Annotated in this window: 96 protein-coding genes, 2 pseudogenes and 1 riboswitch; of the genes and pseudogenes, 64 read left to right on the forward strand and 34 right to left on the reverse strand. The window is 70.0% G+C overall.

Annotation, left to right across the window (positions count from 1 at the left end; genetic code table 11):
• The first annotated feature begins 242 nt into the window (after nucleotides 1–242).
• The 3 genes from V1318_RS16305 to V1318_RS16315 are packed head-to-tail and all read left to right on the forward strand — an operon-like array spanning nucleotide 243 to nucleotide 2,520.
• Entirely contained in the window at nucleotides 243–1,259 is a 1,017-nt protein-coding gene (locus V1318_RS16305) for a phosphotransferase (protein ID WP_332940782.1), read from the forward strand.
• The gene (gene murU, locus V1318_RS16310; RefSeq protein ID WP_332940783.1) at nucleotides 1,256–1,963 is read left to right on the forward strand and encodes an N-acetylmuramate alpha-1-phosphate uridylyltransferase MurU; all 708 of its coding nucleotides are present in this window, start codon (nucleotides 1,256–1,258) and stop codon (nucleotides 1,961–1,963) included. The genes V1318_RS16305 and murU overlap by 4 nt, the downstream gene beginning before the upstream one ends.
• Nucleotides 1,960–2,520 (forward strand): RNA 2'-phosphotransferase, encoded by a 561-nt coding sequence (locus V1318_RS16315; RefSeq protein ID WP_332940784.1) that lies wholly within the window; start codon nucleotides 1,960–1,962, stop codon nucleotides 2,518–2,520. Before murU ends, V1318_RS16315 begins: the two co-directional genes overlap by 4 nt.
• Nucleotides 2,521–2,546: 26 nt before the next feature.
• On the opposite strand, the gene V1318_RS16320 is transcribed toward V1318_RS16315, so the two are convergent.
• The 4 genes from V1318_RS16320 to V1318_RS16335 all read right to left on the reverse strand — a co-directional run bounded on the left by V1318_RS16320 (nucleotide 2,547) and on the right by V1318_RS16335 (nucleotide 6,001).
• Complete coding sequence (locus V1318_RS16320; protein WP_332940785.1) at nucleotides 2,547–2,888, reverse strand: hypothetical protein; 342 nt, start codon at nucleotides 2,886–2,888, stop codon at nucleotides 2,547–2,549.
• A 106-nt stretch (nucleotides 2,889–2,994) separates the two neighbouring features.
• Entirely contained in the window at nucleotides 2,995–3,690 is a 696-nt protein-coding gene (hda, locus tag V1318_RS16325; RefSeq protein ID WP_332940787.1) for a DnaA regulatory inactivator Hda, read from the reverse strand.
• A gap of 10 nt (nucleotides 3,691–3,700) precedes the next feature.
• On the reverse strand, nucleotides 3,701–4,852 hold the full coding sequence (locus tag V1318_RS16330) for an AI-2E family transporter (protein WP_332940788.1): 1,152 nt from the start codon (nucleotides 4,850–4,852) through the stop codon (nucleotides 3,701–3,703).
• Between the two features lie 75 nt (nucleotides 4,853–4,927).
• Nucleotides 4,928–6,001: a DUF2066 domain-containing protein gene (locus V1318_RS16335; RefSeq protein ID WP_332940789.1), complete on the reverse strand. Its 1,074-nt coding sequence runs from the start codon at nucleotides 5,999–6,001 to the stop codon at nucleotides 4,928–4,930.
• Between the two features lie 161 nt (nucleotides 6,002–6,162).
• On the opposite strand from V1318_RS16335, the gene purM reads away from it, so the two are divergent.
• The 7 genes from purM (at nucleotide 6,163) to V1318_RS16370 (ending at nucleotide 11,239) form a co-directional block, all read left to right on the forward strand.
• The gene (gene purM, locus V1318_RS16340; protein ID WP_332940878.1) at nucleotides 6,163–7,191 is read left to right on the forward strand and encodes a phosphoribosylformylglycinamidine cyclo-ligase; all 1,029 of its coding nucleotides are present in this window, start codon (nucleotides 6,163–6,165) and stop codon (nucleotides 7,189–7,191) included.
• A 129-nt stretch (nucleotides 7,192–7,320) separates the two neighbouring features.
• Nucleotides 7,321–7,932, forward strand: coding sequence for a DUF2238 domain-containing protein (locus V1318_RS16345; RefSeq protein ID WP_332940791.1), 612 nt, complete (start codon nucleotides 7,321–7,323; stop codon nucleotides 7,930–7,932).
• Complete coding sequence (locus tag V1318_RS16350; protein ID WP_332940792.1) at nucleotides 7,929–8,405, forward strand: hypothetical protein; 477 nt, start codon at nucleotides 7,929–7,931, stop codon at nucleotides 8,403–8,405. Before V1318_RS16345 ends, V1318_RS16350 begins: the two co-directional genes overlap by 4 nt.
• A gap of 143 nt (nucleotides 8,406–8,548) precedes the next feature.
• A complete protein-coding gene (locus V1318_RS16355; RefSeq protein ID WP_332940793.1) occupies nucleotides 8,549–8,956 on the forward strand; it encodes a DUF4259 domain-containing protein in 408 nt (135 codons plus the stop codon).
• A 109-nt stretch (nucleotides 8,957–9,065) separates the two neighbouring features.
• The gene (purN, locus tag V1318_RS16360) at nucleotides 9,066–9,728 is read left to right on the forward strand and encodes a phosphoribosylglycinamide formyltransferase (RefSeq protein WP_332940794.1); all 663 of its coding nucleotides are present in this window, start codon (nucleotides 9,066–9,068) and stop codon (nucleotides 9,726–9,728) included.
• A gap of 99 nt (nucleotides 9,729–9,827) precedes the next feature.
• Nucleotides 9,828–10,541: a DUF3108 domain-containing protein gene (locus tag V1318_RS16365; RefSeq protein ID WP_332940796.1), complete on the forward strand. Its 714-nt coding sequence runs from the start codon at nucleotides 9,828–9,830 to the stop codon at nucleotides 10,539–10,541.
• Nucleotides 10,541–11,239 carry a DUF3108 domain-containing protein gene (locus V1318_RS16370; protein WP_332940797.1) on the forward strand — a complete coding sequence of 233 codons (699 nt, stop codon included), beginning with the start codon at nucleotides 10,541–10,543 and terminating at the stop codon, nucleotides 11,237–11,239. Before V1318_RS16365 ends, V1318_RS16370 begins: the two co-directional genes overlap by 1 nt.
• A gap of 343 nt (nucleotides 11,240–11,582) precedes the next feature.
• Here the strand turns inward: V1318_RS16370 and V1318_RS16375 are convergent, their stop codons facing one another.
• From V1318_RS16375 to V1318_RS16390, 4 genes are all read right to left on the reverse strand, one after another.
• On the reverse strand, nucleotides 11,583–11,945 hold the full coding sequence (locus V1318_RS16375) for a hypothetical protein (protein ID WP_332940798.1): 363 nt from the start codon (nucleotides 11,943–11,945) through the stop codon (nucleotides 11,583–11,585).
• Nucleotides 11,942–15,892, reverse strand: coding sequence for a DUF4329 domain-containing protein (locus V1318_RS16380; protein ID WP_332940799.1), 3,951 nt, complete (start codon nucleotides 15,890–15,892; stop codon nucleotides 11,942–11,944). Before V1318_RS16380 ends, V1318_RS16375 begins: the two co-directional genes overlap by 4 nt.
• Nucleotides 15,893–16,991: 1,099 nt before the next feature.
• Nucleotides 16,992–18,248, reverse strand: coding sequence for a UDP-N-acetylglucosamine 1-carboxyvinyltransferase (murA, locus tag V1318_RS16385; protein ID WP_332940800.1), 1,257 nt, complete (start codon nucleotides 18,246–18,248; stop codon nucleotides 16,992–16,994).
• Between the two features lie 110 nt (nucleotides 18,249–18,358).
• Nucleotides 18,359–18,598 (reverse strand): BolA/IbaG family iron-sulfur metabolism protein, encoded by a 240-nt coding sequence (locus tag V1318_RS16390; protein ID WP_056182837.1) that lies wholly within the window; start codon nucleotides 18,596–18,598, stop codon nucleotides 18,359–18,361.
• 477 nt (nucleotides 18,599–19,075) lie between these two features.
• Here V1318_RS16390 and V1318_RS16395 point away from each other — a divergent pair, with 477 nt between their 5' ends.
• From V1318_RS16395 to ptsP, 15 genes are all read left to right on the forward strand, one after another.
• Entirely contained in the window at nucleotides 19,076–20,092 is a 1,017-nt protein-coding gene (locus V1318_RS16395; protein WP_332940801.1) for a KpsF/GutQ family sugar-phosphate isomerase, read from the forward strand.
• Between the two features lie 102 nt (nucleotides 20,093–20,194).
• Nucleotides 20,195–20,743: an HAD hydrolase family protein gene (locus V1318_RS16400; RefSeq protein WP_332940802.1), complete on the forward strand. Its 549-nt coding sequence runs from the start codon at nucleotides 20,195–20,197 to the stop codon at nucleotides 20,741–20,743.
• Nucleotides 20,744–20,754: 11 nt separating this feature from the next.
• The gene (gene lptC / locus V1318_RS16405; RefSeq protein WP_332940803.1) at nucleotides 20,755–21,303 is read left to right on the forward strand and encodes an LPS export ABC transporter periplasmic protein LptC; all 549 of its coding nucleotides are present in this window, start codon (nucleotides 20,755–20,757) and stop codon (nucleotides 21,301–21,303) included.
• Nucleotides 21,284–21,811: a lipopolysaccharide transport periplasmic protein LptA gene (gene lptA / locus V1318_RS16410; RefSeq protein ID WP_332940804.1), complete on the forward strand. Its 528-nt coding sequence runs from the start codon at nucleotides 21,284–21,286 to the stop codon at nucleotides 21,809–21,811. Before lptC ends, lptA begins: the two co-directional genes overlap by 20 nt.
• Complete coding sequence (gene lptB, locus V1318_RS16415) at nucleotides 21,811–22,530, forward strand: LPS export ABC transporter ATP-binding protein (RefSeq protein ID WP_091631967.1); 720 nt, start codon at nucleotides 21,811–21,813, stop codon at nucleotides 22,528–22,530. The genes lptA and lptB overlap by 1 nt, the downstream gene beginning before the upstream one ends.
• A 97-nt stretch (nucleotides 22,531–22,627) precedes the next feature.
• A complete protein-coding gene (locus V1318_RS16420; protein ID WP_332940805.1) occupies nucleotides 22,628–24,070 on the forward strand; it encodes an RNA polymerase factor sigma-54 in 1,443 nt (480 codons plus the stop codon).
• Between the two features lie 372 nt (nucleotides 24,071–24,442).
• The gene (gene raiA, locus V1318_RS16425) at nucleotides 24,443–24,769 is read left to right on the forward strand and encodes a ribosome-associated translation inhibitor RaiA (RefSeq protein WP_091631973.1); all 327 of its coding nucleotides are present in this window, start codon (nucleotides 24,443–24,445) and stop codon (nucleotides 24,767–24,769) included.
• Between the two features lie 43 nt (nucleotides 24,770–24,812).
• A complete protein-coding gene (locus V1318_RS16430; RefSeq protein ID WP_332940806.1) occupies nucleotides 24,813–25,286 on the forward strand; it encodes a PTS sugar transporter subunit IIA in 474 nt (157 codons plus the stop codon).
• Complete coding sequence (hprK, locus tag V1318_RS16435) at nucleotides 25,283–26,233, forward strand: HPr(Ser) kinase/phosphatase (protein ID WP_332940807.1); 951 nt, start codon at nucleotides 25,283–25,285, stop codon at nucleotides 26,231–26,233. Before V1318_RS16430 ends, hprK begins: the two co-directional genes overlap by 4 nt.
• Nucleotides 26,230–27,111, forward strand: a complete 882-nt coding sequence (gene rapZ, locus V1318_RS16440) for an RNase adapter RapZ (protein WP_332940809.1) — start codon at nucleotides 26,230–26,232, stop codon at nucleotides 27,109–27,111. The genes hprK and rapZ overlap by 4 nt, the downstream gene beginning before the upstream one ends.
• A gap of 189 nt (nucleotides 27,112–27,300) precedes the next feature.
• Nucleotides 27,301–27,633, forward strand: coding sequence for an EF-hand domain-containing protein (locus V1318_RS16445; RefSeq protein ID WP_332940810.1), 333 nt, complete (start codon nucleotides 27,301–27,303; stop codon nucleotides 27,631–27,633).
• A 67-nt stretch (nucleotides 27,634–27,700) separates the two neighbouring features.
• Entirely contained in the window at nucleotides 27,701–28,015 is a 315-nt protein-coding gene (locus V1318_RS16450) for a hypothetical protein (protein ID WP_332940811.1), read from the forward strand.
• A gap of 162 nt (nucleotides 28,016–28,177) precedes the next feature.
• Nucleotides 28,178–28,570 carry a PTS fructose IIA subunit family protein gene (locus V1318_RS16455; protein ID WP_332940813.1) on the forward strand — a complete coding sequence of 131 codons (393 nt, stop codon included), beginning with the start codon at nucleotides 28,178–28,180 and terminating at the stop codon, nucleotides 28,568–28,570.
• 61 nt (nucleotides 28,571–28,631) lie between these two features.
• Nucleotides 28,632–28,901, forward strand: coding sequence for an HPr family phosphocarrier protein (locus V1318_RS16460; protein WP_332940814.1), 270 nt, complete (start codon nucleotides 28,632–28,634; stop codon nucleotides 28,899–28,901).
• Nucleotides 28,902–28,930: 29 nt separating this feature from the next.
• Nucleotides 28,931–30,643, forward strand: coding sequence for a phosphoenolpyruvate--protein phosphotransferase (gene ptsP, locus V1318_RS16465; RefSeq protein ID WP_332940815.1), 1,713 nt, complete (start codon nucleotides 28,931–28,933; stop codon nucleotides 30,641–30,643).
• A 21-nt stretch (nucleotides 30,644–30,664) separates the two neighbouring features.
• Here ptsP and V1318_RS16470 read toward each other — a convergent pair whose 3' ends face one another.
• On the reverse strand, nucleotides 30,665–31,219 hold the full coding sequence (locus V1318_RS16470) for a DUF4189 domain-containing protein (RefSeq protein ID WP_332940816.1): 555 nt from the start codon (nucleotides 31,217–31,219) through the stop codon (nucleotides 30,665–30,667).
• 303 nt (nucleotides 31,220–31,522) lie between these two features.
• Between V1318_RS16470 and mgtE the strand changes: the two genes are divergently transcribed.
• A complete protein-coding gene (mgtE, locus tag V1318_RS16475; RefSeq protein WP_332940817.1) occupies nucleotides 31,523–32,884 on the forward strand; it encodes a magnesium transporter in 1,362 nt (453 codons plus the stop codon).
• Nucleotides 32,885–33,094: 210 nt separating this feature from the next.
• The gene (locus V1318_RS16480) at nucleotides 33,095–33,901 is read left to right on the forward strand and encodes a prolyl oligopeptidase family serine peptidase (RefSeq protein WP_332940818.1); all 807 of its coding nucleotides are present in this window, start codon (nucleotides 33,095–33,097) and stop codon (nucleotides 33,899–33,901) included.
• Between the two features lie 199 nt (nucleotides 33,902–34,100).
• Here the strand turns inward: V1318_RS16480 and V1318_RS16485 are convergent.
• The 4 genes and pseudogenes from V1318_RS16485 to V1318_RS16500 all read right to left on the reverse strand — a co-directional run.
• Nucleotides 34,101–34,310: pseudogene (locus V1318_RS16485) on the reverse strand (alkylphosphonate utilization protein); the annotation flags it as partial.
• 53 nt (nucleotides 34,311–34,363) lie between these two features.
• A complete protein-coding gene (locus tag V1318_RS16490; RefSeq protein ID WP_332940819.1) occupies nucleotides 34,364–35,308 on the reverse strand; it encodes an aspartate carbamoyltransferase catalytic subunit in 945 nt (314 codons plus the stop codon).
• The gene (gene ruvX / locus V1318_RS16495; protein ID WP_332940821.1) at nucleotides 35,305–35,799 is read right to left on the reverse strand and encodes a Holliday junction resolvase RuvX; all 495 of its coding nucleotides are present in this window, start codon (nucleotides 35,797–35,799) and stop codon (nucleotides 35,305–35,307) included. Before ruvX ends, V1318_RS16490 begins: the two co-directional genes overlap by 4 nt.
• Complete coding sequence (locus V1318_RS16500) at nucleotides 35,796–36,362, reverse strand: YqgE/AlgH family protein (protein WP_232907272.1); 567 nt, start codon at nucleotides 36,360–36,362, stop codon at nucleotides 35,796–35,798. Before V1318_RS16500 ends, ruvX begins: the two co-directional genes overlap by 4 nt.
• A 162-nt stretch (nucleotides 36,363–36,524) precedes the next feature.
• Between V1318_RS16500 and V1318_RS16505 the strand changes: the two genes are divergently transcribed.
• Nucleotides 36,525–37,091 carry a DNA-3-methyladenine glycosylase I gene (locus V1318_RS16505; RefSeq protein WP_332940823.1) on the forward strand — a complete coding sequence of 189 codons (567 nt, stop codon included), beginning with the start codon at nucleotides 36,525–36,527 and terminating at the stop codon, nucleotides 37,089–37,091.
• Nucleotides 37,092–37,123: 32 nt separating this feature from the next.
• Here V1318_RS16505 and V1318_RS16510 read toward each other — a convergent pair whose 3' ends face one another.
• The 3 genes from V1318_RS16510 to V1318_RS16520 all read right to left on the reverse strand — a co-directional run bounded on the left by V1318_RS16510 (nucleotide 37,124) and on the right by V1318_RS16520 (nucleotide 43,537).
• Nucleotides 37,124–40,993, reverse strand: a complete 3,870-nt coding sequence (locus V1318_RS16510; RefSeq protein WP_332940825.1) for a hypothetical protein — start codon at nucleotides 40,991–40,993, stop codon at nucleotides 37,124–37,126.
• Nucleotides 40,994–41,235: 242 nt separating this feature from the next.
• Nucleotides 41,236–42,366: a PilT/PilU family type 4a pilus ATPase gene (locus V1318_RS16515; RefSeq protein ID WP_091632010.1), complete on the reverse strand. Its 1,131-nt coding sequence runs from the start codon at nucleotides 42,364–42,366 to the stop codon at nucleotides 41,236–41,238.
• Nucleotides 42,367–42,499: 133 nt separating this feature from the next.
• Nucleotides 42,500–43,537, reverse strand: coding sequence for a type IV pilus twitching motility protein PilT (locus V1318_RS16520; RefSeq protein WP_055903397.1), 1,038 nt, complete (start codon nucleotides 43,535–43,537; stop codon nucleotides 42,500–42,502).
• Nucleotides 43,538–43,768: 231 nt separating this feature from the next.
• Here V1318_RS16520 and V1318_RS16525 point away from each other — a divergent pair, with 231 nt between their 5' ends.
• Genes V1318_RS16525 through V1318_RS16540 form a run of 4 tightly spaced genes read left to right on the forward strand, consistent with a single transcriptional unit; the run spans nucleotide 43,769 to nucleotide 46,424 of the window.
• Complete coding sequence (locus V1318_RS16525; protein ID WP_332940879.1) at nucleotides 43,769–44,419, forward strand: YggS family pyridoxal phosphate-dependent enzyme; 651 nt, start codon at nucleotides 43,769–43,771, stop codon at nucleotides 44,417–44,419.
• Complete coding sequence (locus tag V1318_RS16530; protein ID WP_332940826.1) at nucleotides 44,416–45,003, forward strand: hypothetical protein; 588 nt, start codon at nucleotides 44,416–44,418, stop codon at nucleotides 45,001–45,003. The genes V1318_RS16525 and V1318_RS16530 overlap by 4 nt, the downstream gene beginning before the upstream one ends.
• A 57-nt stretch (nucleotides 45,004–45,060) precedes the next feature.
• The gene (gene proC / locus V1318_RS16535) at nucleotides 45,061–45,906 is read left to right on the forward strand and encodes a pyrroline-5-carboxylate reductase (protein WP_332940827.1); all 846 of its coding nucleotides are present in this window, start codon (nucleotides 45,061–45,063) and stop codon (nucleotides 45,904–45,906) included.
• Between the two features lie 23 nt (nucleotides 45,907–45,929).
• Entirely contained in the window at nucleotides 45,930–46,424 is a 495-nt protein-coding gene (locus V1318_RS16540; protein ID WP_332940828.1) for a DUF4426 domain-containing protein, read from the forward strand.
• Between the two features lie 10 nt (nucleotides 46,425–46,434).
• Here the strand turns inward: V1318_RS16540 and V1318_RS16545 are convergent, their stop codons facing one another.
• From V1318_RS16545 to V1318_RS16555, 3 genes are all read right to left on the reverse strand, one after another.
• Entirely contained in the window at nucleotides 46,435–47,394 is a 960-nt protein-coding gene (locus V1318_RS16545; RefSeq protein WP_332940829.1) for a lipase secretion chaperone, read from the reverse strand.
• A 2-nt stretch (nucleotides 47,395–47,396) separates the two neighbouring features.
• Nucleotides 47,397–48,356, reverse strand: a complete 960-nt coding sequence (locus V1318_RS16550) for a triacylglycerol lipase (protein ID WP_332940830.1) — start codon at nucleotides 48,354–48,356, stop codon at nucleotides 47,397–47,399.
• Between the two features lie 161 nt (nucleotides 48,357–48,517).
• On the reverse strand, nucleotides 48,518–49,312 hold the full coding sequence (locus tag V1318_RS16555; RefSeq protein ID WP_332940831.1) for a cobalamin-binding protein: 795 nt from the start codon (nucleotides 49,310–49,312) through the stop codon (nucleotides 48,518–48,520).
• Nucleotides 49,313–49,381: 69 nt separating this feature from the next.
• On the opposite strand from V1318_RS16555, the gene V1318_RS16560 reads away from it, so the two are divergent.
• Nucleotides 49,382–49,795 carry a GNAT family N-acetyltransferase gene (locus V1318_RS16560; protein ID WP_332940832.1) on the forward strand — a complete coding sequence of 138 codons (414 nt, stop codon included), beginning with the start codon at nucleotides 49,382–49,384 and terminating at the stop codon, nucleotides 49,793–49,795.
• Nucleotides 49,796–49,885: 90 nt separating this feature from the next.
• Here V1318_RS16560 and aac(6') read toward each other — a convergent pair whose 3' ends face one another.
• Both aac(6') and pdxH read right to left on the reverse strand, forming a co-directional pair.
• Nucleotides 49,886–50,353, reverse strand: coding sequence for an aminoglycoside 6'-N-acetyltransferase (aac(6'), locus tag V1318_RS16565; RefSeq protein ID WP_332940833.1), 468 nt, complete (start codon nucleotides 50,351–50,353; stop codon nucleotides 49,886–49,888).
• A complete protein-coding gene (gene pdxH / locus V1318_RS16570) occupies nucleotides 50,350–50,952 on the reverse strand; it encodes a pyridoxamine 5'-phosphate oxidase (RefSeq protein ID WP_332940834.1) in 603 nt (200 codons plus the stop codon). Before pdxH ends, aac(6') begins: the two co-directional genes overlap by 4 nt.
• A gap of 17 nt (nucleotides 50,953–50,969) precedes the next feature.
• On the opposite strand from pdxH, the gene V1318_RS16575 reads away from it, so the two are divergent.
• Nucleotides 50,970–51,824, forward strand: coding sequence for a kinase (locus tag V1318_RS16575; RefSeq protein WP_332940835.1), 855 nt, complete (start codon nucleotides 50,970–50,972; stop codon nucleotides 51,822–51,824).
• Here V1318_RS16575 and V1318_RS16580 read toward each other — a convergent pair.
• Nucleotides 51,811–52,014: a dodecin family protein gene (locus V1318_RS16580; RefSeq protein ID WP_332940836.1), complete on the reverse strand. Its 204-nt coding sequence runs from the start codon at nucleotides 52,012–52,014 to the stop codon at nucleotides 51,811–51,813. The genes V1318_RS16575 and V1318_RS16580 overlap by 14 nt on opposite strands.
• Nucleotides 52,015–52,140: 126 nt before the next feature.
• Between V1318_RS16580 and V1318_RS16585 the strand changes: the two genes are divergently transcribed.
• From V1318_RS16585 to V1318_RS16595, 3 genes are all read left to right on the forward strand, one after another.
• A complete protein-coding gene (locus tag V1318_RS16585) occupies nucleotides 52,141–52,695 on the forward strand; it encodes a shikimate kinase (protein ID WP_332940837.1) in 555 nt (184 codons plus the stop codon).
• Nucleotides 52,692–53,813, forward strand: coding sequence for a 3-dehydroquinate synthase (gene aroB / locus V1318_RS16590; RefSeq protein WP_332940838.1), 1,122 nt, complete (start codon nucleotides 52,692–52,694; stop codon nucleotides 53,811–53,813). Before V1318_RS16585 ends, aroB begins: the two co-directional genes overlap by 4 nt.
• A 109-nt stretch (nucleotides 53,814–53,922) precedes the next feature.
• Nucleotides 53,923–54,393, forward strand: a complete 471-nt coding sequence (locus tag V1318_RS16595; protein ID WP_332940839.1) for a hypothetical protein — start codon at nucleotides 53,923–53,925, stop codon at nucleotides 54,391–54,393.
• A gap of 141 nt (nucleotides 54,394–54,534) precedes the next feature.
• Here the strand turns inward: V1318_RS16595 and V1318_RS16600 are convergent, their stop codons facing one another.
• Nucleotides 54,535–55,167, reverse strand: coding sequence for a cysteine hydrolase family protein (locus V1318_RS16600; RefSeq protein ID WP_332940840.1), 633 nt, complete (start codon nucleotides 55,165–55,167; stop codon nucleotides 54,535–54,537).
• Between the two features lie 104 nt (nucleotides 55,168–55,271).
• On the opposite strand from V1318_RS16600, the gene V1318_RS16605 reads away from it, so the two are divergent.
• From V1318_RS16605 to V1318_RS16620, 4 genes are all read left to right on the forward strand, one after another.
• Nucleotides 55,272–56,225 carry a helix-turn-helix domain-containing protein gene (locus tag V1318_RS16605; protein WP_332940842.1) on the forward strand — a complete coding sequence of 318 codons (954 nt, stop codon included), beginning with the start codon at nucleotides 55,272–55,274 and terminating at the stop codon, nucleotides 56,223–56,225.
• Between the two features lie 36 nt (nucleotides 56,226–56,261).
• A complete protein-coding gene (locus tag V1318_RS16610) occupies nucleotides 56,262–56,519 on the forward strand; it encodes a WGR domain-containing protein (protein WP_332940843.1) in 258 nt (85 codons plus the stop codon).
• A 206-nt stretch (nucleotides 56,520–56,725) separates the two neighbouring features.
• On the forward strand, nucleotides 56,726–57,808 hold the full coding sequence (gene hemE, locus V1318_RS16615; protein WP_332940844.1) for a uroporphyrinogen decarboxylase: 1,083 nt from the start codon (nucleotides 56,726–56,728) through the stop codon (nucleotides 57,806–57,808).
• A 104-nt stretch (nucleotides 57,809–57,912) separates the two neighbouring features.
• The gene (locus V1318_RS16620; protein WP_332940845.1) at nucleotides 57,913–58,710 is read left to right on the forward strand and encodes a heparin lyase I family protein; all 798 of its coding nucleotides are present in this window, start codon (nucleotides 57,913–57,915) and stop codon (nucleotides 58,708–58,710) included.
• 35 nt (nucleotides 58,711–58,745) lie between these two features.
• Here the strand turns inward: V1318_RS16620 and V1318_RS16625 are convergent, their stop codons facing one another.
• Nucleotides 58,746–59,753 carry a hypothetical protein gene (locus V1318_RS16625; protein WP_332940846.1) on the reverse strand — a complete coding sequence of 336 codons (1,008 nt, stop codon included), beginning with the start codon at nucleotides 59,751–59,753 and terminating at the stop codon, nucleotides 58,746–58,748.
• A 117-nt stretch (nucleotides 59,754–59,870) separates the two neighbouring features.
• A complete protein-coding gene (locus V1318_RS16630; protein ID WP_332940847.1) occupies nucleotides 59,871–63,404 on the reverse strand; it encodes an ATP-binding protein in 3,534 nt (1,177 codons plus the stop codon).
• Between the two features lie 280 nt (nucleotides 63,405–63,684).
• Between V1318_RS16630 and V1318_RS16635 the strand changes: the two genes are divergently transcribed.
• The 3 genes and pseudogenes from V1318_RS16635 (at nucleotide 63,685) to V1318_RS16645 (ending at nucleotide 65,526) form a co-directional block, all read left to right on the forward strand.
• Nucleotides 63,685–64,365, forward strand: coding sequence for a YceI family protein (locus V1318_RS16635; protein ID WP_332940880.1), 681 nt, complete (start codon nucleotides 63,685–63,687; stop codon nucleotides 64,363–64,365).
• Nucleotides 64,362–64,898: pseudogene (locus V1318_RS16640) on the forward strand (cytochrome b); the annotation flags it as partial. The gene V1318_RS16635 and the pseudogene V1318_RS16640, both read left to right, overlap by 4 nt.
• 79 nt (nucleotides 64,899–64,977) lie before the next feature.
• Entirely contained in the window at nucleotides 64,978–65,526 is a 549-nt protein-coding gene (locus V1318_RS16645) for a YceI family protein (protein WP_332940848.1), read from the forward strand.
• Nucleotides 65,527–65,617: 91 nt separating this feature from the next.
• On the opposite strand, the gene V1318_RS16650 is transcribed toward V1318_RS16645, so the two are convergent.
• The gene (locus tag V1318_RS16650) at nucleotides 65,618–65,845 is read right to left on the reverse strand and encodes a glutaredoxin family protein (protein ID WP_332940849.1); all 228 of its coding nucleotides are present in this window, start codon (nucleotides 65,843–65,845) and stop codon (nucleotides 65,618–65,620) included.
• 69 nt (nucleotides 65,846–65,914) lie between these two features.
• On the opposite strand from V1318_RS16650, the gene V1318_RS16655 reads away from it, so the two are divergent.
• The 9 genes from V1318_RS16655 to V1318_RS16695 all read left to right on the forward strand — a co-directional run bounded on the left by V1318_RS16655 (nucleotide 65,915) and on the right by V1318_RS16695 (nucleotide 76,919).
• Entirely contained in the window at nucleotides 65,915–66,298 is a 384-nt protein-coding gene (locus V1318_RS16655) for a hypothetical protein (protein ID WP_332940850.1), read from the forward strand.
• A gap of 39 nt (nucleotides 66,299–66,337) precedes the next feature.
• Complete coding sequence (locus tag V1318_RS16660; RefSeq protein ID WP_332940851.1) at nucleotides 66,338–67,735, forward strand: L-serine ammonia-lyase; 1,398 nt, start codon at nucleotides 66,338–66,340, stop codon at nucleotides 67,733–67,735.
• Nucleotides 67,736–67,757: 22 nt separating this feature from the next.
• Complete coding sequence (locus tag V1318_RS16665; RefSeq protein WP_332940852.1) at nucleotides 67,758–67,985, forward strand: hypothetical protein; 228 nt, start codon at nucleotides 67,758–67,760, stop codon at nucleotides 67,983–67,985.
• Nucleotides 67,982–68,659 carry a hypothetical protein gene (locus V1318_RS16670; protein ID WP_332940853.1) on the forward strand — a complete coding sequence of 226 codons (678 nt, stop codon included), beginning with the start codon at nucleotides 67,982–67,984 and terminating at the stop codon, nucleotides 68,657–68,659. The genes V1318_RS16665 and V1318_RS16670 overlap by 4 nt, the downstream gene beginning before the upstream one ends.
• A 26-nt stretch (nucleotides 68,660–68,685) precedes the next feature.
• Nucleotides 68,686–69,357, forward strand: coding sequence for an alpha/beta fold hydrolase (locus V1318_RS16675; protein ID WP_332940854.1), 672 nt, complete (start codon nucleotides 68,686–68,688; stop codon nucleotides 69,355–69,357).
• A 168-nt stretch (nucleotides 69,358–69,525) separates the two neighbouring features.
• On the forward strand, nucleotides 69,526–72,384 hold the full coding sequence (locus tag V1318_RS16680) for a molybdopterin cofactor-binding domain-containing protein (protein ID WP_332940855.1): 2,859 nt from the start codon (nucleotides 69,526–69,528) through the stop codon (nucleotides 72,382–72,384).
• On the forward strand, nucleotides 72,381–72,938 hold the full coding sequence (locus tag V1318_RS16685) for a (2Fe-2S)-binding protein (RefSeq protein ID WP_332940856.1): 558 nt from the start codon (nucleotides 72,381–72,383) through the stop codon (nucleotides 72,936–72,938). Before V1318_RS16680 ends, V1318_RS16685 begins: the two co-directional genes overlap by 4 nt.
• Nucleotides 72,935–74,194 (forward strand): cytochrome c, encoded by a 1,260-nt coding sequence (locus V1318_RS16690; RefSeq protein WP_332940857.1) that lies wholly within the window; start codon nucleotides 72,935–72,937, stop codon nucleotides 74,192–74,194. Before V1318_RS16685 ends, V1318_RS16690 begins: the two co-directional genes overlap by 4 nt.
• Nucleotides 74,195–74,864: 670 nt before the next feature.
• Nucleotides 74,865–76,919, forward strand: a complete 2,055-nt coding sequence (locus tag V1318_RS16695) for a glycosyl hydrolase family 18 protein (RefSeq protein ID WP_332940858.1) — start codon at nucleotides 74,865–74,867, stop codon at nucleotides 76,917–76,919.
• Nucleotides 76,920–77,399: 480 nt separating this feature from the next.
• Here V1318_RS16695 and V1318_RS16700 read toward each other — a convergent pair whose 3' ends face one another.
• Genes V1318_RS16700 through V1318_RS16710 form a run of 3 tightly spaced genes read right to left on the reverse strand, consistent with a single transcriptional unit; the run spans nucleotide 77,400 to nucleotide 80,787 of the window.
• Complete coding sequence (locus tag V1318_RS16700) at nucleotides 77,400–78,512, reverse strand: homoserine dehydrogenase (protein ID WP_332940859.1); 1,113 nt, start codon at nucleotides 78,510–78,512, stop codon at nucleotides 77,400–77,402.
• On the reverse strand, nucleotides 78,509–79,735 hold the full coding sequence (locus V1318_RS16705; RefSeq protein WP_332940861.1) for an O-succinylhomoserine (thiol)-lyase: 1,227 nt from the start codon (nucleotides 79,733–79,735) through the stop codon (nucleotides 78,509–78,511). The genes V1318_RS16700 and V1318_RS16705 overlap by 4 nt, the downstream gene beginning before the upstream one ends.
• Nucleotides 79,732–80,787 (reverse strand): homoserine O-succinyltransferase, encoded by a 1,056-nt coding sequence (locus V1318_RS16710; protein ID WP_332940862.1) that lies wholly within the window; start codon nucleotides 80,785–80,787, stop codon nucleotides 79,732–79,734. Before V1318_RS16710 ends, V1318_RS16705 begins: the two co-directional genes overlap by 4 nt.
• A 65-nt stretch (nucleotides 80,788–80,852) precedes the next feature.
• Nucleotides 80,853–80,971: riboswitch (SAM riboswitch) on the reverse strand.
• 118 nt (nucleotides 80,972–81,089) lie between these two features.
• Here V1318_RS16710 and V1318_RS16715 point away from each other — a divergent pair.
• The 5 genes from V1318_RS16715 to V1318_RS16735 all read left to right on the forward strand — a co-directional run bounded on the left by V1318_RS16715 (nucleotide 81,090) and on the right by V1318_RS16735 (nucleotide 85,822).
• Nucleotides 81,090–82,178 carry a phytase gene (locus V1318_RS16715; protein WP_332940863.1) on the forward strand — a complete coding sequence of 363 codons (1,089 nt, stop codon included), beginning with the start codon at nucleotides 81,090–81,092 and terminating at the stop codon, nucleotides 82,176–82,178.
• An 8-nt stretch (nucleotides 82,179–82,186) separates the two neighbouring features.
• Nucleotides 82,187–83,110: a M23 family metallopeptidase gene (locus V1318_RS16720; RefSeq protein ID WP_332940864.1), complete on the forward strand. Its 924-nt coding sequence runs from the start codon at nucleotides 82,187–82,189 to the stop codon at nucleotides 83,108–83,110.
• Nucleotides 83,111–83,369: 259 nt separating this feature from the next.
• Nucleotides 83,370–84,974 carry a peptide chain release factor 3 gene (locus tag V1318_RS16725; protein ID WP_332940865.1) on the forward strand — a complete coding sequence of 535 codons (1,605 nt, stop codon included), beginning with the start codon at nucleotides 83,370–83,372 and terminating at the stop codon, nucleotides 84,972–84,974.
• Nucleotides 84,974–85,462 carry a hypothetical protein gene (locus tag V1318_RS16730; RefSeq protein ID WP_332940866.1) on the forward strand — a complete coding sequence of 163 codons (489 nt, stop codon included), beginning with the start codon at nucleotides 84,974–84,976 and terminating at the stop codon, nucleotides 85,460–85,462. Before V1318_RS16725 ends, V1318_RS16730 begins: the two co-directional genes overlap by 1 nt.
• A 120-nt stretch (nucleotides 85,463–85,582) precedes the next feature.
• Nucleotides 85,583–85,822 carry a hypothetical protein gene (locus tag V1318_RS16735; protein WP_332940867.1) on the forward strand — a complete coding sequence of 80 codons (240 nt, stop codon included), beginning with the start codon at nucleotides 85,583–85,585 and terminating at the stop codon, nucleotides 85,820–85,822.
• A 37-nt stretch (nucleotides 85,823–85,859) separates the two neighbouring features.
• Here the strand turns inward: V1318_RS16735 and V1318_RS16740 are convergent, their stop codons facing one another.
• Nucleotides 85,860–86,462, reverse strand: a complete 603-nt coding sequence (locus V1318_RS16740) for an aspartyl/asparaginyl beta-hydroxylase domain-containing protein (RefSeq protein WP_332940868.1) — start codon at nucleotides 86,460–86,462, stop codon at nucleotides 85,860–85,862.
• A gap of 14 nt (nucleotides 86,463–86,476) precedes the next feature.
• Nucleotides 86,477–87,100 (reverse strand): sulfotransferase family 2 domain-containing protein, encoded by a 624-nt coding sequence (locus V1318_RS16745; RefSeq protein ID WP_332940869.1) that lies wholly within the window; start codon nucleotides 87,098–87,100, stop codon nucleotides 86,477–86,479.
• Nucleotides 87,101–87,230: 130 nt separating this feature from the next.
• On the opposite strand from V1318_RS16745, the gene V1318_RS16750 reads away from it, so the two are divergent.
• Together V1318_RS16750 and V1318_RS16755 are read left to right on the forward strand one after the other, a co-directional pair.
• Nucleotides 87,231–87,923 carry a hemolysin III family protein gene (locus V1318_RS16750; protein ID WP_332940870.1) on the forward strand — a complete coding sequence of 231 codons (693 nt, stop codon included), beginning with the start codon at nucleotides 87,231–87,233 and terminating at the stop codon, nucleotides 87,921–87,923.
• Between the two features lie 185 nt (nucleotides 87,924–88,108).
• Complete coding sequence (locus V1318_RS16755; RefSeq protein ID WP_332940871.1) at nucleotides 88,109–90,109, forward strand: AsmA family protein; 2,001 nt, start codon at nucleotides 88,109–88,111, stop codon at nucleotides 90,107–90,109.
• A gap of 107 nt (nucleotides 90,110–90,216) precedes the next feature.
• Here the strand turns inward: V1318_RS16755 and V1318_RS16760 are convergent, their stop codons facing one another.
• Both V1318_RS16760 and V1318_RS16765 read right to left on the reverse strand, forming a co-directional pair.
• A complete protein-coding gene (locus tag V1318_RS16760) occupies nucleotides 90,217–90,645 on the reverse strand; it encodes a CBS domain-containing protein (RefSeq protein ID WP_332940872.1) in 429 nt (142 codons plus the stop codon).
• On the reverse strand, nucleotides 90,605–91,645 hold the full coding sequence (locus tag V1318_RS16765; RefSeq protein WP_332940873.1) for a glycosyltransferase family 2 protein: 1,041 nt from the start codon (nucleotides 91,643–91,645) through the stop codon (nucleotides 90,605–90,607). The genes V1318_RS16760 and V1318_RS16765 overlap by 41 nt, the downstream gene beginning before the upstream one ends.
• A gap of 108 nt (nucleotides 91,646–91,753) precedes the next feature.
• On the opposite strand from V1318_RS16765, the gene V1318_RS16770 reads away from it, so the two are divergent.
• Complete coding sequence (locus tag V1318_RS16770; RefSeq protein ID WP_332940874.1) at nucleotides 91,754–92,257, forward strand: arsenate reductase ArsC; 504 nt, start codon at nucleotides 91,754–91,756, stop codon at nucleotides 92,255–92,257.
• Nucleotides 92,258–92,293: 36 nt separating this feature from the next.
• Here the strand turns inward: V1318_RS16770 and mtgA are convergent, their stop codons facing one another.
• Entirely contained in the window at nucleotides 92,294–93,028 is a 735-nt protein-coding gene (gene mtgA, locus V1318_RS16775) for a monofunctional biosynthetic peptidoglycan transglycosylase (protein WP_332940875.1), read from the reverse strand.
• Between the two features lie 132 nt (nucleotides 93,029–93,160).
• Here mtgA and V1318_RS16780 point away from each other — a divergent pair, with 132 nt between their 5' ends.
• The 3 genes from V1318_RS16780 to V1318_RS16790 all read left to right on the forward strand — a co-directional run.
• A complete protein-coding gene (locus tag V1318_RS16780) occupies nucleotides 93,161–94,108 on the forward strand; it encodes an Hsp33 family molecular chaperone HslO (RefSeq protein ID WP_332940876.1) in 948 nt (315 codons plus the stop codon).
• A 142-nt stretch (nucleotides 94,109–94,250) separates the two neighbouring features.
• On the forward strand, nucleotides 94,251–95,069 hold the full coding sequence (locus V1318_RS16785) for a hypothetical protein (RefSeq protein ID WP_332940881.1): 819 nt from the start codon (nucleotides 94,251–94,253) through the stop codon (nucleotides 95,067–95,069).
• Nucleotides 95,070–95,610: 541 nt separating this feature from the next.
• The coding region (locus V1318_RS16790; RefSeq protein ID WP_332940877.1) for a hypothetical protein at nucleotides 95,611–95,822 on the forward strand (212 nt) is incomplete at its 3' end.

Here is a 95,822-nt window from a genome sequence, read left to right on the forward strand (position 1 = left end):
CGCGATCGCGGCTCACGCCGCTCCCACAGAAAGCCAGCTCACCCGAAACCAACGACGCAGCCCGAGTTCGCGGTCGCGGCTTGCGCCGCTCCTACAAAGGGGCTCGGGCAAGAGAAAGTGGCCCGCACGCGCAGCGGAAGACGCCTTCGATCCCGACGGCGAATCGGCCACCCCGCATACCTCCACCCCCACCTCAGCGTTTACCCTGTCCCCCTGGCGGCCCACCCCCGCCCGGAGCCCGCATGTCCCACCCCGAACACCTCGACCGCACCGACGCCCGACTGGACTGGGCCCGCGCCGCCACCGGCGACCGCCGCCTGCAACTGCAACGCGCCTCGGTCGACGCCGGCTTCCGCAGCTACTGGCGCGCCGCGCCCGACGCGGCCGGCATGCCGGCCAGCGTCATCGTCATGGACTCGCCGCCCACGCTGGAAGACGTGCGGCCCTGGCTGCGCCTGCGCGCCCTGCTGGAAGACGGCGGCGTGCGCGTGCCGCGGGTGCTGGTGGAGGATGCCGATGCCGGCTTCCTGCTGCTGGAGGACCTCGGCGGCCCGACCCTGGCCCAGATCATCGACGCCGACAGCGCCGACGCCCACTTCGATGCCGCGATCGAGCAGTTGCTGAAGCTGCAGGCGATCGCGCCGCCGCCGGGCATGGGCGAGTTCGGCGAGGCCCTGCTGCAACGCGACGCCGGCCTGTTCGAGGAATGGTTCCTGCGCCGCCACCTGGGCCTGGAGCTCGACTGCGGCGACAGCGAGCGCCTGCAATTGGTGCAGCGCCGGCTGATGGACAACGCGCTGGCGCAGACCCAGGTACTCACCCATCGCGACTTCATGCCGCGCAACCTGATGCCGGTGCAGCCGGGCCCGGCCGTGCTGGACTTCCAGGACTGCGTGCGCGGCCCGGTCGCCTACGACGCGATCAGCCTGTTCAAGGACGCGTTCCTGAGCTGGCCGCTGCAGCGCGTCGACGGCTGGCTGGCGCGCTACCACGAGCGCGCGCTCGCCGCCGGCGTGCCGGTGCCGGCGCTGGCACGTTTCCGCCGCGACGCCGATTGGCTGGGCGTGCAGCGCCATCTCAAGATCCTGGGCATCTTCGCCCGCCTGCACTACCGCGACGGCAAGGCCAAGTACCTGCCCGACGCGCCGCGCTTCATCGCCTACCTGGACGAAGTGCTGCCGCGCTATCCGGAACTGCAGCCGCTGGCGGAGCTGCTGGACACGCGTATCCGTCCGGCGCTGGCGAGGGCCGCGGCATGAAGGCGCTGATCTTCGCCGCCGGCCTCGGTGAGCGCATGCGTCCGCTCACCGACACCACGCCCAAGCCGCTGCTGGTGGTCGCCGGCAAGCCGCTGATCGAATGGCACCTGGAGAAGCTCGCCGCCTGCGGCGTGCGCGAGGTCGTGGTCAACACTTCGTGGCTGGCCGAGCAGTTTCCGCGCGCGCTCGGCGACGGCGCGCGCTGGGGCCTGCGCATCGTCTATTCCTACGAAGGCGCGACGCCGCTGGAAACCGGCGGCGGCATGCTGCATGCGCGGTCCCTGCTCGGCGACGCGCCTTTCCTGCTGGTCAACGGCGATGTCTGGACCGATGCCGATTTCGCGCGCCTGCCGCGCGAACCGGAAGGGCTGGCGCACCTGGTGATGGTCGACCACCCGCCGCAGGCGACTCAGGGCGATTTCGCGCTGGACGACGACGGCCTGGTGCGCAGCGACGGCGCGCATCGGCTGACCTATGCCGGCCTGGGCGTGTATCGCCCGCAGTTGCTGGACGACTGGCGCGCGCACAGCCGCGACGCGGGAGCCGATGAGACGCCGCCGCGCTTCCGCCTGGCGCCGATTCTGCGTGCGCACATGGCCGACGGCCGCATCCGCGGCGAACACCATCGCGGCCGCTGGACCGACGTGGGCACGCCGCAGCGGCTGGCCGAGCTCGACGCGGCCTTGCGCGCGGGCGGCGCGTGAGTCCGGAGCTGACCCGGATCAGCAAGCTGCTCGGCCTGGTGCTGCGGCATCGGCCCGAGGCCATCGGCCTGCGCCTGGACGGCGAAGGCTGGGCCGACATCGGCGAATTGATCGCCTGCGCCGGCGCCCACGGCCGCAGGATTTCGCGCGAACAGCTCCAAGCCGTGGTGCGCGACAACGACAAGCGCCGTTACGCGATCAGCGACGACGGCCAGCGCATCCGCGCACGCCAGGGTCATTCGATCGAGGTGGATCTGGGCCTGGAAGCGCGCGAGCCGCCAGCGCTGCTGTACCACGGCACCGCCACCCGCCACGCCGATTCGATCCGCGAGCAGGGCCTGCTCAAACGCAGCCGTCAGCACGTGCACCTGTCCGCCGACGAGGGCACCGCCCGCGCCGTCGGCGCGCGCCATGGCCCGCCGCTGGTGCTGCGCATCCGCGCCGCCGACCTGCACGCGCGCGGCTGCGTATTCCATCTTTCGGAAAACGGCGTCTGGCTGACCGATGCGGTGGCGCCGGAGTTCATCGACTGGCCTGGTGAGGCGGCGGCGTCCTAGGTCACTGCTGCGATCGCAGCGGCTGCTCAGGAAATCCAGGCGCCCATGTACAGCGCCATGAAAGAAGCCATCGCGGCGATCACGGTCGCTACGACGCGCGGCATGGACAATAGGCGCCAGATGCCCAACACACCCGCTGCAGTCGCGACGCTCGCGACCACCGCCCATGTGCCGTAGCCCAACTTTCCAGCCGCACCGTCATCTCTCACGATCACCGAAGGGGTCGCCATCGCCAGCACGCTGGACAGGAGCAGCAGCGAGAGTGCCGTTACGGCGAACGTCGCCCAGGATCGGCGCAACGCCAAGGTTAGGCCGAGCGAGGATATAGCCGGAACGAAGCTGACGAAGCACCCGAACTCATACGACATGGTGTCACCTGGGAATGCTGCTGAATCGCTGGCGCTTCGTCGGTAGCAGGTGTTTAGACAATCGTCTGCCCAGCGTCAAACCGGACAGGCCGGTGTGCAGATCGCCTCAGCGCTGCTCCAGCGTCTGCTTCAGGAACGGCACCGTGATCCGGCGCTGGGCCGCGAGCGAGGCGCGGTCGAGGCGGTCGAGCAACGCGGTCAGGCCGGCCAGGTCGCGGTCGACGCGCTTGAGCAGCCATTCCAGCGCGGCTTCTTCCAGCACCAGGCCGCGGCGCTGCGCGCGCTGGCGCAGCACTTCGGCGCGGCCGTCGTCGTCCAGCGGCGACAGCGCGATGCGCGCGCATTGCGACAGGCGCGAGCGCAGGTCGGGCAGGCTCAGGGCGAGGCCGTCGGGGGCTTCGCGGGCGGCGTAGATCACCGCCGCGCCGGCGGCGCGGGCGCGGTTGTGGGCGTCGAACAGGGCGACTTCGTCCTCGCGCGTACCGGCGATCGCGTCCAGGCCGTCCAGGGCCAGCAGGTCGTTGCCCTCCAAGGCCTCCAGCGCATCGCGCACGCGCCCGGCCGCGGCGATCAGCGGCAGATAGGCGGCGCGGCGTCCGGCGGCCTCGGCCGCGGCGCAGGCGCCCAGCAGCAGATGGGTCTTGCCCACGCCCGCGGGCCCGGCCACGTACAACCAGTCGTTGCTCGGTCCTTCGGCCAGCGCGCGCACTTGCTCGATGCTGCCCGCAGGCGCGGCGACGAAGGTATCCAGTCGCTGGTCCGGCGGGTAGCGCAGCGCCAGCGGCAACTGCTTCGCACTCATTACGGCAGGCTCACTCGGGTTCGCGCTCGGCCGGGGCCTGCACGATGTGCGGACCCGGCTCCAGCAGGATCGTCGACGGCGTACCCGCGTACAGGCGGCTGCGGGTGTAGCGTTCCTGGGCGTAGCGCAGCAGCACGTTGGCCACCGCCGCCACCGGCAGCGCCAGCAGCATGCCGAGGAAGCCGAACAGCTGGCCGCCGGCGAGCACGGCGAAGATCACCGCCACCGGATGCAGGCCGATGCGGTCGCCGACCAGCTTGGGCGTGAGCCAATAGCCTTCGATCAACTGGCCGATGCCGAACACGGTCAGCACGCCGGCCACGTACTTCCAGTCGCCGTACTGGACCAGCGCGGCGATGGTGCCCAGGATGATACCGCTGGCCGGGCCCAGGTAGGGCACGAAGGTCAGCAGGCCGGCGATCAGTCCGATCAGGATGCCCAGGTCCAGTCCCACCGCCCACAGGCCCAGGCCGTACATCACGCCCAGGATCAGCATCACCAGGAACTGGCCGCGCAGGAAGGCGCCCAGCACATCGCTGGACTCGCGCGCCAGGCGGCCGACGGTGTCGAGGTGGTTGCGCGGCACCAGCGAGGCCACGCGCGCGACCATCAGGTCCCAGTCGCGCAGGAAGAAGAAGGTGATCACCGGCAGCAGGGCGATGTTGGCGGCCATGCCGATCAGGGCGAAGCCCGAACGCGACAGGTAACCCAGCAAGGTGGAGGCGACGCCGCCGGCGCGCTCCCAGTTGCTGCGCAGCAGCTGGGTGATGTGCTCCAGGTCCAGCCAGGCGGTGATCTCCAGCCCGGTGCGCGCTTCTACCCACGGCAGCGCGGTGTTCATGAACCAGTCGCGGTAGCTCGGCAGCGAGGCGATCAGGGTGGTGATCTGGCGCTCGATCAGCGGCACCAGGATCACCAGCACCAGCAGCACCAGCAGCGCCATCGCGGTGAACACCAGGGTCACGGCGACGTTGCGCGAACGCCCGGCGCGTTCGAGCCGGTCGACCAGCGGATCGCCCAGCCAGCCCAGCAGGGCGGCGACCACGAACGGGGTCAGGATCGGCGCCAGCAGCCACAGCAGCCAGCACGCGCCCAGGCCGAGCGCGGCCCATTGCAGGCGGCGCAGGAATTGGGCGATGTCGTGCAGGGGGGTGGTTTCCATCCGGGGGTCCTATCGGTTCCGAGCGGGCGGCGCGCCGGCGGGCGGCGCGTCGCGATTGGGGCTCAGCCTGGCCGGTCAGCGCAGGCGGTAGACCGGCGGCTGCCCTTCCAGGCCTTCCTGCGCCTCGAGCACGTCGTCGCCCTCGGTCATGCGCTTGAAGCCGGGCATGCCGGAAATCAGCTCCAGCTCGAACTCGACCCCGTCGGGGTTGGCACGCACCGGTGTGATCCGGCGCACCACGGCCAGGCGCTGCAGGTAGCCGGACAGACGGATGAAGTCGTCGCTGCTGCTGATGCCGGTGAAGGTGATGCGGTAGTTGCCCGGCGGGCCGGCCGCGGTGCCGCGCTTGGCGTAGCGGCGCATCAGGGCGTCGGCGGCGCCGTCGGCGCCGCCGGCCATGGCGCGGCGGGCGTCGGCCTCCTCGCTGGTCCAGGTCGACAGCACCTTGCCGCCGTCGACGAAGATCCAGTCGGCCTTCCAGCCGGCCTTGGAGCGGTAGAGCTTGCCGATCAGCTGCATCGGCGGGCTGTAGCGGGCCGAGGCGCGCGCGACCGCGGCGCTGTCGCCGCGCCAGATCGCGCCGACCGCGGCCTGTTCAGCTGCGTTGCCGGTGGGCAGGCCGAGCCGGTAGCCGCGCTCGATGGCCCGGTTCAGGGTCGAGCGGGCGGCGTTGGCCTGGGCCAGGCCGACCAGGCGCGGGCCGCTGCCGTCGTCGATCGCCAGCCACAGCACCGGCTTGGGACGCGGGGTCGGCCAGACCGGCAAACCCAGCACCGAGGCCAGGCTGTCGACCTGGGACTGGTCGAAATTGACCACCAGGGTGGTGCGGTAGCTGGGCGCCCCGGTCGGGCCCACGCCCTCGTCCTGGCGGTAGTCGTAGCCGGACACGTAGTCCTTGGCCCGGCGCAGTTCCTGGCCCACGCCCGGGCGCGCGGCCGCGCCGCGGTCGCCGGACAGCTTGCCCAATACCTGCGCCAGCGCGCGCGCGAAGCCGGCGTTGCGCTCGGCCTCGCCCTGGCCGTTGACCGGCACTTCGGCCGCGTAGACGCCCTCGGCCTTGGCGCGATCGCCTTCGACACGCTGCGCCCAGGCGGCAGAGCTCGCCAGCAGCAGGGTCGCGACCAGTAAAACGCGGATTGCCCGAACCATCGCTGTCCCTAGATAGGTGCGTAATGGAGGAAATGGTGCCGTAGTGGGGCCGTAACGTCCATTCGCACGCTCCGCGGCTGGTAAAATGTCGGGCTACTCCTCCCCACTCGCGCCCCGCCGGAGCCGCCGTGACCGCTTCCATCCCCGACGCTCCCACTCCCCTGACCTACCGCGATGCCGGCGTCGATATCGACGCGGGCAATGCGCTGGTCGAACGCATCAAGCCGATGGTCAAGCGCAGCTTCCGCCCCGAAGTCATGGGCGGCCTGGGCGGTTTCGGCGCGCTGTTCGACCTGTCTGGCAAGTACCGCGAGCCGGTGCTGGTCTCGGGCACCGACGGCGTCGGCACCAAGCTCAAGCTGGCCCAGCAGCTCGGCCGCCACGACAGCATCGGCATCGACCTGGTCGGCATGTGCGTGAACGACGTGCTGGTGCAGGGCGCCGAGCCGTTGTTCTTCCTCGACTACTTCGCCACCGGCAAGCTCGACGTGGACACCGCCGCGGCCGTGGTCAGCGGCATCGCGACCGGCTGCGAGCAGTCCGGCTGCGCCCTGATCGGCGGCGAGACCGCCGAGATGCCCGACATGTACCCGCCGGGCGAGTACGACCTGGCCGGCTTCACCGTCGGCGCGGTCGAGAAGTCGCAGTTGCTCGACGGCAGCCGCGTGCGCGAGGGCGATCTGCTGATCGGCCTGGCCTCCAGCGGCCCGCATTCCAACGGCTATTCGCTGATCCGCCGCATCTACGACCGCGCCGGCCGCCCGGCCGACACCGACCTGGGCGGGGTCAAGCTGATCGACGCGCTGATGGCGCCGACCCGTTTGTACGTAAAGCCGGTGCTGGAACTGCTGCGCGCCAACGGCGGCCAGCACAAGATCCACGCCATGGCCCACGTCACCGGCGGCGGCCTGACCGAGAACATCATCCGGGTGGTGCCCGACGGCCTGGGCCTGGACATCGACGCCGCGTCCTGGGAACTGCCGCCGGTATTCCAATGGCTGCAGCGCGAGGGCGCGGTGACCCAGGAAGAAATGTGGCGCACTTTCAACTGCGGCATCGGTTTCGTGCTGATCGTGGCGCCGCAGGACGCCGCCGAGATCGAAGCCGAGCTGCAGCGCATGGCGCTGGCCAACTGGCGCATCGGCCGGGTGGTCGCGCATGCCGACGGCGAACGCGTGCACTTTGGTTGAAGCAGAAGTGAGCGCAGAGGAGAGAGGAGTGAGCAGGAGCAACATCCTGGCGGCGCAGCCGCTTTCGCTCACTCCTCACTACTCCAAACTCACTTCTCGCCTTTCCACGCTCAACCCTTGCTCCAACCCATGAATGCCATCAAGAAGACGGCGCTGGCCGCGGTCCTGGCCGTGTTCGCGGTCAGTTGGATCGACCCGACCAGCCCCTTCGAGCAGGGCATGCACAGCGTGCTGACCGTGGTCGGCCTGGCCTGGCTGTGGCTGCACAACCGGCGCTGGCCGATGCGCGACAGCCACTTCGTCGCGATCTGCGTGTTCATGATCGCGCACTGCGTGGCCGCGCGCTGGCTGTATTCCTACGTGCCCTACGACCGCTGGATCCAGTGGCTGACCGGCGGCTGGTCGCTGGACCGCGCGCTGGGCTTCGAGCGCAACCATTTCGACCGCCTGATCCATTTCCTCTACGGCGTGTGCTTCGCGCCGGCGTTGCGCGAGTATTTCCGCCAGCGCTGGCCCGCGCTGAGCGCGCGCCAGGCCTTCACGCTCGCGGTCGCCGCGATCATGTGCAGCAGCCTGATCTACGAATGGATCGAATGGGCGATCGCGCTGGGCATGTCGCCGCAGGATGCCGAGTCCTACAACGGCCAGCAGGGCGATGTCTGGGACGCGCACACCGACATGTTCCTGGCCACGCTGGGTGCGTTCGCGGCTTGGCCGCGCGGGCGCCGCGACCGGACATGAGCGCGGGCGAGCGGCCGCCGCCCCTGCAGGACTTCGAGCGCCGCCTGGCCGCGGTCGACTGGAACGCCTGCGCGCGACCGCAAGGCAGCGACGCCGCGCAAGTGCGCGCCGCGCTGTCCCAGGTCCTGCACGCGCACGACCGCGCCAGCAGCGAAAGCGCCTACCAAGCCGTACTGTCCGCGCTCGCCGACCCGCACGCGGGCAGCTACCACGCGATCGCGCTGACGGCGCTGCCGTGGCTGGGCGAACTGATGCAACACGGCCAGGGCCGGACGCGCAGCATCGCCCTGGAAGCCTTCTTCGATCTGGCGTTCTCGTTCGAGCCCGCACCCGGCCAGCAGGCGCTCGCGCCCGAATTGGCGCGTTTGGCGCGCACCTGGCGCCCGGCGCTGGAAGCCATCGCCGCCCAGGGCGGCGCCGACGCGGTCGTCGCCCACCAGGCCCTGCTGACGTTGGAACCGGGACCGGATTGAGTCCGAGCCGCTCGCGCGCCCGCGCCCCGGGCGGCGAACGCGCGCCACCCCGGCTTTCTTGCGACACTGGCCCCACGCAGGCGGCTTGGCCGCGCCCGCGCCGACCCACCACACGGCACTCGGCCCGCCGTCACGGAGGACGCATGGGCGCTTGGGGCATCGGTTCGTTCGACAACGACCACGCCAGCGATTGGCTGCTGGACCTGATCGAGGGCGACGACCTCGCACCGATGCGCGCGGCGATCGCGCAGGTGCTGGCGGAGGACGACTACCTGGATTCGGACCTGGCCGTCGAGGCGCTGGCCGCGATCGAGGTGCTGGCCGCGACCCTGGGCCGCCCCACCGTCGCGATCGGCGAAGAAGAGGAATTCCAGGCCTGGCTGGCGCGCCTGCAATTGCAGGGCGATCCCAGCCTGGTCCCCGGCGCGCTGCGCGCGATCGAGCGCATCCTGGCGCCGGAATCGGAACTGCGCGAGCTCTGGGAAGAAACCGAGGACTACGCCGACTGGTGCGCGGATGTGGCGCGCCTGCGCGCGCACGTGAGCGCCTGATCCGCGCGGCCGCATGAAGTTCGCGGCCGCGCCCACCGACGCACCGCCGGAACCGCGCCAGCCGCAGCGGATCGCCTAAAATGCGGGCCCGCTCCCGAATCCCGCCCGCATGCCCCAGCTTCCCCGGATCGCCGTCCTCGCCTCGGGACGCGGCAGCAACCTGCAGGCGGTGCTGGACGCGATCGCGGACGGCCGCCTGGCCGCCGAGGTGGTCGGGGTGTGCTCCGACAAGCCCGGCGCGGCGGCGCTGCAACGGGTGCCGGCCGCGCTGCGCTGGAGCGATGATCCGCGCGGCTATGCCTCGCGCGAGGCCTTCGACGCCGCGCTCGCCGACGCGGTCGCGGCCTGCGCGCCGGACTGGGTGCTGTGCGCGGGCTACCTGCGCATCCTCGGCGCGGCCTTCGTGGAACGCTTCCGCGGCCGCCTGCTCAACATCCATCCCTCGCTGCTGCCGCGCCATCGCGGCCTGCGCACGCATGCGCGCGCGATCGAGGCCGGCGAGCGCGAACACGGCGCCAGCGTGCACTTCGTGATCCCCGAACTCGACGCCGGCGCGGTGATCGCGCAGGCGGTGGTGCCGATCGCCGTCGACGACGACCCCGAGACCCTGGCCGCGCGCGTACTTTCGGTGGAACACCCGCTGCTGCTGGCCACCCTGCAGCTGGCGGTCGCGGGCCGGATTGCTGAACAGGGCGCAACCGTCACCCTGGACGGTCATCCGCTATTTACCCCCCTGCGTTTAGATTCCGCCGGAAATTCCCTGAACCGCTGAAACCCGAGCGCGTCTTCCCAGGTCCAATCCCCGCACGGTCCCCACCGCGCCCTATCCGCCCGTCCGTCGACGCCCTCGCGCCCAAGGCCTTCGCTCCCGATGAAGTCACTGTTGCCCCTGCTCGCAGCCGCCCTGCTCGGCGCGCTGCTCCCCGGACGCGCCCGTGCGCTGGAACCGTTCGTGGCCGACTATCAGGTCTACAACAGCGGCAAGGTGCTGGGCGACGCGACCATGCAGGTGGTGCCCTCGGGCAGCCACTGGCGCATCGACCTGGATATCCGCGCCGAGCACGGCATGATGGGCCTGGCCGGCGCCGCCGCCCAGCAGAGCACCGTGTTCGATCTGGTCGGCGACGCCTACCGCCCGCTCAGCCAGGCGCTGGTGCGCAAGGTGGTGTTCTCCAAGCGCCAGGTGATCGGCCTGTACGACTGGAACAAGCGCAGCGCGCGCTGGACCGGCGACGTCAAGGAAAGCCGGCAGAAGCCGATCGCGCTGCAGGACGGCGACATGAGCGGCCTGCTGATCAATCTGGCGGTGATCCGCGACGCCCAGCCCGGCAAGACCCTGAACTACCGTTTCGTCGACGGCGGCCGCGCGCGCCCGCACCAGTACGTGGTCGCGCAGGAGCTGGAAAGCGTCTCGGTCGCCGACATGGGCTACAACGCCATGCGCGTGAACAGGGTCCAGAGCGGCAACGAAGAGACCGTGATCTGGGTCGTGGAAGGCGTTCCGACCCCCGTTCGCATACTGCAGCGCGAAAACGGTCAAGATACCTACGACCTGCGTCTGGTCGAATACCGAGGAGTGCACTGATGATCACGACCCCCAAGGTTCCGTCCCCGCGGCTGTCGCTCTGGCTGCTGGCCGGCGCGCTGGCGCTGACCAGCCTGCCCGCGCTCGCGATCAAGCCTTTCAGCGCCGACTACACGGCCAGCTACATGGGCATGCAGGGCAACGGCCGCATGACCCTGGCCGCGGCCGGCCCGGGACGCTGGAAGTACAGTCTGGAGGTGACCAGCGCGCTAGCCAACCTCAGCCAATCGACCGTGTTCGAGGACAAGGCCGGGCAATGGCGGCCGCTGTCGGGCAACGACAGCAGCAAGGTGCTGACGCGCGGCAAGAACAAGACCGCCACCTACGACTGGGGCCGCGGCGTGGCGACCTGGGGCGGCGACGTCAAACCCGACCGCGCCGGCCCGATCAAGCTGCAGGCCGGCGACATGGACGCGCTGCTGATCAACCTCGCCCTGGTGCGCGACGCGCTGGCCGGCAAGCCGATGAGCTACCGCATGGTCGAAGACGGCCGCGTCAAGCAGCTGACCTACACCGTCGCCGGCAAGGAAAACATCGACATCGGCGGCAAGAGCCAGACCGCGACCAAGGTCACCAGCACCAACGGCGACAAGCAGACCATCGCCTGGGTCGTGGACGGCATGCCGGTGCCGGCGCGCATCCTGCAGCGCGACAAGGGCCAGGACGCGATCGACCTGCGCGTGCGCGGCGTGCGCTGAGGCGAGTCTGGTTTCACAAAAAAGCCCCGCTTCTGCGGGGCTTTTTTTGCGCTCGAAGGATCGACCGCTATAACGATCGACCCCGCACAAGAACGCTCGACGCACGCAGCGTTGGACGCAATGAAAGGTGCCGACCTGGCCGGGCGGGATTAGCGAAGAGCGGGCCTGAGCCATGGGTCAGCGTCTCGGATCTATCGCGTCTGCGCAGCCGGAAAATTCTGAATCGGATGTCAGACTAATGCGGAACTGTGGGTGCCCTCGACCTCTTCCTTCCTCGATCCCTCCCTCGTTCAGGTCTCAACGCTCGCCGTCATGAAGGAATAGCGGCGCCCAGTCTCGACTGCTATTGAGCCACATAGCCCGTCAGAACTTCTTTATTTCCTTTGTCGACGTAATAGCATTGCAAGCCACCAAGCACTGGCTTGACCGCCTTAAAACAAACCTCCCAATACTTTCTCTTCCCAAGCTTGGCAAGGAACTGCTTCGCATACTCATCCTGATCCGGTCCTCGCACTCCGATAGTGTTGTTTCCATCTTGTAACTCTAAAACGGAATGCAGTTCGTACCCAGATAAAGAGATCTTCAGACTTTCGGTGTAGTGCTTTGAGATAGCTACCGGATCCGCAAGCCGCCCTGTCTCCTGCTTACTCGAACAGCCAGCACATATGAGAAAAGCAAACAGTATTTTGAGCGGAAAGTAATTCATAGCCTTCCTCGTGTCTGCGGATTTTTTGATCCATTCTGGTAGTACCAAAACTGGTTGTAGGGCGTAGCCATATAACCATCAATGCCACGTTCGTCAGCGTAACCCATGTCGCCGTCCGAAAAAACGTGTGGCCGCAGAAGGAAACTCCATGAGCCTCCACCTGGATGCGTGTGCCAATACGCTGACCACTTGGCACAAGGCGGGCACCGGCCAGCTCCTACTGGATCACATGTATTGATAGTTCCAACCCACGGCCCCATATAAAAGAAACCACCCGCCCTGTCTTGGCAAATAACACCGCATATCTCCAGACCAAGATCCTGAGAAACGGGATTAATGTAACGAAGAATATGCCTTGCAGCATCATGTTGAACCTTGAACCTAGGCCTGTCCTTGGCGCAATCACCATCTTCACAATCTTCTGAAAGTCCGAGCTTGTCGGTCTTTCTAAGTGGCATGCTATTTACATACATGTAAGTACCAATGCCGCCCAGCAAGCCCGCCGGATCACTCTGCATGTATCTGCCAGTCGAACTTTCGTAGTTTCTGTAGTAGTTGTAGTTGAGCTCGCTTGCGCTGTCGTAGCGCTGCCCCGGGAACCGCAGATCGAACACGAACGCGGTGCCGTTATTGTCCGGGTCTTGATTCGGCGCACCGTCGCCGAAGGCTTCACTACCTAGCTGCCAGTTCCATACCGAATTTTCCGCCACCGGGTCGATCACGTTGCGTGGCGTACCCAGGTGGTCGGCCTGGACGTAGTGCAGCTTGTTGGTGTCGATCACGCCGATCGGCAGGTCGCCCAGCCAGATGACTTCCTGGATGCGGTTGCCGGCGTGGTCGTATACGCCGACCGTGTGCCCAGCTTCGTCGTAGCTTGCATAAGTCTGCGCAGTTGAGCTGGCAGTCGGATAGCGCCGCGTCTGCTCGCCCTTGCCGTTATAGGCGTAGTTCATCACCGCATTGCCGCCCTGCTTCACCTGGCCCATGCGGTTGGCCGCGGTGTAGATGAACTCTTTGGCGGTGCCGCCGATGGCTGCGGTATTGCCGACGGCGTCATACGTACGGGCGGTGGCGCCGACCTGCGACAGACGATGACTGGTAGTCGGGTACGTGTAGGTTTCGGTTGCACCACTGTCGGTCTTGCTGGTGCGGTTGCCGGTGGCGTCGTAGGTGTAGCCCTGCAGCAACGCGTTGGTGGTGCCGTCGCGGGTCTCGGTCAGGCGGCCGAGCTTGTCGTAGGCATAGGCGCGCAGCGGCGGCTCGGATTGATCGCCCTTGCGCAGCTTGATCAGGTTGCCGACGGCGTCGAACTCGTAGCCCAGGGACAGGCCGTCCGGGCCGACGTCCTCGATCACGCCGGGCTGGTAGTTCTGGTTATGGGTGCGCTTGAGGCGGCGGCCGTCGCCGTATTCCAGTTCGGCCACCGGGCCGAAGGGGTAGTAGGTGACGCTGGTCAGCAGCACCTGCGGGGCCTGGCCCGGCTGGGTGACCGTTGCGCCGCTGGGCTGGCCCAAGGCGTTGTGGGTGTAGTCCACCCGCATTCCGCTGGGATAGGTCACCGACGCCAGTTGGTTGGCCAGGGTGTAGCCGTAGACCAGGGTGAACACCTGCCCGTTGGTGGTCTGGACCTTGCGCACCACGTTGCCGCGGCGGTCGTAGCAGTAGCGGGTATTACCGCTGCCGTCGTCCATGCGGGTCAGGCGGCCGGCGCTGAAGGTCTCGCCGGTTTGGCAGACGGTCTGGGGGGTGTCGTAGGTGTAGGCGACGTTGAGCGACATGTCGCTGTAGGCGATACCTGTGACGCGGTTGAGGGCGTCGTAGCTGTAGGTCGCGGTCTCGTTGCGGGCGTCGGTCTGGGTGGCGCGGTTGCCGGCGCTGTCGTAGCTGTAGCCGGTGATGCCGGTGTCCGGGCTGGTCAGCTGGGTCAGGTCGCCCAGGCCGTTGTACTGGTACTGGGTGTTCAGGCCCTTGGGGTCGGTGACCTGGGTCAGACGGTCCAGCGCGTCGTACTGGAACTGGGTTTGGGCGTTGATGCCGGCGGTGTCCTGCAGGGTCTGCACTAGGCGGCCCAGCGGGTCGTAATTGTTGTCGGTGACGGTGCTCAACGCGTCGGTGACGGTGTCCAAGTTGCCGGCCGCGTCGTAGACGTAGCCGGTGGCATGGTTGTAGGCGTCCTTGCCGGCCTGGAGCTGACCCAGCTGGTTGTAGACGCGCGACAAGGTGCGCAGCCGCGTGCCGCTGCTGTCCTTGGTGTCTTCCTGGGTGCGCTGGCCGGCGTTGTCCAGGGTGTAGACGATCTGGTTGCCGGCGTTGTCGGTGACGGTGGTCAGGCGGTGCGCGGCGTCATACCCGAACGTGGTGGTGGTGCCGTCGGGCTGGGTGATCTTGTTGACCAGGCCGGTGAGCGTGTACTCGTAGCGGGTGATCGAGTCGTCGGTTTCGCTGCCGGCGTTCGGGCCGCGGACCTTCTGCGCGGTGAGCCAACCGCGCGGGTGGTACTCCATATCGGTGACGACGCCGTTGGGGTCTTTGACCGACAGCGGACGGCCGGCGCCGTCGTAGACCAAGGTCTCGGTGACCTGACCCAGCGCGTTGGTGACCTTCCACAGGTCGCCCTTGCGGTGCGGGCAGGTGGTTGGGGCGCTGACACAGGTAGCGTCGTCGCTGGCGTAGTAGGTGAACTGAGTGGTGTCGGCGACGTCAGTGCGCGGGCCATCGATCGAGGTGACCAAGCCCAGCAGCGGGCAGGTGCCGGCGGTGATGTCGGATTGCTCGCAGTAGGCCGTCGCGCTGGTGCGGGTGTTGGCCGGCACCGCCGGATCGATGGCGGTGGAAGTCAGCGCCTGGCCGCGAGCGTTGTAGCTGTAGTCCTGCTTGGCGAGGAGTGCGCCGCTGGCGGTGTAGGTATGGCGCTGCGTGGGCAGGTCCAGGGCCATGTCCCATACCGTCGTCTCGCTGCGCAGGCGGGTGCTGGTGGCGGCCAGGGCATCCGTCGCCGGGCATTGGGAAGTCGTAGCCACCGGGTAGTCGTAGCGGGAGATCACCCGCAGCCAGTCGGCGTCGTAGTAAAGACAAGTCAGCTGATCACCCCGGCTCCGGGCGGTTACGTTCGACTTGGTGTCGTAAACGTTGCCGGCCGCGACGGATGCTCCACCCGCCCCCGACTCCACGCGCTGGGTAGGCACCTGCACGCCGAACCGGGTCTGGAACTGGAACTGGATATTGCCGCCCAGCGGAGTGGCGACATTGACGTTGGTGCCGTCGGTACCGTAGTTCACGGCATAGCGGTTGACGCCACCGGCATGCTCGGTGGTGACGGCGCGGCCGTTGCCGTCGTAGGTGAACGTGGCGTACGCCACGCCGTTGTGCGCCACTTCAGTCAGGTACCAGCTGTTGACGATCTTGATGTAGCTGTAGGACGTGACCGACGCACCCTGCGTGACGCTGGTGAGCTGCTTATTGGCATCGTAGGCGTAGACGATAGCCTGCCCGTCGGGCAGGTCGATCCGGCTTAGCAGGCCGGCAGCGCCATAGGTCAGCGTGGACACGCGACCGCTGGCATCGGTAACGGAGGTCACATTGCCGGCGGCGTCGCGCTGATAGGTCGCCACCACGCGGCCATCGCGGACATCGCGCTGCAGTCGGCCTTGGGCGTCGTAAATCTCCTGGGCGTTGCCCGGCTTGCGCAGCTCCCAGAAGCTTTGGCCGCCCACTTGGTAGGGGTTGAGCCGGTATTGGCGTAGGTCGTCCTCGGGTTTCCACTGGCCGTTCCCGTCGTGGGTGAACGCCAGGGAACGCCCGTCCTCGCGCATCACCAGCGCCGCCTGGAACTGCGACGGGCGCGCCTCGCTGACGACCAGCTCGCGCGTCAGGTCGGAGAACCAGGAACCACCAAAGGGGTTGGCCGAACCGACGAAGGTGGGAAACGAGTTGTAGCCACGCGCCAAGCTCAGTTGCGCGGTCAGTTCGTCTCGCGCGCGCTCGATCTTGACGCCATTTCCACAAGAGATAGGGTTGCCGACGTCCGCACAATGCCGATTGGGCTTAGCGGGCGCCTTCCACGATGTGTATCGAAGGCAGGTGAACTCGCCCTTTAGATAGTTATAGCCGTGAGGGCAGAATTGCTTGGGCGCAATGTAGTTCTGGCGGAAAACGTTGTACTCCGTCTGCCCCGTCGAACGATCGGTTTCGTCGTAGTAACAACCTATGCCGGAGGTCGGATGGGTCCCGTATCTGCCGTTGGCATAGGTGATCGGCGGTTGCAGCGAGTTGCGGGTAAGGGACTCGCCCACCAGACGGCATGCCAAGTCCCGATCGGCATAGAGCCAGACTTTGCCGTCGATTCCGGCTTGGTACATCGTGAAGGAGGGCAGCAGGTGCTCCTGCGCCCAAGCGTTGGCCGTTGCGCAGAGCAACACCGCGAGCGCGAGGGTTCGTGTCATCCGTTTCATTTTGGTCCCCGACGCATGCAATCAGTCGACATGATCGCGGCCGAACCGCACACCGCACAAGGCATAACGGTTGTGCATTCATGGCGCAGTCGGCGGCGGGGCACGATGCCTACCCCGCACGCGCTGCTCCGGACCCGCTCATTCCGCTAGTGGGCAATCAAGCTTCTGGAACGCGGGGCGGGAATTCGATGAAGCACAGGGTTAGCTGCAGATGCGTAGGCGCGCGGACGAATGCGCACCGCAGTTGTGGCAGCAAGGCAGGGTTGCGATTCGGCAAGCGCGGCGGCGCTGGGGAACGCCGCACTATGGATGCAAGCGCATTGGATGCGGCCTTCTTTCACAACGCTGCGATAAACGGCTCGTCGTTGCAGTCTGCGACTGTAGCGATGGAGCTTTGGTCTGGAGCGATCCAGTTCGTCGCCGCAATGGTGCGGCATTCAGCCGCAGCGCCGCAGTTCAAAACCGCTGCGGTGCGGCGACCGCTGGCGGCACTGCGGCAAGCAGGTTCAAAGTCCCGCGCTAACGGATCGACCACCCCATAACGAAAGCCCCGCCGTAGCGGGGCTTTCGATCGGCTCGCCGTCAACCTTGAGGATCAACTCACGCGACGGATCTTGGCACCCAGCTTGGACAGTTTCGCCTCGATGTTCTCGTAGCCGCGATCCAGGTGGTAGATGCGGTCGATCGTGGTTTCGCCGTCGGCGACCAGGCCGGCCAGGATCAGCGAGGCCGAGGCGCGCAGGTCGGTGGCCATCACCGGGGCGCCGCTGAGTTTCTGCACGCCGCGGATCACCGCGGTGTGGCCGTCGACGCGGATGTCGGCGCCCAGGCGCAGCAGTTCGTTGACGTGCATGAAGCGGTTTTCGAAGATGGTCTCGTTGATCACGCCGGCGCCTTCGGCGATGCAGTTGAGCGCCATGAACTGCGCCTGCATGTCGGTCGGGAAGGCCGGGTACGGCGCGGTGGTCAGGTCGACCGAGCGCGGGCGGCGGCCCTGCATGTCCAGGGTGATGCGGTCGCCGTCGACTTCGATGACGGCGCCGGCATCGCGCAGTTTGTCGAGCACGGCGTCGAGGGTGTCGGCGCGGCTGCGGGTGGTGGTGACGCGGCCGCCGGTCATCGCGGCGGCGACCAGGAAGGTGCCGGTCTCGATGCGGTCGGGCAGCACGTCGTGGCTGCCGCCGTGCAGGCGTTCGACGCCGTGCACGACGATGCGGCCGCTGCCGGCGTGCTCGATGTTGGCGCCCAGGGCGTTGAGGCAGTCGGCCAGGTCGACCACTTCCGGTTCCATCGCAGCGTTCTCGAGCACGCTGGTGCCCTCGGCCAGGGCCGCGGCCATGAGCACGTTCTCGGTGCCGGTGACGCTGACCACATCGAAGACGAAGCGCGCGCCCTTGAGGCGGCCGTTGCGATGCGCCTTGATGTAGCCATTCTCGACCGAGATCTGCGCGCCCAGGGCCTGCAGGCCCTTGATGTGCTGGTCGACCGGACGCGAACCGATCGCGCAGCCGCCCGGCAGGGAAACCTCGGCCTCGCCGTACTTGGCCAGCAGCGGGCCCAGCACCAGCACCGAGGCGCGCATGGTCTTGACCAACTCGTAGGGGGCGACGTGGCTGTTGACCGTGGTCGGGTCGACGGTGATGGTGGCGCCGTCGGTGACCACGCCGGCGCCGAGTTCGCCCAGCAGCTTGGCGGTGGTGACCACGTCGTGCAGGTGCGGCACGTTGCGGATGGTCACCGGCGCGTCGGCCAGCAAGGTCGCGCACAGGATGGGGAGCACGGCGTTCTTGGCGCCGGAAATCTGGACTTCGCCGTTGAGCGGCGGGCCGCCTTCGACCACGATCTTCTGCATGTTTTCTCGCCGGGAATCGGGAATGGGGAATCGCTGAGCGGGGCTATCGGACGGACTGGGATCGCGAGGGACTCGGAACACGACGAAAGCGCTTTCCGATTCCCGGCTCCCTATTCCCGATTCCCTGCCTCTTCGGGGGTCAGGGTCTTCAGGGCCAGGGCGTGGATTTCCCCGCCCATGCGCTCGCCCAGGGTGGCGTAGACCAGGCGGTGGCGGGCCAGCGGCAGCTTGCCGCGGAAGGCCTCGGCCACGACGGTGGCTTCGAAATGCACGCCGTCGTCGCCGCGCACGTCGGCGCGGGCGCCCGGCAGGCCCTGTTCGATCAAGGATTGGATGGTTTCGGCGTTCACGTTCGGGACACAGCCTTGGAATCGGTCGGAGGACGACGGCGCGACGGTCGGCGCGATGCTGCGCGCGGCCCGGCGAGCCGTGGAGGATGGGAATGCCGCTGGGCGGCCCGCCTTGCGGAGGTCGAAGCGCGCCCGTCCGGGGTTTGCCTCGCGTCGCCCGCCCGGGACCGGCCCGGGCGCGCTCGCGGCGCCACCCGCGCTTGCGTGCGGATTTCGCCACGCGGCCAGTCCCTGGCCGCGCTAGCTGGGCGTTTGCGACGCCCGGCTAGACGGGCATTCAGCGGACGAACCGCATAGAATTCACGGATTAGCCTAGCGGAAAGCCCCGCGGTCCGGAATGGCGGCACGGGAACGGCCCGTCCCACCGGCCTGCCAGCCGCGCCCAGCGGCGAGCCGGGCCCGCCTGGGCGCCGCCGCCCGCCGGCCCCCCTCCGACCCGGAGCGCCCCGCCGCCCCGTACCCAAAGCGAATCTGCCGATGACGATCTCCCCCCTAAGCGCGGCCTCGGCCCCGCACCCGGTCTCCGACGCCGGCCTGGCCGCCAGCGGCCGGCGCGTGTTCGAGATCGAGGGCCAGGCCCTGGCCGCGGTCGCCGAGCGCATCGACGGCGCCTTCACCGCGGCCTGCCGGCTGATGCTGGAAGCGCGCGGGCGGGTGGTCTGCACCGGCATGGGCAAGTCCGGCCACGTCGCCCGCAAGATCGCCGCGACCCTGGCCTCGACCGGCACCCCGGCCTTCTATGTGCACCCGGGCGAGGCCGGCCACGGCGACCTGGGCATGATCACCGACGCCGACATCGTGCTGGCGCTGTCCTACTCGGGCGAGAGCGACGAAGTGCTTATGCTGCTGCCGGTGCTCAAGCGCCAGGGCAACAAGCTGATCTCGATGACCGGGCGCGCCCAGTCGACCATGGCCCGCGAGGCCGACGTCCATCTGGACGTCAGCGTGCCGGCCGAGGCCTGCCCGCTGGCGCTGGCGCCGACCTCCAGCACCACCGCCTCGCTGGCGATGGGCGACGCGCTGGCGGTGGCGCTGCTGGAGGCGCGCGGCTTCACCGCCGACGACTTCGCCCGCTCGCACCCGGCCGGCGCGCTGGGCCGGCGCCTGCTGCTGCACATCACCGACATCATGCACGCCGGCGACGACGTGCCGCGCATCGCCGCCGACGCCAGCGTCAGCGAGGCCCTGGTGGAAATGAGCCGCAAGCGCCTGGGCATGACCGCGGTGGTCGACGCGGGCGGGCGCCTGCTCGGCCTGTACACCGACGGCGATCTGCGTCGCACCCTCGACGACCCGGGCGTGGACCTGCGCTCCACCCGCATCGTCGAAGTCATGACCCGGGCGCCCAAGACCATCGGCCCCGAGGCCCTGGCGGTGGAAGCCGCCCAGCTCATGGAAACCCACAAGATCAGCGGCCTGCTGGTGGTGGACGCTGAACAGCGCGTGGTCGGCGCCCTCAATATTCATGACTTGTTGCGCGCTAGAGTGGTTTAAAGGCCGAGATTGGGGATTCGAGATTCGGGATTCGAGATCCCGAGCCGAATTCCGGCACCGCCTCTTCCAATCCCGAATCCCCAATCCCGAATCCCAGCTCTGATGCCCTATAGCCACCTCAACGACTACCCCGCCGAGATCCGCGAACGCGCCGCCGGGATCCGGCTGGCCTGCTTCGACGTCGACGGCACCCTGACCGACGGGCGCCTGATCTACGACAGCGACGGCCGCGAACTCAAGGCCTTTCACGTTCACGACGGCCAGGGCCTGGTGCTGCTGCGCAAGGTCGGCATCGCGGTGGCCTTCGTGACCGCGCGCGCCAGCACCATCGCCGAGCAGCGCGCGGCCGAGCTGGGCCTGGAAGCGCACACCCGGGTCGCCGACAAGCTGGCCTGCGTGCGCGAGATCGCCCAGCGCCTGGGCCTGGGCATGGACGAGGTCGCCTTCATGGGCGACGACCTGCCGGACCTGCGCGTGATGGCCCACGTCGGGCTCGCCGTCGCCCCCGCCAACGCCCACCCCTGGGTGCGCGAGCGCGTGCATTGGCGCACCGGCGCCCAGGGCGGCCGCGGCGCCGGGCGCGAACTGTGCGACCTGCTGCTGGCCGCGCAGGGCCATGCCGAGCGCCTGCTGGCGCAGGTGCTGGAATGAGCTGGCGCGGCATGATCACGGTCTTTCTGCTGCTGGGCGCGCTCGCCAGCGGCTGGGCGCTGTGGTCGCAGCGCAACAAGGACCACGGCGGCCCGGCCGGCGGCGGGCGCTCGGACTACGTGCTCAACGATTTCGAAGTGGTGGTGCTGGACAAGCAGGGCAAGGAGTCCTTCACCCTGCGCGCGCCCAAGCTGGTGCGCGACCCCAACGTCAAGACCATGGACATCGCCACCCCGACCTTCCTGATCCCGCCCTCGGCCGATGCCGGCGGCGCCTGGGAAGTGCGCTCCAAGGCCGCCTGGGTCAGCGCCAAGGCCGACGAGGTGCGCCTGCGCGGCGCCGTCCAGGCCGACAGCACCAATGCCGGCGGCAAGCCGATCAGCATCACCTCCGAGGAACTGAACGTGTTCCCCGACACCAACAAGGCGACTTCGGCGGTTCCGGTTAAGGTGGTTCAGCCGGGCACTATAATGACCGGCTCGGGATTGCAGGCCGATCTCGATACCAAGAACGTCAACATCCCCAACGTCAAGGTCCGCTATGAAGCGAAAGCCCGCTAAGCCGCAGGTGCTGTGCCTGGTCCTCGCCCTGCTGGCGGCCACCGCGGCGCATGCGCGTTCTTCGGACCGCAACCAGCCCATGGACGTCGGCGCCGACCACAGCAATTGCTCGGTCGCCAGCGACACCGGCCCCTGCCTGCTCACCGGCAACGTCAAGATCGTCCAGGGCACCCTGGTCATCAACGCCGCCAAGGCCGACATCAAGCGCGCCGACGGCGACATCAGCTACGTGACCCTGACCGGCTCGCAGGTGACCCTGAAGCAGCAGCTCGACGACGGCTCGCCGTTCAACGGCCGCGCCAACAAGGTCGACTACGACATGCCCAAGGACACCGTGATCCTCACCGGCAACGCCTACGTCGACAAGGCCGGCGATACGATCAAGAGCGAGCGCATCGTCTACAACATGAAGACCGGCCAGATCGAGAGCGGCGGCACCGGCGGCCGCGTGAACCTGCGCCTGCAGCCCAAGGGCAAGCCCGCCACGCCGGCCAAGGGAGGCCGCTGATGCTGGTCGCCCGCGGCCTGCGCAAGGCCTACCGTTCGCGCGAAGTGGTGCGCGACTTCGGCCTGACGCTGGACGCCGGCGAAGTGGTCGGCCTGCTCGGCCCCAACGGCGCCGGCAAGACCACCTGTTTCTACATGATCGTCGGCCTGGTCCCGGCCGACGCCGGCCAGATCGTGCTCGACGGCAAGGACATCACCAGCGAGCCGATGTACGCGCGCGCCAAATACGGCGTCGGCTACCTGCCGCAGGAACCCTCGGTGTTCCGCAAGCTCAGCGTGGCCGACAACCTGCGCCTGGTGCTGGAACTGCGCGAGGACCTGGACCGCAACGGCCGCGAGCGCGAACTGGCCAACCTGATGGACGAGCTGCAGGTGACCCACGTCGCCGAGCAGATCGGCGCCAGCCTGTCCGGCGGCGAGCGGCGCCGCGTGGAAATCGCGCGCGCCCTGGCGGCGAAACCCCGCCTGATGCTGCTGGACGAACCCTTCGCCGGCGTCGACCCGATTTCGGTCGGCGAGATCCAGCGAATCGTGCGCCACCTCAAGAATCGCGGCATCGGCGTGCTGATCACCGACCATAACGTGCGCGAGACCTTGGGCATTTGCGACCGGGCGTATATCCTCAACGAAGGCGGCGTGCTCGCGCAGGGGGCTCCGGACGCGCTGCTGGCCAATCCCGACGTCCGTCGCGTGTACCTGGGCGAAACCTTCCGCCTGTAACCTTAGCTCGATTGCGCAGGGTTCCAGGCGTCGTTTTCGCCAGCACTGGAACGCGCGTGCGGCCGCCCGCCCTATCAGGTCGCGTTAGACACCGAGCATGAAGCCCCGCCTCCAAGCCTCGCTAGGTCAACAGCTGGTGATGACGCCGCAATTGCGTCAGGCCATCCGTCTGTTGCAACTGTCGGCGGTGGAACTGGAAGCCGAACTGGTCACCGCGGTGGAAAGCAATCCGCTGCTGGACTGGACCGAGACCGCGATCAGCGTCAGCAACGGCGCCGACGGCAACAGCGCCGGCGACGAGCGCGAGAGCGCGCCGGAATCCTCCGGTGAAGACCGCGACATGCTGCCCCCGGAAGCCGACTGGGGCGCCAGCGATGGCGAACCCTGGTACCAGCGCATCGGCCCTTCCGACCAGGACGACGACGGCCCGATGGCTGAACAGGTCGCCGACGCCGACACCCTGCACGACCACCTGCTGTGGCAGCTGCACCTGAGCCCGCTGACCGCGCGCGACCGCCTGATCGGCGTGTCCCTGATCGAAGCCATCGACGACGACGGCTACCTGCGCGAGCCGCTGGACGCGATCGCGTCCTCGCTGGGGCCGGCCATCGACGCCGGCGTGGACGAGCTGACCACGGTGCTGCACCAGATCCAGCGCTACGACCCGGTCGGGGTCGGCGCGCGCTCGCTGGGCGAATGCCTGCGCCTGCAGCTGAGCCAGCTACCGGCCGACACGCCCGGGCGCGAGCTCGCCAACCGCCTGGCCAACGGGCCTTTGGAGCGCCTGCCCAAGGTCGGCGTGGCCGGGCTGGCCAGCGAGCTCAAGCTCGAGGTCGCCGAGGTCGAGACCGCGGTCCAGTTGCTGCGCTCGCTGGACCCGCGCCCGGGCGCGCAGATCGGCGCGATCGCGGCCGATACCTATGTCGCGCCGGACGTGGTGATCTGGCGCCAACACGGCCTGTGGCGGGTCGCCCTGGCCGACGGCATGCGTCCGCGGGTGTCGATCCACCGCGGCTACGAGGGCATGATCCGCCATGCCAGCGCGGCCGACGCCAGCTATCTGCGCGGCCACCTGCAGGAAGCGCGCTGGCTGCTCAAGAGCCTGGAAGCGCGCGGCGACACCCTGCTCAAGGTCACCCGCTGCCTGCTCAAGCAGCAGGCCGCGTTCCTGGAATTCGGCGACAGCGCGCTGCGCCCGCTGACCCTGCGCGAAGTCGCCAACGAGATCGGTCTGCACGAATCCACGGTCTCGCGCGCGATCTCGCGCAAGTACGCGCGCACCCCGCGCGGGACCATGCCGCTGCGCGCCTTCTTCGCCTCCGGCATCGACACCGGCGCCGGCGGCGAGGCCTCCAGCACCGCCATCCAGGCCATGAGCCGGCGCCTGATCGAGGCCGAAAACCCGCGCAAACCGCTGTCCGACGCCCGCCTGGCCGAAACCCTCAAAGCCACCGGCGTGCCGGTCGCGCGCCGCACCGTGGCCAAGTACCGCGAGGCGATGAGCATTCCGTCGTCGCAGGACCGGGTGCGAATGGCTTGAGGCCGGGCTGGGGGAGCTAGCCCGCCCACCCCATTCCCCGCTGCCCTCATCCGCCCTGCGGGCACCTTCTCAGCCTTGCACACCCTGCGGGCGCCGCAAGCGGGAGAAGGGATCAGCCCTCGAACGGATCCTCGCGCGTGGAGCATCGCCGCCGCGCGTGGAACATTCGCAGCGCTTTATTAACTTCGTTTTCACCCGCCCACCCGACTTTGGTCGCAGTCCACGCGAAACCCTCATCGGATCAACGCTTTTCACTCCAGCCGCCAGATTTCGTGTCGCTCACCCCTTGCGCCCTAGCCTCAGCGTGCGATGCTGGGCTCGTGGCTCCGGCTACGGAGCCGCATTCCCTGTGAACGTGTAAGGAGGCCTCCGATGCGTATCGAAACCCACAGCCAGCAGATCGAAGTCACCACTGCCCTGCGTGACTACGTCGAAACCAAGCTGGCGCGGCTGCAACGTCATTACGAACAGCCTTTCGACATTCGCACCCAACTCAGCCTCGACAAGCCCGACCATCGCGCCGAAGCGACCGTGAACCTCGCCGGCCGCACCCTCCACTGCGACGCCGCCGCCATCGACATGTACGCGGCCATCGATCTGCTCGCCGACAAGCTGGACCGCCTGCTGATGAAGCACAAGAGCAAGCTCGTCGATCATCACCGCGGAGAAAGTCTCGCCCGGAACGGCGAATTCGGCTGATCGTTCGGGGATAATGCGGCGCCTCCCGACGCTGTGTTGAACGATGCCGCTTCATGAACTGCTGAGCGCGCAACGGGTCGCGATCCTGGAGGAATCCAGCGATCGCGACGCCGTGCTGGACGCCGCCGCGCGTCTGCTGGCCGACGGCACGCCGTCGGCGATCCGCGCCATCGGCGACAGCCTGCGCGACCGCGAGCGCCTGGCCAGCACCGCCATCGGCCACGGCGTGGCCATCCCGCATGGCCGCAGCGCCCAGTTCGAGGACAGCCGCGGCGCCTTCCTGCGCCTCGAACAACCGGTAGACTTCGGCGCCGCCGACGGCGAAAAAGTCGACCTGGTGCTCGCCATGACCGTGCCCGAACATTACGTGCAACAGCATCTGCAGCTGCTGGCCGAACTGGCCGAGAGCTTCGGCGACCCCGACTTCCGCGCCGCCCTGCGGCGCGCGGCCGACGTCGACGAACTCGGCTGGCACCTGCTCGGCGGCCGCCCCCTGCGCAGCGGGGTGCGCGCATGACCACCAGCATCAGCGCCGGGGAACTGTTCGAACAGCAACGCGAACGCCTGGACCTGCGCTGGCTCGCCGGCCAGCGCGGCGACGACCGCGTGGTCGCGGCGGTGGAAACGGTGGCGCGGCGCCCGTCCCTGGCCGGCTATCTCAACGCCATCTATCCCAACAAGGTGCAGATCCTCGGCAGCGAGGAACTGGCCTGGCTGGATGCGCTGGACTCGCGCCTGCGCTGGGAAACCATCGAGAAGATCATCCAGTTCCGGCCGCTGGCGCTGGTGATCAGCAAGAACCAGGCCTGCCCCGAGGACCTGCGCCAGGCCGCCGAGGAAAGCGGCACCGCGCTGTGGGTCTCGCCACGGCGCGGCCACGAACTGCTCAACCATCTGCAGTACCATCTCGCGCGCACGCTGGCGCCGCGCATCACCATGCACGGCGTGTTCATGGAGATCTATTCGATCGGCGTGCTGATCACCGGCGAATCCGGCTCGGGCAAGAGCGAGCTGGCGCTGGAACTGGTGACCCGCGGCCATCGCCTGGTCGCCGACGACGCGCCCGAATTCACCCAGATCGCGCCCGACGTGCTCGACGGCACCTGCCCGGAAATGCTGCAGGACCTGCTGGAAGTGCGCGGCCTGGGCGTGCTCAACATCCGCCAGATGTTCGGCGACACCGCGGTCAAGAACAACAAATACCTGCGCCTGATCGTGCACCTGACCAAGCCCATGACCGAGCCCCTGCCCTCGGGCATCGAGCGCCTCACCGGCGACACCGGCCTGCGCCGCGTGCTGGATCTGGACGTGCCGATGATCACCCTGCCGGTGATGCCCGGCCGCAACCTCGCGGTGCTCACCGAGGCCGCGACGCGCCTGCACAGCCTGCGCATGAAGGGCCTGGATCCGGCCGCGGCCTTCATCGCGCGCCACAGCAATTTCCTCGAGCGCGGCGAATCATGAACCAGAGCGTGGAACCGGTCCTGATCATCGTCAGCGGCCTGTCCGGGTCGGGCAAGTCGGTGGCCCTGCATACCTTCGAGGACCTGGGCTACTACTGCGTCGACAACCTGCCGGCCGAACTGCTGCCCGAGTTCGTGCGCAGCGTGGTCCAGGCCGACGACGGCGCGCCGGCCAAGCTGGCCGTCAGCATCGACGTGCGCAACCGCCACAGCGACCTGGCCAACATCCCCGGCTGGCTGTCGACGGTGGGCGCGCTGGGCGTGGACCCCAAGCTGGTGTTCTTCGACGCGCGCGACGAGGTCCTGCTCAAGCGTTACGCCGATACCCGCCGCCGCCATCCGCTCAGCCAGCTCGGCCTGGCCCTGGCCGACGCGATCGAGCTCGAGCACCAGGTGTTGCGCCCGCTGCGCCAGATCGCCGACGCGGTGGTCGACACCAGCGACCTCAACGTGCACCAGCTGCGCCGCTACGTGATCACCGAATTCGGCATGGGCGGCGAGGCCGGCATGTCGCTGCTGTTCGAATCCTTCGCCTACCGCCGCGGCGTGCCCGCCGACGCCGACTTCGTCTTCGACGCGCGCGCGCTGCCCAATCCGCACTGGGACCCGAGCCTGCGCCCGCTGTCGGGGCGCGACGCCGGCGTGCGCGACTACCTCGAAGCGCAGCCCTACGTGCAGCAGTTCGTGAGCCAGATCGGCGAATTCCTCGACACCTGGTTGCCGCGCCTGCAGGCCGACAGCACGCGCAGCTACGCCACCGTCGCCTTCGGCTGCACCGGCGGCCGCCATCGCTCGGTCTATCTGGCCGAACGCCTGGCCGAACACGCACGCGAACGCGGTTGGAACGAAGTCGCCGTGCATCATCGCGAGTTGGACTGAGCGCGGCAGCGCCGAGCGGGCGTCGTCCTCGCCCCCTGCGCTCGGACCGCCGGCCCGCGCGCTGAATCGCGACCGGGTTCGCGCGTCTTACGAAACTTTTGCGCATTCGTATCGCCGTTCTACATCGGCGCACGTACGGTGGCTGCGCGCTGCTGGCAGCGCACTCCGTCCCCATCCGGAGCATCGACGATGATCTCTTCCGTACGCAATCCGCGCGCGATCCTGCTCGCCCTGTCCGCCGCGCTGGCGATGCCGCTGGCGTTCGCGCAATCCGCTCCACCGCCGCAGGAGCCGCCGCCGTCGACCAGCGGCGACGCCTCGCAGGCGGCGCCGTCCAGCGGCATCACCCCCGCCTTCGCCGAGTTCGATGTCGACAGCAACGGCAAGATCAGCCAGGCCGAAGCCGCGATCGACAGCCAACTCAGCCGCAACTTCGCCACCCTCGACAAGAATCGCGACGGCGCGCTCAGCGAAGCCGAATACCACGCCGCGCACGCCAAGCAGGACAGCAAACGCAAGTAAGCCCGCGTCGCGAACGCGTCGCCGCGGCGGCCGCGCACGCGAACCGCCCGCACACAAGGAGCCCGTCATGACCCCCACCGCCCATAGCAAGCTGATCCTCGCCCTGAGCGCCGTGTTGAGCGGCGTCGCGCTGACCGCCTGCAACAAGCCCGAACCGCCGGCCGGCGAGATGCCGCCTCCGGCCAGCGAGACAGCGCCCGCGGACACCGCGGCGCCGCCGCCGGCCGAAGCCACGCCGCCGCCCAGCGACACCGGCACGCCGCCGCCGGCGGGCGACACCGGCACCCCGCCTCCGGTCGAGGGCACGTCCACCCAGACCCCGCCCGATCAGCCCAAGCCCGATCAACCCAAGTCCGACCCGCCGGCGCAGCCGGCGCAGTGACGGCGGCGGCGCCCCGCGCCGCCGCTCTCCCCTCGTTCTCCCCTCGCATGGGCGGCCTCCGGGCCGCCCATGCCGCGAGCGTCGCCGACCGCGCTCGCAATTTCGCATACACGGCGCTTCCGGCGCTTCCGGGCCGTCACCGCGGTCTGCTAAGTTGGCCGCATGAGCGTCGGCATCCTACTCATCACCCACGAAGGCATCGGCAACGCACTGGTCGCGGTCGCGAGCCGGTTGATGCGGCCGTTGCCGCTGAAGCTGGAAGCGCTGGAAGTGCCGTTCGATGCCGACCACGACCTGCTGCTGCCGATGGCCAGCGCCGCCCTGCGCCGCGTCGACGGCGGCCAGGGCGTGCTGGTGCTGACCGATCTGTACGGCGCCTCGCCCAGCAATCTCGCCGCCCGCGTCGCCCGCCTGGGCACGCCGGTGCGCCGCGTGTCGGCGCTGAGCCTGCCGATGCTGATGCGGGTGCTGAACTATTCCGACCTCGACCTGGACGAGCTCCCCGCGGTGGCCGCGGCCGGAGCGCGCAACGGCGTGATCATCGACGAGGCCTGATGTCCGAGCCCAGACCGCAACGCGACAACGCAACACCGAGACGGATTTTGAGGAACCCGCAATGATCGAACGCGAACTGACCGTCTCCAACCGACTGGGCCTGCATGCCCGCGCCACCGCCAAGCTGGTGCAGGTGCTGTCCGGCTTCCGCAGCAGCGCCACCCTCACCGCCAAGGGCCGCGAGGTCAACGCCAAGAGCATCATGGGCGTGATGCTGCTGGCCGCCGGCCAGGGCACCAACGTCAAGCTGCGCGTGGAAGGCGAGGACGAAACCTCCGCGGTCGATGCGGTGATCGCGCTGTTCGATCGCCGCTTCGACGAAGACAGCTGATCGGTGCGCGCTAACGTGAGGCAGGCTAGATGAGGCAAGCGTTCTTCGGACATGGCGCATCCCGGGGCAGTGCGCTGGGCCGTGCCCGGGTCCGCCTGCCGCACGCGCTGGAAGTCGCCGAGGAGCGGATCTCGCCGGCCCAGGTCGAGGCCGAGCTGGCGCGCCTGCGCGCCGCCATCGAGACCGTGCGCGGGGAGATGCACGCCCTGCGCGACCGCCTGCACGGCGCCCTCGCGCACGAGGTCGGCGAGTTCCTCGACCTGCACACCCTGCTGCTGGACGACCCCGAACTGCTGCATGGCCTGGACGAGCTGATCCGCACCGGCCGCTATGCCGCCGACTACGCCCTGCGCCTGCAGCGCGACCGCATCGCCTCGGTGTTCGAGGCCATGGACGACGCCTACTTCCGCAGCCGCGTCGACGACATCGACCAGGTCATCGGCCGCATCCACGCCGCGCTGCACCGCCGCGCCGGCGAGATGCAGGGCGTGGCCGGCGAGATCCTGATCACCGACAACGTCGCACCGGCCGAACTGGCGCAGTTGCAGGCCCAGGGCGTGCTGGCGATCGTGACCGCCGCCGGCAGCGCGCTCTCGCACAGCGCCATCCTCGCCCGCAGCCTGCACCTGCCGCTGGTGGTCGGCGCTTCCCAGGCCCTGCTCAAGATCAACGACGGCGACGCGCTGACCGTGGACGGCAGCAGCGGCACGGTGATCCTGGAACCCAACGCCGACGACCTGCGCGCGCACCGCAGCCGGGTGCGCGAACACGCGCGCGAGCGCAAGCAGCTGCACCGTCTGCGCCGCGAGCCCACGCGCACCCTCGACGGCGTCGACATCAAGCTCTACGCCAACGCCGAATCGCGCGAGGACGTGGCCGAGGCGCATGCCCTGGGCGCGGCCGGGGTCGGCCTGTACCGCACCGAATTCCTGTTCCTGCAGCGCAGCGAACTGCCGACCGAGGAAGAGCAGTTCCGCGCCTACCGCGACGTCGTGCTCGGCATGACCGGCCGGTCGGTCACCATCCGCACCCTCGACCTGGGCGCCGACAAGGCCGACCGCACCGGCCTGGCCCTGCGCGACGAACCCAATCCGGCCCTGGGCCTGCGCGGCGTGCGCCTGTCGCTGGCGCGCGACGGCCTGCTGGAAACCCAGTTGCGCGCGCTGCTGCGCGCCTCCGGCTACGGCCCGCTGCGCGTGCTGGTGCCGATGGTGAGCTCGCGCGAGGAGATCCGGCGGGTGAAGCGCATGCTCGACCAGGTCGCCCTGGACCTGCGCCGCGAAGGCCACGAGATCGCCGAGCACGTGCCGCTGGGCGCGATGATCGAGGTGCCGGCGGCCGCGATCGCCCTGCCCAGCTTCATCGGCGCGATCGACTTCCTCTCGATCGGCACCAACGATCTGATCCAGTACCTGCTGGCCGCCGACCGCAACAACGAAGCCCTGGGCGAGCTCTACACGCCGCTGCACCCGGCCGTGCTGCGCCTGATCCGCGACGTGATCCGCCTGGCGCGCGCGCGCGGCAAGTCGGTGGCGGTGTGCGGCGAAATGGCCGGCGACCCGGCCTTCGCGCCGCTGCTGCTGGCGCTGGGGCTGGAGGAGTTCAGCCTGCACCCGGCGACCCTGCTGGAACTGCGGCGCGCGATCCGCGGCCTGGACCTGGCCGCGCTGCGCGCGCGCGCGCCGGCGCTGCTGCGCGCGCGCGACCGCAAGGCGATCGAGGCCTGGCTGCGCGCGGACTGAACGGCGCCGGCGACGGTCCGGCTACTTCCAGCCGTCGAAGTAGAAACTGCTGCTCACGCAGTTGCTGTTGAGCTTCTGGCACATCTGCGCGCCCTTGCCGCAGCGCGCGAGCGCGCTCGCCAGCGCCTGCTCCTCGCTGCGGCCCTTGTCGGCGTACAGGTTGGCGTTGCCGTCCGGGCCCATGCCCACCGCGATCGCCGCGCACTCGGCGCGATAGACCAACAACAGCTGGCAATCGGCGCCGCCGTTGGCGCGGCAGGCCTCGATCGCGCCCTGCTCGGCTTCGCGGCGCTCGCTGATGCCGTTGTCCTGCCCGGCCATGCCCAGGCTGCGCTTGACCGGGTCGTGGGCGATCGCGGCCCAGGCCTTGTATTCGCGCCTGACCGCCTGCGGCGTGCCGTCCGGCGCCGCATCGGCGGGCTTGGCGTTGCCGTTGATGCCGTAACCGGGAATCGGAATGCATAACTGGCCGGAGGAATTACCGCCCGGATACAGCCCGTCCGGACAGCCCTGCTCGGCGCGCGCGTCGCCGATCGCGGCCAACAGGCCCAGCAGGGCCCACGTTTTGATGTTCATGCATTCCCCCGATGCCTAGTCGCCGCCCCGCCCCGCTGCAGGGCGCCGCACGCGCATTGTGGCCAACGTGCGCAGCCGTACCCGATGCGGGACCGGACTGTCCCGCGAATTTGCGGCGAGCCGGTCCCCTCGCCCGCGCTGGCATCGCGTGCACGGCGCGCGAACGCGCATCCACGCGCGCCCCGCACGCGCGCGCAGCGCCGATTTCGCTGGGCTTTGGCGGCCCCGCGGGCGATAATGCCCGCATGAACGCTTAACCCAGTCGCCGCCCTCGTGGCCGCGACGCGCCAACGGAAGTACCGCATGGCCGAAGCCGTCCGCCACGACAAGACCGCACGTCAGCTGCGACTGCTTTCCGACGCGCTCGACAGCGGTCGTCTGGGGCCGGTGCGGCGCCTGGTCAACACCCTCTCGCCCGCCGAGATCGGCAACCTGCTCGAATCGCTGCCGCCGGGCAAGCGCGTCGTGGTCTGGGGCCTGGTCGATCCCGAGGACGACGGCGAGGTGCTGGTCCACGTCGGCGACGAGGTGCGCGAAAGCCTGCTCGCGGACATGGACACCGACGAGATCGTGGCCGCGGTCGAAGACCTCGACATCGACGACCTCGCCGATCTGGTCGAGGACCTGCCCGACACCGTCATCGACGAAGTCCTCAAGTCGATGGACCGCGAGAACCGCGAGCGCCTGGAGCAGGTGCTGTCCTACCCCGAGGACACCGCCGGCCGCCTGATGAACCCGGACGTGGTGACGGTGCGCGCCGACACCACCATCGACGTGGTGCTGCGCTACCTGCGCCTGCGCGGCGAACTGCCCGAGCACACCGACCACCTGTACGTGGTCAGCCGTCGCCACCAGTACCTGGGCCGGATCGCCCTGGCCGCCCTGCTCACCCACGAACCCGGCACCGCGATCAACAAGCTGATCGACGACGAGCAGCCGGCGATCGACGTCGGCGAGACCGCGGCCGAAGTCGCGCGCCAGTTCTCCGACCACGACTGGATCAGCGCCCCGGTCGTGGACGACAACAACATCCTGCTCGGCCGCATCACCATCGACGACGTGGTCGACATCATCCGCGACCAGGCCGAACACCAGGCCTTGAGCGCGGCCGGCCTGGACGAGGACGAGGACCTGTTCAGCCCGGTCCGGCGCGCGTTCCGGCGCCGCCTGATCTGGCTCAGCGTGAACCTGTGCACCGCCTTCCTGGCCGCCAGCGTGGTCGGCCAGTTCGAGGACAGCATCGCCAAGCTGGTCGCGCTGGCCGCGCTGATGCCGATCGTCGCCGGCATGGGCGGCAACGCCGGCACCCAGGTGCTGGCGCTGATGATCCGCGGCCTAGCCCTGGGCCAGATCGGCGCGTCCAACGTCGGCGTGCTGCTGCGCAAGGAGCTGTCGGTCGCGTTGATCAACGGCCTGGTGCTCGGCATCGGCCTGGGCCTGATCGTGCTGCTGTGGTTCCGCCAGCCCGGCCTGTCGCTGGTGATCGGCACCGCGCTCACGATCAACCTGCTCACCGCCGCGGCCGGCGGCGTGCTGGTGCCGATCACGCTCAAGCGCCTGGGCTTCGACCCGGCCCTGGCCGGCGGCGTGATCCTGACCACCCTTACCGATGTGATGGGCTTCCTGAGCTTCCTCGGCCTGGCCACCTTGATTCTGCTGCGCTGAGCGCGCCGCGCCGGCGCCGCCGCAAGGGCGCTGTCGTATTGCGCGCTTTGCCGACCCAAGAAACGGATCCGCGTTCGCCTGCAGGGAACCCACGAACGTGAACGACGACTTTTCCCAATGTGGCGGTCGCGGCAATTCGCACAGGCGCGCATGGACAGCGCGGAAATCGCACGGAATGATGCGATCAACAAGGATGCCGTGGACCGCACGATGCTGCGACCCGTTACCGTTCGCCTGTGGGCGATCCTGCTGCCGTTGGCCCTGATGATCGCGGCCTCCTGCACGCACACGCCCGCGGCCCGCGAACACGGGGCCTTCGTCGCGCGCACGCTGGAACTCGACGGCAGGACCTACCGTTACCAGGTGTTCGTGCCCGCGCGCGCGGCCGGCGGCCGGCATCCGCCGGTGCTGCTGTTCCTGCACGGCTCGGGCGAACGCGGCGACGACAACGAGCGCCAGCTCGCGGTCGGTCTGGCGCCGCATATCCGTCGCGCCCAGGACGAGTTCCCGGCGATCGTGGTGTTCCCGCAATCGCCCGCGCAGGCCTCGTGGACCGACGGCACCGCGCGCATGGCCCTGGCGGCCCTGGACGCGGCGCTGCGCGAATTCGACGGCGATCCGGACCGGGTCGCGCTGACCGGCCTGTCGCGCGGCGGCTACGGCGTCTACGAGCTGGCCCTGATGCAGCCCGACCGCTTCGCCGCGCTGGTGCCGATCTGCGGCGGCGTGACCGCGCCCGGCGCGATCGCCGACCTGTACGTGCACGGCGTGGCCACCGACGACGATCCGTTCGCGATCGCGGCCCAGCGCCTGCATCGCCTGCCGGCCTGGCTCTTCCACGGCGATCGCGACGAGTCGGTGCCGGTGGAGCAGTCGCGGCGCATGGCCCAGGCGCTCAAGCAGGCCGGCGGCGAAGTGCGCTACACCGAATTCGCCGGCACCGGGCACAACGCCTGGGACCCGGCCTATGCGAGCGACGCGCTGTGGTCCTGGCTGTGGCAGCAACGTCGCCGCTGAGGCGGTCGGTCGAGAGCGACTGCAAAGCAACTGCCCCCTCAATCCCCCTTTTTCAAAGGGGGACGAAGAGCAGGGCTGCCTGTTCCCAGCGCACGCTTGCCTTCTTTGGGATGAGGAAGAAAGCTGGGCAAAGCGCATCGCGCTCCGCTTGTCTTCCCCTTTGAAAAAGGGGGATTGAGGGGGATTCGCCCTACCCGCCTCAAGCCTTCTTCAGGAACTCGGTGCGCAGCACCAGCCCCTTGACCTTCTCGACGTTGCACTCGATCAGCTCTTCGTCGTCGGTGAGGCGTATGTTCTTGCACAGGGTGCCGCGCTTGAGCGTCACCGAGGTGCCCTTGACCTTCAGGTCCTTGATCACCAGCACCGAATCGCCGTCGGCGAGCGGGGTACCGTTGCTGTCTTTCACGATCATGCGTTGTGTTCCTTATGCCGGCGCCAGGGCGCTGCGGCGATTGGTGGGATTCAGCCCTTGAGCAGGGCTTCGAGTACGGCCATGCGTGCGGCCACGCCGTTGGCGACCTGGGTGAGGATCAGCGACTGCGGGCCGTCGGCGACTTCGTCGGTGATCTCGACGCCGCGATTGATCGGGCCCGGATGCATCACCACCGCGTCCGGCGCGGCGCGCTTGAGGCGCGCGGCGGTGAGGCCGTAGGCGCGGTGGTAGTCGTCCAGCGACGCCACCAGGCCCTCTTCCATGCGCTCGCGCTGCAGGCGCAGCATCATCACCGCGTCCACGCCCTCGAGCGCGGCATCCAGCTCGTGCGAGACCGTGCAGCCCTGCAAGGTGGCATCGTCGGGCAGCAAGGCGGCCGGGCCGCAGACCCGGATCTCGCCGGCGCCCAGCGCGCGTAGGGCGTGCAGGTCCGAGCGCGCGACGCGCGAATGGCGCAGGTCGCCGACGATCAGCACGCGCAGGCCGGAGAAGTCGGTGCCCTTGGCCTGGCGCAGGCTCAGCATGTCGAGCAGGCCCTGGGTCGGGTGCGCGCTGCGGCCGTCGCCGGCGTTGACCAGGCTGGTGCCCGGATTGACGTGCTCGGCCAACGCCGCGACCGCGCCGTCCTCGTGGTGACGGATCACGAAGCCGCGCACGCCCATCGCTTCCAGGTTCTTGAGCGTGTCCAGGGCGGTCTCGCCCTTGCGCGTGGACGAGGTCGAGGCGTCGAAGTTGATCGTGTGCGCGCCCAGGCGCTGGGCCGCGAGCTGGAAGCTCATGCGGGTGCGCGTGGACGGCTCGAAGAACAGCGTGCACACCGCCAGCCCGTCCAGCGCGCGGCGGTCGTAATGCCCCTCGGCGAAGGCCTGGGCGCGGATCAGCAGCGCGCTCATGGCCTCGCGCGACATTCCGTCCAGGGTCAACAGATGGCGCGGCGCGGCGGCCGGCGTCGTATGCGGAAGCGTCGAGTTCATGCGGCGGGCAGTTGGTTCAGGTCGATGGCGTCGTCGGGGGCGGCCAGGTAGCGCTCGACGATCACCGCCGCGGCGACCGCGTCCAGCGCCTCGGCGTCGCGCCGGCGCTTGCGGCCCTCGGCGCGGTCGGCGGCGAAACGCTGCGCGGCCTCGATCGAACTCAAGCGCTCGTCCACCAGCACCACCGGCAGTTTGTAGCGTGCGTGCAGCTCGCGCGCGAAGGCGTGCGCGCGCACTCGGGCGGGTTGGTCGCCGCCGTCCAGGGTCATCGGGTCGCCGACGATCAGGCCGTCGGGACGCCATTCGTTGCGCAGGCGGTCGATCGCGTTCCAGTCCGGGCCATGGCCGTGCACGTCGACCACCGCCAGCGCGCGTCCGCCGTGGCCGAAGGCGCTGCCGACGGCCACGCCGATCCGGCGCGCGCCGACATCGAAGCCCAGCACGGTGCCGTCGCGGCGGATCGGCGTGCGCTGGTCGGCGTCGGCGTTCATGCGTGCCCGGCGTAATCGGCCAAATGCGCGAAATCGACGCCGATGCGGCCCGCGGCGGCGTGCCAGCGCGCGTCCAGCGGCAGATCGAACAGCAGCTCGGCGTCGGCCGGCGCGGTCAGCCAGTCGTTCTCGGTCAGTTCGTGCTCGAGCTGGCCCGAACCCCAGCCGGCGCAGCCCAGGGCGACGATGGCGTTGTCCGGGCCTTCGCCGCGCGCCATCGCCTCGAGGATGTCGCGCGAGGTGGTCAGGAACAGGGCGTCGGCGATGGCCAGGGTGGAATCCCATTGCATGCCGCCGTCGTGCAGCACGAAGCCGCGCTCCGGATGGACCGGACCGCCGGCCAGCACGATCTGCGAGCGCAGGCTGTCGTCGCCGCCGTCCACGCCCATCTGGCCGAAGACCTCGCCCAGGGTGTACTCGGAGGGACGGTTGACCACGATCCCCATGGCGCCGTCGTCGTCGTGCTGGCAGATCAGGGCGACGCTGCGCGAAAAGTTGGTATCCGACAGCGCGGGCAGCGCGATCAGGAGCTGACTGGCCAGGGGGGTGGGCATCACGGACATGGGCGCCATTCTAACGTGCGTGCCGCGCTCGCGGGTCGCGGCCGATCCGTCGTAGCATGGGGTTTGCCCCTTCGCCCGGACCCCCGCCATGCCCTGGCCGACCCTCCGTTTCCCGGTGCCGGCCCCGGCCGCCGTCGGTCGCCGCCGCGGACCCGGCTGAGCATGTCCGGTTACTGCGACTACGCCCCCGGCCATCCGCTGCACGGCCCCTACCACGACCGCGAATACGGCTACCCGCAACGCGCCGAGGCCGAGCTGTTCGAGCGCCTGATCCTGGAGATCAACCAGGCCGGCCTGAGCTGGGAAACCATCCTGCGCAAGCGCGAGGGCTTCCGCCTGGCCTACGACGGTTTCGACGTCGACACCGTGGCCGCCTACGGCGAGCGCGAACGCGCGCGCCTGCTCGCCGACGCCGGCATCATCCGCAACCGGCTCAAGGTCGACGCGGCGATCCACAACGCCCAGGTCGTGCAGAGCCTGCGCGCCAGCCACGGCGGATTCGCGCAATGGCTGGATGCGCACCTGCTGCTGGAAGGGCGCGCGCGCGACAAGGCCGCCTGGGTCAAGCTGTTCAAGAAGACCTTCCGCTTCACCGGCGGCGAGATCACCAACGAGTTCCTGATGAGCCTGGGCTACCTGCCCGGCGGCCACCGCGAGACCTGCCCGGTGTACGCCAGGCTGGCCAAGCTGCGGCCGCCGCCGCCGTGGATGCGGGCGGCGAAAGCCTGAGCGACACCTCGCATCGCCGCAGCGCCCTCGCGCTAGCGTGAGGGCGCTGCGATCGTGGGATCCGGCAATGCAGCCACCATCGCATCCGAGCCTGCAGCAGACGCCGAAGGCGCGACGGCCGCCGATGATGTCGGCGCCAACGGCCGCGCGTTCGGCAGCCACAGTTCGATCACGCGGTCCTCGGGCTTGAACGCGCCGGGCAGCCGGCGCAGTTCGATCTGCGGCGCCGATACGTACCAGGCGGTCAGCTGCGGGGCCAGCCAATCCTTGATCGCTTCGGCGCACTGGCCGTCGTCGTCGATGCGGTGCACCACCAGGGTCGGCTGCGCATAGGCCTTGGGCGCATCGGCGTTGCGCGCGCGCGCCGAGCGCACCACGTTCTCGATGCCGGGCATGGTCGCGGCGGGCTGCAGCGTCTTCCACGGCAGGGCCGCCGCGCGCGCGCGCGTGGCCTCGTCGTAGACCTGCACATAGATCACCTGCTGCCGGCACAGCCGCTGCACGCGCTGGCCCGGCGATTCCGGCCGCGCTTGCATGGGCGCCGACACCGTGAGCTGCTTGTGCGCCTGCCGTTCCGCCATGACGACGCCCTGCGGCGCGGCCGCACCCGGAACTTCGCCGCCATAGGCGGTCGCGTCCTCGGTCGGCACGGCCGACGCGGACTCGGCCGGCGCGGCCAGCGCCAGCGCCGCGGCCTGGTCGCTGCGCTCCCAGTAGGGATCGCGCGTGGGCGGATCGCAGACCGCCTCGCACAATTTGCGATGCGCGCTCTGCACTGAGGGACAGGCCTGTGCCAGCGCCTTCGACACCGGCTGCCCGCAACTGGCCTGGACCCGGGCGACCAGGCGACCGCCATCGCTGAGGGTGCCACGTTCGCGCCTTACTTGCCGGTACAGGCCATCGAGCAGCGCCTGCGCGTCTTCGTCGATATCGACCGCCTCCGCGCCCGCGGGGGCCGGCTCGCCCTTGCGCGCCCACAGCGGCAGCTTGGCGCGCAGTTCGTCCAGGCGCTTCTTGGTTTCGACGCGGTCCTGCGCGCGCTGCGCGGCGAGCTTGTCGTAGAACTGCCAGGCCGGCAGCGCCAGGGTCGCGATCAGGCCCGCGCCCAGGCCCGCGCTGAGCGCCGCGGCCTTGGTCTCCGGGCGCCAGAACGGCTTGCTGCCGTCCTGCGCCTGCGGCGCGATCGGGCGCAGCCGACGCAGCGAGGGCAAAGCGTCCTGCGGCGCCACCGGCGCGGCCCAGCCCGGCAATTGTTCCAGCCACCCGGGGCGCAGGGCGCGGCCGAAATCCTCGCCGAGGCGGTGGTAGCTTTCCCACTGCGCCTCGTCGAAGAACTGGTCCGAGGTCGGCTGCTGCGGAAACTGCGGGTTGCGACGCGCGTAGGCGAGCACGTCGCTGTCGAGGGCGAAGTGCAAGTTCGGCTTCACCACCAGCAAGGTGCCCTGTTTGCAACGGCCCTGCGCGTCGGGGCGGTAACGGATCCGCGCCAGCATCACCCCGCGCGCGGTGTAGGCGTCGCGCAGCTTCTCCGGCGGCAGCACGCAGATGTGCTCGTCCTGCATCAGCGGCAGGTGGCAGGCGCTGTCTTCGGTGTAGAACTCGATCTCGGCGCCGAAGTCGATGCGCGCCTTGCGGATCAGGTTCTCCAGGTCGGCGAACTCGTAGGTCGGGTCGGCGCCGCAATCGGCCAGGACGATGAAGTCGAGCTGGCGCCGCAGCAGCGGATGCACGCCGGTGTTGTCGAAATGACCGCCGTCGGACAGATACCAGGCGCGCGCGCTTTCGCCGTCGAAGGAGGCGGTGGCCTCGGCGATCAGGCGTCCGAACTTGGAGTTGCGATAACGCCGCCACAGCGCCAGGCCCAGCTTCTGCGCGACGGTGGCGCCGGCCGGCCCGACGCCCGCCATCGGCCGCTCCAGCTGCGCGGCCGAGCGGCCGGTGTCGAACCAGTAGCCCAGGCGCGCGCCGACCAGGAACAGCAGCATCGCCCAGCCCGCGGTGGTGTTGGAGCCCGCGCCCGGCGAGGCGGCGGCGCCCGAGATCGCGATCCAGCGCCCCAGCTTGTCCAGCCGTTGGCTCTCCACCGCCGCGCGGTCGCCGTCGCGGCCGACTTCCAGGCCGAAGGGGCTGGCCACCAGCGGCGCGCCCTTGCGGTCGGCGTTGTAGAGCTTGCTGCTGGCGCCGCGGGTCTGGTTGAGACAGACGTTGATCAGATGCACCGGGCCGCCGCGTTCGTGCGGGCGGTAGTCGCTCAGGGCCACGTCGTCCGCGCGCACGGTCGCGACCACGTTGGAGAATTCTTCCGGACTGACCTCGCGCGCGCCCAGCACGGCCTTGCCGGGGAAACGGATCAGGTTGCCCACCGCCAGGTAGGTGCGGGTCAGGCGCGAGCGATAGAAGCCGTGCAGGGAAGTGGCGTTGACGGTCTCGGTGTGCATGCCCGTGCCGAGGAACCAGATCAACAAACCCAGCAGCAGCCACAGCAGGCGCAGCAGGGTCGGCTGCTGCAGCGTCCACTGCAGCCATTGCCAGCGCGGCAGCAGCGCCGACAGGTCCCAGGCCGGCAGCGCCAGGCGCTCGCACAGGCCGCTCAGGATCAGGTGCGGATCGGTGTCGTGGCGGCCGAACACCCACCACTGCACCACCGTCACCCACAGCACCAGCAGCACCAGCGCGGCGCCCAGGCCCAGCACGTTGATCAGCAGCGGCATCAGGCCCGGGCGCGGGCCCTCCTCGGTCGAGAGCAGGCGTTGGATCGGCTCGCCGAACGCGCGCACCGCCACCACCAACAGACCGCCCAGGCCCAGGCCGCCGTACACCCAGAGCGCACCGGACTCCAGGTTCTGCAACAGCTTCCAGCTCAGCAGGTCGACCGCGCCCAGGGCGATCAGGAGCAATGCGATCAGATTGATCTTGCGCAGGTGCGCGGTCAGCAGATCGCGCTCGCGGGTGTTGAAGGTGTCGCGGTCGTCGCTGGCGCCGCGCACCCGCGTCCACAGCCACAGGCCGTAGCCGGAGACGCTGGCCAGTACCAACACGGCCACGAACTTGGCCGAATAGCCCGGCAGCGGCGGTCCGGAGTCGGACAGGCGCGAGGCCAGCACCACCGTGACCGCGCCGGCGACCAGAATCATGGCGATGTCCCAGCGCGAATGGCGCGGCGGCGCGGTCAACGCGGCCATGTCCTTGGGCGCGATATCGCGCAGCGCCCAGTAGGCCATCAGATTGCCGGGCGCCAGCAGCAGCCAGCTCAGCGCCGCCAGCGGCCACCAGGCGCTGCGCCAGCCGCTCCAGTCCTGCGGCGCCAGCAGCGAGGTCACGCTCTGCAGCAGATGCGGCAGCACCACCACCGCGCCGATCGCGATCGCCAGCAGCGCGAACTCCAGGTGCACGGCCAGGCCGGCGCGCAGGTAAGTGGCGATGGCGATGCCGTAATCGCGCGCGCCGCGCGGCGCCAGGTAGCGGCCGTAACGGCGCAGCCAGGCCAGCAGCAGGGTGTCGCCGCGACTGAGCAGGCGTTGCGCGTCGGCGATCCCCAGCGCGGCGATCAAACGCCCCAGCGCCGCGCCCGCGTAACCGCCGCCGGACACCGTCGACAGATAGTCCAAGCGCGGCAGCAGGCCGTTCTGGGCCAGGCCTCGGATCAGGCCGAGACAGAAGGTCGCGCTGCGCACGCCACCGCCGGACAGGGCCAGGCCCACGCTGCTGACGGCCGCGCCCTCGCCGGCCGCGATGCCGGCCTCGCGGCGGCGCGCCTGCAGCGCGGCGCGTTCGGCCGCGTCGATGGTCGCGTCGTCGGCATCGCCGTGCGCGGGCGGCGCGACGTCGGCCGCATGCGCGCCGGCCGGCGCCCGCACGGGTTCCGGACCGGTCGTGGCGGGTCCCTGCTCGGTCTTGGCCATGCGACATGCTCCGTGTCGTCAGCTGCATCCCTGCTAGCGGCTAACGATACACACGGGCGCGGCAGGACACGGCGCCGGCCGTCGGGCGGGCCGGCGCGTCCGGCGATGGCGACGACAGCTGCCGTGCGCGGCCGGCCCGAGCCATGCGAGACGGCGCGGCGCCTGGCGCATCCGGATCGCCCAAACGGCAAGAAGCCCGGACCAGCCGGGCTTCTCGTGCCTGCGACGAACTTGCGAGGCGCTCAGCGCACTTCCGCGACCTCGACGCCGTCCAGGCCCTGGGCCAGGGTGCGGGCGTCGCCGCCCTGGGCGAGCTTGATGCGCAGGCGCACTTCGTTTTGCGAGTCGGCGTAACGCAGGGCGTCCTCGTAGCTGATCTCGCCGGCCTGGTAGAGCTCGAACAGGGCCTGGTCGAAGGTCTTCATGCCCAGCTGCGTGGACTCCTTCATCACTTCCTTGAGCTTGTGGATCTCGCCGTCGCGGATGTAGTCCTGGACCAGCGGCGTGCCCAGCAGGATTTCCATCGCGACGCGGCGCGCCTTGCCGTCCGGGGTCGGGATCAGCTGCTGCGCGACCACGCCCTTGAGGTTCAGCGACAGGTCCATCAGCAACTGGCCGCGGCGATCCTCGGGGAAGAAGTTGATGATGCGGTCCATCGCCTGGTTGGCGTTGTTGGCGTGCAGGGTGCACAGCACCAGGTGGCCGGTTTCGGCGAAGGCGATGGCGTGGTCCATGCCCTCGCGGGTGCGCACCTCGCCGATCATGATCACGTCCGGCGCCTGGCGCAGGGTGTTCTTCAGCGCGGCGTCCCAGCTGTCGGTGTCGATGCCGACCTCGCGCTGGGTGATGATGCAGCCCTCGTGCTTGTGCACGAATTCGATCGGGTCCTCGATGGTGATGATGTGACCGCTGGAATTCATGTTGCGGTAGCCGATCATCGCCGCCAGCGAGGTCGACTTACCGGTGCCGGTCGCGCCGACGAAGATGATGATGCCGCGCTTGGTCATCGCCAGCGTCTTGATGATCGGCGGCAGATTGAGCTCTTCGACGGTCGGGATCTTGGTCTCGATGCGGCGCAGGACCATGCCGACCTGGTTGCGCTGATAGAAGCAGCTCACGCGGAAGCGGCCGACGCCGGTCACGCCGATGGCGAAGTTGCACTCGTGGGTCTTCTCGAACTCCTCGCGCTGCTGAGGGTTCATGACGTTGAGCACGAGGTCGCGGCTCTGCTGCGGCGTCAGCGGGTTCTGGGTGATCGGCGAGATCTTGCCGTGGACCTTCATCGACGGCGGCATGCCGGCGGTGATGAACAGGTCAGACGCCTTCTGGTGCGCCATCAGCTTGAGGAACGAGGTGAAGTCGATGGTGCTCATGGGATGCTCCTACGGAGCCGGGATCGGGGGTGGGAGATTCGGGATTCGCGAACCCCGGCCCCGCGCCGCAACTCCGGCCTGAACTGAATACTGCTTTTAACCAATCCCGAATCCCGAATCTCGAATCCCGGTCTCAATCGAACAGGCGCTTGTCCTTGGCGTACTCGCGGGCCTGCGGGCGCAGGATCATGCCGCGCTTCACCAGGTCCTGCAGGTGCTGGTCGAGGGTCATCATGCCGTGGTTCTGGCCGGTCTGGATCGCCGAGTACATCTGCGCGACCTTGTCCTCGCGGATCAGGTTACGCACCGCCGGGATGCCGACCATGATCTCCCAGGCCGCGGTACGACCGCCGCCGACCTTCTTCAGCAGCGCCTGCGAGATCACCGCGCGCAGCGACTCGGACAGCATCGAGCGCACCATCGGCTTTTCGCCGGCCGGGAACACGTCGATGATGCGGTCGACCGTCTTGGCCGCGGAGGAGGTGTGCAGGGTGCCGAACACCAAGTGGCCGGTCTCGGCCGCGGTCAGCGCCAGGCGAATGGTTTCCAGATCTCGCAACTCGCCGACCAGGATGTAGTCGGGGTCTTCGCGCAGCGCCGAACGCAGGGCCTCGTTGAAGCCGTGGGTGTCGCGGTGGACTTCGCGCTGGTTGATCAGGCACTTCTGCGAGGTGTGCACGAATTCGATCGGGTCTTCGACCGACAGGATGTGCGCGTACTCGTTCTTGTTGATGTGGTCGATCATCGCCGCCAGCGTGGTCGACTTGCCCGAACCGGTCGGCCCGGTGACCAGGATCAGGCCCTGCGGCTGTTCGATCAGTTCCTTGAAGATGCGCGGGCAGCCCAGGTCTTCGAGCGACAGCACTTCCGAGGGAATGGTACGGAACACCGCGCCGGCGCCGCGGTTCTGGTTGAACGCGTTGACGCGGAAGCGGGCCAGGCCGGGGATCTCGAACGAGAAGTCGACCTCGAGGAATTCTTCGTAATCGCGGCGCTGCTTGTCCGACATGATGTCGTACACCAGCGAGTGGACCTGCTTGTGGTCCAGCGCCGGAATATTGATGCGCCGCACGTCGCCGTCGACGCGGATCATCGGCGGCAGGCCGGCCGACAGATGCAAGTCGGATGCCTTGTTCTTGACCGAAAACGCCAACAGTTCGGCGATATCCATGCGTGCTCCCCCGCACTGCAACAGAACTTCAGATGGAAACTTCAAACCACACGTGGCGAAGCTACAGCGAAAACGCCCAAACGCAAACGAGCGACAATGGTGGCCAGCCGCAAGTGGCGGGAAGCGTCCCCTGCGAGGCAGTATAGCCCCGTACCCGCATTGCCGAACCAGCCCTCTTTCACAGGATTTCCCATCGTGCGCGCGCACGCCCTGCTCGGCATCTTGCACCAGTTGGATAACGCCGCGCGCCTTGCGCAGCGGCCAGTACCGCAGTTGCTCGCGGTCAGCAAGACCCAGGATGCGACCGCCGTCGCGGAACTGGCGGCGGCCGGGCAACGCGCCTTCGGCGAGAACTATGTTCAGGAAGCCGCGGCCAAAACCGCGGCCCTGGCCGAACTGGGACTGGAGTGGCATTTGATCGGCCACCTGCAATCGAACAAGGCCGAGCAGGCCGCGCAGTTATTCGACTGGGTGCAGACCGTGGACCGGCCCAAGCTGGTCGCGGCCCTGGCCCGCCACCGCGATCCGGCGCGCGCGCCGCTGCAGGTGCTGATCCAGGTCAACATCGACGACGAGGCCAGCAAGCACGGCTGCCGGCCCGAGGACGCGCCGGCGCTGGCCGCGGCGATCGCCGCCGAACCGCGCCTGCGCCTGCGCGGGCTGATGGTGATCCCGGCCCCGCACCCGCAGCCCGAGCTGCGCCGGCCCGCCTTCCGCCGCAGCCAGGCCCTGTTCGCGTCGCTGCGCGCGGACCACCCCGGCATCGACACCCTGTCGATGGGCATGAGCGACGACTACGCCATCGCGATCGAGGAAGGCGCCACCATGGTCCGCATCGGCACCGCCCTGTTCGGCGCGCGTCCGCCGAAGGCCTCCGCATGAGCGCCGCGCCGCACCCGCAAGACCGCATCGTCTTTCCCGGCAACCCTTGGCCGGAAGGCCACGCCATCGCCGAGTTCGAGTGGAGCGCGCGGGTCGAAGGCGAGGACCTGTGGTTCGACCTGCACCTGGTCAGCGCCGCCTACTACGCCGAGCGCGAGATCGAGGAAGACGAAGAGGACGCGGCCCCGGCCTGGACCGCGCCCGGCGTATGGGGCAACTACCACCGCTGCACCCTGTCCTCGACCTATTGGGGCGGCGGTCACGGCGGCGGCCTCCGGGTCGGTCCGCTGGCGCAGTTTTCGCTGGCGGCGCTGGACGGCGCCGAGTTCGCGGTCGAAGCTTTCGACGGCGACGGCGAACTGCCCGATTCCGACGAGGAGCCGGCCTTCGGGCTCTATCTGCTCGGCCACGACAGCGCCGTCGATCACCGCATCCGCTTCGTCCGCCGTGGCGACAGCGACCGCTACGACCTGCTGTGGTCGGGCCGGATCGCCTTGAGCTACGTCGGCGACTACGTGCCGCGCCATCGCTTCGAGGCGCGCCTGCACGATCGGCCCTGTCCGCCGCTGCCGGGCGCACCCTAACGCGGGAGCGCGGCCGCCTGGGTATGCTGGCGCTCCCAGCCGCACGCCGCCGTCGCCATGCCCGCATCCGATACCGCCCTGTCCCCGCTCAGCCCGGTCGCCTTCATCGGCGGCGGCAACATGGCGCGCAGCCTGATCGGCGGCCTGGTCGCGCGCGGCGGCGACGCCGACGCGGTCCGGGTAGCCGAACCGGTGGATCTGCTGCGCGAGGCCCTGCAGCGCGATTTCGGCGTGCGCAGCTACGCCAATGCGGCCGAGGCCGCCACCGGCGCCAGCGTGTGGCTGTTGGCGGTGAAGCCGCAGGTGATGCGCAGCGTGTGCTCGGCGCTGGCGCCGCTGGCGCAGGCCCAGCACCCGCTGGTGATCTCGATCGCCGCCGGCATCACCGCGCGCCAGCTGGACCTGTGGCTGGGCGGCGGCCAGGCGGTGGTGCGGGCGATGCCGAACACGCCCGCCCTGCTCGGCGCCGGCATCACCGGCCTGTACGCCAACGCCGCCACCGCGCAGCCGCAGCGCGAACGCGCCGCGGCGCTGCTGGAGGCGGTCGGCGCCACCGTGTGGATCGACCAGGAAGCGCAGATGGACGCGGTCACCGCGGTTTCCGGCAGCGGCCCGGCCTATGTGTTCCTGCTGGCCGAGGCCATGCAGGCCGCGGGCGAGGCCCAGGGCCTGGCGCCCGCGGCCGCGCGCGCCCTGGTCAACCAGACCCTGCTGGGCGCGGCGACCATGCTGAGCCGCTCCGACGAGTCCGCCGAGGTGTTGCGCGCGCGGGTGACCTCGCCCGGCGGCACCACCCAGGCCGCGATCGAAACCTTCGAGACCGGCGGCTTGCGTCCGCTGGTGGCGGCCGCGATCGCCGCCGCCACCGAACGCGGCCGCGAGCTCTCGGCCGCCAACGACTGACCCTTCCGACCGGAACCGCCGCCATGCGCATCGTCCCCGCCCTGTGCCTGCTCAGCCTCGCCCTGCTCGGCGGCTGCGGCCGCGAGGCCGCGCCGCCCAGCGGCTCCGGCAGCGCCGGCGCGGCGCCGCAGGAGGCCATCGTGCGCAGCGGCGACGTCAGCGTGCGCGCCAGCGCGCTGCAGACCTCGGCGCTGTCGCCGGCGGTCGCGCAGCAGTACGGAATCGCGCGCGACGATGCCAGCGTGCTGTTGCTGGTGGCGGTGCGGCGCGGCCCGGACGGCCAGGACAGCGCCATCCCTGCGCGCGTGAGCGCGGTCGCCACCGATCTGCGCGGTCAACGCCGCGTGTTGGAACTGCGCGAACTGCGCACCGGCGAGCCCGGCGGCGCGCAGTTGCTGGATTACATCGGCACGCTCGATATCGCCCTGCCCGAGACCCTGCGTTTCGAGTTGAGCGTGGCGCCGGAAGGTGGCACGCCGACCACCCTGCAGTTCAGCCGCGAGTTCTATCCGCGCTGAGGCGCGCGTCCTAGTCCCGCGTCAGCGCTTCGATGCGCAGGCGTTCGCTGGCGTCGAACGGCGCCAGCAGGGCGGCCAGGCGCGCCTGCCGTTGCGCCTCGTCCAATCCGCGATCGGCGAGCACGCGCGCGCGCTGCTGGCGATACGCGGCGACCCGTCGGTTCCAGTGCGCGCGGCGCTGGTCGAGCGCGGCCAGGCGTTGCGCCGCCTCCGTTCCGAACGCCGCTTCGCGTGCGGCGTAGCGGCGTTCCGGCGCGACGCCCTGGGCGTCGAACTGCGCGTTCTGGCGCATCGCCAGGACCACGGCCTCGCTGTCCGTGCGGCTCGGATCCAGGTCCAGGCCATACGCGACATCCAGCGCGCGCAGGCGCGCGGCGCGCTGCACAGGCGTGAGGCCAGGCTCGCGCAGCAGCGCCTGGCGCGCGATCGCGTGTTCGAGGCGGCGCTCGTCCTCGCCGTACCAGGCCTGCGCGACCGCGGCGCCGAGGCGGCGCTGGCGCAGTTCGCGGCGGCGTTGCAGATCGGTGCGCAGATCGCCGCCCACGCCCAGAACCGCGCTTTCGCGCTCCAGCGCGACATAGGCGTCGAACCAGGCCAGCACCTGGGACACCGTGGGCGCGCTCACACGCGGCTGCAGATGGCGGCGCAGGTCGTCGCGGATCGCCGCGGGCGGGCGCTCGCCCAGGCGGGTCAGGAAATAATCGAACAGGCGCCGCATGGCGCGGTCCGGCACCGCCTTGCCCGCCGCGTTCAGGGTGACCGCGCCGTCGGCGGCGGTGCCGCGCAGGGAATCGCCCGCGGCCGCCGCGGCGGCGCGCCTGCGCGCCGGTTGCGCATCGACGGCCGCCTTCGCGGCCGCCGTCGGCACGGAGGCGCCGGCCGGCGGCGGCGCCTCGCGACGCCAGTTCGACAGTGCCAGCACCAGCGCTATGCAAGCCGCCAGCATCAAGGCGAGGGTGAAACGCAGCATGCCTACAACCCGGCGTTCTTCAGTCGATTGAGATGGGCACGATAGACGCTGGGCGGGTTGGATGCGAACAGGCCGCGCAGGCCGGCGACCTGGTTGACCTCGTCGAGGTGGTTCCAGGCGTAGTCGTCGCGGATCACGCTGCCCAGGTGCGAGGAGCAGCGCCCGACCAGGCCGTCGTTGGCCTCGAAACCGAAGAACAGCGCGCCCGCGCCCATCAGCAGATCGCTGGGGTCGAACACGTTGCTCAGCGGCGAGGTGCCGCCCATCGAGTAGTAGCGCACGCCGCGCACGCTGGCCGCGCCCTGGCCGCAGGCGCTGGCCGGCAGGCCCTCGGGATAGCGCGCGTTGAACGCGGCCGCGCCGGCGCTGTTCAGCGACTCCAGTGCCGCCAGCGCGTCCTGCGGATCGTCGTCGCCGGACAGGAATTCCAGGAACGAACCCAGCGCGTCGGCGAGGCCGGCGACCAGGCCGCGCCCCGGCGAACCGGGCGGGAACGCGGTGCCGATGCCGTCGGCGACCTTGCTGCCGGTGTGCGGGCTGCCCATCGAGGTGATCGAGGCGACCAGGTCCGGGCGCACCGAGGCGACGTAGCGCGCGGTCGGCCCGCCATGGCTGTGGCCGATCAGGTTGAAGCGGCCGTGGCCGTAGGTCGCCTGCAGGGTTTCCAGGTAGTCGATCAGCTGTTCGCCGCGCAGTTCGCTGGAATTGGCCGAGGACACGTTGGCCACATAGACCGTGGCGCCGCCCGCGCGCAGTTGGCCGGGGATGTCGTACCAGTAGTCGTAGACGCCGCCGAGTTCGTCGAAGCCGAACAGGCCGTGCACCAGCACGACCGGATGCCGGGTCTTGGTGTAATCGTCGGCGCTGGCCGGCAGGGCCGCGGCCAGCAACAGCAGGACCGCGAGCAGCCGGCCCCAGACTCCGATGCGCAGCGCGCCCGGACGCAGATTCGATCGCGACATGTTCCCTCCCAGAAACCGTGCCGTACCGTTGGCGAGGCCGGCGGCGCCGGCTCGGCCGACTGTACGAATGCGTATGGCGCCTGCACGCCGCAGCGCACCATACGGGAGCGAACTGTGATACCTATCGCGCCGGGCCGGGCCCGCCAAGCGCCTGACCCGGCTTAATTGTTGCGCTGCACCCAGGCGCGGATATGCGCAGCGATCTCGGCCACGCCGTCGCTGAGCGCGGCCGGGCCGGGCTGCAGGATCAGCGGCGATTTGATCTCGTGCAGCTCGCCGTCGCGCACCGCCGGGATCGCGTCCCAGCCCGGCCGCGCGGCGACCCGCTCGGGGCGGAATTTCTTGCCGCACCAGGAGCCGAACACGATGTCCGGCGCCAGCGGAATGACCTCGGCCGGGTCGGCCAGGATGCGATGCTTGGCCAGCGACTGCGCGGCATGCTGCGGGAACACGTCGTCGCCGCCGGCGATCCGCACCAGTTCGGCGACCCAGCGGATGCCGGTGATCAGCGGCTCGTCCCATTCCTCGAAATAAACCTTGGGCCGGCGCGGAAAGGCCCGGGTCTGGCGTTCGATCTCGTCCAGGCCGCGGCGCAATCCGTCGGCGTAGGCCACGGCCTGGTCGGCGACGCCGACCAGGCCCCCCAGGCGCAGGATGTAATCGAGGATGCCCTCGACGCTGCGGTGGTTGCTGATCCAGACCTCGACGCCCTGCTTGATCAGCGCGGCGGCGATCTCGGACTGGATGTCGGAGAAACCGATCACGAAGTCCGGTTCCAGCTTGAGGATCTCGTCGATCTTGGCGCTGGTGAAGGCGCTGACCTTGGGCTTTTCCTTGCGCGCGATCGCCGGGCGCACGGTGAAACCGCTGATGCCGACGATGCGATGCTGCTGACCGAGCGCGTACAGCGTCTCGGTGGGTTCTTCGGTGAGGCAGACGATGCGTTGGGGGCCCATGCGCCGATTGTCGCACTACCGGTGCGCAGGCGGTGGCCGGCCGCCCCGCGCGATGCGATCTTCGCGGCCATGGAAACCGCTATCGTCTATGCGCGCGAGGCCGGGGTCGCCGTCGCCGATTTCCGCCAGGTCCTGGTCGATTCCGGCCTGGCCGCGATCCGCCCGGTCGGCGACGAACCGCGCCTGCGGCAGATGCTGGATGCGGCCAATCTGATCGTGACCGCGCGCCGGCCCGACGGCGAGCTGGTCGGCATCGCGCGCTGCGTCACCGACTTCGCCTGGTGCTGCTACCTGTCGGAGCTGGCGGTGTCGAAATCGGCGCAGGGGCTGGGCGTCGGCAAGGGCCTGCTCGACGAGACACGCCGGCAGCTGGGGCCCACGGTCAGCCTGATCCTGGCCTCGGTGCCCGAGGCGGTCGGCTTCTACGAACGCGCCGGCATGGCGCCGATGCAGCATACATTTTGGTATAAGCGCGAGTATTGAGGGCCGGCGCCTTCGCCGTTGCCGATGGACGCGGCGATGCGGTTCGCTGCGCTCACCGCATCCTACGGTGGGGGTGGCGGCGGTCGTGGCTCAACGCAGCGATTTGCGGAAATACACCACGCGCTCGGTTTCCTCGAAACCGCAGGCCGCGTGCGCGCTATGCGCTTGATCGTTGTCGAGCAGGGAGTCGGACGCGAGCTCCTCGCAGCCGTGCGCCCGCGTCCAGGCCTCGATTCCTTCGATCAAGGCCCGGCCCAGGCCGCGCCCGCGCGAGTGCGGCGCCACGTACCAGCCTTCGAGAAAGCCCACCGGCGAAGTCTCGGTGCCGTTGACGTAGTCGCGGCGCAGGCTGGCTTCGGCAAAACCGCAGGCCCGCCCGCTTTCGTCGAAGGCGAGCAGGCAGATTTCGCGCTCGGGGCGGGACAGCATGTCGCGCATCTCCTGCGCATGATCGTTCGCCGGCGCGCCGTCGTCGTCCGGCCACAGCGCCGCGCGCAGCGCCGCCCAGTCGGCCAGATCGGCCGCGGTCGCCGGCCGCACCCGCGCGGCTTGGTTCACGGATACAGCATCCGCTTGGACCAGTCGCCGGCGCGGTCGCATTCGTACAGCCAGCGCTCGTGCAGGCGGAAATCGGCGCCGTACCAGAACTCGATCTTCTCCGGGCGCACGCGCAGGCCGGTCCAGCGCGGTGGGCGCGGCACCTCGCGGCCCTCGAAACGCTGCTCGACCTGGGCCAGGCGCTGTTCGAAGGTCTCGCGCGATTCCAGGGTTTCCGACTGCAGCGAGGCCCAGGCGCCGAGCTGGCTCACGCGCGGGCGCGAGGCGAAATAGGCGTCGGCCTCGGCGTCGGACACGATCTCGGCCGCGCCTTCCACGCGCACCTGCACGCCGTTGCGCACGCGCGGCCAGTGGAACAGCAGCGCGGCATGCGGATTGGCCTGCAACTCGCGGCCCTTGCGGCCGTCCAGATGGGTGTAGAACACGAAACCGCGCGCGTCGTGCGCCTTCAGCAGCACGATGCGTGCCGACGGCCGCGCGTCCAGGCCGGCGGTGGCGACGGTCATGGCGGTGGGATCGGGCTCGCCGGCGGCGCGCGCTTCCTCGAACAGACCGGAAAATCCTGCGATGGCTTCGGCTAACAAGGGATGTGGGTTCATTGCGTTATTGTGGCGCGATGGCGCCCGTTCCGCATCCCTCCGCCGCCAACGCCTACGGCGCGGATTTCGTCGAGCGCGTGCTCGACGACGCCCTCAGCCACGCCGCCCGCGTCTACGCGATCGCCGGCTTGCAGGGCAGCGGCAAATCGACCCTGGCCGCGCAGGTCGCCGCGCGCGCCCGCGAACGCGGCCTGCGGGTGGCGGTGCTGTCGGTCGACGATTGCTACCTGGGCCGGCGCGAACGCGCGCGCCTGGGCCGCCAGGTGCATCCCCTGCTGGCCACGCGCGGGCCGCCCGGCACGCACGAGCCCGAACTGGCCTGCGCGACCCTGGACGCGCTGCGCGCATGCGGCGCGGCGCGGCTGCCGCGCTTCGACAAACTCGGCGACCGGCGCCTGCCGCCGTCGCGCTGGCCGCAGGTGCGCGGCATCGACCTGACCCTGTTCGAAGGCTGGTTCCTCAAGACCCCGGCGCAGACGGCGCAGGAACTGAGCGCGCCGGTCAACGCCCTGGAACGCGAGGAGGATCCGGACGGCGCCTGGCGCGGCTACTGCAACCGGGCCCTGGCGAACGACTATCCGCCGCTGTGGGCGCGCCTGGACCGGCTGCTGTTCCTGCGGCCGCCGGGCTTCGGGCGCGTGCCGGAATGGCGCTGGCAGCAGGAATGCGCGCTGCAGGCCGCCAGCCCCGGGCGCGTCGGCATGGACCGCGCCCAGATCGAACGTTTCGTGCGCCTGTTCGAACGCGTGAGCCGGCAGGCGCTGGCGCGGCTGCCGGAGATCGCGGACTGGACGGTCGCGCTGGATGCGCGCCGGCGCGTGCTCGGCCAGGCCGGCGCGCCGCCGCGGATGGGCGCCCTCACTCGACGATGAAGCTCACCCGCAGGTTGACCCGCCACTCGTTGACCGTGCCGTCGTCGTCGGTCACGACCTTGATCTCGTTGACCCAGGCGCCCTTGATGTTCTTCACCGATTCGCCGCACTTCTTCAGTCCCGATTTGACCGCGTCCTCCATGCTGGTCTTGGAAGAGGCGTTGAGTTCGATGATCTTGGCGATCGCCATGGCGTGCTCCCGTCTGGCCGGCGCGCGGGTTTGCGGCCGGAACGGCGAGCCTAGGCCGGCCGGCGTTAAGGCCACGCAACAGCCCGCGGGCGCCGACGCGGGGCCGCAGCTGGCTACAATCGCGGCATGAATCCCGCGAGCAATCTGATCCTGGTGGGCCCGATGGGGGCCGGCAAGAGTTGCATCGGCCGCCGCCTGGCCGAGCGCTACGGCCTGCGCCTGGCCGACGCCGACCGCGAGATCGAGCAGCGCACCGGCGCCACCGTGGCCACCATCTTCGAATGCGAGGGCGAGGCCGGCTTCCGCGCCCGCGAGCGCGCGACCCTGGCCGAGCTGCTGGCCGAGGACGGCCTGCTGCTGGCCACCGGCGGCGGCGCGGTGCTGGACCCGGACAACCGCGCCCTGCTGCGCCAGCGCGGCTATGTGGTGCACCTGCAGGTGAGCGTGGAAGCGCAGCTGGAGCGCCTGGCGCGCGACCGCACCCGCCCGCTGCTGGCGCGCGAGGACCGCGAGGACGTGCTGCGCACGCTGTCCGCGCAGCGCGCGCCGATGTACGCCGACGTCGCCGACCTGCGCTTCGACACCGAACGCATGACCGCGGCCGAGGCCGCGGACAAGCTCGCCGACCAACTCGACAGCTGCTGGCGCCGCCTTGCGCACCCGCACGGAGCCTCCGCATGACCGCCCCGGTTTCCCCCGCCCTGCACCACGTCAAAGTTTCCGGCGACTCGCCCTACCCGATCGAGATCGGTCCTGGTTTGCTCGCGCAGGCCGAACCCATCGCCACCCGGCTGCGCGGCCGCCACGCCCTGATCGTCAGCGACGGCAACGTCGCGCCGCTGTATGCCGACGCGCTGGAAAACGCGCTGCACGCGGCCAAGCCGAATCTGGCCTTGGGGCGCTATGTGCTGCCGCCGGGCGAACACGAAAAAAACCTGGCCCGCTTCGGCGAATGCCTGGATGCGCTGGCCCGGCTCGGCGCCACCCGCGACGCCACCGTGCTAGCCCTGGGCGGCGGCGTGGTCGGCGACCTGGCCGGTTTCGCCGCGGCCTGCTGGATGCGCGGCATCGACGTGGTGCAGCTGCCGACCACCCTGCTGGCGATGGTCGATTCCTCGGTCGGCGGCAAGACCGCGGTGGACCTGCCCAGCGGCAAGAACCTGGTCGGCGCCTTCCATCCGCCGCGCGCGGTGTTCGCCGACACCGCAACCCTGCGCAGTCTGCCCGCGCGCGAACTGCGCGCCGGCCTGGCCGAAGTGGTGAAGTACGGCGCGATCTTCGACGACACCTTCCTGGATTGGCTGGAAGCGCACGCCGACGCGCTGCTGGACGGCGACGACGCGGCCCTGGCCCAGGCGATCGCGCGCAGTTGCGCCTACAAGGCCGACGTGGTCGCACGTGATCCCTACGAGCACGGCGACCGCGCCCTGCTCAACTTCGGCCACACCTTCGGCCACGCGATCGAAACCGAACAGGGCTACGCCGGCGCCACCGGCGACGGCCTCAACCACGGCGAGGCGGTCGCGGTCGGCATGGTCCTGGCGGCGCGGCTGTCGACCGAGCTGGGCATGGCCGGCGCCGCCGACGCGCAACGCCTGCGCGCCCTGCTCGAACGCTTCGGCCTGCCGACCGCGATCCCGGCCGGGCTGTCGCCGCAGGCGCTGCTGGCGCGCATGCGCCTGGACAAGAAAGCCGACGCCGCCGGCCTGCGCTTCATCCTCTGGGACCACGCCGGCCAGGCCCGGGTCGCCGCGGGCGTGGCCGACGAGGCGGTATTGCGCGTACTGGCGAACGGTTGAGCCAGGACCAGCGGCGTGCGATTCGTAGCCCGCCTTGCTTGCCGCGGTCGCTGGCCGCACAGTGGCGCACCGGCCCGCGGCCACAAGGCGCGGCGCCCTTCAGGGGCAAATGCATAGGGACAACGGCATGAGCGCGAGCTTCAATTACCTCGAGAAGCATTACTGCGCCACCGATAGCGCCCAGATCGCAGCGCAATTACTACTGGAGCGCTACAGCCTGAATCCACGCCCGCGCAGTTCGGCGGTGGTTTACGCCACCGACTGGAATGCCTGGACCGCGTCGATCGCGAACGCGGTGCGCGCGTACTCGGATCCCAGCGTCGCCTCGCCCAATGCCGTAGCCAAGCTCAACGACCGTGTGGGCCACTGGAACATTTTCCTTAGCGGTCTGCGCTACGTCCACGCCACCCGCTTGATGGAGAGCGGCAGGTCGGTGTATCGGATCGACGACTATCACAACGGCACGGTCGAGGTGGTCGCGCGAGTGCTGCCCGGTACTCCGTTGCAGATGGGCGACGTGCTCTGGTTCCAGACGGTACTCAGCCCCCTGCAGGGGCCGGTGGACTTGCCGCCGCAATAGGCGGCGACGCGGCGGTGCTCGCTTGCAGAGGCGGCCCTCGCCCCTCTATCGCCGACAGCCTTCAGGCGCCGCCGGCGGAAGAGGGCGATGACGCGAGGTTTGGCGGGTCGCGGATAAACCGGCTGCGGCCACGTGACGCGCTTACGCCGCCGCCTTCACCCGCACCAGCGCCCGCTGATTCGACGCATACGGATTGTCGAGGTACGGCGCCGCGTCGTTCGCGAGCGCGGCGATCCATTCGTCGGTGCCCAGCACCGCCGCGAAGCGGCTCTGGAACACCACCGAGAACACCCGATGGATCTCCTCGGCGCTGGCCTGGCCGGCGCTGTTCTCGTACGACAGCGAGCCGCTGGCGTCGTGCAGGAACTCGACATTGAGCTGCAGGTGCGCGGCCTCCAGGATGGTGGACGCGTCGCAGTTGTGGGTCATGTAGCCGACGATGCTGAGCGTGTCGATGCCGTTGCTCGCGATCCAATCCTTGAGGTCGGTGCCGGTGAACACGCTGGGGAAGTTCTTTTCGATGTAGTGGTCGCGCGGGCGACCGCCGACGACTTCGTTGAGCTCCCAGCCCGGCGTGCCTTTGACGAACACCGGCGCCTGCGGCGGCGCGGTGTTCTGCACCACCACCACCGGCACGCCGGCGGCGCGCGCGGCGTCCATGGCGCGGCCGATGTTGGGCAGGGTCTGGCTCACCGGCGGGTATTCGATGAGCAGACCGCCGTTGAAGTATTCGTTCTGGACGTCGACGACGATCAAGGCGCGCTTGCGGGTCATGGCGGAACTCCTGGCTGAAATGAGGAATCGGACGACGCCTATGCTCCGCCCGGGCCTGAATCGCCGACAGTGGCCCGATTGCCAATATTCGATAGAATCGGGCCATGAGTCCCGACACCATCGCCGTGGTCGCCTTCGACCGCATCAGCCCCTTCCATCTGTCGGTGCCCTGCATCGTGTTCGAGGACCGCGGCTTCGACGGCCAGCCGCGCTTCGAGCTGCGGGTGTGCGCGGCCGAGCCCGGCCCGCTGCGCACCCAGGCCGGTTTCAGCCTCGGGGTCGAGCACGGGCTGGAAGGCCTGGACGAGGCCGGGGTGGTGATCGTGCCGTCCTGGCGCGACGCCGACGAACGCCCGCCCGAGGCGCTGCTGCAGGCCCTGCGCCGGGCCCACGCGCGCGGCGCGCAGATCGTCGGCCTGTGCCTGGGCGCCTATGTGCTGGCCGAGGCCGGCCTGCTCGACGGCCGCCGCGCCACCACCCATTGGCATTGGAGCGAGCACTTCGCACGGCGCTATCCGCAGGTGCGCCTGCAATGGGACGTGCTCTACGTCGACGATGCCGAACTGACCACCTCGGCCGGCACCGCGGCGGCGCTGGACTGCTGCCTGCACCTGCTGCGCCGGCGCTGCGGCGCCGAGCTGGCCAGCCGGGTCGCGCGGCGGCTGGTGGTGGCCCCGCACCGCCAGGGCGGCCAGGCCCAGTACATCGAGCGGCCGGTGCCGGCCTCGGCCCAGGACGAGCGTCTGTCCGGGGTGCTGAGCTGGGCCCTGGCCCATCTGGAGCGGCCGCACAGCCTGGACGCGCTGGCCGAACGCGCGCTGATGAGCCGGCGCAACTTCACCCGCCGTTTCCGCCAGACCACCGGCACCACGGTCGCGCAGTGGCTGCTCAACCAGCGCCTGGCGCGCGCGCAGCGGCTGCTGGAGAGCACCGACCGGCCGGTCGAGGCGATCGCCGCCGACACCGGTTTCGGTTCGGCGGTGTCGCTGCGCCAGCGCTTCGCGGCCGCGCTCAAGACCTCGCCCTCGGCCTATCGGCGCGAGTTCCGCGGCGGCTGACCCCGTTGCGGCGCCGCCTGCCGCTACAATCCGGTCGTGCGCCTGCTCCTACAACAACGCCCCGACGGCCGCGAAGCCCCGCGCTTCGTGCAACTGATGCTGCAGCCCGATCTGCTGGGCGGCTGGACCCTGGTGCGCGAAACTGGCCAGATCGGCGGGCGTAGCACTCTGCGCCGGGAGCAGTTCATGGACCGCGACAGCGCCTTCGCCGCGCTCGAGCACGCGCGCGACCAGCAACTCAAGCGCGGTTTCCAGTTGATGTTCGCCCAAGGCGCGGAAGCGCCGCCCGAGTGATCCGGCCCCGCGCGGGCGCAGCGAAGCGGCGACCCGACGCCCGCCGCCGCGCGATCGCGGGCTTTGCCGGCGCGGGCCGCGCGCTTGACCGCACCGCGGCGGAACACAGCAACGCAGCCACGCAGGCCAATACGGCTCGCTTCGCCCGCGCCGCGCCGCGATAATGCGCGCCCGAGCCGACGCCCCCACGCGCACCAGGAACCAGAATGACCGCCATCGACGCCGCACCCGCCAACGACCGCTTCCTGCGCGCCCTGCGCCGCGAGCCGGTCGACCGCACCCCGGTGTGGCTGATGCGCCAGGCCGGCCGCTACCTGCCCGAGTACCGCGCCACCCGCGCCCAGGCCGGCAGCTTCCTTAACCTGGCCAAGAACCCGGAGCTGGCCTGCGAGGTCACCCTGCAGCCGCTGCGCCGTTTCCCGCTGGACGCCACGATCCTGTTCTCCGACATCCTCACCGTGCCCGACGCGATGGGCCTGGGCCTGTACTTCGCCGACGGCGAGGGCCCGAAGTTCGAGCGCCCGATCCGCAGCGCCGCCGACATCGACCGCCTGGCCGTGCCGGACATGGAAGGCGAACTGCGTTACGTGATGGACGCGGTGCGCACCATCCGTCGCGAACTCAACGGTTCGGTGCCGCTGATCGGTTTCTCCGGCAGCCCCTGGACCATCGCCTGCTACATGGTCGAAGGCGGCGGCAGCGACAACTATTCCAAGGTCAAGGCGCTCGCGCTCAACGACCCGGCGGCGATGCACAAACTGCTGGGCGTGGTCACCGACGCGGTGATCGCCTACCTGCAGGCCCAGCACGCCGCCGGCGCGCAGGCGCTGCAGGTGTTCGACACCTGGGGCGGCGTGCTGTCGCCGGCGATGTACCGCGAGTTCTCGCTGCGCTACCTGCAGCGCATCGCCGCCGAACTGCCGCGCGGCGCAGGCGCGGAACGCGCGCCGCTGATCCTGTTCGGCAAGGGCAACGATCCCTATCTGGAAGAGCTGGCCGCCAGCGGCGCCGAAGCGGTGGGCGTGGACTGGACCATCGGCCTGGGCGATACCGCGCGCCGCATCGGCGGCCGCGTCGCGATCCAGGGCAATCTGGATCCGGTCACCCTGTACGCGACGCCGCAAGCGATCCGCGCCGAAGTCGGACGCGCGCTGGACGATTACCGCGACGGCAACGGCGGCTCGCGCGAAGGCCACGTGTTCAACCTCGGCCACGGCCTGTCGCCGGACATGAGTCCCGACCATGTCGCAGCGATGGTGCGCGCAGTACACGAATTGAGTGCGCGCTGACACAGGCGCGCGCTAGGGCGCGCGCGGATTGTGAGTGAGTCCGCATATCGCGGACTTTTCATCGCCTACAGTGGACGCGGCCGCCTCTTCGCACGGAGTCCCGCATGTCGTTCCTGCCGCGCTACGCCCGCCGCTCGGCGGCGCTGCTACTGCTCGCCGCCGCGCATGCCGCGTCGGCGCAAACGCCGCGCCTGGACATCGGCTACGAAACCGGCACCCTGGATTCGGGTTATCCCGGGCTGATCGCGACGCAGGCGCCCGCCGCCGACGCCGCCTACCTGGTGTCCGACCTGCCGCGTTCGGGCCGCTACGCGATCGCGCACAAGGTCAGCCTGCGCGATCCGGCCTACGTCTCCTTCGGCGCGCCGCGCAGCGAAAGCGTGGCCGGCCAGGTGCGCATCGACGGCGATCGGCCGGGCCAATACCAGCCGGGCCAGCGCCGCCTGTACACCTTCAGCCTGTTGCTCAAGGATTGGGAGGACTGGACCGCCACCGGCCCGGCGCCGGTCGACATCCTGTGGCAGTTCAAGCACTACAACGGCGGGCCGGACATGTTCGTCGGCGTGCGCCGCAATCAGATGATCCTGCGCTACGGCAGCAAGCAGGCGGTCCTGATCGACGACATCCGCCCCTACGACAATCGCTGGCTGGACTTCCGCTTCGAGGTGCTGTGGGCGCGCGACGACAGCGGCTATTTCATCGCCGAGTTGCGCCGCGACGGCGACAGCGACTATCAGCGCAAGGTGATCGAGCCGGCCTATGCGACCTTCGACCCCAGTTTCGCCGGCACCGCCGGCACCATGCAGTGGGGCCTGTACCGGCCGGATTCGGAACAGGTGCCGGCCGCCGCGCTGACCCGCATCGTCTACCACGACGACATCAGCGTCACCGAACTGCCGTAGTCGCGCCCCGCCGAACTGCGAACCGCGGATCCCGCCTAGCCGACATCGATCTTGTTGCTGCGCAACAGCCGCGAGGGATCGGCCGGCGCGTCGCTGGGCGCGCCGTATTCCAGGCGGATCTCACGCATGTCCTTGGGCACGACCTGCTCGATGTCCTCGGGCGGTTCGCATCCCGGTTGCAGACGCTTGCCCAGGCCCATGCCGATCATCATCAGCGCCTGCGCCTCGGTCGATTGCGGCTCGCGCGCCAGCACCCGGTCGCGCATCAGATAGGCGCTGCCCTGGCCGTTCTTGGTCAACGTGGACACGGCGCCGCGCGGCTCGGGCGCGCCAGCCTCGAGCTTTTCGATCGGCAACGGATCCCAGCAGCGGCCGGTGCTGGCCACGGTGAGGCGCTTGGACAGGTCGGTCACGAAGGCCTCCAGCGAGGCGCGCGCCTGCTCGCGCGTGGCCGCCTTGGCCGGCAGGCTGTAGCGGCCCTTGACCATGTACATGCGGTCCAACTGCAGGGTCATCGCCGAACTCTTGCGCTCGCCCTGGCTGGTGTAGGCCAGCGCCAGCGAGCGCCCGCTGGCGGCGCCGCCCCGGCGCGGCGCGTAGGCGAAGCTGCGCAGATCGCCCATGTCCATGTCTTCGTAGCCGCCCGGTTCGCGGCCGACCTGGGCCAAGGCCTCGCGCTCTTCGTCGGCGGCGCGCTCGAACTCGTCCGCCGACAGCGCGCCGGCCGGATAGAAGTACACGTCGATCCAGCGATCGCTGCGGTTGCTCAGGGCGTAACGCACCGAGACGCCGAACTCCTGGCGGTCGTAGCGATGCTCGTCCACCGCCTGCCATTTGCCCAGGCGCAGCGGATAGACCACCCGCGTCTCGCGCAGGTAACCGCCCAGCAGCGGGATCGACGGCGCCTGCGCCGCATCGGTGTTGGCGACCGCGCCGACGGCGTCGGCGCCGATCGCGGCGGCGGGCATCCACGCGATCGACCAGGCCAGGATCCAGCCCATCGCCCCTGCGCAGCCACCCGCGCCTACCGCTTTGCCGATCATCGCCGCTCCCGCTTCCGCCTGCCGTCCGCGCCCGCACGCCCTGCGCGTTTGGCCGCGATCATGCGCCGCTTCGACCGCGCCTGCCAGCCCGCCCGGCGCGGCCGCGGCAGCCGGCCTTCACGGCGCCGGCGGCAGGGCCTCGTCGAGCACCGCGGCCAGCATCGCGCCGGTCACCGGCTTGCGCACGAAGCGGTCGAAGCCGGCCGCGATCGCCTGCGGCTCGGCCTCGGCGTCGGCGCGCGCGGTCACCGCGATCAGCGGCCGCGCATAGCCCCCGGCGCGCAGCTGCCGGGCCAGATCCAAGCCGTTGAGACCGGGCAGATCCAGATCCAGCAGCGCCGCGTCGTAGTTCGCGGTCGCCACCTCGGTCAGCGCGGCCAGGCCGTTGCCGACGTGGGTCACGCGATGGCCTTGCGCGCGCAACAGGCCGGCGATGACCTGGGCCACGGTGGCGTCGTCCTCGACCAGCAGCAGCGCCAGCGGCGCGCGCCGCGATTCGCCGATCCGGTCCGCCATGCCGGCGCCGCTGCCGACGATCGCCGCCGGCAGCGGCAGTTCGAAGCGGAAGCGCGCGCCCTCGCCGGGCCTGCTCTCCACCGAGAGCAGGCCGTTCATCGCCGCCGCCAGTTCCTGGCAGATCGCCAGGCCCAGGCCGCTGCCGCCGTAACGCGCGGCGGTGCGCGCGCCTTCAGCCTGCTCGAAGCGGCGGAACAGGCGCGACTGTTGCTCCTCGTTCAAGCCCGGCCCGGTGTCGGCGACCTCGAAGCGCACGCCCTGCGGCGCCAGCGTGCTCACCCGCAGCGCGACCTTGCCCTGCTCGGTGAACTTGATCGCGTTGCCTAGCAGGTTGAGCAGGATCTGGCGGACCCGGTGCGGATCGCCGCGCAGGCCGCGCGGCGCGTCGTCGGCGATCTCCAGTTCGAACACCAGCCCGCGCTTGCGCGCCAGCGGCGCCATCAGCGCGCTCGCGTCCTCGACCAGCGCGCGCAGGTCGAAGGCCTCGTCGGCGAGTTCGAGCTTGCCCGATTCGATCCGGGCCAGGTCGAGGGCGTCGTTGACCAGGCGCAGCAGATGCTTGCCGGCGCGCTGGATCGATTCGGTGTAACCGCGCTGGAGCTGATCCAGCGGCGTGTCCAGCAGCAGCTCGCTCATGCCGAGCACGCCGGTCATGGGCGTGCGCACCTCGTGGCCGAGCGTGGCCAGGAAACGGGTCTTGGCCAGCGAGGCCTGTTTGGCGATCTCGCGCTCGTGCTCGGCGGCCTGCCAGTCGAGGCGGCGCTTGAGGCGCCTGCGGTAGCGATCGGCGGCCCACCACGCGCCCAGGATGATCAGGCCGACCAGGGCCGCCAGCGCCGGCGGCGTGCGCCACCACGGCGGTTGCACGGTCAGCGAGAACCGGCGCGACTGCGACCAGATGCCGTCGGCGTTGGCCGCCTGCACCTCCATGCGATAGCTGCCCGGTTCCAGCTTCGAGAACACGCGCTCGCCGTTGCCGGGCTGGATCACCCAATCCGGGTCGTAGCCGTGCAGGCGGAAGCGGTAGCGGTGCGATTGCAGATCGACGAAGGACAGCAATCGCGCCGACACGCGCAGGTCGCGGTCCTGCGGGCCCAGCACCACCGGGCGCTCGGGATCGAGCTTGAACTCGTCCTCGTCGCGGCGGTAGCTCAGGGTTTCGATCACCAGCCGCGGCGCCTTGGCCGCCTCGGGCGCGCGCCCGGCGTCGAACAGCACCACGCCTTCCATGGTGCTGGCCACCGCGATACCGGAAGGCGTGAGCAGCGGATTGCGTTCGGTGAACTCCTGGCTGGGCAGGCCGTCGCGCATGCCGTAGATGCGCAGGCGCTGGCGGGTTTGGTTCCAGCAGATCAGGCCGCGGCGGGTGGTCAGCCAGACGTTGTCGCCCCAGGCCAGCACGCCGCCGGACTCGGTCGCGGGCAGGCCCTCGTCGCCGCTCACGCGACTGAGCAGGCGCAGCTCGCGGCCGTCCCAGGCGTACTGCTCCAGGGCTTCCAGACGGTGCAGCCAGAGCCGGTCCTTGCCGGCCATGGCGAAGCCGAACACGCGATCGATGGGGCTGCCGGGCAAGCCGTCGAAGCGGCTCGTCGCCGCGTTCCAGCGCGACAGGCCGGAGGGACCGGCCATCCACAGCGCTCCGTCGGGACCGACGTCGATCTGCTCGATGTAGAGGGTGTCGACGCCGCGGTCGTCCTCGGGCTTCACCGACACTTCCACCCGCCCCTCGCTGTCGCGCATCTGCAGCGCCGGCGGCATGTAGGCGATCCAGACCTTGCCGTCGGGCGTCTGCACGAGCTGGTCGGTGATGCCGTCGTCGCCCAGGGCCGCGTCGCGCGGCGAGGTCGCGGTCCAGTTGCGCACCGCGCCGTTCGCGGCCACCCGGGTCAGGCCGCGGTTGTCGCCGAACCACAACGCGCCGTCGCGCGCTTCCAGCACCGAATACAGAGCGGCATCGGCCAGCGCCGGCACGGTGCGCTGGCTGGAACGGCCGTCGGCCAGATCCAGGCGGTCGATCAGGCCGCGCTCGCCCACCATCCACACGTTGCCGTCGCCGGTGGCCGCCAGGTCGCGCATGTAGGCCACGCGCGGCGCGCCCGGACGGCCGCTGCTGGGCTTGAGCACGGTGAACTGGCGCCAGTTCGGCGCCAGATAGGCCACCCCTTCCTCCTCGGTCGCGAACCACCAGCCGCCTTCGTGGTCCTGCAGCAGGTCCAGCGTGTTGATCTGCGCGATCGCGGCGTCGCCGGCCAGCGGCGTGAGGCGGCCGCCGCGCACCCGGCGCAGTCCACGATGGGTCGCGACCCAGTAGTTGCCGGGGCCGTCGCCGACCACGCCGTAGACGCCGGTCTTGTCGGCGGGCTGGAACCACGGCATCTGCGCGATCGCGCCGTCGGGCGCGCGCCGGAACGCGCGCAGGCCGGCGCCGATCCACATCGAGCCGTCGGCGGCCGGCGTCAGCGCGGTGACCCAGGCGCCGCTGATGCCGGCGTGCTCGACGCGTCGGAAGCGGCTGCCGTCCCAATACGCCAGGCCGGTGGTGGTGCCGACCCAGAGCCGGCCCGCGCTGTCGGTCTTCATGGTCCAGATGTATTCGCCGGGCAGGCCGTCGGCGCCCTTGGCGGACGCGGATTCGCCGGCAGCGGGCTTGACCGGCATGAAGCGGGCGATGCGTCCCTCGGCGTCGAGGCGGTGCACGCCGGCGCCGTCGGTGCCGAACCAGATCGCGCCATCGGGCGTGGACGCGATCGTGTAGATCTCGTCGCTGCCGATGTCGGGATGGGTGTCGCGGCCGTAGTGGACGAAGTTCTGGCGTTCGCGGTCGAGCATGTGCAGGCCGCCGCCGCTGAGCCCGACCCAGACCCGGTTGCGCGCATCCACGTGCAGGGCCTGGACCATGTTGCTGGGCAGCGAGCCCGGATCGCCGGGCACGTGGCGCCAGACCCGGAAGCTGATGCCGTCGTAGCGCGCCAGGCCGTCGTGGGTGGCCATCCAGATGTAGCCTTCGGCATCCTGCGCCAGCGCGGCCACGGTGCTGGACGGCATGCCCTCGGCGACGCCGTAGTAACGGAACTGCGGCGTCTCCGGCAGCGCCGCGCGCGCCGGCAGGGCCAACGCGGCGAACAGCAGCCACAAGGCCCAACCCGCCCAAGCGGGGCTTCCGTGCACGACCGCTGGCCTGCGCATCCTCGGTCCGATTCCTTGCCTGATACGGCCGCTAGGCTCCCCGATCCGGGCCCGGCGAAGCAAGGGCCGCGACCGCGCAACCCCTACGTGCGTTCCGCGACCGGTCCGCAACGGACCGTTGCGGACACGCGTCTACGGGTTCATCGTGCGATCCATAGAATCCCCGGACGATGCAGGCTTGGACCTGCCTGAGGAGCGCCGCGTGCCGAATCCGCCCCACCGTCCGCTGATCTGCGCGCTCGCGCTGTGCGCGCTGGCGTCGCAGGCGCGCGCGGACGGTCCGGACACGTACGCGCTGGACCCGGTGCACACGCGGGTGATGTTCGCGATTTCGCACGCCGGCTTCTCCAAGGCCCTGGGCACGGTATCCGGCAGCACCGGCACGCTCAGCTTCGATCGCCGGGACTGGCGCAGCGCGCGCCTGGACGTGCGCGTGCCGATTGCCAGGCTCGACCTGGGCGAGGCGAAATGGAACGCGGCCGCGCTGGCCGGCAACCTGCTCGACGGCGAACGCTATCCGGAGGCGCGCTTCGTGTCCGACCGGATCGAACCGGTCGACGCCGAGCATGCCAAGGTCTGCGGCCAGCTCAGCCTGCGCGGCCAGACCCGGCCGCTGTGCATGGACGTGACCCTCAATGCGCTCAAGCGCCACCCGCTGCCGCCGTTCCGCCGTACCGCCGGTTTTTCCGCGACCGCGACGCTGAGCCGCGCCGAGTTCGGCATCGACGCATGGAAATCGGTGATCGGCGACAGCGTCGAGTTGCGCATCGAGGCCGAGGCCGTGCGCGACCGCAAGGCCGGCGAAGCCGACGCCGAGCCCCTGCCCGCCGAACCCGAAGCCGCGCCGACGGCGCCGCCGGACAAGCCCGACAACGACCCCTACGAACCCGCCCCGGTACCGAACGCATGACGATCAAGAACACCGAACTCCGCTGGGGCGCGATCAGCCAGCTGCTGCATTGGGCGATCGTGCTGCTGATCGCCACGATCGCGATCCTCGGCCTGACCATGACCGACATGGCCAACGGCCCGTCCAAGATCAAGATCTACGCCCTGCACAAATCGCTGGGCCTGACCTTGCTGAGCCTGGTGCTGCTGCGCCTGCTGTGGCGCTTCTACGCCGGCGCGCCCAAGCCGGTCGCGGGCACCCCGCACTGGCAGGAACGCATCGCCTCGCTCACCCACTGGGCGCTGTACGCGCTGATGTTCGCCATGCCGATCACCGGCTGGCTGTTCAACTCAAGCTCCGGCTACCCGCTGCAGTATTTCGGCCTGTTCAACCTGCCCAAGATCGCCGCGGTCGATCCCGGCCTGGCCGACCTGAGCGAATCCCTGCACGAGAACGGCTTCTGGCTGCTCCTGCTGCTGGTGCTCGCGCATGCCGGCGCCGCGTTCTACCACCACCTGTTCCAGAACGACGACACCCTGCGCCGCATGCTGCCGATGCGCCTGCGCCAGGCGCCGGCCGCGGCCGAAGCCGCGCCCGTGGTCGTCGCCCCCGCCCCCGCTCCGGAGAACCCCGATGTCCCTTAAGCCCCTCGCCTTCGCCCTGCTGTTCGCCGCCGCGCCGGCCTACGCCGCCGACTACGCGCAGGCGCCCAGCTCGACCCTGACCTTCGCCACCAAGTACCAGGGCGAGGTGTTCAGCGGCCGCCTGCCCGGCTTCAGCAGCAAGATCAGCTTCGATCCGACGAATCTGACCACCGCGAAATTCGACATCGTCATCCCCCTGGCCGGTGTCACCACCGCCAACGCCGAGCGCGACGACACCCTCAAGGGCGCCGATTTCTTCAGCATCAGCAAGTTCCCGCAGGCGCGCTACACCGCCACCCGCTTCCGCAGCATGGGCGGCAACAACTACGCCGCCGACGGCACCCTGACCCTGCGCGGCGTCAGCAAGCCGGTCACCCTGGTCTTCACTTGGACCGCGGGCGCCAAGCCGGTGCTCAGCGGCAAGGCCACGGTCAAGCGCCTGGACTTCGGCGTCGGCGGCGGCGACTGGGCCGATATCTCGATCATTCCGAACGAAGTCGCAGTCAGCACCAAGGTGAACCTGGTGCCCGCGAAGTAGGACCGTGGCATGGCGATGGCGCGGTTGCCGCCGCACCCTGCGGCTCTCGTAGGGTGCGGTAAGCCGAAGGCGCACCGCACCGCATGCCGGATCAGGCGCCCAGGAAGTCGCGCAACCGCGCCGCGTCGAACGGCCATTCCAGCTCCCGCCCGCGGCCCTCGTCGCGCAATACCGGCACGCGCGTGCCGTAGCGCGCTTCCAGCGCCGCATCCTCGTCGATGAAGACGCTGTCGAACTCGGGCGCGCGCGCCTGCGCCAGCACCTCCAGGGCCAGGTCGCAGAGGTGGCAGTCGTCGCGTTGGTACAGAGTCAGGTGCATGCGCTTGCGTACTGAGGTGGCGGGGTTCGCGAGCGTCTAGAATACCTAGAGTCCATCTTGGGACGGCCCATGGCCCTCCGCTCGATCCCCACCGCGATCCTGGGCGCGCCGCTGCTGGCGCCCGCCGTCGCGTGGGCGGGCCCGGCCTGCGGCGTCCAGGCCGCGCGATTGATCGCCGCCTGTGAAAGCAGCGACGGCGGCCGTTTCGAACGGTTCGAGCTCAACGAACAGGACGGCCGCCGCGGCTTCGATTCCTGGCTGCACCAACGCCCGGATCCGCTCGGCGGCAGTTTGAGCTTCGACCGCAAGACCTGCCGCCTGCGCATCGCCCACACGCCCACCGAACAGCGATGGGAGTATCCGGCACGCATGAGCGGCCCGAACAGCCTCCAGCTGCGCGAACCCGACGAACGCAGCAGCGCCCGCTACCGCAAGATCGCCAACGGACGCTGACCGCGTCCCATCGCCCTCCAGCCGAGCATCCCCCGCCCCATGGCCGTCAGCACCTTCGATCTTTTCAAAATCGGCATCGGTCCGAGCTCCTCCCACACCGTCGGCCCAATGCGCGCCGCCGCGCGCTTCGTCGAGCGCTGGCTGGTCGAAGGCGGCGCCGGCAACGGCAGCGACCTGGAGCGCTGCACGCGCCTGCGCGCCGAAGTGTTCGGCTCGCTCGCCCTCACCGGCCGCGGCCACGGCACCGACAAGGCCGTGCTGATGGGCCTGGAAGGCCATTGGCCGAACCAGATCGACCCCGACATCATCCCCGACGCGCTCGAGCGCATCCGCGGCAGCAAGCGCATCCGCCTGTTCGGCCGGCGCGAGATCGGCTTCGACGAGAAGCACGATCTGATCATGAACAAGCGCCAGAAGCTGCCCTTCCACACCAACGGCATGCGCTTCACCGCCTACGACGGCGACGGCGAAGTGATCGCCACGCGCGACTACTACTCGGTCGGCGGCGGCTTCGTGGTCAATCAGGACGAAGCGGCCGAAGACCGCATCGTCGCCGACACCACCGACCTGCCCTACCCCTTCCACTCCGGCGACGCACTGCTGGCCCAGGCCCAGCGCAGCGGGCTGAGCATCGCCGAGCTGATGTTCGCCAACGAACAGGCCTGGCGCACGCCGGAGCAGATCAACACCGGCCTGGACGAAATCTGGACGGCGATGCAGGCCTGCGTCGAGCGCGGCATCCGTCAGACCGGCACCCTGCCCGGCGGCCTGCACGTGTCGCGGCGCGCGCCGGCGCTGTTCGCCGAGTTGTCGAGCAAACCCGAAGCGGCGATGCGCGACCCGCTGACCGTGCTCGACTGGGTCAACCTGTACGCGCTGGCGGTCAACGAAGAGAACGCCGCCGGCGGGCGCGTGGTCACCGCGCCCACCAACGGCGCGGCCGGCATCATCCCCTCGGTGCTGCACTACTACGACCGCTTCTGCCCCGGCGCCAACATCCAGGGCGTGCGCAACTTCCTGCTCACCGCGGCCGCGGTCGGCATCCTGTACAAGGAAAACGCCTCCATCAGCGGCGCCGAAGTCGGCTGCCAGGGCGAGGTCGGCGTGGCCTGCTCGATGGCCGCCGCCGGCCTGGTCGCCGCCCTGGGCGGCACCGCCAGCCAGATCGAGAACGCCGCCGAGATCGGCATGGAGCACAACCTGGGCCTGACCTGCGACCCGATCGGCGGCCTGGTCCAGATCCCCTGCATCGAGCGCAACGCCATGGGCGCGGTCAAGGCGATCAACGCCTACCGCATGGCCATGCGCGGCGACGGCAAGCACAAGGTCAGCCTGGACAAGGTCATCAAGACCATGCGCGACACCGGCCGCGACATGCAGGACAAGTACAAGGAAACCTCGCGCGGCGGCCTGGCGGTCAACGTCATCGAGTGCTGAGGAGCGCGGCGCGAGCCACGACATGAGCCAGACCACCCGCAGCCAGGATCTCCAGCCCGGCGACGTGCTCAACATCGACAACGGCGGCACGGTGGGCATGCGGGTGACGGTCACCACACCCGCGCAGACCGTGATCGAGTCGGAGCTCGCGCCCGGCGCGCGGCTCAGGATCACCGCCGGCGCCGAGCCGCTGGGCATCCATGTCGAGAACGCCGACGAGTCCTATCGCGGCCTGACGAGGATCAAATGACGCAGGCCGCGACCGTCGCCGCACCGGCCCGCCATCGCGACACCGGCCTGGGCCTGTGGTCGTTCGCGCAACGCGTCGAAGTCCGCTGCAAGCGCTGCGACCGGCCCGGGGTGGTGCTGGCGAGCTGGGCCGAACGGCGCTGGACCGCCGCTTTCGTGTGCGCGCATTGCGGCCTGCAAGCGCGCAGCGAACGCGACGACTGGCTGGGCCGGATCCGCCTGTGGGGCCGCCGGCCCTGCGGCTACTGCGGCCATCAATGGCTGTGCGTGAACCAGCAGCGCGACTTCGAAGCGGACTCGGCGCGCGTGCCCGACCTGCGTTCGAGCCCCGGATTCGGCAGCATCGCCCGGACCTGTCCCAGCTGCGGGCACAGCAGCCTGGTGGAGGTATCGGCGCAGCGCCTGCACGCGGACGACGGCCACGATCCGCACTTCGGCCTGCCGCTGCGGCTGATCGAAACGACCCGCGCCGGCCCGCTGTGGGTGTACAACCGCGCCCACCTCGAAGAGCTGCGCCGCTACGTGGGCGCCCAGCAGCGCGAACGGCGCGTCCCGGTCCACCGCTCGATGTTTTCGCGCCTGCCGACCTGGATCAAGCTGGCGCGCAATCGCCAGTACGTGCTGCGCATGCTGGATCGGCTGGAGAGCCGGCTCGGCCAGCCCGACGAGACCTAGTCATCCGTTGTCTGCTGCTCCCCGGCATGGACGGCACCGGCGCGCTGCTGAGCGACTTCGCCGCGGCGCTGGCGCCGCAGTTCCGTGCCGGGATCGTCGCCTATCCGCGCGACGCCGCCTGGGGCTACGACCGGCTTACCGCCTACGTACGCGCGCGCCTGCCGCGCGGCGAACCCTTCCTGCTGCTGGGCGAATCCTTCTCCGGCCCGATCGCGATCCGCCTCGCCGCCGCGCAGCCCGACGGCCTGCGCGGCCTGGTGCTGTGCGCGAGCTTCGCGCGCGCGCCCAGCCCGCCGGGCTGGCGCTTGCCTGCCTCGTGGCTGGGCCGGATCGGCACCGCCCTGCCGATTGACCGCATCCCGGCCCGGCTGACCGCGGCGGCGATGCTAGGCGCCTGGGCCAGCGAGGAATGGCTGGCGCGCACGCGCGAGGTGCTGGGCTCGCTGGATCCGGCGACGATCCGCGCGCGCATGCATGCGGGCAGCACGGCCGAGGAAACCGCGGCCCTGGCCCGGGTCGCCTGCCCGCTGCTGTACCTGCGCGGCCGCCACGACCGGCTGGTGTCGCGGCGCAGCTGGGAGCACATACGCGCGACCCTGCCGCAGGCGAACTGCGTGGAACTCGACGGCCCGCACTTCCTGCTGCAAGCCAAGGCCGTCGAGGCCGCCGACGCGATCAAGCGCGCATTCGCGGCCTGAGCGCGCCACGCCGGCAGACGAGCGTCCACGCTCGCGTCGTCTTGTTCCTCACCAAGCCTACACATCGCCGACGGAGATAGCGCGCCCGGCGCCGGCCGCGCGGCACGCTGCGATTTTTCCCGCCGGACTTGTGGTTACTATGCGCTGGAGCCAGCTAGGACGCCCTCCATGCCAGCCCGCCTCAGCCGTCGCGATTTCCTCAAATGCAGCGTGGTGGCCGGCATCTCGGTCTACGTCGCCGCGCCGGGCAGCGCCGCGCTGGCCGCCCTGTTCGAACGCGAGCGCCTGCGGCCGATGCCCTGGGACGCGGCCACCGGCAAGATCCGTTACCGCACCGACGCCACCGCCAAGGTCAGCGGCGAAAAAGTCTTCAGCTTCGACATGCGCGCGCGCGACTTGCCCGGCTGGCCGCAACAGCAGGCGCACGCCATGCTGCTGCGGGTGACCCGCGCCGACCGCGTCTACGCCGGCTACGACCTGTCGATACTGGGCGATGGCCTGCAACCCGACCGCATCGTCGGCGCCGCCGATCTCGCGCGCGACCGGGTCGGCTTCCCGCCCTTCTACGGCGAGCACATGCTGCTGCCCGAAGGCCAGACGCCGGCCTATCTGGGGCATGCGGTCGCGCTGCTGATCTGGCACGACTTCGATCGCTTCCGCGCCGCCAAGACGCGCCTGAAGTTCCGCGAGGATCTGATCCGCTGGGGCGCGCAGACCGGCCCGCTGCAGCGCGAGCCCTGGGCCAGCTTCCGCTACGTGCGCGTGGGCGGCGCCACCGCCTACGACGACGACGCCTATTCCAGCCTCAAGGACACGCCGCTGTTCCCGTCCGGCTACCGCAAGAACCAGCCGCAATGGCCGGCCGCCAACGCCGACGGCGCGATCGACGCCCAGGGCGCGGCGCATGCGGCGGCGATGGCGGCCAGCCTGGACGCGCCCGCCGACGGCCGCCTGGTGCTGCAGCGCGAATACTTCTCGCAATCCATCGACACCGCCGCGCTGGAACCCGACAACGGCAACGGCTGGTACGACCGCGACAGCGCCACCTTGCACCTGGTGACGGCCACGCAGTCGCCGCAGGAAATCGCCGAGGACGGCGCGCGCATGCTGGCCGCCAGCGCGCTGGGCGTGAAGCGGCTGGTGCTGCATCCGTGCTACACCGTCGGCTACGGTTCCAAGGACCACAACCCCTTCCCGTTCTATGCACTGGTCGCGGGCCTGTACGGCGACGGCCGCGCGGTGCGCCTGGCCAACGACCGTTACGAACAGTTCCAGGCCAGCCTCAAGCGCCACAGTTTCCGCATGCGCTATCGGATCGCGGTGGACCGCAAAAGCGGCCGCTTCGAGATCCTGCAAGGCGACATGACCGGCGACGGCGGCGGCCGGCGCAACTTCTCGCCCTCGGTGTGCCTGGTCGCGGCGACCGCGGCGCAATCGATCTACTACTTCCCGCGCAGCGACCTGGCCAGCACCGTGATCGCCTCGCGCGCGCTCGATGCCGGCTCGGCGCGCGGCTACGGCACCCTGCAGAGCATGGGCGCGACCGAAATGCTGGTCGACGAGGTCGCGGCCGAACTCGGCCTGGACCCGATCGAACTGCGCGAGCGCAACGTGTTCAAGTCCGGCATGAAGAACACCCAGGGCGCGATCCCGGGCGGCGCGCAACGCGCCGACGAAGTGCTGGCCAAGGCCAAGGCGCATCCGCTGTGGCGCGAGCGCGCCAAGCGCAAGCGCGAATACGAGGCCGCGCATCCGGGCAAGCGCTACGGCGTCGGCTTCGGCTGCGTGCAGAAGGATTTCGGCACCGGCGCCGAGTCCGGTTTCGCCGAGGTCGCGCTGTCCCAGGACGGCCGCATCCTGCTGCGCCAGGTCGCGATCGAGATGGGCACCGGCATGACCACCAGCCAGGCCGCGATCTGCGCGCAATGGCTGGGCCGCCCCGCCGACGAGGTGCGCACCGGCGAGATCGAGTGGCCGGAACTGCCGATGGTCGCCACCGGCGACCCCTGGCTGATGTCGCAGGCCGAGCAGGACCGCCAGCAGGGCGATCCGCGCTGGACCCCGAACCGGGTGATCCCCAGCAGCGCCAGCAATTCGGCCTATTTCTTCGGCCACGCCACCCGCGAGGCGGCGCGCCTGCTGTTCACCCAAGGCCTGTGGCCGGCGGCGCGCGCGCTGTGGGGCCAGGGCTACGGCGGCGGCCAGCTGGCGCCGCTGGTGGTGCGGCGCGAGGATGCGCGCTGGATCGCGGGCAAGCTCACCGCCGCCGGCCTGGTGCCGCTGACGCTGGCGCAACTGGCCGCGAAGGCGCACGAGCTGGGCCTGGCGACCGGCGCCATCGTGCACACCTTCAACCGCTGGCAATGGGCCGAGGCCGAGTTCCCGCTGTCCGGCGACGACGCGCGCCTGCCGCTGGACGGCGTCGCCCTGCGCTGGGGCGACGGCAGCGGCGCCGGCGCCGGCACGCCGACCGCGAACGGTTACCGCATGATCGAGCGCACGCGCGTCCACTACCCGCCGACCCAGCGCAACAACGCCGGCGTCGTCTACTACAGCGCGATCGGCACCCTGGCCGAGGTCGCGGTCGACACCGCCACCGGCACGGTCGAACTGCTGAACCACCATTCCATTCTCGAATGCGGCAATCAGATCGTGCCCGAGCTGGTGTCCGGGCAATTGCAGGGCGGCCTGGCGATGGGCATCGGCCACGCCCTGCACGAATTCCTGCCGCTGTACGAGGACGGCCCCGGCAACGGCACATGGAACTTCAACCGCTACGTCCTGCCGCGCGCGCGCGACGTCGCGGTGTGGAAGCAGAGCGGCGAAGTGCTGGCGCCGCTGTCCGACACCGACCCGCCCAAGGGCATGGCCGAGGTGGTGATGATCGCGGTGGTGCCGGCGATCGCCAACGCGGTCGCGCACGCCACCGGGCATCGCTTCCGCGAGCTGCCGATCACCCCGGACAAGGTGCACGCGGCGCTGTCGGGCGCGGCCACCGACACCACCGCCTCGGAGAGCGCCGCATGAGCGCGCCCATCGTCAAACGACCGCTGCAGCTGCACGTCAACGGCCGCGCCCATGGCCCGATCGACGTGCCCGAGGACATGATGCTGGTCGACGTGCTGCACGAGTACCTCGGCCTCACCGGCACCCGCTTCGGCTGCGGCCAGGGCGTGTGCCGCGCCTGCACGGTGATCGTCGACGACGAGGCCGGCCCGCGCGAAGTACGCAGTTGCATCACCGGCGCCCACTACTTCGCGGGCAAGCGCATCCGCACCGTCGAAGGCCATGCCCGGCGCGACGACGCCGGCGCGATCGTCGAGCTGTCGCCGGTGCAGCAGGCCTTCCTCGACCATTTCAGCTTCCAGTGCGGCTACTGCACGCCGGGCTTCGTCAACGCGGCCACGGTGTTGCTGGAGCGGCTGAAGAAAAGCCCGGTGACCGCAGCGGACGTCGAAGCCACGATCACCGAGGCCCTGGATCCGCACCTGTGCCGCTGCACCGGCTACGTGCGCTACTACCAGGCGGTGAAGGCGCTGGTGCTGGCCACGCCGGGCCTGGTGCGGGAGCGCGCGCCATGACCCGGGTCGGTTGGCGGCGCATCCTGGCCTGGGCGCTGCTGCTGCTCGCGATCTGGCTGATCGGCTGCTGGCTGCTGCAGTGGTGGGCCGGGCGCGGCCCGGCGCAGAAAGTCCAAGCCAGCGCGCAGCAGCTCGCGCGCGGGCGCTACCTCGCCGACGCCGCCGATTGCGCCGCCTGCCACACCGCGCCCGGCGGCGCGCCGTTCGCGGGCGGGGTGCCCCTGGCCTCGCCGTTCGGCATCATCCACGGCACCAACATCACCCCCGATCCCGAGCACGGCATCGGCCGCTACACCGCCGACGACTTCCACCACGCGCTCACGCGCGGCGAGGCGCGCGACGGCCATCAGTTGTATCCGGCCATGCCCTATGTGTCCTATCGCGATATCGCGCGCGCGGACTCCGACGCGATCTACGCCTATCTGATGCATCAGCCCGCGGTGGCGCAGGCCAACCGCAAGAACGGCGTGAGCTTCCCCTTCAACATCCGCAGCGGCATCGCGCTGTGGAACCTGGCCTTCGCCGGCGCCGATGCCCGGCCGGCCTCGCAGGGCGCCTCGCCGGCCTGGCAGCGCGGGCGCTATCTGGTCGACGCCCTCGGCCACTGCGGCGAGTGCCACAGCCCGCGCGGCTGGGCCGGCCAGCTCAAGCGCGCGCAAGCCCTGGCCGGCAATAACGAGCTGGGACGTTTCGCCGCGCCCGACATCACCCCGCAAGGCCTGGCCGCGCGCGGCTGGAACGCGGCGCAGCTGCGTGGCTATCTCGCCACCGGGCTCAACGCGCATGCGGTGGCGTCCGACGAGATGCTGACGGTGGTGAACCTGTCTACCAGCCGGCTGAGCAAAGCCGATCTGGATGCGATGACGGTTTACCTGCTCGGCGATACGCCGCCGCCGGCGCAGGCCATGGTCTCGGCCGCGAACGTCCCGCAGGGCGGGCGCGGCCATTATCTGAATCTGTGCTCGGGCTGCCACGGCCGCGATCGCGAAGGCGTGCCGCACGTCGCCCCGGGATTGCGCGACAACAGCAGCGTGCGCGACCGCGATCCGCACAACCTGCTCGTGGCCATCCTCGACGGCCTGCCCGAGCACGATCTGGTCGGGTTGGAACGCATGCAGGCGATGCCGGGCTACGCCCATGACCTCGACGACGCCCAGGTCGCCGAACTCGCGAGCTGGCTGCGCGCGCAGAGCGGCGCCGACGCCGTGAATGCCGATGCGGTCGCGAAGTTGCGCAAGGGCAAGCCTGCGCACTGAACCGGCGCTGCCCGCCTTGGGGTAGGAGCGGCGTAAGCCGCGACCGTGAGGGTGGTGGCCTGGAGTGCCTGCCGCGCTCTGCGGTGTCGTCGCCGCAAGTAGTTGTCGCGGTCGCGGCTTGCGCCGCTCCTACAGCAAGCCGATGCGCCGCGCCTGCGCCGCACCGTTGGGCGACGCCGTGGCCCGCAAGATCGCGGTCGCGGCTTACGCCGCACCTACCTCTATCGCTCCTCCCCGACCGGCTCCGCAACCCACAGGTGCCGTCGCAGCACGCCGCGATTGTCTCTCGGTCATTTCCATCTCGTTGCAACGCAACAAACAGGGCCTCTACTGACCGACGTTGTCATCAATATTTGTGAACTGCTCCGCAAAGCCATACTGACGCGATTGACAACGTTGTCAGCAAAAAACAGCCTCGGCCCTCGACACAGGCGATGCGGAGCGCTGTTACGGCCCCGCGCGCCGCCACACCGGCTCCGGGGAGGGAACCAACAGGCATACGCGGGCCGCGCCCGTACCGGTTTTGCGCCGCTAGCGGCGACCTACGAGGAGGTTCGAACCTCCCGCGCAGCACCGAGGCCACGCGCCTCCTTTCCAGACAACAGAGGGACAGCACCGGCCGGCGACGGATCGGGATTCCGCATCGGACTTCGCAAGGGAGAGGACGCTCATGAAGCACGCAAGATCGACCACACTGGCGCTATGGACCTGCCTGATCGCAGCGTCCTGGGGCTCGAACGCGCTGGCGCAAAGCGCCAGCTGCGCCAATATTCCGGCCTGGAACGCGTCGACCATCTACAACCCCGGCGACAAGCTGGTCTATCAGGACCGCCTGTACCAGGCCAACATCCAGATCTGGAACGCGCCGCCCACCCACTGCCCCAGCTGCGGCTGGTACCAGGACCTGGGCGCCTGCGGCGTCGGCACCAACCAACCGCCCAGCGTCAGCCTGACCTCGCCGGCCAACGGCGGCAGCTACACGACCGGCGCCAATATCGCGGTCAGCGCCAACGCCTCCGACAGCGACGGCAGCGTCGCCCAGGTCGAGTTCTTCCGCGGCACCGTCTCGCTGGGCGTGGACACCAGCTCGCCCTATGCGGCGACTTGGAGCAACGCCAGCGCCGGCAGCCACGCCTTCAAGGCGGTCGCAACCGACAACCAGGGCGCCAGCACGACTTCGGCGATCTCCACGATCACCGTGACCGCGCCGTCCACCGACACCACCCCGCCGAGCGTGCCCGGCGGCCTGAACTCGCCCGCACAGACTTCCAGCAGCATCTCGCTGAGCTGGAACGCCTCCACCGACAACAGCGGCGGCAGCGGCGTGGCCGGTTACGACGTGTACCGCGACGGCAGCCTGGTCGGCTCGCCGACCGCGACCAGCTATACCGCCACCGGCCTTAGCGCCAACACCGCCTACGCCTTCCGCGTGCGCGCCCGCGACAACGCCGGCAACGCCTCCGCGCAGAGCGCGCAGATCAGCGCCAGCACCACCCAGGGCGGCGGCGGCGGCAACAAGCGCGTGATCGGCTACTTCGCCCAGTGGGGCATCTACGGCCGCAACTACCGGGTCAAGAACATCGACACCAGCGGCTCGGCGGCCAAGATCACCCACATCAACTACGCCTTCGGCAACGTGCGCAACAACCGCTGCGAAGTCGGCGTGATCCAGCCCTCCGATCCCAACACCGGCGCCGGCGGCGACGCCTTCGCCGACTACAGCAAGGCCTTCGGCGCCGCCGAAAGCGTGAGCGGCGCGGCCGACACCTGGGACCAGCCGCTGCGCGGCAACTGGAACCAGCTCAAGCAGCTCAAGGCCAAGTACCCGGGCCTGAAGGTGCTGATCTCGCTGGGCGGCTGGACCTGGTCGCGCGGCTTCGCCAGCGCGGCGCGCCCGGAGAACCGCCAGGCCTTCGTCGCCTCCTGCATCGACGCCTACATCCGCGGCAACTTGCCGGTGACCGACGGCGCCGGCGGCGTGGGCGCGGCGGCCGGCGTGTTCGACGGCATCGATCTGGACTGGGAGTACCCCGCGGCCTGCGGCCTGACCTGCGGCACGGCCGAGGAAAGCGCCAACTTCACCGCCCTGCTGGCCGAGTTCCGCAGCCAGCTCAACGCGGTGCGTCCGGGCCTGTTGCTGACCATCGCCGCCGGTGCGGGCGTGGACAAGGTGCGCGTGACCAACCCGGCCGCGTATCACCAGTACCTCGACTACATCAACGTGATGACCTACGACTTCCACGGCACCTGGGACGCGAAGACCAACCACCACACCGCGCTGTTCGATTCGCCGAACGATCCCTCCACCGGCGATCAGAAGTTCTACAACACCAACGACGCGCTCGAGGCCTTCCTGTCGCGCGGCGTGCCGGCGGCCAAGCTCAACCTGGGCATCGGCTTCTACGGCCGCGGCTGGACCAACGTGCCCAACGTCAACAACGGCCTGTACCAGAGCGGCACCGCGGCGCCCGGCACCTACGAGGCCGGCAACGAGGACTACAAGGTGCTCAAGAACCGCGCCGGCACGATCTACACCGACGCCAACGCGCGGGCGACCTGGAAGTACGACGGCAATACGTTCTGGAGCTACGACACGCCGGCCATGATCATCGAGAAGATGGGCTACGTGAAGGCGCAGAACCTGGGCGGCGCGTTCTTCTGGGAGTTCAGCGGCGACGACCCGCAGGGCAGCCTGGCCACCGCGATCCGCGACGGCCTGCAGTGAGCTTGCGCAGCGCCGGACCGTTCGCGGTCCGGCGCTTGCCTCGGGGCGCCGGCCTCCCCTCGGGCCGGCGCCCCGGATTTATCCGGACTTGAGGACCGCAACGAACGCAAACGGCCGCATGCACCCATGCGGCCGTTTTTCATGGCAGAACATCTTTTGACGCGGGGGCGCGTGCTCCATATGGGGGCGGCGTGAGCCGCGATCGCGTCACCGCACCCACCGTCGACCGCCTCATTGACGAAAGCAGGCGGCCGCCATCGCGATGTCGTCGGCGAACCTGGGTCCATGGCCGTGCGGGTTGCCGCGATCGCGGCTCACGCCGCTCCCACAGAGAGCGAATGGGCGCATGTGTTTGGGTAGCAGCGCCGAGGGCCGCGACCGCGCGCCTTCGACCAGGACGCGGTCGCGGCTGGCGCCGCTGCTACCGCCGAGGGCCGAGGCCCTACAGGGTACGGACGCTCCGCGTCGCGACCAGCTCGCTCAACTCGTCAGGCGCAGCACGTCGTCCAGCAAACCGGCGGCGGTGACTTCGGCGCCCGCGCCCGGGCCCTGGATCACCAGCGGTTGCTCGCGGTAGCGGTCTGACCAGATCGCGACTTTGTTGTCGGTGCCCGCACCGCCGGCCAGCGGATGGTCGGCCGGCAGCGATTCCAGGCCGACGCGCGCGGCGCCGTCCTGCAGACGGGCGATGAAGCGCAGGCGCTCGCCGTTCTTGTAGGCGGCCGCGTAACGCTCGCGCAGCGGCACGTCCAGCGCCGGCAAGGCGGCGTCGACGCCGTCGCGCGACAGGATCGCCAGCTCCGGCGGCACCAGCGAGGCGACCTCGACCTCGCCGGCCTCCAGCGCCACGCCGGAGGCGCGCGCCAGGATCAGCAGCTTGCGCCGCACGTCCTCGCCGGACAGATCGTCGCGCGGATCGGGTTCGGTGTAGCCGGCATCGCGCGCCTGCCGCACCAGCGACGAGAACGGGCGCATGCCGTCGTAGTGATTGAACAACCAGGCCAGCGAACCGGAGAGCACGCCGGCGATCGCGCGGATGCGATCGCCGCCGGCCTGCAGTTCGCGCAGGGAACGCAGCAACGGCAGACCCGCGCCGACCGTGGCGCTGTCGCCGTAGCCGCTGCCGCCGGCCGCGCAGGCGCCGCGGATCGCGCGCCAGCGCGCCAGCGAGGTGCCCTGGCCGATCTTGCAAGCGGTGACGACATGGATGCCCTGCGCCAGCCACTGCGCGTGGCGTTCGGCCACGTCGGTGCTGGCGGTGGCATCGATCACCACCCGCGCGCCGCCCTCGCCGAGACTGGCGGCGACGTGCTCGAGCGAACTGGGTTGAGCCGCGCCGACCAGCGCCGACGCGGCGTAGTCCGGCGCCAGGCCGCCGGCATCGGCCAGCGCGCGCCGCGAATTGGCCACGTGCACCAGCGCCAGGCGCTCGCCCAACGGCGAGCCCCGCCAAGCCTGCAGGCGCGCCAACACCGCGCCGCCGACCGTGCCGGTGCCGAGCAGCGCCAGCCGCGCCGGCGCCGGGGCCCGATAGGGATGCGGCGCGAGCGCCTGCTGCGCCTGCGCTTGCAGGACGTCGGCCGCGGCGCTCATCGTTTCGCGCGCGCCGCCGTGGCCACCGCGTCGGCGGCGCGTTCCAGCGCGGCCTCGAGGTCGGCGATCAGGTCGTCGACGTGCTCGATGCCGACCGACAGGCGCAGCAGGCCGTCGCCGATGCCGGCCGCGGCGCGCGCTTCGGGCGACATCGCCGCGTGGGTCATGGTGGCCGGATGCGCGATCAGGCTTTCCACGCCGCCCAGCGACTCGGCCAGGGTGAAGCACTCCAGGCCGTCGAGGAAGGCGCGCACCGCCGCCTCGCCGCCGTCGATCTCGACGCTGAGCATGGCGCCGAAGCCGAGCTGCTGGCGCGCCGCCAGGGCATGGCCCGGATGCGATTCCAGGCCCGGGTAATGGACCACGCGCACCGCCGGATGCGCGTCCAGCAGCGCCGCGATCGCCTGGGTGTTCTCCTGGTGCACGCGCAGGCGCGCATCCAGGGTGCGCAGGCCGCGCAGGGTCAGGAAGGCGTCGAACGGCGAGCCGGTCAGGCCCAGCGCGTTGGCCCACCAGGTCAGCTGCTGGTGGTGCTCGGCGCTCTTGGCGATCACCGCGCCGCCGACCACGTCGCTGTGGCCGTTGACGTACTTGGTCGTCGAATGCACGACCAGGTCGGCGCCGAACGCGATCGGGCGCTGCAGCGCCGGCGACAGGAAGGTGTTGTCGACCACGGTCAGCGCGCCCTGCGCATGCGCGGCCTCGATCACGAAGCGCAGGTCGGTGATGCGCAGCAAGGGGTTGGACGGGGTTTCGATCCAGACCACGGCCGGCTTGGTCGCCAGCGCCTCGGTCAGCGAACGCGGATCGGTGAGATCGGCGGTGATCAACTCGAACGCGCCCTTGGCGGCCAGCGCGTTGAACAGACGCCAGCTGCCGCCGTAGCCGTCGTGCGGCACCACGATGCGGTCGCCGGGCTTGAGGAAGGCGTGCAGGACCAGGGTGATCGCGGCCATGCCGGTGCTGGTGATCACGCCGCCGGCGCCGCCCTCGAGCTCGGCCAGGGCCTCGCCGAGCAGGTCGCGGGTGGGGTTGCCGCTGCGGGTGTAGTCGTACTGGCGCTTGTCGTTGTAGCCGGCGAAGCTGAAGTTGGACGACAGCACGATCGGCGGCGTGACCGCGCCATGGGCCGCGTCGCGGTCGATGCCGGCGCGGACGGCGGCGGTGCAGGCGTTGCGGGTGCGGATCTGGGTCACGGCGGTTCCTTCGGTGTGGGTGCTCATGCCGCCGCCTGGCTACAGTCGGCCAGCGCTTCGCGCAGGATGGTGTCGATGTCGCCGGCCTCCTTGAGGCAGGCGTCGTGTCCGTAGATCGAGCGCAGCACGCGCAGGCGGGTTTCGCCGCGCAGGCGCTCGACCAGGTCGTAGGATTCGGACAGCGGGATCAGGCGGTCCTCGCTGACCGCGACCACGGTCACCGGCACGCGGATCAGGCTGGGATCGACCTGCTGCAGATCGATCGATTCCGACAGGCGCAGGAACGCGGCGGTCGGCGTGCGCGCCACGTACTTGGCGCCGCAATGGTCGAGATAGTCCTCGGCGTCGACGCGCACGCGGCCGTCGCGCACCTGGGCGGCGCCGAAGCGCTCGGCGAATTCCTCGGGGGTGCGGTAGCTGAGCACCGCCAGTTCGCGCGCCAGCGCCAGGCCCTGGCTCTCGTCGCATTGCAGCGCGCCCAGCGCGACCGCGCGGCGCTGCAGCGCGCGCCAGGCCGCGGCGTAGGGGTGGGCGCGGTGGGTGCCGCTGATCGAGACCAGCGCGCCGACCCGCTGCGGATGGCGCGCGGCGAACTGCAGGCCGACCATGGCGCCGTAGGAGTAGCCGACGAAGGCCTCCAGGCGCTCGATCTTCAGCGCGTCCAGCAGCGCCGCGATCGCGTCGGCCTGGTCGGCCGGGTCCAGCGCCACGTCGAGCGCGCCGTCGGCGCCCAGCCAGTCGAACGCGAGCAGGCGATGGCGGCCGGGATCGAGCGCGCGGCCGCGGCCGACCTGGGTCTCCCACCAGCCGCCCTCGGGATGGGCGCGGCTGGGCGCGAGGTGGCGATGGGCGGAGATGCCGCCGGCCACGAACAGCACCGGCAGCGCGGCCTCGCCCTGGATCTCGTAACGCAGCACCACGCTGCGGCGGCCGGCGTGGCGCAGCTCGAGGTCCAGACGCAGTTCGCCGCGCACGGCGTCGCGCTCGGCGGCCAGGGCGACGAAGGCGTCGCTGCGCTCGAACGCGGCGGTCTGGGATACGGAGGGTTCTGCGAAGGCGGTAGCGGGGGCGAAGCTCATGGCGGGCATCCGAAGTGACGGGGCCATCGAGCTTGCAAGTCGCTCGTGCGCGGCAGCGCACGTCGCAACCATCTTCCGACCGACGCCTAGGCGGGCCGCAGGAATTGGCACCTTCACGCGACTTGCGTCGCGTTGGGTTGCCCCGGCTTCTAAGGGCCTGTCCCTCAGCCGGTCTCGATGGATGCGGCCAGTCTGCCCGCGCTCCGAGGGCATGTCAATCGCTTCATCCGCATATAGCGATTAATCATAAGCTCGCGACCCGCATCACAAAAACCCGCGCCCGCCGCATACACTTCGCGTCCATGACCCCACGCCTCCTTGCCGCGGCGACCCTCGCCGCCCTGCTCGCCGCCTGCGCCACCACGCAGCCCCGCTCCGCGCCGGTCGCCGGCACGCCCGGCATCGCCTCGATCGCCGAGCGCTACGTGTCGGCGGAAACGCCGAAGGAAGAGCTGGATTCGCTGGCCACCTGGCCGACCGAAGACGGCAAGACCTGGCTGATCGCCACCGCCAAGTCGACCCATCGCCTGGACGTCTACGACGCCGACACCGGCGAAGCGCTGCGCACGGTCGGCGGCGAAGGCAAGGCGATCGGCCAGTTCGACCGCCCCAACGGCATCGCGGTCTATGCCGACCACGCCTTCGTGGTCGAGCGCGACAACCGCCGCGTGCAGGTGTTCGCCCTGCCCGACTTCACCCCGCTGGGCAGCTTCGGCGAACAGGAGCTGCGCAGCCCCTACGGCATCTGGCTGACCGAGACCGAGCCGGGCGAGCTCGAGGTCTACGTCACCGACAGCTTCATGTACGGCAAGAAGTTCGACCAGGTGCCGCCGTGGGCCGAGCTCGACCAGCGCGTGCGCCGCTACCGCATCCAGTTCGACCAGGACGGCCGCATGCGCGCCAACTACGGCGGTGCCTTCGGCGACACCAGCGAAGCCGCGGCGCTGCGCATGGTCGAATCGATCGCCGGCGACCCCGCCAACGACCGCCTGCTGATCGCCGACGAGGACCGTCGCCACGAATCCACGCTGCGCGAGTACACCTTCGGCGGCAAGTACACCGGCCGCAGCCTGCCCGACCGCAGCTTCGGCGCAGAGGCCGAGGGCGTGGCGCTGTGGACCTGTCCGGACGGCGGCGGCTACTGGATCGCGGTCGACCAGCTCGCGCCGCTGACCGTGTTCCACTTGTTCGATCGCGTCACTCTGGCGCCGGTCGGCAGCTTCGAGGGCAAGGTCACCGCGCACACCGACGGCGTCGCCCTGCACGCCGCCTCCACCGCGGGCTTCCCCAGCGGCGCGCTGTTCGCCGTGCACGACGACAAAGCCGTGACCGCGTTCGATCTCGCCGACGTGGCCCACGCGCTAAACTTGAAACCGGGCTGCACCGAGTAGGAACTCGCATGGTTTGGGGGCCGCGCGCCTTGGCCGTATCGCTGTGCGTGGCGGCTCTGGCCGCCGCGCCGCAGGCGCATGCCGGCAAGATCTACCGCTGGACCGATCGCAGCGGCATCACCCATTACGGCGACCACGTGCCCGAGGCGGCGCCGCCGTCCGAGGTCAAGGTGATCCCGGTCCACAGCGAGCCCGGCGCGATCGCGCGGCTGCGCATCGAATCCGACGGCAACCGCTACCTGGCCTGGGCCGACAACAACCTGTCCGGCCCGATCGAGGTCAAGGTCGACTACAGCCAGAGCTACGGCGGCGGCGTGGGCGGCACCTCGACCCTGCCGGCGCGCGCCACCGTGGCCGCGCGCGCCAGCGCGCTGGTCGCGGTGCTGAGCCCGGAGGACTCCGGGCGCGGCATCGAGCTGCAGATGGAAAGCCTGCCCGGCGATCCGGGCGCGCGCCCGCGCAACGTCGACTACGTGCTGCCGCTGCGCCAGAACAACTTCCGCATCGACCAGGGCTACGGCGGCCAGTTCAGCCACAGCGACCCGGAGAACCGCTACGCGGTCGACTTCGCGGCCGAGATCGGCACCCCGGTGCTGGCCGCGCGCGAAGGCGTGGTGATGCAGATCGAGTCCGATTTCGACAAGGCCGGGCTCAACCGCGAGAAATACGGCGGCCGCGCCAACTTCGTGCGCATCGTCCACGACGACGGCAGCATGGCCTTGTACGCCCACCTCAAGGCCGACGGCGCCCTGGTCCGGGTCGGCCAGCGCGTGCGCGCGGGCCAGCAGATCGGCCTGTCCGGCAATACCGGCTTCACCACCGGGCCGCACCTGCACTTCGCGATCCAGGTCAACCGCGGCATGCGCCTGGAGTCGATTCCGTTCCGGATGACCGGGCCGTCGGGGCCGCTACGGATCTCCGGCGGGCTCTAGAGGGCAAAAGCAAAAGCAAATCCCCCGTCGCCCGCTGCGCGGGTGCCCGCCCGCTTTTTCAAAGGGGGCTAGAGCACGGCAGCCGGCGCGTCGCCCACCTTTCCTGCATGTCGCCCAGCTTCGCCTCCCCCTTTGGAAAAGGGGGATTGAGGGGGATTTACTTCCGCCCGTCCACGCCCCTCCAGGCCCCAGCCCCACTACCGGCTATAATCGCGCCCCTACTCCTTACCTTCCGGCGCGCCCGGTGCGCGCCGTCGCCATGTCCGACGTTTCCCTAGAAGCCCTCCGCCGACGCACCTTCGCGATCATTTCGCATCCCGACGCCGGCAAGACCACCCTCACCGAGAAGCTGCTGCTGTTCGGCGGCGCGATCCAGATGGCCGGCTCGGTCAAGGGCCGCAAGGCCGCGCGCCACGCGACCTCGGACTGGATGGCGCTGGAAAAGGAGCGCGGCATCTCGGTGACCTCCTCGGTGATGCAGTTCCCCTACGAGGGCCGCATCGTCAACCTGCTAGACACCCCCGGCCACGCCGACTTCGGCGAGGACACCTACCGCGTGCTGACCGCGGTCGACTCGGCGCTGATGGTGATCGACGTGGCCAAGGGCGTGGAGGAGCGCACGATCAAGCTGATGGAGGTCTGCCGCCTGCGCGACACGCCGATCATGACCTTCATCAACAAGCTCGACCGCGAGGGCAAGAACCCGATCGACCTGCTGGACGAAGTGGAATCGGTGCTGGGCATCCAGTGCGCGCCGATCACCTGGCCGATCGGCATGGGCCAGCGCCTCAAGGGCGTGGTCCACCTGCTCACCGGCGAAGTGCACCTGTTCGAACAGGGTCGCAACTTCACCCGCCAGGACTCGACGATCTTCGCTTCGATCGACGACCCGGCCCTGGAGGCGCGTATCGGCGCGGACGCGCTGCGCGAAGTGCGCGACGAACTCGAGCTGGTGCAGGGCGCATCGCACCCGTTCGACAAGCAGGCCTACCTGGCCGGCAAGCAGACGCCGGTGTCGTTCGGCTCGGCGGTCAACAACTTCGGCGTGCAGCTGCTGCTGGACTTCTTCGTCGAGCACGCGCCGCCGCCGAAGCCGCGCGAGACCACCGGCCGCGAAGTCGCGGCGACGGAAAACAAGCTCACCGGCTTCGTGTTCAAGATCCAGGCCAACATGGACCCGCAGCACCGCGATCGCGTCGCGTTCATGCGCATCTGCTCGGGCAAGTTCAGCGCCGGCATGAAAGCCTTCCAGGTACGCACCGGCAAGGAAGTGAAGCTGGCCAATGCGCTGACCTTCATGGCCTCCGACCGCGAGATCGCCGAAACCGCCTACTCCGGCGACGTCATCGGCATCCACAACCACGGCACGATCTCGATCGGCGACAGCTTCACCGAGGGCGAGGCGCTGTCGTTCACCGGCATCCCCAACTTCGCCCCCGAACTGTTCCGGCGCGCGCGCCTGCGCGATCCGCTCAAGCTCAAGCAGTTGCAGAAGGGCCTGGCCCAGCTGTCGGAGGAAGGCGCGACCCAGTTCTTCCGCCCGCTGATGAGCAACGACCTGATCCTGGGCGCGGTCGGCGTGCTGCAGTTCGACGTGGTCGCCTACCGGCTCAAGGACGAGTACGGCGTGGACGCCAGCTTCGAACAGGTCAGCGTCGCCACCGCGCGCTGGATCCGCTGCGCCGACGCCAAGAAGCTGGAGGAGTTCCGCGACAAGAACGCGATGAACCTGGCCCTGGACGCGGCCGGCGAACTGGTCTACCTGGCCCCGACCCGGGTCAATCTGCAACTGGCGCAGGAACGCGCGCCGGGCGTGCAGTTCCTGGCCACGCGCGAGCACGCGCACGCGGTGGCGCTGGACTGATGTCGCGGCTGCGGCAGTGGTGGCTGTACCTGATGAGCAAGCGCAGCGAAGTCGCCGCGCTGGACTACAAGGACGCCTACATGGCCAAGGTGATCATGGACATCCACCGCCTGCGCGGCGACAAGGCGCAGGCGATGGTGCCCTTGCGCGCGCTGCAGCCGATCCACCGCATCGACCGCGAATCCGCCCAGCAGGCCACCCGCGCACGCGCCCAGGCGCTGGCCGCGCGGCGCGAGGAACTGCTGGCCCACGGCCGGCTGGACCTGGCCGCCCTGACCGAGATCATTCCCTCGGTATCGCAGATCAAGGTCGTGCGCGACGGCGAGCGCTGGCTCGCGTTCGAGGGCAACGGCCGCCTGTACGCGATGCGCGAGGCCTTCGGCGAGGACTGCGCGCTGCTGGTCGAGGTAGAGGAATACCGCTTCCCGCACCCGCACAAGATCCAGCGCCGGCTGCGGCGGGTGCGCCAGCTCAACACCCTGGAATGAGGCGCAGGGCGGGCCCGGCCTCGCCGGACCAGAACCGGGCGCGCGTCACATTTTTCCCCGGGATCGGCTAGCATCGACCCACCGCGGCGGGGGCCGCGGCAACCTAGCAAGGGGAATGCAATGTATCTATTGGGTTTGGGGCTGAGTGTGATCGGCGTGCTGTGGATCGTGGTCAACGCGTTCCGCGAAAGCGTGCTGTGGGGACTGGGCTCGCTGTTGATTCCGCTGGTCGCACTGGTGTTCGCGATCATGAATTTTTCCGAGAACAAGATCCCGCTGCTGATCTGCGTGGTCGGAACCGTGCTGACGGTCATGGGGATGCCGTCGATGGCCGAGATCGCCGCGCAGCCGGCGGCCTGAAGGCGCAGGGCCCGGCGCGCCAGGCGCTCCGGGCCTTTCAGCGCCGCGCCAGCCAGTCGGGTTCGGGCTGGTCGCGGTCGTAGTACTCGAAGATCAGGTGGATGCGGTCGCTGTCGCCGGCGTTCTCCACCGCGTGCACCGCCATATTGCTGACCTCCACCGCCTCGCCCTCTTGGAAGTGGTAGCCGACGCCGTCGACGAAGAAGGTCACGCGCTCGTTGGTGATCAGCGGCACGTGCACCTTGTGCGGCCACTTCGCCGCCGGATTGGCGTCGCGATGCGGCTTGATCACCCCGCCCGGCGCCATCCGCGCCAACATCACCCGCGGGAAGGCCGCGTTGGCGTAACCGTAGGGGCGCACGGCCTGCGCCAGCACCGGCTCCAGCAGCTCGCGCCACTGCGCCCACAGCGGGCGGTCGTAGGACTCGCGCCAGTCCTGGAAATTGCTGACGAAGCGGAAGACCACGTGGCGGGTCTTGTCCAGCGCCTCGAAGCGGTTGGGCTTGTCGGCGTTCTCGGCGTCCCAGACCGCCTCGGGAATCGCGAGCACGGCCGCGCGCAGCGCGACGATGTCGACCGGCCCGAGCCGGCGAATCGAGGTGGTCTTGCGCGGATTGGGCTGGATCTGAATCGCGTTCATGGCGTCGGACCGGGTCAGAACGAATAACCGAACAATTCCAGATCGCGCCGGTACAGCTCGCCCACCGCGTCGATCAGGGGCTGGTCATAGTAGTCCCGATAACTGCCGCGGCGGGAACTGTTGACCTGGCCCAGGGGCGCGCTGGGGATGCCGATGCGGGCGCAAATGGCGTCGTAGGACGCCTGCATCTCCTCGACCCGGCCCACGTAATCGGCCAGCAGTTCGCCGTCTTGGCCGGTGATCAGGCCGTGCTGGGGCTGGAACAGCACGTGCTGCAGCGGCCGCGCCTCGAACAGGATGTGGCGCATGACCGCCTGCGGACGCTGCAGGAAGGCGCCGTCGGCGCGGGTCATGAAGGCGCAGTAGGAAATGAAGCGATCGTAGGGATTGCGCACGAACGCGAACTTGAAATAGCCCGCGAACGCCTCCTCGCCCAGGAACGGCCGCACCTGCTGCAGGCTGAGGTGGCCGTGTTTGATCGCGGCCAGTTCCTCGTAGGGGAAGCGCTTGTTGACGAACAGACCGACCTGCTCGATGTCGTCCGCGCTCATGTGCTCGCGCAGGGCCTGACGGACCGAGTGGGTGCCGGTTTTGGGAATCGCGGCAAAAACGAAACGGTGCTGATGGGAGATGATCATGCGTCAGGCCTTGGAATCGGCCTATCCTAAGCCAGCTCCGGGCGCGCTGGGCATGGCCCAGGCCCGCCGCGCCGGGCTCGCCGCTCCGATTCCGAGCATTTGCTCCACCTCCCCCGAGGATGCTGCATCGATGGACAGCGCACGCCCTGGCAGCGAACGGCCCGACCGCGCGAACGCGCTCAACCCGCACGTGGCGTCGGTGCGCGAGGAGATCGCCAACGCGCTCACCCACGGCCTGGGCGCGACCGCCGCCCTGGCCGGCGGCGCGGTGCTGATCACCCTGGCGGCGCTGTACGGCGACGGCTGGCAACTCGTGGGCGCGACTGTGTTCGGCATCAGCCTGCTGCTGCTCTACGTCGCCTCCACCCTCTACCACGCGATACAGCACCCGATCGCCAAGGCGCGGCTGAAGGTCTTCGACCATTGCGCGATCTATCTGCTGATCGCCGGCACCTACACCCCGTTCACCCTGATCGGCCTGCGCGGCCCCTGGGGCTGGGGCCTGTTCGCGGCGATCTGGGTGCTGGCCTTCGCCGGCATCGTGTTCAAGCTGTTCTACACCGGCCGCTTCAAGCTGCTCTCGACCGGCATCTACATCGCGATGGGCTGGCTGGTGATCGTGGCGATCAAGCCGCTGCTGGGCGCGCTCGACGCCTGGACCCTGGGCTGGCTGCTCGCCGGCGGGCTCTGCTACACCCTGGGCACGGTGTTCTATCACCGGCCCTCGCTGCCGTATTCGCATGCGATCTGGCATATGTTCGTGGTCGCCGGCAGCGTCTGCCATTACATCTCGGTGATGGCGCAGGTGATACCCGCGCCCTGAACGCGCGCCGGCGTCCGCCTGAACGCCGCACAACGCATTCACCTGCGCTTGACCGCCGCCTGCGGATGGTGGGGCCATTCCATCAGAAGGAAGGCGGCGCAGGCGCGCGATCGACCGCGCGCATTCCGGGCCGGTCCGTTCCAGCGTCGTGCTTGGTTCGGAAGGCTCAAAGCCCGCCCACGAGCATGCGCGCGAGCGACCCCCAGCCCCATCCCGATCCGACCCCGTCCGAACGCGGCCCCGCCGCGTCCGCGCGCCGCGCCGCGCAGGCGCTGCGTCGCCACCCGTGGCGCGCCACGGCGGCGCTGGCGGCCTTGGCGATCCTGGGCCTGATCGCGGCCTGGGACTGGAACTGGCTGCGCGGCCCGATCGAACGCCAGGTGCAGGCGCGCACCGGCCGCGACTTCGACATCGGCGGCGATCTCGACATCGACCTGGGCCGCACCACGCGCGTGCGCGCCGATGCGGTGCGCTTCGGCGACGCCGACTGGTCGCGGCGCCGCGACATGGCCGTCGCCGATCGCCTGCAGTTCGATATCGAACTGTGGCCGCTGCTGCGCAACGAGGTGCGCATACCCGACCTGCGCCTGCAACGCCCGCGCCTGCATTTGCAGCACGACCCCAAGCGCGGCGGCAACTGGGTGTTCGGCGCCAGCGGCGGCGAAGGCCCGCGTTTCGGGCGGGTCTGGATCGAACGCGGCGAACTGAGCTTCCTGGACCCGGCCAGCCGCAGCGACATGCGTTTCCGCATCGCCAGCCTGGCGGCGGGCGCGAACGACGCGGCGGCGCCGATCGCGGCGCACGGCGGCGGGCGCTGGAAAGGCAATCGTTTCTCCTTGCAGGGCCGCGCCGAATCGCCGCTGGAACTGCGCGATCGCGAACGTCCCTACCGGCTCGACCTGCGCGCCAGCGCCGGCGCGACCCGGGCGCACGCGCGCGGCAGCCTGGTCGACCCGCTGCGCCTGCGCGATTTCGACCTGCGCCTGGCGCTGTCGGGCCAGGACATGGCCGACCTCTATCCGCTGATCGGCGTGGCGGTTCCGCCGACGTCGCCGTATGCGCTGGACGGCCGCCTCACCCGCGACATCGCCGGGGCACGCACCACTTGGCACTACGATGGTTTCACCGGCAAGGTCGGCGACAGCGATCTGGGCGGCCGCGCCAGCGTCGAGACCGGCGGCGCCCGTCCCTACCTGCGCGCCGATCTGCATTCGCGCCGGCTCGACTTCGACGACCTGGGCGGCTTCGTCGGCGCCGCGCCGCAGACCGGCGGCGGCGAATCCAGCAACCCCGAACTCGCCGCCCTGGCCGCGCGCGAACGCGCCAGCGCGCGCGTGCTGCCCGACACGCCCTATCGCCTGGACAAGCTGCGGGCGATGGACGCCGACGTGCGCTGGAAGGCGCAGCGCATCAACGCGCCGGGCTGGCCGATCGACGAGATGGACGCGCACCTGCTGCTGGAAGCCGGCGTGCTGCGCCTGCAGCCGCTGGATTTCGGCGTCGCCGACGGCCGCATCCGCTCGACCGTGCGCATGGACGCGCGCCAGCCCATCATCGCCACCCGCGCCGAGATCGACGCGCGCGGCCTGACCCTGGCCAGGCTGATGCCGGGGGTGAAACTGGCGCGCGACGCGGTCGGCAAGGTCGGCGGCCGGATCGCCCTGGACGCCCGCGGCAACTCCATCGCCGACATGCTCGGCAGCAGCGACGGCGACATCGCGGTCGGCATGGGCCCGGGCCGGATCAGCAACCTGCTGATGGAATTCGCCGGCATCGACATCGCCGAGATCCTCAAGTTCAAACTAGGCCACGACCGCCAGATCCCGATCCGCTGCGCCTTCGGCGATTTCGAGGTGCGCGAAGGCGTGATGCATACGCGCGCATTGGCCTTCGACACCAGCGACACCATCCTGATCGGCGACGGCAAGATCAGCCTGCGCGACGAAACTCTGGACCTGACCGTGCGTGCGCGGCCCAAGGACCGCAGCCTGTTGAGCCTGCGCTCGCCGCTGAAGGTCGGCGGCACCTTCAAGCACCCCAAGGCCGGGCCCGACTACGCGCGCCTGAGCCTGCGCGGCGCGACGGCGCTGGCCCTGGCCACGATCGCGCCGCCGGCGGCGCTGCTGGCGACGATAGAACTGGGACCGGGCAAGGACGCCGCGTGCGGAGGGAAGTACGCGCGTTGAGCGGCGCGGGCATTCGGGCGCGGTGACGACCGCAGCAGCGTGCGAGTCCGGGCGAGACGATGATGCGGTTCGCTGGCGCTCACCGCATCCTACGGCGGCGCGGCCGCTCAGCTCGCGATATAGCGCTGCAGCTGATCCAACTCGAGCTGCTGGTCCTCGATCACCGCCTTGACCAGGTCGCCGATCGAAACCACGCCCAGCACCTGCCCGCCTTGCACCACCGGCAGATGGCGGATGCGGCGGTCGGTGACGATCTGCATGCAGCGCTCGGCGCTGTCGTCCAGGCCGACGCTGACCACGTCGGCGGTCATGATGTCGCGCACCGGCGTATCGGCCGAGGAGCGGCCCTGCAGCACGATCTTGCGCGCGTAGTCGCGCTCGGACAGGATCCCGCTCAGGCGCGGGCCTTCCATCACCAATACCGCGCCGATGCGTTTTTCGGCCATCAGCCGAATCGCGTCGATCACCGGCGCGTCCGGACCGATCGCGAACACTTCAGCGGCTTTCGCTTCTAGCAGTTGCCGTACGGTGCGCATGGCCTTCTCCTTCGGCGATCTGGGGCGGGGGCAGCGAGCCCTGGCCCGAGGATACTCCTGCCGCCGGCTGCCAGGTGTCGACGAGGTACAACGGCCGCTGCTTGGATTCCTCGTACAGCCGGCCCAGGTATTCGCCAATCAGGCCCAGCGCGATCAGCTGCACGCCGCCCAGGAACAGGATTACCGCCATCATGGTCGGCCAGCCCGCGACCGGGTCGCCCCAGAGCAGGGCCTTGGCCACCACCCAGACGCCGAAACCGAACGCGAACAGCGCCGTCGCCAGGCCCATGTAGGTCGCCAGGCGCAGCGGCGCGGTCGAGAAACTGGTGATGCCTTCCAGGGCCAGGTTCCACAGCCGCCAGAAATTGAACTTGCTGGCGCCGGCCACGCGCGCCTCGCGGTGATAGGGCAGCGCGACCCGGTTGTAGCCGACCCAGCCGAACAGGCCCTTCATGAAACGGTGGCGTTCGCGCAGCTGGCGCAGGCCGGTCAGGGCACGCTCGGACAACAGGCGGAAGTCGCCGGTGTCGGCCGGGATCGGCGTCTTCGACAGCCGCCCGATCACTCTATAGAAGGCGTGCGCGGTGCTGCGCTTGAGCCAGCTCTCGCCCTCGCGCTCGATGCGGGTGCCGTAGACGTCGTCGTAGCCCTCGCGCCACTTGGCCACGAACTGGCCGATCAGCTCCGGCGGGTCCTGGCCGTCGGCGTCCAGGATCAGGGCCGCGCCGCGCTCGACCCGGTCCAGGCCGGCGGTCAGCGCCAGTTCCTTGCCGAAATTGCGCGACAGCCGCAGCAGCGCGATCCGCGGATCGGCCGCGGCCAGGGTTTGCAACGCCGTCCAGGTGGCGTCGCGGCTGCCGTCGTCGACATACAGCACACGGCCCTCGACCCCGTCGGCGGCGATCGCGTCCAGGGCCGCGGCGATGCGCGGCTGCAGCAGCGGCAGGCTCTCGGCCTCGTTGTAGGCGGCGACGACGACGGTCAGCAGATCGCGATTCATGCCTTCAATCATAGCCGGCGGCGGCGGCCGCGGTTTTCGACGGCATCGCAACGTCGCTGAAAACTGGCGGCGCGACCCTAGCGTTGCCGCCACCGTCCGGAGCCGCCCATGTCAGCCGCCGATTCGCGTTACCACGTCCTGTTCCTGTGCACCGGCAATTCCGCGCGCAGCCCGATGGCCGAGGCCCTGCTCAACACTCTGGGCGGCGACCGCTTCAAGGCCTGGAGCGCGGGCAGCCGCCCGGCCGGCTTCATCCAGCCGATGGCGGCCGAACTGGCGGCCAAGCTCGGCTACGACCCGGCGCGCCTGCGCAGCAAGCATTGGGACGAGTTCGCCGGCGCCGACGCGCCGCGCATGGACATAGTCATCACCGTTTGCGACGACGCCGCCGGCGAGTCCTGCCCGGTGCGCGTGGGCGAGGCCGCGACCGCGCATTGGGGCGTGGCCGATCCGGCCGCCGTCGAGGGCGACGAGGACAGTCGCCGCCAGGCCTACGTGGCCGCGTTCGCGCTGCTGCGCCGGCGCATCGAATTGCTGCTGTCGCTGCCGCTGGACAAGCTCGACCGCCTGGTCGCGCAGGATCGCCTGCGCGACATCGGCCGCGGCGCCTGAGCGCGGCCCGGCCGACCTGCGTCGGCCGATCCGGCCTCAGTCGATCTGCTTGAGGTAGCCGTTGCCGCCGATGTAGCGCATCTGGCGCTGGATCGCGTTGGCGCGCCGCTGCACGTAAGGGCCGGGGCGGGCGATGCTGTAGCGCTTGGGATTGGGCAGCACCGCGGCCATGCGCGCGGCCTCGGCCGGGCCCAGGCGGGCGGCGTCCTTGCGGTAGTAGGTGCGCGCGGCGGCCTGCGCGCCGTACACGCCGTCGCCGAATTCGGCGATGTTGGCGTAGACCTCGATGATGCGGTGCTTGGGCCACATCAGCTCGATCAGCAGGGTGTACCAGGCCTCGATGCCCTTGCGCACCCAACTGCGCCCGCTCCACAGGAACAGGTTCTTGGCGGTCTGCTGGCTGATCGTGCTGCCGCCGCGGACCTTGCGGCCGCGCGCGTTGTTCTTGCGCGCCTTCTCGATCGCCTTGAGGTCGAAACCGAAGTGCTCGGCGAAGTTCTGGTCCTCCGAGGCCACCAGGGCCACCGGCACGTTGGCGGAGATCTCGTCCAGATCGCGCCAGTCGTAGGCGACGCGGAAGCCGAAATCGCCGCTGCCCCAGGCCTCGAACTGGCGCGCGGCCATGAAGGCGCTGAACGGCGGGTCGACGAAGCGCAGCACCGCCACCTGCAGGATCGAGGCGGCCAGGAACAGGAAGGGCAGCGCGATCAGCCAGCGCAGCCAGCGCCGGCGCCGGCGCGGCGGCCCGGACGCGGGGACGGTCTCGTTCATGCCCTGCACTGCCGCGACTTGCACTGTCTGCGCTCCATCCCCATCTTGCTCGGTCTCCCCTTTCACGCGTTCGCGCGCATTATCCGCGATCGGATAAGAATGAAACGCGCGCGCCGCCGCACGAGCCCCTCGATGAACGATTCCAGCCCCGCCCCCACCGACACCGCCGGCCACGACCACGACCGCCTGACCCGGTTCCTGATCGAAGGCGCCGGCGTGCGCGGGGTGCACGTGCACCTGGACCAGACCTGGCGCCAGATCCGCGAACGCTCCGAGTATCCGCCCGCGGCGGCCGAACTGCTGGGCGAGGCCGCGGCCGCGGCCGCCCTGTTCACCGGCCACGCCAAGGTCGAGGGCCGGCTGTCGGTGCAGCTGCGCGGCGACGGCGCCCTGCGCACCCTGTTCGCCGAGTGCACCGCCGCCGGCACCCTGCGCGGCATCGCCCAGCTGGCCGAGGACGGCGGCGAAGTCTCGCGCGATCTGCGCCAGCTCGGCCCGGATGCGGTCCTGGCGATCACCATCGAGAACCCGCCTATCGGCGGGCGCGCCGGCGACGACCGCGACCCGGCCCGCTACCAGGGCCTGGTGGCGCTGGACTCGGACTCCCTCAGCGGCGCCTTCGAGGACTATTTCCGCCAGTCCGAGCAGCTGCCGACCCGCCTGCTGCTGGCCGCCGACGGCGAGCGCGCGGCCGGCCTGATGCTGCAGAAGCTGCCCGGCGACGGCGGCGACGAGGACGGCTGGACCCGAGCCGGGGCCCTGTTCGACACCCTCCAGCCCGGCGAACTGCTGGGCTGGGACACCGCGACCCTGCTGACCCGCCTGTTCCACGAGGACGGGGTCCAGCTGCTGGGCGGCAAGCCGCTGAGCTTCGCCTGCTCCTGCTCGCGCGAGCGGGTCGAGGCCATGCTGGTCTCGCTGGGCCAGGAGGAGGCCGAGGCGGCCGCCGCCGCGGCCGATGGCGAGGCCCATATCCGTTGCGAGTTCTGTGGCCAGAGCTATCGTTTCAACAGCGACCAGATCGGCCGCCTGTTCGCCCATGCGGCCGCCGAGCTGGAGGCCCCGGACCGGCTGCAATAGGCCCTTCACACGGCCGTCTCGGTTTGTTAAATAAACATAAACCGTCTATAGTCCCAATCCAGGTTCTAGGGGAACTTGACCGGCCCCATCCGGTCGTATCGTCACCATGCACGCACCCTCGCTACGTCTGTCGTTCGCCCTGATGCTCGCCTTCGGCGTGGCCTCGGCTGCGCATGCGCAAACGTCCAAGCGTAGCGACACCACCTATCTGCCGGTCTGGAATCAATCCAACGGCAAGGTCGAGTACCTGCTGCAGCTCGAGCCCACCAATGCCCCGGTCGCCGGCGCGCGTTGGCGCGTGGGCAGCAATTCGCTCGACGCCGCGTTCGGTCTGGACGCGGGCGACACCCTGGGCCTGGTCTGCGATCGCAAGACCGGCCTGGCCGGCGCCATCGGCAACCTCGCCAACCACTGCATGCTCGCCGCGCTCGACGAAGACGACCGCGGCGGTTCGCGTCAGGTGTCCGCGGGCGCCTCGCTCAGCCGTCCCGGCGGCAAGATCGGGCTGTCGATCGGCAGCGGCAAGGACACCCTGCCGGCCTGGCTGAGCCCGAACGGCCGCAACAGCAAGCTCGACCAGAACACCCTGACCGTCTACGGCCAGAAGAACATCGGCCGCGAGGCCACGGTGTCGATCGGCGGCACCTGGGCGCGCGCGCGCCTGATCCCGGCCGGCGAGATGCCGACCATCGCCGACCGCTGGAACAGCAAGAGCCTCACCATCGGCGCCGGCTACGGCAACTTCGGCGCCAACATCGTCGGCCGCGTGGTCGACACCCCCGGCCAGCCCGGCCAGTGGGAAGGCCTGGGCGTCGGCCTGACCTGGCGCACCCCGTGGAGCGGACAGCTCACGGTCGGCGCCGAGAACGTGATCACGCGCGGCAAGAACCCGTTCGCGCCGGGCAATTCCGACAAGGACGAAGGCACCGTGCCTTACGTCCGCTACGAGCAAGACCTCTAACCGAGGCATCGCCGCTCGCGCCAAGGCGCGACGCCCCCCCCTTCCAGTCATACCGCGCCGCGCGAATGCGCCGGCCCGGCTTTGCCGATCCTGGCTATTGCGCTTGCCCCCTGTGCCGGCTCGTGGGCGGACAGAACCGTTCCAGGCGCCACTGAGCTTGCCCAATCCTGCAAAGCCTCGTCTCCGCCAGGAATGCGTCCCGGCGCTCGCATGCACGTTTTGCGCCGCGAATCACGAATCGGAACCGACTATGCGCCGAACCGGTGGGCAGGCCCGACCGATGCTCAAGGTCTGCGCAAAATCAGCAGAAAAAAGCTAGTCCCGCATAAGCACTTAGCAAGTTATGCACAGCCATCGCGGGCGCAGCCGGAATGTCAGCTGAACAATATGAAGGAATTGTCAAAACCCGACGTTTAACGACACTTTAATTATCTCCCCTCCCCAGAGTACGATCCGCCGCACCTTGCTGGAATTGGCGTCTTGCTTGACGCCGCCGGTCGGGTCCCATGGGTTCCACCAATTCGATTTTCTGGAGAGAGAGATGACCTTCAAGACCACCCAGCTCCGCGACGCGATCACCTTCGCGCTCGCCGTGGGCGCCACTGCCGCTGCCGGCACGGGTGTGGCCTTTGCTCAGGAAGAAAGCAAAGAGACCACCACCCTCGACCGCATCGAAGTGACCGGTTCGCGCATCAAGCGCGCCGACATCGAAACCTCGCAGCCGATCTTCTCGCTCAGCCGCGAAGACATCAC

This window comes from Lysobacter sp. CCNWLW3 (assembly GCF_036697405.1).
Taxonomy (GTDB): Bacteria; Pseudomonadota; Gammaproteobacteria; order Xanthomonadales; family Xanthomonadaceae; genus Lysobacter.

What these genes read in the sequence shown, in the direction of transcription:
- mtgA (WP_332940875.1), bottom strand. Translation starts at nt 93,028, where the DNA reads ATGAACGAGACCGTCCCCGCGTCCGGGCCGCCGCGCCGGCGCCGGCGC.
- V1318_RS16480 (WP_332940818.1), top strand. Translation starts at nt 33,095, where the DNA reads ATGCTGCGACCCGTTACCGTTCGCCTGTGGGCGATCCTGCTGCCGTTG.
- V1318_RS16760 (WP_332940872.1), bottom strand. Translation starts at nt 90,645, where the DNA reads ATGCGCACCGTACGGCAACTGCTAGAAGCGAAAGCCGCTGAAGTGTTC.
- murU (WP_332940783.1), top strand. Translation starts at nt 1,256, where the DNA reads ATGAAGGCGCTGATCTTCGCCGCCGGCCTCGGTGAGCGCATGCGTCCG.
- lptB (WP_091631967.1), top strand. Translation starts at nt 21,811, where the DNA reads ATGCTGGTCGCCCGCGGCCTGCGCAAGGCCTACCGTTCGCGCGAAGTG.
- V1318_RS16395 (WP_332940801.1), top strand. Translation starts at nt 19,076, where the DNA reads ATGACGATCTCCCCCCTAAGCGCGGCCTCGGCCCCGCACCCGGTCTCC.
- V1318_RS16780 (WP_332940876.1), top strand. Translation starts at nt 93,161, where the DNA reads ATGAACGATTCCAGCCCCGCCCCCACCGACACCGCCGGCCACGACCAC.
- lptC (WP_332940803.1), top strand. Translation starts at nt 20,755, where the DNA reads ATGATCACGGTCTTTCTGCTGCTGGGCGCGCTCGCCAGCGGCTGGGCG.
- V1318_RS16695 (WP_332940858.1), top strand. Translation starts at nt 74,865, where the DNA reads ATGAAGCACGCAAGATCGACCACACTGGCGCTATGGACCTGCCTGATC.
- V1318_RS16375 (WP_332940798.1), bottom strand. Translation starts at nt 11,945, where the DNA reads ATGAATTACTTTCCGCTCAAAATACTGTTTGCTTTTCTCATATGTGCT.
- mgtE (WP_332940817.1), top strand. Translation starts at nt 31,523, where the DNA reads ATGGCCGAAGCCGTCCGCCACGACAAGACCGCACGTCAGCTGCGACTG.
- V1318_RS16665 (WP_332940852.1), top strand. Translation starts at nt 67,758, where the DNA reads ATGAGCCAGACCACCCGCAGCCAGGATCTCCAGCCCGGCGACGTGCTC.
- V1318_RS16345 (WP_332940791.1), top strand. Translation starts at nt 7,321, where the DNA reads ATGAATGCCATCAAGAAGACGGCGCTGGCCGCGGTCCTGGCCGTGTTC.
- V1318_RS16710 (WP_332940862.1), bottom strand. Translation starts at nt 80,787, where the DNA reads ATGAGCTTCGCCCCCGCTACCGCCTTCGCAGAACCCTCCGTATCCCAG.
- V1318_RS16765 (WP_332940873.1), bottom strand. Translation starts at nt 91,645, where the DNA reads ATGAATCGCGATCTGCTGACCGTCGTCGTCGCCGCCTACAACGAGGCC.
- V1318_RS16660 (WP_332940851.1), top strand. Translation starts at nt 66,338, where the DNA reads ATGGCCGTCAGCACCTTCGATCTTTTCAAAATCGGCATCGGTCCGAGC.
- V1318_RS16730 (WP_332940866.1), top strand. Translation starts at nt 84,974, where the DNA reads ATGTCGCGGCTGCGGCAGTGGTGGCTGTACCTGATGAGCAAGCGCAGC.
- V1318_RS16365 (WP_332940796.1), top strand. Translation starts at nt 9,828, where the DNA reads ATGAAGTCACTGTTGCCCCTGCTCGCAGCCGCCCTGCTCGGCGCGCTG.
- V1318_RS16725 (WP_332940865.1), top strand. Translation starts at nt 83,370, where the DNA reads ATGTCCGACGTTTCCCTAGAAGCCCTCCGCCGACGCACCTTCGCGATC.
- V1318_RS16490 (WP_332940819.1), bottom strand. Translation starts at nt 35,308, where the DNA reads ATGAACTCGACGCTTCCGCATACGACGCCGGCCGCCGCGCCGCGCCAT.
- V1318_RS16335 (WP_332940789.1), bottom strand. Translation starts at nt 6,001, where the DNA reads ATGGTTCGGGCAATCCGCGTTTTACTGGTCGCGACCCTGCTGCTGGCG.
- ptsP (WP_332940815.1), top strand. Translation starts at nt 28,931, where the DNA reads ATGAGGCAAGCGTTCTTCGGACATGGCGCATCCCGGGGCAGTGCGCTG.
- V1318_RS16580 (WP_332940836.1), bottom strand. Translation starts at nt 52,014, where the DNA reads ATGGCGATCGCCAAGATCATCGAACTCAACGCCTCTTCCAAGACCAGC.
- hda (WP_332940787.1), bottom strand. Translation starts at nt 3,690, where the DNA reads ATGAGTGCGAAGCAGTTGCCGCTGGCGCTGCGCTACCCGCCGGACCAG.
- V1318_RS16470 (WP_332940816.1), bottom strand. Translation starts at nt 31,219, where the DNA reads ATGAACATCAAAACGTGGGCCCTGCTGGGCCTGTTGGCCGCGATCGGC.
- V1318_RS16555 (WP_332940831.1), bottom strand. Translation starts at nt 49,312, where the DNA reads ATGGGCCCCCAACGCATCGTCTGCCTCACCGAAGAACCCACCGAGACG.
- V1318_RS16320 (WP_332940785.1), bottom strand. Translation starts at nt 2,888, where the DNA reads ATGTCGTATGAGTTCGGGTGCTTCGTCAGCTTCGTTCCGGCTATATCC.
- raiA (WP_091631973.1), top strand. Translation starts at nt 24,443, where the DNA reads ATGCGTATCGAAACCCACAGCCAGCAGATCGAAGTCACCACTGCCCTG.
- V1318_RS16305 (WP_332940782.1), top strand. Translation starts at nt 243, where the DNA reads ATGTCCCACCCCGAACACCTCGACCGCACCGACGCCCGACTGGACTGG.
- V1318_RS16520 (WP_055903397.1), bottom strand. Translation starts at nt 43,537, where the DNA reads ATGGATATCGCCGAACTGTTGGCGTTTTCGGTCAAGAACAAGGCATCC.
- hemE (WP_332940844.1), top strand. Translation starts at nt 56,726, where the DNA reads ATGACCGCCATCGACGCCGCACCCGCCAACGACCGCTTCCTGCGCGCC.
- V1318_RS16770 (WP_332940874.1), top strand. Translation starts at nt 91,754, where the DNA reads ATGTCAGCCGCCGATTCGCGTTACCACGTCCTGTTCCTGTGCACCGGC.
- V1318_RS16600 (WP_332940840.1), bottom strand. Translation starts at nt 55,167, where the DNA reads ATGACCCGCAAGCGCGCCTTGATCGTCGTCGACGTCCAGAACGAATAC.
- V1318_RS16650 (WP_332940849.1), bottom strand. Translation starts at nt 65,845, where the DNA reads ATGCACCTGACTCTGTACCAACGCGACGACTGCCACCTCTGCGACCTG.
- V1318_RS16755 (WP_332940871.1), top strand. Translation starts at nt 88,109, where the DNA reads ATGCGCGCGAGCGACCCCCAGCCCCATCCCGATCCGACCCCGTCCGAA.
- rapZ (WP_332940809.1), top strand. Translation starts at nt 26,230, where the DNA reads ATGAACCAGAGCGTGGAACCGGTCCTGATCATCGTCAGCGGCCTGTCC.
- purN (WP_332940794.1), top strand. Translation starts at nt 9,066, where the DNA reads ATGCCCCAGCTTCCCCGGATCGCCGTCCTCGCCTCGGGACGCGGCAGC.
- V1318_RS16705 (WP_332940861.1), bottom strand. Translation starts at nt 79,735, where the DNA reads ATGAGCACCCACACCGAAGGAACCGCCGTGACCCAGATCCGCACCCGC.
- V1318_RS16680 (WP_332940855.1), top strand. Translation starts at nt 69,526, where the DNA reads ATGCCAGCCCGCCTCAGCCGTCGCGATTTCCTCAAATGCAGCGTGGTG.
- V1318_RS16655 (WP_332940850.1), top strand. Translation starts at nt 65,915, where the DNA reads ATGGCCCTCCGCTCGATCCCCACCGCGATCCTGGGCGCGCCGCTGCTG.
- V1318_RS16670 (WP_332940853.1), top strand. Translation starts at nt 67,982, where the DNA reads ATGACGCAGGCCGCGACCGTCGCCGCACCGGCCCGCCATCGCGACACC.
- V1318_RS16715 (WP_332940863.1), top strand. Translation starts at nt 81,090, where the DNA reads ATGACCCCACGCCTCCTTGCCGCGGCGACCCTCGCCGCCCTGCTCGCC.
- V1318_RS16625 (WP_332940846.1), bottom strand. Translation starts at nt 59,753, where the DNA reads ATGATCGGCAAAGCGGTAGGCGCGGGTGGCTGCGCAGGGGCGATGGGC.
- V1318_RS16745 (WP_332940869.1), bottom strand. Translation starts at nt 87,100, where the DNA reads ATGATCATCTCCCATCAGCACCGTTTCGTTTTTGCCGCGATTCCCAAA.
- proC (WP_332940827.1), top strand. Translation starts at nt 45,061, where the DNA reads ATGCCCGCATCCGATACCGCCCTGTCCCCGCTCAGCCCGGTCGCCTTC.
- lptA (WP_332940804.1), top strand. Translation starts at nt 21,284, where the DNA reads ATGAAGCGAAAGCCCGCTAAGCCGCAGGTGCTGTGCCTGGTCCTCGCC.
- aroB (WP_332940838.1), top strand. Translation starts at nt 52,692, where the DNA reads ATGACCGCCCCGGTTTCCCCCGCCCTGCACCACGTCAAAGTTTCCGGC.
- V1318_RS16700 (WP_332940859.1), bottom strand. Translation starts at nt 78,512, where the DNA reads ATGAGCGCCGCGGCCGACGTCCTGCAAGCGCAGGCGCAGCAGGCGCTC.
- V1318_RS16540 (WP_332940828.1), top strand. Translation starts at nt 45,930, where the DNA reads ATGCGCATCGTCCCCGCCCTGTGCCTGCTCAGCCTCGCCCTGCTCGGC.
- V1318_RS16370 (WP_332940797.1), top strand. Translation starts at nt 10,541, where the DNA reads ATGATCACGACCCCCAAGGTTCCGTCCCCGCGGCTGTCGCTCTGGCTG.
- V1318_RS16330 (WP_332940788.1), bottom strand. Translation starts at nt 4,852, where the DNA reads ATGGAAACCACCCCCCTGCACGACATCGCCCAATTCCTGCGCCGCCTG.
- hprK (WP_332940807.1), top strand. Translation starts at nt 25,283, where the DNA reads ATGACCACCAGCATCAGCGCCGGGGAACTGTTCGAACAGCAACGCGAA.
- V1318_RS16750 (WP_332940870.1), top strand. Translation starts at nt 87,231, where the DNA reads ATGGACAGCGCACGCCCTGGCAGCGAACGGCCCGACCGCGCGAACGCG.
- V1318_RS16620 (WP_332940845.1), top strand. Translation starts at nt 57,913, where the DNA reads ATGTCGTTCCTGCCGCGCTACGCCCGCCGCTCGGCGGCGCTGCTACTG.
- V1318_RS16735 (WP_332940867.1), top strand. Translation starts at nt 85,583, where the DNA reads ATGTATCTATTGGGTTTGGGGCTGAGTGTGATCGGCGTGCTGTGGATC.
- ruvX (WP_332940821.1), bottom strand. Translation starts at nt 35,799, where the DNA reads ATGAACGCCGACGCCGACCAGCGCACGCCGATCCGCCGCGACGGCACC.
- V1318_RS16450 (WP_332940811.1), top strand. Translation starts at nt 27,701, where the DNA reads ATGACCCCCACCGCCCATAGCAAGCTGATCCTCGCCCTGAGCGCCGTG.
- V1318_RS16675 (WP_332940854.1), top strand. Translation starts at nt 68,686, where the DNA reads ATGGACGGCACCGGCGCGCTGCTGAGCGACTTCGCCGCGGCGCTGGCG.
- V1318_RS16685 (WP_332940856.1), top strand. Translation starts at nt 72,381, where the DNA reads ATGAGCGCGCCCATCGTCAAACGACCGCTGCAGCTGCACGTCAACGGC.
- V1318_RS16430 (WP_332940806.1), top strand. Translation starts at nt 24,813, where the DNA reads ATGCCGCTTCATGAACTGCTGAGCGCGCAACGGGTCGCGATCCTGGAG.
- V1318_RS16575 (WP_332940835.1), top strand. Translation starts at nt 50,970, where the DNA reads ATGGCGCCCGTTCCGCATCCCTCCGCCGCCAACGCCTACGGCGCGGAT.
- V1318_RS16690 (WP_332940857.1), top strand. Translation starts at nt 72,935, where the DNA reads ATGACCCGGGTCGGTTGGCGGCGCATCCTGGCCTGGGCGCTGCTGCTG.
- V1318_RS16500 (WP_232907272.1), bottom strand. Translation starts at nt 36,362, where the DNA reads ATGTCCGTGATGCCCACCCCCCTGGCCAGTCAGCTCCTGATCGCGCTG.
- V1318_RS16445 (WP_332940810.1), top strand. Translation starts at nt 27,301, where the DNA reads ATGATCTCTTCCGTACGCAATCCGCGCGCGATCCTGCTCGCCCTGTCC.
- V1318_RS16400 (WP_332940802.1), top strand. Translation starts at nt 20,195, where the DNA reads ATGCCCTATAGCCACCTCAACGACTACCCCGCCGAGATCCGCGAACGC.
- pdxH (WP_332940834.1), bottom strand. Translation starts at nt 50,952, where the DNA reads ATGAACCCACATCCCTTGTTAGCCGAAGCCATCGCAGGATTTTCCGGT.
- V1318_RS16595 (WP_332940839.1), top strand. Translation starts at nt 53,923, where the DNA reads ATGCATAGGGACAACGGCATGAGCGCGAGCTTCAATTACCTCGAGAAG.
- V1318_RS16460 (WP_332940814.1), top strand. Translation starts at nt 28,632, where the DNA reads ATGATCGAACGCGAACTGACCGTCTCCAACCGACTGGGCCTGCATGCC.
- V1318_RS16740 (WP_332940868.1), bottom strand. Translation starts at nt 86,462, where the DNA reads ATGAACGCGATTCAGATCCAGCCCAATCCGCGCAAGACCACCTCGATT.
- V1318_RS16510 (WP_332940825.1), bottom strand. Translation starts at nt 40,993, where the DNA reads ATGGCCAAGACCGAGCAGGGACCCGCCACGACCGGTCCGGAACCCGTG.
- V1318_RS16605 (WP_332940842.1), top strand. Translation starts at nt 55,272, where the DNA reads ATGAGTCCCGACACCATCGCCGTGGTCGCCTTCGACCGCATCAGCCCC.
- V1318_RS16350 (WP_332940792.1), top strand. Translation starts at nt 7,929, where the DNA reads ATGAGCGCGGGCGAGCGGCCGCCGCCCCTGCAGGACTTCGAGCGCCGC.
- V1318_RS16455 (WP_332940813.1), top strand. Translation starts at nt 28,178, where the DNA reads ATGAGCGTCGGCATCCTACTCATCACCCACGAAGGCATCGGCAACGCA.
- V1318_RS16515 (WP_091632010.1), bottom strand. Translation starts at nt 42,366, where the DNA reads ATGAGCACCATCGACTTCACCTCGTTCCTCAAGCTGATGGCGCACCAG.
- V1318_RS16560 (WP_332940832.1), top strand. Translation starts at nt 49,382, where the DNA reads ATGGAAACCGCTATCGTCTATGCGCGCGAGGCCGGGGTCGCCGTCGCC.
- V1318_RS16420 (WP_332940805.1), top strand. Translation starts at nt 22,628, where the DNA reads ATGAAGCCCCGCCTCCAAGCCTCGCTAGGTCAACAGCTGGTGATGACG.
- V1318_RS16530 (WP_332940826.1), top strand. Translation starts at nt 44,416, where the DNA reads ATGAGCGCCGCGCCGCACCCGCAAGACCGCATCGTCTTTCCCGGCAAC.
- V1318_RS16545 (WP_332940829.1), bottom strand. Translation starts at nt 47,394, where the DNA reads ATGCTGCGTTTCACCCTCGCCTTGATGCTGGCGGCTTGCATAGCGCTG.
- V1318_RS16505 (WP_332940823.1), top strand. Translation starts at nt 36,525, where the DNA reads ATGTCCGGTTACTGCGACTACGCCCCCGGCCATCCGCTGCACGGCCCC.
- murA (WP_332940800.1), bottom strand. Translation starts at nt 18,248, where the DNA reads ATGCAGAAGATCGTGGTCGAAGGCGGCCCGCCGCTCAACGGCGAAGTC.
- V1318_RS16355 (WP_332940793.1), top strand. Translation starts at nt 8,549, where the DNA reads ATGGGCGCTTGGGGCATCGGTTCGTTCGACAACGACCACGCCAGCGAT.
- V1318_RS16720 (WP_332940864.1), top strand. Translation starts at nt 82,187, where the DNA reads ATGGTTTGGGGGCCGCGCGCCTTGGCCGTATCGCTGTGCGTGGCGGCT.
- V1318_RS16585 (WP_332940837.1), top strand. Translation starts at nt 52,141, where the DNA reads ATGAATCCCGCGAGCAATCTGATCCTGGTGGGCCCGATGGGGGCCGGC.
- V1318_RS16645 (WP_332940848.1), top strand. Translation starts at nt 64,978, where the DNA reads ATGTCCCTTAAGCCCCTCGCCTTCGCCCTGCTGTTCGCCGCCGCGCCG.
- V1318_RS16785 (WP_332940881.1), top strand. Translation starts at nt 94,251, where the DNA reads ATGCTCGCCTTCGGCGTGGCCTCGGCTGCGCATGCGCAAACGTCCAAG.
- V1318_RS16550 (WP_332940830.1), bottom strand. Translation starts at nt 48,356, where the DNA reads ATGTCGCGATCGAATCTGCGTCCGGGCGCGCTGCGCATCGGAGTCTGG.